The following is a 113,223-nucleotide window of genomic DNA, read 5'->3' as shown; positions in this document are numbered from 1 at the left end:
CTGCGGCAGATCCTGTGCGAGGGCGGTCCGGCGCTCTTCGGCTCGTTCATCGCCGCTGACGCCGTCGACGAACTCTGTCTGACGATCAGTCCCGCGCTCGTCGGCGGGGAGAGCGTCCGGGTCTCCGCGGGTCCCGCGTCCGAAGCTCCCCGAGCGATGCGCTTGCATCACCTCCTGCGCGCCGACGACCTGCTGCTCTCGCGGTACGTGCGCGGCTGAGCCGTCGGCTTCCGCTTCACCGGACTCCCACCCTTCGATCGTCTGATATCTCAGTGGACCAGCGCTGCTACGCTGGCGGCCTCCCCCATCCGATGATCTCTTGGGATGCTGCATGCGCGTTTCGACCAGCCCACTCCGTCCGATCCTGACCGCGACCCTCGTTCTGGCGGTCGGCTGGATGCTCTCGATGATCCAGCCGTCAGCGGCCGGAGCGTCGGTCTCCGAGCCGACGACCGACGCAGCGGGTGCTCCACGCGGGGAGGTCTTCCACGAGGACTTCGAACGCGCACCCGACACCGGTACGCCCCTGTCGGTCCGCGACTACCTGGGCCGTTCGGACATGCGGTTCGACGCCGACGACTTCTGGACGGACCGAGCGGCGTGCAACGGCTTCATCCTGTCCGCCTCCATGACGGGCGCCGAGCCCGGCGACTGTCTGGACGTTCCGAGCGCCCTGGCGCACGTCCGAGCCCTCGCCGGAGTGCTGGGTATCCTCAACGGCACCGATCCGAGGTCCAATTCCGTCGTCGCGGCCTACACCCAGACGAACGGTCCCGACGGCGCGGTCGAGCTCGAGACGACCACACTGGTCCCACTCGCGACCGGTTCCGGCCGCTTCCTGACCGCCTCCGTGAACGTCGCGTCCCTGAACTGCTTCGCAACGGTCCCGACCGCCCTGCAGCTCGCGCTGCGGACCCCCGACGGCGTCGAACACCCGGTGTCCGAGCAGGCGATCGACCCGTGCACGGACGACCGTGCCGAATCGTTCAGCCATGGCGGCGTCCCCGCTCGTGCGGGGCACTTCACCGCCGATGCCTCGATACTGGTGGATGCGACCTCGATCGGTGTCGTCATGCGCAACGAGCAGGGCAGTGGATTCGGGAACGATCACGCCTTCGACGATCTGAGCATCGTCGACGTGACCCCGACCCTCGATGTCGAGCTGTCGGAGGACACCGCCGTCGTCGGTGAGACGATCCGTCTCCGCTTCGTCGTGCGCAACACCCCGGAACTCGCCGCGAAGGCCGGTTGGTCCGTGCAGGCGGCCTTGCCCGCCGGACTCACGGTCGCCGCCGATCCGCGACCGATCGCGAGCTGCTCCGCCGAGGTGACTGCTCCGGCGCCCGAGGCCGACATCGCGTTCACCGGCGACCTCGCGGCGGGCCAGGAGTCCTGCACGATCGAGGTCGACGCCACACCGGTCGCTCGCGGCGCGATGACCGTCGCCGTGGCGGGTGACGCCGTCCGCGGGCTCGACATCGGCTCACAGCCGGCCCTGACCGCCATCGACCGGGTCGCGATCGAGAGCCCGGCATCCGGCACCCTCATGGAGTCTTCTCGACCGACCTCTGCCGGGACCGGCGAGCCAGGCGCCGACATCACCGTGCGCGACGGCGAGGGCCAGACCTTGTGTGAGACCACCGTGGACCCGTCCGGCCGCTGGAGTTGCGCGAGCACCGTGACCGTCCAGTCCGGCGAGGCCGTCGTCCGCGTGGAACAGACCGCCTCCGGGCTCAGCAGCACGGACGAGACGACCTACCGCGTGCTCGTCCCCGCGCTGGCCGTGGAGGGCACCGTCCGCCTCGAGATCCAGGGTGCCGACGGATCGTGGGTTCCGGTCGAGGGCGAGACCGTGACGACCGACCCCGGTGACCGCTTGCGCGTCATCGCGACGGTCACCAACACCGGCGAGAACGCGCTGGGCGACATCACCCTCACGGAGACACCGGGCACCCACCTCGCCTGCAGCAGCGAGCTCATCGAGCCTGGTACCTCGGCGGCCTGCACCAGTGCACAACCGTTCGTCCTGACGCCGGCCGCGCTCGAGGACGGCTCGTTCGTCCACACGTTCGAGGCGGTCCTGACCGGGTATTCGCGCGCGGCGGACCAGCCTGCCACCCGGTCGGTGACTTCCGCCGACACCGGTCGCCTGCCGCTCCCGGACGCACCCCGTGTCTCGACGGGGGCGCTCCACACCTCGCTCGGCATCGTTTGGCGGGTCGCGCCACTCGAACCGCAGGCGCCGCTGGCCCGCACGGGAGCCGAAGTCACGCTGTCCATCGGACTGCTCATCAGCGGACTGCTCCTCGTCGGCGGGATGCTCGTCGGCGTCAACACGCGCCAGGGCCGACGCGTCCGCCCACCACGCGGCTGAGCAGGCGTCAGGCGCCGTGGAACCTGGTCTGCGCAGCCAGCAGGCCGTCGGCGACGAGCAGTTCGACGGCATCAGCCGCATCCGAGATCAGCAGGGGAAGCTGCTCCCGCTCCGCGCCCGCGAAGTCCTTGAGGACGAAGTCGGCGGCGTCCTGACGGCCCGGCGGCCTCCCGATTCCGACGCGGACGCGCAGGAACTCGGGGGTCTTCAGTGCTGAGGCGATGTCGCGGATGCCGTTGTGCCCACCGTGCCCGCCGCCCTGCTTGAGCTTGATCGAGTCGAACGGGATGTCGAGCTCGTCGTGGACGGCGATGACGTGGTCGGGGTCGACGGAGAAGAACTGGGCGAGCGCTGCGGTGGGGCCGCCGGAGAGGTTCATGTAGCTGTTGGGCTTGCCGAGGACGAACTTCGGACCACCCGGCACGAGCCGCCCCTCGGCCACGCGTGCGTTGCCCTTGTGGGTCTTGAAGGTTCCGCCGATGCGCTTCGCGAGCTCGTCGAGGACCATCTGCCCGACGTTGTGCCGGTTGCGGGCGTACTGCTCGCCCGGGTTCCCGAGCCCGACGATGAGCCACGTGTCTGCAGCCATGCTGCCTTCCTGATCGAACGCCTCGGCGCGACCGGTGAAACCGGCCAGAAACCGAGCGAACCTGCCGCCTGCCATGCACCGAGACTATCGGGGCGGGCGGGCGACAGGTTCGTCTGCTGGAGTGGTGACTACTCGGCGGCCTCAGCCTCGGCTGCGGTCTCCTCGGCGGCAGCCTCAGCTGCCTCGGTCTCCTCGTCGACCGGAGCGGCCGGCACGGCGATCGCGACGATGAGGACGTCGGCCTCGGTGATGAGCGAGGCGCCCTTCGGGAGCTCGAGGTCGCCGGCCAGGATCTGGGCGCCCTCTTCGAGGCCCTCGACGCTGACGGTGACGCGCTCGGGGATGTGGGTCGCCTCGACCTCGAGGCTCACCGTGGTGGCGTCCTGGTTGAGGATGGTGCCGGCGGCGGACTCGCCCTCGATGGTCACGGGGATGTCGACCTGGACCTTCTCGCCCTTCTTGACCACGATGAGGTCGAGGTGCTCGATGATCTGGCGCACGGGGTCCTTCTGGACGTCCTTGACCAGCGCGAGCTGACCCTTGCCGGCGATGTCGAGCTCGAGCACCGCGTTGGACTTGCGGAGGATGAGCAGCATCTGGTGGCCGGGCAGTGAGACGTGCACGGGCTCGGTGCCGTGGCCGTAGAGCACGGCCGGGATCTTGCCGAGGGCGCGGAGCTTGCGGGCTGCGCCCTTGCCGAACGATTCGCGGAGTTCCGCGGTGACCTTCAGGTCATCGGACATGATGTTCTCCTCACGGGTCTTGCACCCGGTTGGTCGTGCCGCGACGATGCGCGGCGGAATGGATGAGTCAACTCGAACGCGTATCTGCGTGAGGAAAAGCCGGAAGCCAGACCACCGCGTCGATCACGGAAGCTGCCACGGGCCGCTTCCCTCGCCGAAGTTCAGTGGGAGAGTCTATCGCACCGCGCTGAGGCCCGCGACCGCCTCGTCCACGATCTCGTCGACGGTGGCGTCGACGTCCACCACGAATCCCGGCTCGTCGGCGTCCAGGTCCTCGAGCAGCGCGAACTGCGAGTCGAGGAGCGACGGCGGCATGAAATGACCGCTCCTGCCTTCCATCCGGCGTCCGAGCACCTCGCGCGAGCCGTGCAGGAGCACGAACCGCACCCCGGGCGCCTCCGCGAGGATCGCCTCCCGGTAGGCCCGTCGGAGTGCGGAGCAGGCCATCACGAGCCCGGTGTCCGAGGCGTCGGCGAGTGCTTTGCCGACGAGGGCCAGCCAGGGCCAGCGGTCGGGGTCCTCGAGCGGCGTGCCGGCGGCCATCTTCCGCACGTTCTCGAGCGGGTGCAGGGCGTCGGCGTCGACGAAGGGCACCCCGAGCCGGTCGGCGATCAGCACTCCGGTCGTGCTCTTCCCGGACCCGGACACGCCCATGACGACGACGAGCGGTGCATTCACACGGAACCCCCTGTGGTCTCCGGCCGATGACCGGGCGGCCGGCTCGTCCGACCCGCACAGCACGATACCGGACACCCCCGCACGGTCCGCTCGGACCTCACCTGCACGCGGTGTCATTGAGCGGTGGAGCGACACCTCCCTTTGCTACGGTTGCAGGACGGGCCGTGCCCGGATCGACGAGGGTGTCGCCGCTGTCCTGCAGCCGCCCCGTCGACTCCTGAGCACTCGGAACGCTTCCCGCATCACCCACTCTGAAGGAGAACCACATGGTGAACACCGCCGAAGCTCGCGCCAACATCGGCGTCGTCGGTCTGGCCGTCATGGGCAGCAACCTCGCGCGCAACCTGGCGAGCCGCGAGGGCAACACGGTCGCCGTGTACAACCGCTCCCCCGAACGCACCGACCTGCTCGTGAGCGAGCACCCCGAGGCCGGCTTCGTCGCGTCGAAGACCATCGAGGAGTTCGCCGCGTCGCTCTCGAAGCCACGCACCGCGATCATCATGGTGCAGGCGGGTAAGGGCACCGACGCCGTCATCCAGCAGCTCACCGAGGTCTTCGAGCCCGGCGACATCATCGTCGACGGCGGCAACGCACTCTTCACCGACACCATCCGCCGCGAGAAGGCCGTCCGCGAGACCGGCATCAACTTCGTCGGCGCCGGTATCTCCGGCGGCGAGGAGGGTGCCCTCAAGGGACCGTCGATCATGCCGGGCGGCTCCGCCGAAGCGTGGGAGACCCTCGGCCCCATCCTCAAGTCGATCGCCGCGATCGCCGAGGGTGAGCCCTGCGTCACCCACGTCGGCACCGACGGCGCCGGCCACTTCGTCAAGATGATCCACAACGGCATCGAGTACGCGGACATGCAGCTCATCGCCGAGGCCTACGACCTCATCCGTCGCGGCACCGGCAAGTCGCCGGCCGAGATCGCGGAGATCTTCGCCGAGTGGAACCGCGGCACGCTCGAGAGCTACCTGATCGAGATCACCGCCGAGGTCCTCAAGCAGGTCGACGCGAAGACCGGGCAGCCGCTCGTCGACGTCATCCTCGACCAGGCCGGCGCCAAGGGCACCGGCGCGTGGACCGTGCAGACGGCCCTCGATCTCGGCATCCCGGTGTCGGGCATCGCGGAGGCCGTGTTCGCCCGTTCGCTGTCGTCGAAGCCGGCGCAGCGCGCAGCGGCCCGCGAGCTCGCCGGACCATCCGAGGAGTGGACCGTCACCGACCCCGACCAGTTCGTCGAGGACGTGCGCCAGGCGCTCTACGCGTCGAAGATCATCGCCTACTCGCAGGGCTTCGACGAGATCGTCGCCGGTGCCGAGCAGTACGGCTGGGACATCAAGAAGGGCGAGATCGCGAAGATCTGGCGCGGCGGCTGCATCATCCGTGCGCAGTTCCTGAACCGCATCACCGAGGCGTACGAGGAGAACCCCGAGCTGGTCGCCCTCGTGACGGCGCCCTACTTCAGCGACGCCGTCGCTGAGGCGCAGGACAGCTGGCGCCGCGTGGTCGTCGCTGCCGCTCAGGCGGGCATCCCCTCGCCGGCGTTCTCGTCGTCGCTGTCGTACTACGACGGCCTCCGCGCCGAGCGTCTGCCCGCAGCGCTCGTCCAGGGCCAGCGCGACTTCTTCGGCGCGCACACCTACAAGCGCGTCGACCTCGACGGCACGTTCCACACCCTGTGGTCGGGCGACCGCAGCGAGGTCGAGCAGGCGGGCTCGAGCCACTAGCCCACGGCCTGCAGACGCAGAACGCCCGGTCCGAGTTCGGACCGGGCGTTCTGCGTACCAGCGGAGGGTGACGGGCTACGCGGCGCCGTCGAACATGCTCGTCACGGAGCCGTCGTCGAAGACCTCGTGGATCGCGCGGGCGATGAGCGGCGCGATCGAGAGGACGGTCAGCTTGTCGAAGCGCTTGGCCTCGTCGACCGGCAGGGTGTCGGTGACGACGACGGAGTCGATGGCGTCGCTCTGCAGGAGTTCGACCGCCGGGTCGGAGAACACCGCGTGGGTGGCCGCGACGACGACGCCGATCGCGCCGGCGTTCTTGAGTGCCTCGGCCGCCTTGACGATCGTGCGTCCGGTGTCGATCAGGTCGTCGACGAGCAGGCAGACGCGGCCCTCGACCTGGCCGACGATCTCGTGGACGCTGACCTGGTTGGGGACCAGCGGGTCGCGGCGCTTGTGGATGATGGCGAGCGGGGCGCCGAGCTTGTCGCTCCAGATGTCGGCCACGCGGACGCGGCCCATGTCGGGCGAGACGACCGTCAGCGTCGACGCGTCGAGCTTCGCCCGGAAGTGCTCGAGGAGGACCGGCATGGCGAAGAGGTGGTCGACCGGGCCGTCGAAGAAGCCCTGGATCTGCGCGGCGTGGAGGTCGACCGACATGATGCGATCGGCGCCGGCAGCCTTGAAGAGGTCGGCGACGAGGCGGGCCGAGATCGGCTCGCGGCCGCGACCCTTCTTGTCCTGGCGCGCGTAGGGGTAGAACGGGGCGACGACGGTGATGCGCTTGGCGCTCGCCCGCTTGGCCGCATCGACCATGATGAGCTGCTCCATGAGCCACTCGTTGATCGGAGCGGTGTGCGACTGGATGACGAAGACGTCGGTGCCGCGGATGCTCTCGTCGTACCGGGCGTAGATCTCGCCGTTGGCGAAGGTCCTGGCATCGGTGGGCAGGAGCTCGGAGTCGAGCTCCGCCGCGATCGCCTCGGCGAGTTCCGGGTGGGCTCGTCCGGAGACGAGAACCAGCTGTTTCTTGTTGTCCGCCGTGATGCCTGACACAGACCCTGCCTTCTGCCGGAATCCTCCGGCCTCACTCACGAGTCGACGTTACCAGCCGCAGCCGCGTCGTCCGACACGGCATCCACGGTCGGTGCCACCGAGGCAGCGCCGGCGGCCGTCGCAGCCGCCGTACCCGGGCGCTTCTGCTCGACCCAGCCCTCGACGTTCCGCTGCTGCGCGACCGTCAACGCCAGCGCCCCTGCCGGGACGTCCTTGCGGATGACGGTGCCGGCACCGGAGTAGGCGCCGTCGCCGACGCTGACCGGGGCGACGAGGGTGTTGTGTGCGCCGGTGCGGACGTGCGATCCGATGGTCGTGCGGTGCTTGTGCACACCGTCGTAGTTCGAGGTGATCGTGCCGGCACCGACGTTCGACTCGACGCCGATCTCGGTGTCGCCGATGTAGCTGAGGTGCGGGACCTTGCTGCCCTCGCCGATCTGCGCGTTCTTCGTCTCCACGAAGGTGCCGATCTTGCCGCGCTCGCCGAGCACCGTGCCGGGTCGCAGGTAGGCGAACGGCCCGACCTCGGCACCGGCACCGATGACCGACAGCGTCGCGTCCGTGCGGCGGACGCGCGCACCCGCGCCGACCTCGGTGTCGATGAGCGTGGTGTCCGGACCGATCGTCGCACCGGACTCGACGACCGTCGCGCCGAGTATCTGCGTCCCGGGGAGCAGGGTGACGTCGGCGTGCAGCCGCGCCTTGATGTCGATCCACGTCGTGGCCGGGTCCTGGACGGTCACGCCGGCGAGCTGCCAGGCGCGCACGAGGAGGGCGTTCAGTTTGGCCGCGGCGGCGCTCAGCTGGGCGCGGTCGTTGATGCCCTCGACCAGCCACGAGTCGCTCACTGGGAGCGCCGAGACCTCGGAGCCCGCGCGTCGCAGGAGACCGATGACGTCCGTGAGGTACTTCTCCCCCTGGGCGTTGTCGGTGGTGACCTCGGCGAGCGCGTCGCGGAGCTGGCTCACGCCGAAGATGTAGACCCCGGCGTTGATCTCGTTCACGGCCCGCTCGGCGTCGGTGGCGTCCTTCTGCTCGACGATGTAGTCGAGTGCCCCGGCCTCGGTGCGGATGATGCGTCCGTAGCCGGTCGCGTCGTCGGGCATGGCCGAGAGGATCGTCGCCGCGACGTCGTGGTTGCGGTGGCGTTCGATGAGCGTGGTGAGCGTGGCGGCGTTCAGCAACGGGACGTCGCCGTTGACCACGAGGACGTCGCCGTCGAAATCGTCGGGCAGTGCCAGGAGCGCTTGCTCCACCGCGCGACCGGTGCCGGGCACCTCGTCCTGGTCGACGATGGTCGCACCGGGGAGCTCCGACTCGATGGCCTCGACGAGGCGGTCGCGCTCGTGGCGGACCACGGCGATGACGTGCCCGGCGTCGAGCGAGCGGGCGGTCGCCAGCACGTGGCCGACGATCGGCACGCCGCCGAGCGGGTGCAGGAGTTTCGGCAGCGCCGACTTCATGCGGGTTCCCTGGCCAGCAGCCAGGATGATGATGGCCAGACGGTCGTCGGTCACGTGTGCTCCCCCTCGGTCCGGGCACTCGCCCGGTCGGTGATCGGTCGCTCCGCCACCAGGATTCGAACCTGGACCGAACAGCTCCAAAGGCTGCCGTGCTGCCGTTACACTATGGCGGACCACCCCGCGAGACGGCGGAGCGTGGTCAATTCTGCCATGAATGGGCGACCATCGATTCAGCACCCGGCGCCCGATTCAGGCCGACCGGCTTCCGTGCCTCGATAATGGTGGGATGCCAGCTAGCACCGATGAGGTCGACCGGATCGTCGACGCCTGGAACCGCGAGCGCCCGGACCTCGACTTCTCGCCCCTCCAGATCCTCTCCCGTGTCGCCCGACTGTCCCGCCACCTCGACCGTGCGCGTCGGGCGGCCTTCACCCGGTCGAACCTCGAGCCGTGGGAGTTCGACGTCCTCGCGGCACTCCGTCGCGCCGGCTCCCCTTACCGGCTGAGTCCGAAAGCCCTGCTGCTCCAGACCCTCGTCTCGAGCGGCACCATGACGAACCGCATCGACCGCCTCGTCGAGCGCGGACTCGTGGAACGCCAAGGCGATCCCAACGACGGCCGCGGCATCCTGGTGCAGATGACGAGCGCGGGACTCAACACGGTCGACGCGGCCATCACGCGCCTCGTCGACGCCGAGGCGGACCTGCTCGACGGACTGAGCTCGACCGAACAGGCCCGGCTGACCGTGCTGCTGCGGAAGCTCAGCCTCGACTTCGACTAGCGGATCACGCCCGGTCACTGCGCTTGTCGACGTGCGCCCTTCGACAAGCTCAGGGACCGGGTGGGGTGGCACAGGGACCGGGTGGGGATGGCTCAGGGACCGGACCGGGGGTGACTCAGGGACCGGACCGGGTGGGGTGGCACAGGGACCGGTCAGCGGCGGAGGATCTTCCGGGCCAGCCAGTTGCCGAAGAACTGGATGAGCTGCACGAGCAGGATGATGATGATCACCGCGGCCCAGGTCACGACCGGCTCGAACTGCCGGAAGCCGTACTGGATCGCGAAGGCACCGAGCCCGCCGCCGCCGATGAAGCCCGCGACCGCGGACATGTCGACGATGACGACGAACACGAAGGTGTAGCCGAGGATCAGCGGACCGAGTGCTTCCGGAAGGACGATGCTCAGCAGCGTCCGGAGCCGGCTCGCACCCGCGGCACGCGAGGCCTCGATGACGCCGGGCGACACCGTCAACAGGTTCTGCTCGACGATCCGGCTGATGCCGAAGGTCGCCGCCAGGGAGATGATGAAGATGAACGCGTTCGCACCGATGCCGGTGCCGATGACGAGTCGTGAGAGCGGCTGGGCGGCCGCGAGGAAGATGATGAACGGGATCGGCCGGAAGATGTTCACGATCACGTTGAGCACACCGTAGAGCACCGGGTGCGAGTACAGGTTGCCGGGCCGCGTCACGTAGAGACCGGTGCCGACGACGAGTCCAGCGATCCCACCGAAGAGCAGGCTGAAGGAGACGAGGTAGAGGGTCTCGACGGTCGCGTCGCCGAGCTTCGGGAGCAGATCGATCAGTGCGTCCATGTCAGCGCACCTCCGTCACGGTGGCCTGGGATCCGATGGCGGTCAGCGCTCCGTCGATCGTCTGATCGTCGCCGCGGAGGGCGAGCGTCAGGTGGCCGAACGCACGACCCTGGATGTCGTTGATCCCGCCGTAGACGAGCTCGAAGTCGACGCCCGCCTGCGCGAGCGTGAGGAAGACGCCCGCCTGCGAGGCGTCGCCGTCGCGGAAGGACAGGGTGACGATGCGCCCGACGTGTCGTTCCTTGAGCACCGCCAGCTCGGCCGGCGACGGGACGCCCTTGATGACCGTCGACACGAATCGCTTGGACGCGGCGTGCTGCGGGTCGGAGAACACCTCGAAGACGTCGCCCTGCTCGATGACCTTGCCGCGCTCCATGACGGCGAGCTTCGTCGCGAGCGACTGGATCACCTCCATCTCATGGGTGATGACGACGATGGTCACGCCGAGGTCGCGGTTCACCTGCTTGAGCAGCGCGAGGACCTCCTGCGTGGTCTCGGGGTCGAGGGCGCTCGTCGCCTCGTCCGCGAGCAGGATCCGGGGCGAGGTCGCGAGCGCGCGAGCGATGCCGACGCGCTGCTTCTGGCCGCCGGAGAGCTGGTCGGGGTAGTTGTCGGCCTTGTCGGACAGCCCGACGAACGTTAGCAGCTCGTCGACCCGGGTGCGGATCTCCGCGCGGTGAAGTCCGGCGACCTCGAGCGGGTAGGCGATGTTCTTCCGCACCGACTTGGAGTTGAAGAGGTTGAACTGCTGGAAGATCATCCCGATGCCGAGGCGGAGGTCGCGGAGACCGCGCTCCGAGAGCGTCGTCACCTCGGTGCCGTCGACGACGATGCTTCCCGACGTCGCGGGCTCGAGCGCGTTGATGAGGCGCACGAGGGTCGACTTGCCGGCTCCCGAGTAGCCGATGATCCCGAAGACGTCACCGGCCTCGATGTCGAGGTCGACGCCGTCGATCGCGGCGATCGGCGCGGCGCCCTTCTGCGGAGACGGGTACCGCTTCGCGACGTCTCGGAGGCTGACGAGTGGCATGGGGGTGTCCTCGGTGTGTCGGGTGATCAGGAGGCGGTGAAACGACGAAGCGTTCCTGTGGGAGCGGATGACAGCCTCCCACAGGAACGCTCTGAACGTCGGATCAGCCCTTGGCCTTGATGTCCTTCTGGACGGTCTCGAGCGACTTCACGAGGTCCTTGACCGGGGTCTTCAGCGGAACCGCGGTTCCGCCGGAGTTCTCCACGACGCCGTCGACGACGGACTTCGTGTCCTGGTAGATCTTCACGAGCTTCGCGTACGTCTCGTTGTCGGCGTCGGCGGCCTTCGCAGCGAAGATGTTGACGTACGGCAGCGCGTTCGGGTCGGACGGGTCGTCCTCGGCGATCGCGTCGGACGCCTTGAGACCGGAGTCGTTGATGAAGTCGTTGTTGATGATCGCGCCGGTGACGTCAGGCAGCGAGGTCGGCGTCAGCGAAGCCTCGAGCGAGGTGACGGTGACCTTCGACTTGTCGGCGATGATGTCGTCCGGCGTCGAGAAGATGTTGCCGCCGTCCTTCAGCTCCAGCAGGCCTGCGGACTGCAGGACGAGGAGCGCACGAGCCTGGTTGCTCTCGTCGTTCGGAATGGCGATCGTGTCGCCCTTCTTGATGTCCTTGACGCTGTCGACCTTGGTCGAGTAGAGGCCGAGGGGGTAGATCGCCGTCGAGCCGATCGGCGTGAGGTCCTCACCGGAGGCCTCGTTGTACTGCGCGAGGTAGACGATGTGCTGGAACTGGTTGAGGTCGATCTCGCCCTCGGTGAGCGCCGGGTTCGGCTGCGTGTACTCGCCGAAGTCGACGATGTCGACGAAGATGCCCTCCTTCTCGGCGGCGTCCTTGTACGTCTCCCAATAGGGGTCGCTGGCGCCGACGACGCCGATCTTGACGGGGTTCGCCTCGGTGCCCTTGTCTTCAGCGGCGGCGCCTGCGCCTGAGCCGCCGGCGCATCCGGCGAGGAGCGCGATGGCGGGGATGATGGCCAGTCCGGCCAGAAGCTTCTTCGAGAAGGTCATTGCTGTGATTCCTCTTTCGATGGTGCGCGTCGGTGGACGCTGATTCGACGGTACGTCGGCCTAGCAGGGATGACGAACCGGTGCGTAACACTTCGGAACAGAGCGACGGATGAGGTGTTCCGGTCGCCACGAGTGGGCTATTCGACGAGCTCGGAGAGCTCCAGCCAGCGGACCTCGAGGTCGGCGATCTCGCCGTACATGGCCTGGATCTTGGCGCCGAGCGCGGTGATCCCGGCGAAGTCGCTCTGGTCGTGGACCGCGACCTTCTCGTGCGCCTGCTCGATCTGACCGTTGAGCTTGTGGAGCTTGCGGTCGATCGCCTTGATCTCCTGCTGCGCGTTCCGGAGCTCCGCACCGCTCAGCTTCGGCGTCTTCTTGGTCGGGCCACCGCCTGCGGCCGTCGGGCGGTCGTGCTCCTGGGAGCGGCTGCCGGCCGTCCCGGCGTTGAGCTCCAGGTACTGGTCGATGCCACCGGGAAGGTGCCGGAAGTGGCCGTCCATGATCGCGTACTGCTGGTCGGTCACCCGCTCGAGGAAGTACCGGTCGTGCGAGACGACGAGCAGGGTGCCCGGCCACGAGTCGAGGAGGTCCTCCATGGCGGCGAGCATGTCGGTGTCGAGGTCGTTGGTCGGTTCGTCGAGCACGAGGACGTTCGGCTCGTCGAGCAGGATGAGCAGGAGCTGCAGGCGGCGGCGCTGACCACCCGAGAGGTCCTTCACCGGGGTGGAGAGCTGCGCACTCGTGAAGCCGAGGCGTTCGAGCAGCTGCCCTGGCGTCATCTCCTTGCCCCCGGCCACGTAGCTCGTACGCTTGCGCCCGATGACGTCGCTCACGCGGTCCTGCTCGTACTCGGCGAGCTCGTCGAGCTGCTGCGTGAGTGTCGCGACCTGCACGGTCTTGCCGCGCTTGACGCGCCCCTCGGTCGCTTCGACCTCGCCCGTGACGAGCCCGAGGAGGGTGGACTTGCCGGCGCCGTTCACGCCGAGGATGCCGGTGCGCTCGCCCGGGGCGATGCGCCACTCGACGTCCTTGATGACCGTCCGGTCGCCGTAGGACACGGTGACGTCGAGGATGTCGACGACGTCCTTGCCCAGGCGGGCGGTCGCCATGCCGGCCAGCTCGACCGTGTTGCGCACGGGCGGCTCGTCGGCGATGAGCGCGTTGGCGGCCTCGATGCGGAACTTCGGCTTGGCTGTCCGGGCGGGAGCGCCACGGCGCAGCCAGGCGAGCTCCTTCTTCATGAGGTTCTGGCGTTTGGCCTCGGAGACCGCGGCGGAGCGGTCGCGCTCCACACGCTGCAGGACGTACGCCGCGTACCCACCCTCGAAGGGTTCGACGATGCGGTCGTGCACCTCCCACGTGGCCGTGCAGATGGCGTCGAGGAACCACCGGTCGTGGGTCACGACGAGCAGGCCGCCGGAGTTCTTCGACCATCGCCGGTTGAGGTGCTGCGCGAGCCAGGTGATGCCCTCGACGTCGAGGTGGTTCGTCGGCTCGTCGAGGAAGAGGATGTCGTGGTCGCCCACGAGCAGGGCGGCGAGCGCGACCCGGCGGCGCTGACCACCGCTGAGGTCGGCGACGAGGGCGTCCCAGGCGATGTCGGAGGCGAGGCCGGAGATGACGTCGCGGACCTTCGGGTCGCCCGCCCACTCGTGCTCGTCGAAGCCACCGACGATGGTCTGGCCGACAGTCTTGTCGTGGTCGAGGGTGTCGGACTGGTCGAGCACGCCGACCGTGACACCGTTGCGCACCGTCACGCGGCCGGAGTCGGGCTCCTTGCGGCCGGCGAGGAGGCCGAGGAGCGTGGACTTGCCGTCGCCGTTGCGTCCGACGATGCCGATGCGGTCGCCCTCGTTCACCCCGATCGTGATGCCGTCGAAGACGACCTTGGTCGGGTACTCGAGGTGGAGCGCTTCAGCGCCGAGAAGGTGTGCCATATCCGGTCAACGATACCGGGCTCGGGCGTCGACCACCGCCCGTGCACCGTAGGCTGCACGGGTGCCTCTGTTCTCCCGTTCCCGCCGGCTCCCGTTCGGCCGTCGCGACGCCCGGATCACCCTCCTCGACAAGCGGACGCTGCGCTACGAGCTCAGCGTCGACGACATCCCGCAGTCGGTGGTCTCGCTCGCGGACCCCCGCTCGCTCGAGTACCCGTACATCCGGCACATCGCCCGCGTGATCGACGCCGAGGCGCCGGCGGGCGAGGAGCTCTTCGCCGTCCACCTCGGTGCCGGCGCGCTGACGCTCCCCCGCTACGTCCAGGCGACGCGTCCGGGATCGCCGCAGCTCGTCGTGGAGTTCGAGCCGGAGCTGTACGCCGGCATGCTGGAGGCGTTGCCGCTCCCGGACGGCCACCGGGTCGAGGTCCGCTTCGGTGATGCCAGGGCCGTCGCGGACGGCCCGATCGACGAAGCCGCCACCACCGACGGGGACGTCACGGCGTGGCAGGACGCGAAGGTGACCGTCGTCGATCTCTGGGACGCCGCGGTGATCCACCGGCGGGTCGCGAGCCTCGAGTTCTACCGCCGCGTGGCGGCGCGGTCCGCGGACGACGGCGTGATCGCGGTCAACCTCCTCGACGGCAGCCCCTTCGACTACTCCAGACGCCAGGCGGCGACCCTCCGAACGGTGTTCACGCATGTCGCCGTCGTCCTCGACTTCGATCCGGTCGACGACGAGGGGCCGCTCGGCAACGTCGTCGTCTTCGCGAGCGACGCACCGCTCGCGGCCGTCACGCACCCGCAGCTCTTCGGCGCCCCCGCGCCCGTGCAGCTGCACGGTGACGCGCTCACGGACTGGATCGACGGGGCGACGATCATGACCGACGCCGACGGCGAGGACTCCCCCGACCCCGACGACCCCCGCTGGGACTGACGACCGCACCGTCACCGGGGCCCTCCCTATGCGCACCCATCCCGTTGCGCTACGGTGGGCGTAGCGCAATGGACCGATCCGACCGGACTCCGGCGTCGCGCGGAGGAGGTTGGTCGGTGCCCGTCTCCCGACGCGTCTCCCGCGCTCAGCAGATGAGCGACCGTATCCTCGACGCAGCCCTCGACCTCATGCGCTCGCGCGGCTCGGTCGCCGTCAACATCGAAGCGGTCGCCGAGACCACCGGCGTGGCGAAGACGACGATCTACCGGCGGTACCGCAACCGCTCCGAGCTGCTCACGGCAGCCGTCGCCCGCGCCATGGAGACCCCGATCGAGATCCCCGAGAACCTCTCGACCTACGACACCTTCACCTGGCTGCTCCATGAAGCCCGCGCGATGATCGAGGACGTGGTGGGCCGGGGCACGATCGCGTCGATCCTGCTCCAGGACGACCCCGAGTTCTCGACGCTGCTCCGCGACCTCACGAGGAACCGCGCGCGCGCACTGTCCAACCTGGTCGACGAACGGATCTCCACCGGCGATCTGAAGCCCGGACTCGACGGCCGCCTCGTCGCGACCCTGCTCCTCGGCGCGGTCCTCGGACAGCTCGTCCGCGGCGCCGACATGGACGACGACTGGGCGGACCAGGTACTGTCCGTCCTCTGGCCGGCACTGGCCGCATGACGCGAGGCAGCACCCCGCCGCACGCTGCGGTGATCTACAACCCGACGCGCATCCAGCTCGAGCGCGTGACGAGGCTCGTCGACGCCGCGGCCGCCGAGGCCGGCTGGGGCCCGACGAGCTGGATCCCGACCCGCGAGCGGTCGACCGCGGTCGACCAGGTCGCGGAGGCGCTCGGAGGCGGCGCGTCGCTCGTGATCGCAGCCGGCGGTGACGGGACGGTCCGCGAGGTGGCCGGGGCGATGCGTCACACCCGGACGCCGTTCGCCGTCGTCCCCGTCGGCACCGCGAACCTCTTCGCCCGGAACGCCGGGATCCCGATCGACACGGCCACCGCGGTGCGGGCCGCGTTCACCGGGGAGGAGCGGAGCGTCGACGTCGGGGTCATCGACTACCGGAACCCCGACGGCCTCCAGCGCAGCACCCCGTTCCTCGTCATGTCGGGCTTCGGCGTCGACGCGGACATGGTGGCCTACGCCGACCCGGTCCTCAAGCGCCGCTTCGGCTGGATCGCCTACGTCGTCCCGATCATCCGCGGGCTCTTCCGCCGCGACCGGCCCCGCGTCTCCTGGAAGGAGGACGGCGGACCGATCCGGAGCGGACGGACACACACGATGTTCGTCGGGAACTGCGGCACGGTCTCGGCGGGCCTCGACGTCCTCCCCGACGCACTCCTCGACGACGGCGTGCTCGACGTCCTCATGGTGCGGTCCCTTGAAGGGTGGGACGGGGTCCGCGTCACGCGCTGGCTGCACCGCGCGAACAACCCCGTCGCCCGGTTCTCCAAGGGCGGACGGACACGGGGCGGACGCGTGCAGCCGAGCGCCGTCGAGACGGCCGGGTCCGCCGGAGGGGCGCTCCGCTACCTGCGGATACGACGCATCGACGTGACGGTCTCACCGCCCGCCGAGTTCCAGGCGGACGGCGACGGGATCGGCCCGGTCTCCGCAGCCCGGCTGACCGTCGACCCCGGCGCGCTCATCGTGCGACTTCCGGCGACGGCGGCGCGATCGGGTCGGCTCCGGCCCTGAGCCGCCCTTCGACAGGCTCAGGGACCGGAGGATCCGCTCATGGGACCGGAAACCGCTCAGGGACCGGAGGACCACTCAGCGACCGGGTTCAGTCCGCGAGGATCTTGCCGGGGTTGAAGTTCGAGCCGGGGTCAGCGCTGTCGAAGAGGCCGCGCATGATCGCGACGCCCTCGGTCGAGATGTCCTGCTCCATCCACGGCGAGTGCTCGACGCCGACCGCGTGGTGGTGCGAGAGGGTGCCACCGTGGTCGACGAACGACTGCTGGATCGCCGACTTGACCTGCTCGTACTCGCCGATCGGGTCGTCGCCGGTGATGAACGCGAAGGTGAAGTACAGGCACGCGCCGGAGTGGTACGAGTGCGAGAGGTGGCACATGATCCACCCGTGCACCCCGAGCTTGTCGTACGCGGCGTTGGCGGCGTCGTTCGCGGCGTCGTAGACCTCCTGCAGGCGCGACCAGGGCGCTGCGGTCTCCGAGACGTCGGCGGCGGCTCCGCGGTCGAGGAGGAAGTCGCGCAGGTACGGGGTGTCGAACTTCTTCTGGTCGTAGAGGGCACCGGGGCCCTTGCCGACGCCGATGCCGCCGTGCTTCCGGACGATCGAGCCGACGAGGCCCTTCTCGTACCGCACGTGGGACGCGCTGCCCTCGTAGCCGATGAAGGAGAGGCACAGCTGCTCGAGGTCCCAGCCCCTGGCCGTGAGCACCTTCATGAGGCCCTTGGTGACCTGCGCCGAGACGCCGGTGCTGGCCTTGCGGGTCGCGAGCGAGAAGCCGCTCTCCCGGGCGTTCGACACCCGGGTGACCGAGGGGCTGGCGTCGCTCTCCGCGATCTCGTGCATCGCCGCGAGCCCGGCCTCCCAGGTAGGGAAGAAGTACCCGAGGACCTCGCGGACGGCGGGCGTCCGGTGCACCTGCACGGTGACCTCGGTGATGATGCCGAGTCGACCCTCGCTGCCGATGATCATCTCGCGGACGCTCGGCCCGGTCGACGCGCTCGGGACGGGGCGGATCGCCACGATGCCGTTCGGGCGCACCATCCGCAGGCCCTTGGTGATGTCGGCGATGTCGCCGTACTTGTCGGACTGCATGCCCGAGGAGCGGGTCGCGACCCACCCGCCGAGCGTGGAGTGCGTGAAGCTGTCGGGGAAGTGGCCCATGGTCCAGCCCTTGGCGCCCAGCTGCGCCTCGATCGAGGGGCCCTGCGCACCGGCCTGGATGGTGGCGAGACCGGAGCCCTCGTCGATCGACAGGACGCGGTCGAGCCGGCCGAGGTCGAGCGAGATGATGACCCGCTCCTCCGTCGGCTGCGGGTCGAGCGAGCCGGCGATGTTGGTGCCGCCGCCGAACGGGATGATCACGGCGTCTGCGGCGACGGCTGCAGCCACGACCGACGCGACCTCGGCTTCGTCAGCCGGGTAGACGACGAGGTCGGGCGTGCGGGGCAGGTCGTTCGCGCGGATCCGGAGCAGGTCGCGGATGCTCTTGCCGTAGGTGTGGACGACGCGTTCCTGGTCGTCCGTGGTCACGTGACCCTGACCGACGAGCGTCGACAGCTCGGCGATGAACTCCTCGGACGCGCGCGATGCGGGGACGGTGAGCTCGTCGAAGCTGAGGTGTGCCTGCGCCGGCTTCCGGAGGTCGAGCCCCACGGCCTGCTTCACGAACGGCGCGAAGTCCGGCTTGTTGCTGTGCTCGAAGGCGACCCCTTCGACTCCCCAGCCCCACCACTTCATGTGCTCCACAGACGTCATCCGGCTTCCTTTCGTGGTGTGTCGATCGAAACGTGTGCTCCCGGTTCGACCGAGGCGCGCAGCGCGACGATCTCGGCGACGACGCGGTCCATGAGCTGGACGGGCGTCTCGTTCGGCTGCGGGTGGATCGGTTGCCCGAAGACGACGCGCACCGGCGGTCGTCCGGGGACGGGCCAGTTGCGACCCTTCGGCATGGCGGAGTGGGTGCCGAGGACGGCCACCGGGAGGCAGGGGATGCCCTGGCGGGTGGCGAGTGCCGCGGCACCGGGCTTGAACCGGCCGAGCTCACCCGTCCGCGATCGGCCGCCCTCGGGGAAGATGAGGATCGGGACGCCGCTCTCGAGCAGCTCACGGGACACGCCTGCGCGCTTGCGGTCACCCGAGCGGTCGACCGGGAACGCGTTGAAGAAGAGCGCGGCGAAGATGCGGCGGGCGGGCACGTCGAAGAAGTAGTCGGCCGCGACACCGGCGGCGAGGTAGCGCGAGAGACGACGTGGCATCGCCCCGACGACGAGCGGTGCGTCGAGGTGCGACTGGTGGTTGGCGACGACGATGTACGGACCGGTCACGCCCGACAAGCGCTCGCGACCCGTCACCGTCACGCGGGTCAGCGACCAGACGAGCGGCTTCAGCAGCAGACGCTGGGCGACGAACCGCGCGTTGGCGTGGAGGGAGGAGGTGAACCGCGGCTCTGCGGTCATCGGTGGGCTCCTGACTGGGCGGCGTTGGCGGCTCGACGGCTCGAGGACATCCGGCCGGAGATCCACCGGATGGACGCACGGGGCGCGAACTTGACGAGGGCCATGAGGGCCTTGAAGCGGAAGCTCGGGATGGAGACGACGACCCCTCTCCCGGCGTCGCGGAGGGCGTCGGCGACGAGCCGGTCCACGTCGATCCACAGACCTGACGGGATCGAGCGGGTGCTGATGCCGGCGCGATCGTGGAACTCGGTGCGGACCCACCCGGGGCACAGGGCTGTGACGCGGACACCCGAGCCGGCGAGCTCGACCGCGAGCGCCTCGGTGTAGGTGGTGACGAACGCCTTCACCGCCGAGTAACCGCCGGTGGTGATGTACCCCGCCGTGCTCGAGACGTTGATGATGGTGCCGCGTCCGCGTTGCCGCATGGCGCGGGCCGCGGCGCCCGAGAGCGTGGTGACGCTCCGGCACATGACTTCGATCGCATTGTCGAGTTCGCTCGTGTCGGGATCGGTGAGGCGGGCGTGCACACCGAAACCTGCGTTGTTCACGACGACCTCGATCGGCGACGCCTGATCCTCGATCCGTGCGGCGAGTCTCGCGACGTCGGCGCGGTCCGAGAGGTCGGCGCTGATCACGTCGACGGTGCGACCGGTCGCGCGCAGCCGCTCGGCCGACTGTTCGAGCCGCTCGACATCACGGGCAACGAGCACCAGGTCGAAGCCCCGTCCGGCGAGCGCCGTGGCGAACGCGGCACCGATGCCGGACGTTCCACCGGTGACGAGAGCTGTAGCCATGGGGATCAGAATACGCTACGCGTTGCGTATCGTTGCAAGCTACAGTGATGAGGTCGGATCGTCACGGAACGGAGACGCCATGGTGAACCGGGATTCGCCGCGCGGAACAGCACCCGCAGCCCTCGAGGACGCGGAGCAGGAGAGCGCCATGCTGCGGCCTGCCCACGGGTTCAGCGTCCGCGACTACGCGAAGTCCGCCGTCGGCAGTCGTCGCAAGGAGATCGACGCGGAGGCCTTCGCTGAGACGCCGCTGAGTGCTGAGACGGTCGCGCTACTCCGCGCCCTGTCGGACATCGAGCGCGCGACCATGCAGTACCTCCGCGGCGTGCTCGTCACCCCGACCCACAAGGACGCCAGGGTCACCGCGTTCCTCATCACCTGGGCGTACGAGAAGTACTGGATCACCGACACTCTCGACACCGTGCTCAAAGCGAACGGGACTCCGCGCGACAAGACGCGTTCGACGGGTCTCCGCCGCACCGTCCACGGCGTGCGCGACCGCTTCGCGCCCATCGGCCAGGCCCTCATCGCGAACGTGCTCGGCGAGGACATCATCGCGTGGCACATGACGATCGGGACGATCGACGACCTCATCACCCACGCCGCCTACCGGGCGGTGCGCGAACGCGAGCCGCACCCGGTGCTCGACCGACTCGTCGACGAGATCCTCGAGACGAAGGCCAGGCACCTCGAGTTCTTCACCGCACAAGCGAGCGACCGCCTCGCCGCGTCACCCCGTGCGCAGGGCATCACCCGTCGCCGCATCCGGAACGCTGTGTGGCCCACCGGCTCCGATGTGAACGGCCCCCGACAGACGGCACGGTTCGCCGCGCTCGTGTTCCGCAGTACCGCCACCTGGAGCGACCCCGCCGTCCTCGGCATCGACGCGTCGATCGACGCGCTGCCCGGTCAGTCGGGCCTCCATCTCGCCGCAAGACTTGCCCGCCGCGGACGCCGCGGCAGCCTCGAGGAGAACCGATGACCGACACCCCCACACCAGACGCCGAGCAGCCCGACGCGCAGGAGCCGGAGGCTCAGCACCCGGACGCGCAGGAGCCGGAGGCTCAGCAGCCGGACGCGCAGGAGCCCACTGCCGAGCAGCCCACCGTCGCCCCGGACGCCCTCGACGGCGCGCACGTGCTCGTCACCGGCGGCACCGGCTTCCTCGGCCAGGCGGTGCTCGAGCGTCTGCTCGCCGATCACCCGACCACCCGCGTCAGCCTGCTCATCCGGAAGAAGGGCTCGGTCCGCGGGAGCGACCGCCTCCAGACCCTGCTCCGCAAGCCGGTGTTCAAGGCCTGGCGCGAACGCGTCGGCGCCGAAGCCGCTGCGGAGATCGTGGCCGAACGCGTCAGCGTGATCGAGGGTGGCCTCGACGAGATGGCGCTGCCGGCCGACCTCGACGTCGTCATCCACAGCGCATCGACCGTCTCCTTCGACCCGCCGATCGACGAGGCCTTCGCCACGAACGTCGGCGGCGCGACCACCCTGTACGCGGCACTCGCGAAGAGCGGCGCGACCCCGCACGTCGTCCACGTCTCCACCGCCTACGTCGGCGGCACGCGGAAGGGCATCCAGCCGGAACGCAGCCTCGCGCACGACGCCGACTGGCGCGTCGAGGCCGAGGCAGCCCGCTCGGCGCGCGTCCGCACCGAGGAGTCGTCCCGTCGTCCGGAGGTCTTGCGCAAGCTCATGCAGACCGCCCGTCGCGAGCACGGCAAGGCCGGCCCACAGGCCGTCTCGAACGCCGCCGAGGCCGCACGCATCGCCTGGGTCGACGCTCGACTCGTCGCCCACGGCCGCGCACGCGCCGAGAGCCTCGGCTGGACCGACGTCTACACCTTCACGAAGGCGATGGCCGAGCGGGTGGCCGAGGAGCGCTGGGCCGGCGAGGGCAACCGACTCTCCGTCGTGCGTCCCTCGATCATCGAGAGCGCGCTCGCGCACCCCTTCCCCGGCTGGATCGACGGCTACAAGGTCGCCGACCCGCTGATCATCGCCTACGGCCGCGGACAGCTGCCCGACTTCCCGGGCCTCCCCGACAGCGTGCTCGACATCATCCCCGTCGACTTCGTCGTCAACGCGATCCTCGCCGCGGCCCAGACCCCGCCGGAGCCGGCTGCAGCGCGGTACTTCCACGTGAGTTCCGGCGCGAGCAACCCGCTGCCGTTCCACAAGATGTACGCGAACGTGCACAGCTACTTCACGGAGCACCCGATCCCGGCGGACGCCGGCGACATCAGCGTGCCGACCTGGAACTTCCCCGGCGGGCGCGCGATCGAGCGTTCCATCGACCGGCGGCAGAAGGCGACGACGGCGGCCGGCCGGGTCGTCTCCCACCTGCCGGCGAACGCGACCACCCGCGGGTGGCAGGACCGGATCCGCAAGGCGTCGAGTGACCTCGGCTCGCTCCGCGACTTCACCGGGCTCTACCGCTCCTACGTGCAGAGCGAGATCGTGTTCGACGACCAGCGCACCCGTGCCCTGCACGCCTCGCTGACGCCCGAGCAGCAGGCGGACCGCGGGTTCGACGTCACGACGATCGACTGGGACGACTACTTCCAGCGCATCCACTTCCCCGCCGTCACGACCCTGACCCGCGCCTTCGCCAACCGCAAGGCGGGCGCCGCGAAGCAGCAGAAGATTTTGCCCGTGCGCGACGACGTCCTCGCGGTGTTCGACCTCGAGGGCACGGTACTCGCCTGGAACCTCATCGAGCAGTACCTCTGGCTGCGGCTCGCCGCGACCTCGCGGTCGCGCTGGCCCATCGAGATCGCCGCGCTCGGCGCCTCCATGCCGGGGTACATCGGTGCTGAACTCCGCGACCGCGGTGAGTTCATCCGCACGTTCATGCGTCGCTACGAAGGTGTCGACGTGGCGCAGCTCGAGAAGATCGTCCGGGGCGGCTTCGGCAAGGCCGTCCGGTCCCGCCTCCTCCCCCAGGCGCTCGAGCAGATCGCCGCGCACCGGGCAGCCGGTCACCGGACGATCCTCGTCACCGGCACCATCGACCTCATGACGGCTCCGCTCGAGCCGTTCTTCGACGAGGTCGTGGCCGGGGCGATGCACGCCGAGAACGGACGCCTCACGGGCTACCTCGACAGCCCGCCGCTCGTCGACGAAGCGCGCGGCGCCTGGCTCACGCAGTACGCCGAGCAGCACGGCATGGACCTCGCGCACTCCTACGGCTACGGCGACTCCCACGCGGACGCCGCCTGGCTGCAGCTGGTCGGCAACCCGGTCGCCGTCAACCCCGACCACACCCTGTACAAGCTGGCGCAGGCCGGCCGGTGGACGGTGCGAGAATGGGCACGAACCACCGGAGGCGTCCGCTCCGAAGACGAACTGACCCGCGCACCGCGCCCCGCACAGCCGAGAGGAGAGCGGACGGCCGAGGACACGATCCCCGACCGCCCCACCGCACATGGCGTTTGACATCGACAAGTTCACCGAGACGAGTGTCTCGGTGAACTGGAGCGACCTCGACTTCGACGAGTTCAAGACGAACCCGCTCCCCGCTTCCACCCTGCGCAGCCTGCGCTACATGTGCGACATCGAGTACCACACGGTCTGCTACCTGCGCGACATGCTCATGACGCCGTCCCACGAGGACGACGAGGTCGGCGCGTTCATGACCATGTGGAACCGTGAGGAGTTCTGGCACGGGGAGGCGCTCGCCGCCGTCCTCGCCGCCCACGACATCACGGTCGACTTCGACGAGCTCAAGGCGACGCGCCTGAAGCTCGGCTGGAAGGACCGCCTCGACCCCATCAAGCAGTCGATCCTCGGCAACCTCGTGGGCACCGACTTCATCGCGGTGCACATGAGCTGGGGCGCGGCGAACGAGTGGTCCGCGACCGCCGCGTACACCCGCCTCGCGCAGTTGGAGCGGCACCCGGTGCTCTCGGTGCTGCTCAAGCGGATCGCGAAGCAGGAGACGCGTCACGTGGCGTTCTACGCGAGCCAGGCCAAGGCGCGCCTGGAGTCGTCGAAGAGCGCTCGTCGACTCACCCGCTTCCTGCTCCGCAAGGTGTGGGGCCCCGTCGGTTCCGGCGTCATGCCCGACTCCGAGGTCACGCACGTCATGGGCCACCTCTTCGGCGACGAGGACGGCCTGGCCGAGGTGCGCCGCATCGACGGGCACATCGCCAAGCTCCCCGGCATGGAAGGGCTCACGATCATCGAGAACTCGCTCCGCGTACGTGGCGTCGCGGCCTGAACCACGCCACCTCGTACAGCAGCCCCGGTCGGATATCCGACCGGGGCTGCTTCGTGTCGTGCGGGCCGCGTCTCAGTTCTGCGAGACGATGCGGGCGCCGTGGACCGGTCCGTGGGCACGGATGACCTTCAGCCCGTACGAGGCGAGGGTCACCTGCAGTTCGACGGCGTCGTCGGTGTCTGCCGCCAGGAAGGCGATCGTCGGCCCTGAGCCGGAGACGAGGCTGCCGAGAGCGCCCTGGGAGTCGCCGAACTCGAGCACCTCGCCCAGCACCGGACGCAGCTGCAGCGCAGCGGCCTGCAGGTCGTTGTAGAGGACCTCTCCGAGGAGGTGGGCATCGCCCGCACGCAACGCCTGGAGCACTGCGGCGTCGACCGTCGGCTGGCGACCGGAAGGCGAGATGTCGAGGATGTGCCGCGCCCGATGGGCGTCGAGCTCCTGGTAGACCTGCGGGGTCGACATGCCGAAGTCGGCGAGGGCGAGCACCCACTCGAACTGCCCCTTGGCCAACGCGCTGCTCAGTTGGTCGCCGCGGCCGGTACCGACAGCGGTGCCGCCGAGCAGGGCGAAGGGCACGTCGGCGCCGAGGCGTGCCGCCAGCGCCAGGAGGTCGTCGCGGCTGCGTTCGGTCCCCCAGAGGGCGTCACAGGCGAGCAGCGTGGCCGCGGCGTCGGCTGAGCCGCCGCCCATCCCGCCGGCGACCGGGACGTGCTTCTCGATCTCGAGCCGGACACCGCCACGGTACCCGGTCCGTCTCGCGAGGGCCTTCGCGGCACGGATGGCGAGGTTGCTCGTGTCGGTCGGCACACCCGACACGTCCACCGAGCCGGAGAACGACACACTGAAGTCGTCGGCCGGGTAGGCATGCACGTCCTCGTACAGCGAGATCGCCTGGTAGGCGGTCGCGACGTCGTGGTAGCCGTCGTCCATCACTTCGCCGACTTTGAGGAAGACGTTGATCTTCCCCGGTGCTCGCACGTGGACGTGCTTGAGGATGGCCTCGGTGGTCATTGTTCCAAGTTAGTCGATCGAGCAGGCGCCTCAGACCGCGTCACTTGTCGGAGGAGTCCGCCCAGATGTTGACGTCCGCGCCCTCCGCGAGTCGGTCGATCTCCTCGAGCTCCTCGGTCGTGAACGCGGGGCCGTCGAGCGCCGCCAGGTTCTCGTCGAGTTGCTCGGGGCGGGAGGCGCCGATGAGGGCGGAGGTGATCGCGGGGTTGTTCAAGACCCAGGCGAGCGACATCTGCGCGAGGGTCTGCCCGCGCTCCACGGCGATGTCGTTGAGGGACCGGAGGCGGGTCGCCATCTCCTCGCTCACCTGTCGGTCGGGCAGGGAGGGACGGTTCGTCGCGCGTTCGGCAGGGCCGTCGCCGAGGTACTTGTCGGTGAGCAGGCCCTGCGCGAGGGGCACGAAGGCGATCGCGCCGAGACCGGCCTCGGTCAGCACCTCGGTGAGGCCGTCCTCGACCCAGCGGTTGAGGATCGAGTACGACGGCTGGTGGATCACGAGCGGCGTGCCGAGCTCGCGAGCGACGGCGTGTGCGGCGGCGGTCCGCTCGGCCGAGTACGAGGAGATGCCGACGTACAGGGCCTTGCCGGAGCGCACGATCGCGTCGAGCGCGCCCACGGTCTCCTCGATGGGCGTGACCTCGTCGACCCGGTGCGAGTAGAAGATGTCGACGTAGTCGAGACCCATCCGCTCGAGCGACTCGTCGAGGCTCGCGGTCAGGTACTTCTTCGAACCGAAGTTGCCGTACGGGCCTGGCCAGAAGTCGTAGCCGGCCTTCGAGGAGATGATGAGCTCGTTGCGGTACGGACCGAAGTCCTCGCGCATCATCCGACCGAAGTTCGTCTCGGCGGAACCGTAGGGCGGGCCGTAGTTGTTCGCCAGGTCGAAGTGGGTGATGCCGTGGTCGAACGCGTGGCGCAGGAGCGCGCGCTGCCCGTCGAACGGCCGGTTGTCGCCGAAGTTGTACCAGAGGCCGAGCGAGATCGGTGGGAGGAAGAGCCCCGAGGTGCCGACCTGGCGGTAGTCGTTCCGCGCGTAGCGGTCGTCCGCCGCGGCGTACGGGCGGTGGATGTCGGGGACGTTCAGCGGGAATCGAGCATCAGCGGTCATGCGCCAACGTTATCGTCCCGCACGCACGATCGACAGGAAGTCGTGGACCGTGAGCTCCTCGCCGCGGGCCGTCGGCTTCACCCCGGCGGCCTCCATCTGCTCCGTCGCGGCCTGGGAGCTGCCGAGGACGCTCCCGAGTGCCTGCCGGAGCATCTTGCGACGCTGCTGGAACGCCGCGTCGATGAGCGCGAAGGTCGTGATGCGCTCCTCATCGGTGCCGATGACGTCGCTGCGCCGCTCGAACCCGACGAGCACGGAGTCGACGTTCGGGATGGGCCAGAACACCTGCCGACTCACCTGGCCGGCGATGCGCCACGCGCCGTACCAGGCGGCCTTCGCGCTCGGGGCGCCGTAGACCTTGCTCCCCGGGCCGGCTGCGAGCCGGTAGCCGACCTCGGCCTGCACCATGACGACACCGGCCGTCAGCGAGGTGAAGTGCTCCAGGAAGTGCAGGAGGACGGGCACGGAGATGTTGTACGGCAGATTGGCGACGAGTCGATTGGGTTGCGCGGGGAGTTCCTCGATGCGCATCGCGTCCTCGTGGACGACCGACAACCGGTCGATCATGCCCGGTGCCATCTCCCCCACGGTGAGCGGCAGCTGCTTGGCGAGCCGACCGTCGATCTCGACGGCGACGACGCTCACGTCGGCCTCGAGCAGGCCGAGGGTCAACGAGCCGAGGCCGGGGCCGATCTCGACGACGACGTCGCCCGGAGCGACATGCGCGACCGAGACGATCTTGCGGACGGTGTTCGCGTCGATGACGAAGTTCTGACCGAGCTTCTTCGTCGGCGTCACGTCCAGCAGGGTGGCGAGATCTCGGATCTCGGCGGGGCCGAGCAGGGCGACGGAGGCGGTCATCCCTCCAGTATCCCTGATCGCGGAGCCGGTCCTCGTCGGGCGAAGGGCGCGAGGCTCCGTGACCGGCTCAGTCGCTCAGTCGGCCCAGGAGCCGTAGACGCGCTCGGTGTTCGTCGCGAGCTGCGTCGCGAACGCGGCGACGTCCTCGCCCAGGTGCTCGGCCATACCGCGCACCGTGTACGGGAGGAGGTACGGCGCGTTCGGCCGACCGCGGAACGGGGCGGGCGTGAGGTAGGGCGCGTCGGTCTCGACCATGATCAACTCGCGGGGCAGGATCGCGAGCGCCTCACGCAGCGGTGCGGCGTTCTTGAACGTCACCGTCCCGGCGAAGGAGGCGTACCAGCCGTGCTCGGCGCACAGCTCGGCGAGCTCCGGGCCGCCCGAGAAGCAGTGGAAGACGGTGCGTTCGGGAGCGCCCACCCGGAGGAGCGTCGCGACGACCTCGTCGTGGGCGTCGCGATCGTGGATCTGCAGTGCGACACCGTGCCGCTTCGCGATGGCGATGTGTGCTTCGAACGATGCGAACTGCGCCGCTCGGCCGTCCTCCTCGGTGCGGAAGAAGTCGAGGCCGGTCTCCCCGACGGCGCGGACGCGGGGCTTCGCCGCCAAGCGGTCGATCTCGGCCAGCGCTTCGTCCAGCGTTCCCGCGCGGTCGAGGTCCGGTGCGTCGTTGGGGTGGATCGCGACCGCTGCGAGCACGCGGGGGTCCCGAGCGGCCAGAGCCGCCGACCAGCGCGAGGTCTCGACGTCGGTGCCGACCTGCACGATGCCGCGGACCCCGACGGAGGCCGCACGGTCCAAGTGCTCGGACGGGGTCAGCGGGGCGTCGCCGTCGGCGTGCTCGAGGTGCGTGTGGTTGTCGTAGACCGCGACCGGCAGCGCCTCAGGTGCTTCGGGGTAGCTCAGCTGCTTCCGCTCCCCCGCTTCGCGCTGCCGCAGGTGCGGTGTGGCGGCCGGATCCGGCGCGACGCCCCCGCTCATTCGGCGACGGCCTCGATCCGCGGGAACAGGGGCTCGAGCCCTGCCACCGAGGTGCCGGCGGGCAGCTGCCCCCAGGCGCCGACGTCGCCGATGCGCTGTGCCCCGAGCTCGCCGAGGGCGGCTTCGGCGCCGAGGGCGGCCCACAGCTTGGTGGTCGCCTTCGGGACGAAGGGGTGGAGCAGCACCGACAGGGCGCGCAGGCCCTCGACCGCCGTGGCGAGCACGGTGCCGAGCCGCTCCCGCTTGGTCTCGTCCTTCGCGAGCGCCCACGGCTCCTGCTCGGTGATGTAGCCGTTCAGCTCGTCGACGATCCGCCAGATGGCCGCGAGCGCGTCCTGGATGGCGAGGCGCTCGATCGCGGCGTCGGCGTCCGCAGCAGCCCGGGCGACCGTCTCCTGGATGGCCACGTCGGCCGGTTCGGCAGGACCGCTCACCGGCACGACGCCGTCGAAGTACCGCGTCACCATGGCGAGCACGCGCGAGGCGAGGTTGCCGAAGCCGTTCGCGAGCTCCGCCTGGTACCGCGCGGAGAGGTCCTCCCAGCTGAACGAACCGTCCTGCCCGAAGGCGATGGCGCGCATGAAGTAGTAGCGGAACGCGTCGGAACCGAAGGTGTCGGTGATCTCACTCGGTGCGATACCGGTGAGCTTCGACTTCGACATCTTCTCGCCGCCGACGAGCAACCAGCCGTGACCGAAGACCCGCTTCGGGACCTCGAGCCCGGCGGCCATGAGCATGGCCGGCCAGATGACCGCGTGGAACCGCAGGATGTCCTTGCCGACGATCTGCGTGGCGGGCCAGCGCTCGGCGAACGCCTCCTCGTCGGAGCCGTACCCGGCGGCGGTGATGTAGTTGAGCAGGGCGTCGAACCACACGTAGACGACGTGGCTCTCGTCCCACGGGACCTTGATGCCCCAGTCGAAGGTCGAGCGGGAGATGGACAGGTCCTTGAGCCCCTGGCGCACGAACTGGATGACCTCGTTGCGCGCCGACTCCGGCTGCACGAACTCCGGTCGCTCCTCGTAGAGGGCCAGCAGGCGCTCGGCGAAGTCGCTCATGCGGAAGAAGTAGTTGCTCTCCTGGAGCAGTTCGACCGGCTTCGAGTGGATCGCGCACACGAGCTGCCCGACGTACTCGCCGGTGCCCTGCACGAGGTCGCTCTCCTGCTTGTACTCCTCACAGCCGACGCAGTAGTACCCCTCGAACTCACCGGTGTAGATGTAGCCGGCGTCGTACAGACGCTGGAGGAAGAGTTGGACGTTCTGCTCGTGCCGCTCGTCAGTCGTGCGGATGAAGTCGTCGTTCGAGATGTCGATCGTGTCGAGCAGCGGGTACCAGGACTCGCTGACGAGCTTGTCGGCCCACTCCTTCGGCGTCACGCCGTTCGCGGTCGCCGTGCGCAGGATCTTCTGGCCGTGCTCGTCGGTCCCGGTCAGGAACCAGGTGCGGTCTCCGGCCTGACGGTGCCAGCGCGCGAGGACGTCCGCGGCCACCTCCGTGTAGGCGTGCCCGATGTGCGGGGCATCGTTGACGTAGAAGATGGGCGTGGTGATGTAGAACGAGGTGCCGTCGGCCATGGGGTCAATCCTAGGACGAGCGGGAGTCACCACCGTGCCTGTTACGGTGCGGGACGAACCTGCGCGCCCGGCGACGCCTTCGGGGGCCGGGCTGCGAGGGCCGCCTGGTACAGGTCGCGCTTTGAGAGTCCGGTGGCCTCGGCGACCTCGTTGGAGGCGTCCTTCAGGCGCGTGCCCGAGGCCACGAGCGCGAGCACCTGCTCGAGCGCGGTGGCCGGATCGGCCTCGACGGCCTCCGCACCGGCGATGACGATGCAGATCTCGCCTTTCACACCCCCGGACGCCCAGTCGGCCAGTTCAGCGGCCGTCCCCCGCTTGACCTCCTCGAACAGCTTCGTGAGCTCCCGGCACACCGCCACGCGACGATCGGCGCCGAGCACGGAGGCGATGTCCTCGAGGGAGGAGGCGAGTCGGTTGGGCGATTCGAAGAACACCATCGTCCGCGGCTCGGTCGCGAGGCCTCGGAGGCTGCTGCGTCGGTCGCCCGGCTTCCGCGGGAGGAACCCCTCGAAGGTGAAGCGGTCGGTCGCGAGGCCGGACACGGCGAGCGCCGTCACGACCGCCGACGGCCCGGGGATCGCGGTGACCTGGACGTCTGCGGCCGCCGCCGCGTCGACGAGGTGGAATCCAGGGTCGGACACGGTCGGCATGCCGGCGTCGCTGAGCACGAGGACGTCGGTCTCACGCGCCAGTTCGACGATCTCGGCCGCACGTTCGCGCTCGTTGTGATCGTGCATGGCGATGAGGCGCGGCCGCGATTCCACACCGAGGGCGCGCAGCAGGTGGATGGCCGTCCGGGTGTCCTCGGCGACGATGACCTCCGCCGCGGCCAGCGCCTCCCGGAGTCGTGGCGACGCATCGCCGAGGTTGCCGATGGGGGTCGCTCCGAGGATGATCACCGGACCAGTCTCCCATCCGGTCGGGGTGGTTAGATGAGACGGTGTCGGTCGATCTTCTGGAAGCCCCTGTGACGGGATCCCGCCTCGACCGCTGGTGGGAGCGGACGCTCCGCACCGAGCGCCGCCGGAAGCTCTGGATCTGGGGCGGTCCGGCCGCCGTGACGCTCCTCGCGTTCGTGCTGCGGTTCTGGAACCTCGGTCACCCGCACTCGCTCGTCTTCGACGAGACCTTCTACGTGAAGGACTCGTGGTCGCTGTGGCTGAACGGCTACGAGAGCACCTGGCCGGACGGGGCGGACGAGGGCTTCGCGAACGGCGACGCGGGCAGCCCGAGCACGAATCCCTCCTACGTCGTGCACCCACCGCTCGGCAAGTGGCTGATCGCGCTCGGCATCGCCGTGTTCGGCATCGACGACAGCACCGGGTGGCGCATCTCCACCGTGATCGCCGGAACGCTCGCGGTCCTGCTCGTCACGCTCATCGCCAAGCGGTTGTTCACCTCGTCGATCCTCGCCGTCCTGGCCGGGTTCCTGTTCGCGATCGACGGGCACGCGATCGTCATGGCCCGGGTCTCGCTGCTCGACAACTTCGTCATGTTCTTCGTACTGGCGGGATTCGGCGCGATCCTGTTGGACCGGTCGTGGCACGCGTCACGCCTGGCGGCGAAGGTCGCGTCAGCCCGGGCGAGGGGCGCCGATCCGGCCTGGGGCCCCGTCCTCTGGTGGCGGCCATGGCTCCTCGCTGCAGGGGTCGCGTTCGGCGCGGCCACCGCGGTCAAGTGGAACGGACTGTACTTCCTCGCCGCGTTCGGCGCGTACGTGATCGTCACGGATCTCCTGCTCCGCCGCCGACTGAGCCTCAGCCTGTGGGCGAGCGCGGCGGTCCTCAAGCAGGGCCCCGTGTCCTTCGTGACCCTCGTCCCCGTGGCCGCCGTCGTGTACCTCGCCAGCTGGACCGGATGGATCAGGACGTCCGGCGGGTACGACCGCCAGTGGGCGGACGCCGTGGGCAACGCCTGGACCGGCACCTTCGCGTGGGTCCCGCACTGGTTCCAGAGCCTCCTCCACTACCACCAGAGCGCCTACAGCTTCCACGTCGGCCTCAGCACCCCGCACCCCTACGCCGCGAACCCGCTCGGCTGGCTGCTCATGATCCGGCCGACGAGCATGTACTACCAGTCCCCCGCCACCGGGACCGACGGCTGCGCGTGGGACGCCTGCTCTTCCGCGATCACCTCGATCGGCAACCCGCTCATCTGGTGGGGAGCCGCCGTCGCGCTCGGGTACTGCGTCTACCGGCTCGGCCGGTACCGCGAGTGGCAGGTCGGGCTCATCGTCCTCGGGGTCGCAGCGGGGTACCTGCCCTGGCTGCTCTACCTGAACCGGACGGTGTTCCAGTTCTACACGATCGTCTTCGAGCCGTACCTCATCCTGGCGCTCGTCTTCGCGATCGGGAAGATCCTCGGGTCCCGCGACGACCCGGAGGAACGACGGTTCGCCGGCGTCGGCGTCATCGGGGTGTTCGTGACCATCACGACGCTGTTGAGCATCTTCTGGTATCCGCTCTGGACCGCCATCACCGTGCCCTACTGGTTCTGGCACCTGCACGCCTGGTTGCCGTCATGGGTGTGACGGGAGGACGACGATGAAGGCACTCCCCGGGGTGCTCGTCGCCGGTGCAGCGGCGCTCGCCGCCCTGGGCCTCCACACGCTCCTGCCGGTCGTCCCGCTCCTGACCGCGAGCGTCCTGCTCGGCATGGTGGTGGGCCAGCTCCCCGCGTTCCAGCGGCTCGCGGCGGGTGTCCTGAAGCCGGGACTCGGCATGAGCGCGAAACGGTTCATGCGGATCGGTGTCGTCCTACTGGGGCTGAAGCTGAGCCTCGTCGACATCGCCGGCCTCGGGTGGGTCACCCTCGCCACCACGGTCGCGATCGTCGTCGTCACCTTCTTCGTCACCCTCTGGCTCGGCCGGAGACTGGGGCTCACGGGCCCCGAACCGCTCCTCATCGCCACGGGCTTCTCCATCTGCGGCGCCTCCGCCATCGGCGCGATGAGCGGCGTCGTGAAGGCGAAGGACGAGGAGCAGGCGACGCCCGTCGCGCTCGTCACCCTCTGCGGGACCCTCGCGATCTTCGTCCTCCCGGCGCTCCGTGGCCCCCTCGGCCTCAGTGACGAGCAGTTCGGTCACTGGGTGGGGGCGAGCGTGCACGATGTGGGTCAGGTCGTCGCGACCGCCCAGATCGCCGGCACGAGCGCACTCGCGATCGCCGTCGTCGTCAAGCTGACCCGCGTCGTGCTCCTCGCCCCCATGGTCGCCGCCGCCGCGACGATCGAGCGCCGCCGACTCCTGGCGGTGTCGGCCGGCGCCGGTGCTCAGGTCGATGCCGACGGAGCCGCGACCGCAGCCCGACCGCCGATCGTCCCGCTGTTCGTGGCGGGCTTCATCGCCGCGGTCCTCGTCCGCACCCTGCTCCCGGTGCCCGAGCTCGTCCTCGACGTCGCCGACGGCGTGCAGACCGCACTGCTGGCGATGGCGCTCTTCGCGCTCGGCGCCGCGATCCGCGTCCGCACGCTCGTCACCACCGGGTGGCGCGCGCTCGTCGTCGGGCTCGTCTCCTGGCTCCTCATCGCGGTGCTCGCGCTCGGAGCGGTGCACCTGGCGTGAGGCAGGCGTGCGTGCCTGGGCAGCGTGGTTAGTGCTCGCCGCCCACGATCTTCAGGCCGATGACGCAGCCGATGAGCCCGAGGATGAGCAGCACCTTGACGACCGACAGCTGCTCGCCGCCGAAGGTCATGGCGTACCCGACGGTGAGCGCTGCGCCGATCCCGACCCAGACCGCATAGGCGGTGCCCACCGGGATGTCGCGCATGGCCCAGGCGAGGCCGGCCATGCTGAGCACGAGCGCCCCCGCGAACGTCACGGTCGGCCAGAGCTTCGTGAAGCCCTCGGACTTGCCGAGCGCGGTCGCCCAGACGGCTTCCAGAACGCCGGAGGCGATGAGTACGATCCATGACATGACGATCACTCCCAAGTGGTCAGTCTTGTCGCGTTCCGGGTACTGCGCCCTCGTCCGGCAGCCCGATCAGGGCTGTGCCCCACACGATACGCCGACGCCCTGGGCAGGCCCTGTGCAGTGCGGTCGAATGCGACGCAATGTTGCAGCACGGTGAAGCGCTCGACGGTGCTCCGGTAGCGTGAACGCATGGCAGATCGTGAGTATGGTTTCCGCACGCGTGCGATCCACGCGGGCAACATCCCCGACCAGGTGACCGGCGCACGGGCGCTGCCCATCTACCAGTCGAGCGCCTTCGTCTTCGACGACACCGCCGACGCCGCCGCCCGCTTCGCCCTGCAGAAGTACGGGAACATCTACTCCCGCCTCGCCAACCCGACGGTCGCGAGCTTCGAGGAACGCATCGCCAGCCTCGAGGGCGGCCTCGGTGCCGTCGCGACCGCCTCGGGCCTCGCCGCGCAGTACATCACCTTCGCTTCATTGGCGGGGCAGGGCGACCACATCGTCGCCTCGGCCAACCTCTACGGCGGCTCGATCACGCAGCTCGACGTCACCCTCCGCCGGTTCGGCATCGAGACCACCTTCGTGCAGTCGTCCGACGCCGCCGACTACGCCGCCGCCATCCAGGAGAACACCAAGCTCGTCTTCGCCGAGACGGTCGCGAACCCCTCGGGCGAGATCGCCGACATCGAGGGCCTCGCCGACGTCGCGCACGCACACGGCATTCCGCTCATCATCGACTCGACCATCGCGACGCCCTACCTCAACCGCCCGATCGAGTGGGGTGCCGACATCGTCACGCACTCGGCCACCAAGTTCCTCGGCGGCCACGGCACGACCCTCGGTGGCGTCGTCGTCGAAAGCGGGCGCTTCGACTGGAACACCGACAAGTTCCCCCTGTTCGGCCAGCCCGTCCCGAGCTACGGCGGCCTGCAGTGGTCGGGCAACTTCGGCGAGTACGCCTTCCTCACCCGGCTGCGTGCCGAGCAACTCCGCGACATCGGTCCGGCGCTCGCACCGCACTCGGCATTCCTCCTCGCCCAGGGCGTCGAGACGTTGCCATTCAGGATCCAGGCCCACGTCGACAACGCGCGGATCGTTGCCGAGTGGCTCGACGCCGACCCGCGCATCGCCGCCGTCAACTGGGCCGGACTCCCGGCCCACCCGCACCACGAGCGTGCGAACAAGTACCTGCCGAAGGGGCCGGGCTCGGTCTTCAGCTTCGAGGTGAAGGGTGGCCGTCAGGTCGGCCAGAAGCTCATCGAGTCCGTCGACCTCGCGAGCCACCTGGCGAACATCGGCGACGCGAAGACGCTCATCATCCACCCCGCGTCGACGACGCACGCGCAGCTGTCCGACCAGCAACTCGTCGACGCCGGTGTGCTGCCGGGCATCGTCCGGCTGAGCGTCGGCATCGAGGACCCTGACGACATCATCTACGACCTCGACCAGGCGCTCGCCGCAGCGGTGAAGGAGTAGTGGCATGAGCACTTCGACAAGCTCAGTGACCGGTGTGGACGCGGCCGTGACCGGTGTGGACGCGACCGCGACGGACGAGGACGCGACCGAGACGGTCCGGCTCACCAACGGTCTCACCTGCTCGCTGCCCGCCGATTCGCCGCTCGCGAAGCTGCTGCGTTCGCAACGCACCTGGGCGGGCCCCGACGCGAAGGCCCGCCTGAAGCTCCTCCGCGAGGCGAAGTCCGTCGCGATCGTCGGCGCCTCCCCGAACCCGGCGCGTTCCTCATACTTCGTGGGCACCTACCTGCAGCAGTCGAGCGACTTCCGGATCTACTTCGTGAACCCGAACGCCACGGAGATCCTCGGTCAGCCCGCCTACCCCGACCTCGCCTCCCTGCCGGAGGTACCCGACATCGTCGACGTCTTCCGCAAGGCGAGCGACATCCCCCAGGTCATCGACGAGGTCGTCGCCATCGGAGCACCGACCGTCTGGGTGCAGCTCGGCATCTGGAACCAAGAGGCGGCCGAGTACGGCGAGTCGAAGGGCCTGAACGTCGTGATGGACCGCTGCATCAAGGTGGAGCACGCCCGGTTCCACGGTGGGCTCCATCTGCTCGGCTTCGACACTGGCCAGATCACCGCCCGCAAGACCCTGCGCTGAGGGCAGTCCGGCTCACGACGACTCCACCAGCTCCGGGACAGCGCCGTGGATACACTCGTGACGTGCCTGCGTCGAACCTCCGAGTGACCGTCCTGGGGCCGGTGCTCGTCGAGGGACGCACCGGTCGGCTCGTCGAACCCGGCGGCCGGCTCGCCAAAGCGCTGGTGACCATCCTGGTGCTCGCCGACGGGCGCGCCGTGTCGACGGGCGCCCTCATCGACGAGCTGTGGGACGACGCGCGGCCAGCGGGTGCCAAAGCCGCGCTGCAGACCCTGGTCTCACGGGTGCGCGCCGTGTCGGCGCCCGACCTCATCGACTCCTCGGCCGCCGGCTATCGGCTGTCGATCGACCAGTCCCTGGTCGACCTCCACGTCGCCGCGCAGGCGGCCGATACGGCGTCGACGGCCATCCGCGCCGCCGACCCGCACACCGCGGGCACGCTCGCCCGGGACGCGCTCCTCCTCTGGACCGGTGATCCCGGCGCTGAACTGGACGGCCCGCTCGGCGACGAGCTGGCGCTCCGCGCGGCGCGGCTCCGCGACGAGCTGCGCCGGGTGCGTGCCCAGAGCCGCCTCGAGCTCGGCGACGGCGCGGCCGTCATCACCGATCTCGAGGCGCTCGTCGCCGCCGATCCGCTCGACGACGCCACCCAGCTGATGCTCTTCAACGCCTACGCGCAGAGCGGACGTCGCTCCGACGCGATGCAACTCTTCGCCGACCACCGTCACCGGCTCCGGGACGAACTCGGTGCCGACCCGACGTCGGCGCTGGTCGCGGCACACGCGGCGCTCCTGCAGGCTGCCGTCGAGCCGTCTCCGCCAGCGGCCACTCCCCCGGCCGCCCGCGTCTCCAGCATGGTGCTCGGACTCCGGACGGCGCCGAACGAGCTCCTCGGTCGCGACACCGACCTCGACGCGATCGGCACGCTCGTGTCCGAGGTCCGCCTCACCACGATCCTCGGCCCCGGTGGCCTCGGGAAGACCCGACTCGCCCAGGAGGTCGCCCGGCGCGCCACCACGACCACGCCCGGCGTCGTCGTGGTGGAACTGGCGAGCGTGCGGGACCCGGACGATCTTCCGCTCGCGGTCGCGACCGCACTCGGCATCCGCGAAGCCCCGACTCCGCGTCGGCTGAGCGAAGCGATCATGGCGCAACCGGTCGAACTGCACGAGCGCATCATCGACAGGCTCTCGGAGCGACCGACGCTGCTCGTGATGGACAACTGCGAGCACCTCGTGGACGCGGCGGCACGCTGGATCGCCGATGCGTTGGCCTGGGCCGGCGACCTCCGCGTCCTCGCGACGAGTCGGAGCCCGTTGTCGATCGCCGCCGAGCACGTCTACCAACTCGACCCGCTGGACGCCGCCGTGGACGGCACCGACCTCGAACACGCCGGCCCGGCGGTGCGGCTGTTCGTCGAGCGTGCCCGCGCCGCCCGTCCGGGTCTCCATGTGCCACTCGACGTCACGGCACGTCTCTGCGCGAAACTCGACGGCCTGCCGCTGGCGATCGAACTCGCGGCGGCGCGCACCAGATCCATGTCGGTCGAGGAGGTGGAGCGACGACTCGGGAACCGCTTCACCCTGCTGACCGCCGGTGATCGCAGTGCGCCTGAGCGCCATCGCACCCTGCTCGCCGTCATCGACTGGAGCTGGAACCTCCTCGGCGAGCACGAACGTGTCGTCCTCCGTCGCATGTCCAGGTTCCCTGACGGCTTCGATCTGGAGGCGGCTGCAGCGCTCGCCCCCGAGGTCGAGGTCGTGGAGGCGCTCGACGCGCTCGTCGGCCAATCGTTGCTCACCGTGCAGGACGACCCGGCCACCGGGACCGTCCGATTCCGCATGCTGGAGACGGTCCGCGAGTTCGGCGCGATCAAGTCGGCCGAGGCGCGCGAGGACGACCTCGTGCTCGACCGCACTCGGACGTGGGCCGTCGCACTCGCGGAGACGCTCCTCCCCGCCATGCAGGGACCGCGACAGGTGGCGGCGTTCGCGCGCCTCGCCCTCGAACAGGACACCCTGGTGGACGTACTCCGCGGTGCGGTCGCCGACGATCGCGCCGACGTCGTCGCCCCGGTCTTCGCGGGACTCGCCCTCTTCTGGACGATCCGCAGCGCGCATCAGGAGGTCCTGGTCTTCGGCGCGGCCGTCCTCGACGTACTCCGCCACCAGGACCCGGAGTCGGTGTCGACCGACACCCCGGCCATCGCCGTCGCCATCATCACCGTGACCTTCCTCGCCACCGATCCCCGGACGTCCGCGCGGGCGATCGGCGTCCTCCGCCGACTCGAACGGGCGCGGACGACACAGGCCCCACGGATGCGCGCGATGGTCAGCCTGTTGCTGGTCGCGGGTCGCCCCGAACGCGCGGAGGCCCTCCTCCGCGAGTACTCCCGGTCGACCGACCCGCACGTCGCGAACCTCGGGAACCTCATGTCGGCCCAGGCGGCGGAGAACGACGGCGACCCCCGCGCCGCCGAAGCGGCCGCCCTGCGCGCGAACGACCTCTCACTCACCCTCGGGGACGTCTGGGGCGCCGCCATGAGTGCGCACATGCTCGCCCAACTGCACAGCCAGAACGACGAGCCGGAGGAGGCGCTCGTCTGGGCGGCCCGCGCTGCCGAGGGGCTGACCGCGATCGGTGCCGAGGCGGACCTCCGTCAACTCGAGTGGCTGATCGCGATCGGCGACATCGCCCGCGGTGACCACGCCGCCGCCACCACCGTGCTCGACCGGTTCCTCTCGGACGACGTCTCGTTCTCCGCGTTCGCCCCGCTCCCCGAACGGCGGTCGATCGGCTGGGCCGGTCTCGCCGAGATCGCGCGGGCACAGGGCGACGCCGCACGGGGAGCCGAGCTCTACGGGAAGGCGCTGGTGGCGTTCACTCCGGGCGAGTCGCGCCGATCGCCGTGGTTCACCCTCGTCGGCTCCGCCGCGATCGCCGCCGCCGTACTGGACGGCGTCCCGGACGCCACCGAGGTCAAGCGTCTCGTGCGACGGGTCCGCACCCGCACCATCGCGCTGGGACGCCTCCTCCCGAACCGGTTCGACCGACCGGTCCTGGGTTCCACCGTCATCGCCGTCGGCGCCTGGTACGTCCGCTCGGACGACGCCGAGGTGCGGTTGATCGGTGCCGAGCTCGTCGCGCTCGCCAGTGCACTCGCCTCCCGTCAGGACATCCCGTCGCTCGTCCGTGCACCACACGAGGCAGCAGCGGCGGCGCGCCTCACCACGACCGAGCACGACGGCGTCGCCGAGCGGACCCTCCCGCTGCAGGCGCACGAGAGCGCCGCCAGGGCGTTCGAACTGCTCGGCAGTCCTGCCCTGGCGGCGCGCTGATCGGTCGCTGCGGTCGTCTCGTCGTCAGGCGCGGCGCATGTACGCCCGCACGGTGAGCGGTGCGAAGACCGCGACGATGACGGCGGCACCGAGGAGCGCCAGCCAGGCGTCACCGCCGAAGACACCCGTGTTCGCGAGGTCGCGGACAGCGGTCACGAGGTGCGAGACGGGGTTCACGTCCACGAAGCCCTGGAGGAAGCTCGGCATCGTCTCCGGGTTCACGAAGGCGTTCGAGAGGAACGTCAACGGGAACAGGACGAGGAACGAGATGCCCTGCACGCTGCTCGCGCTGCGGGCGATGACCCCGAAGAACGCGAAGATCCAGCTGATGGCCCAGGCGCAGACGATCACGAGGAGCCCGGCGAGGGCCACGAAGCCGATGCCGCCTTCCGGCCGGTACCCCATGACGAAGCCCATCGCGAAGGTGAGCGTCGTGGCGATCGTGTACCGCACCGTGTCGGCGAGGAGGGCACCGGCCAGCGGTGCGATGCGGGCGATGGGCATCGACTTGAAGCGGTCGAACACGCCCTTGTCCATGTCCTCGCGCAGCTGGATGCCGGTCACGACCGAGGTCGTGATGACGGTCTGGACCAGGATGCCCGGGATGATGATCGGCAGATAGCTCGCGACGTCGCCAGCGATCGCGCCGCCGAAGATGTACGTGAACATCAGCGTGAAGATGATCGGCTGGACCGTCACGTCGATCAGCTGCTCTGGCGTGCGCTTGATCTTGAGCAGTCCGCGATACGCCATGGTGAAGGAGTTGCGGACCGTCTGCGAGAGGCTGACGTGGTTCCGGAGGGACCGGTCTGCGGCCGGGGTGATGGTGATCGTGCTCATGCGTGGACCTGCTCTGCGGTGTCGAGGGAATCGGTGTCGGACGTGGCGTCGGCGTCGTCCGCCTCGACGCCGTGTCCGGTGAGGGTGAGGAAGACCTCGTCGAGGGTCGGCTTCTGGACGCTCATCTCCGCGAGGCGGATCCCGGCTTCCCGGAGCGTGATGAAGAGGTCGGTCACGGCGTCGGGGTCGCGCATCGGGGCCGTGATGCGGGTGGCCTCCGGCGAGACGACGGTGTCGACGCCGAGGACGCTCGAGATGACCCGACGCGCGTCCTCCAAGTCGGCGGGGTCCGCGAGCCGCAGCTGCAGCGACGACTCACCGACGGAGGCCTTCAGCTCGTCGGAGGTGCCCTCGGCGACCACGAGACCGCGGTCGATGACGGCGATCCGGTCGGCGAGCTGGTCCGCCTCGTCGAGGTACTGGGTGGTCAGGAGGACGGTCGAGCCCGTCGCGACCAGGCGTCGGATCGTGTCCCACATCTGCGCGCGGGTCCGCGGGTCGAGGCCCGTGGTCGGCTCGTCGAGGAAGATGAGGGGCGGCTGGGCGATGAGGCTCGCCGCGAGGTCGAGACGACGACGCATGCCGCCGGAGAACTTCTTCAGGGGTCGCGACGCCGCGTCGCTCAGGCCGAACTCTTCGAGGAGTTCGGCGCTCTTGCGCTTCGCCTCCGCGCGGCCGAGTCCGAGCAGTCGCGAGAAGATGACGAGGTTCTCGGTGGCCGAGAGGTTCTCGTCGACGGACGCGAACTGCGCGGTCACGCCGATGAGCTGGCGCACGACCTGCGACTCCCGCTGGATGTCGTGTCCGAAGACGGTGGCGGTGCCGGCGTCAGGACGGAGGAGCGTCGCCAGCATGCTGATGGTGGTGGTCTTGCCGGCGCCGTTCGGGCCGAGGACGCCGTAGACGGTGCCGGTGCGGACCGAGAGGTCGACGCCGTCGACCGCCCGGTTGTCGCCGAAGGTCTTCACGAGGCCGTGGGCTTCGATCGCCCAGTCGGAGCTGATGCTCATGCGGATGCCTTTCGAAATCAGGTGTGGGCCGCCGGTGGGCGACCTGGACACCAGTGTGGGCGGGGGCACTCACGGATTGCTCACGCGCTGCTGACACCCGCTGACGACCGCTGACACCGCACCCGGCGCCGAAGACGCTTAGAGTGAGAGGAGCCAGTCGCACCGAAGGGGGTCGTCCAGTGACCGCATACGTGTCCGCGTTCGACCTCTTCTCCATCGGGATCGGGCCGTCCAGCTCGCACACGGTCGGACCGATGCGGGCAGCCTTGGCGTTCGCCACCGCGCTCGCGGACGACGGCCTGCTCGACCGGGTCGACCGCGTCACGTGCTCGTTGTACGGATCGCTCGGCGCGACCGGCATCGGTCACGGGACTCCCGACGCCGTCGTCGCGGGACTCCAGGGGCTCACCCCCGAAGGGTGCGATCCCGCCGAGGTCCGACGGGCCTGGATCGACCACCTCGACGGCGCTCCCCTCACGCTCGCCGGGACACGTGCCATCGCGTTCTCGAAGGACGACGTCTCGTTCGTGCCCCGGACGAGGCTGCCGGGCCACCCGAACGCCATGACGCTGCACGCCTGGGACCAGCGGAGCGACCTCCCGGTGCGCTCCGAGACGTACTACTCGGTCGGCGGCGGCTTCATCCGGCGTGACGGCGACGACCCGAGCACGGTGCTGCCGTCGACACCCGTGCCGATGCCGTTCCGGACCGCTGAGACGCTCATCGGGCTCTGCGATGAGACAGGGCTCCCGATCGACGCGATCGCGAGACGGAACGAGGAGGCCCTGCGGACCGCGGTCGAGGTCGACGCCGGCCTCGACGCCATCTGGTCGGCCATGCACGAGTGCGTGACCGCCGGGCTCGCCGACACCGGCACCCTCCCGGGCGGTCTCGGCGTCAAGCGCCGGGCACGTGCCGTCCGTGAGCGCCTCGACGTGGCCGAGGCCGAGAGCGGGCGCGAACTCCCCACGGAGTGGCTGCACGCGTTCGCCCTGGCGGTCAACGAACAGAACGCCTCCGGCGGGCGGGTCGTGACCGCACCCACGAACGGGGCCGCGGGGATCATTCCGGCGGTCGGGAGCTACTACCTGCGGTTCGTGCCGGGCGCCTCGCTCGACGGCATCCGTCGGTACCTGCTCACGGCGACCGCCATCGGCTCGCTCTTCAAGGCCAACGCGTCCATCTCGGGCGCCGAGGGCGGCTGCCAGGCCGAGGTCGGATCGGCCTGCGCCATGGCCGCCGGTGCCCTGTGCGCCGTCCTCGGCGGCACACCGCGTCAGGTCGAGAACGCCGCGGAGATCGCGATGGAGCACCACCTCGGCCTCACGTGCGACCCGGTGGGCGGGCTCGTCCAGGTCCCGTGCATCGAACGCAACGCGATCGCCTCCTCGACGGCCGTCAGCGCCGCACGCCTGTCGTTGCACGGCGACGGGACGCACCTGGTGTCGCTCGACACCGTGATCGAGACCATGCGCCAGACCGGCGTCGACATGTCCACGAAGTACAAGGAGACGAGCGAGGGCGGTCTCGCGGTCAACGTCATCGAGTGCTGAACCGCGGCGTCGTGTGACCGCGTGTTGCCGACCACCGTGGCCATCCGGGCCGCGGCCTCCTACGGTGGGCGCATGACCTCCACGCACGCGCCGTTCCTGGTGGACCCGCTCGTCTCCACCCAGTGGCTCGCGGACCACCTCGGCAGCGAGAGCCTCATCGTCCTCGACGCGAGTGTCGTCGAGCTGCCTGCGCTGGACGGCGGCCCGGTGCGGCTGCTGAGCGGCTACGACCTGTACCTCTTCGACGGCCATGTGCCCGGTGCCGTGTTCGTCGAGCTGCTGGACGCACGCCAGGGGCTCGGAGCATCCTCACCGGACGAGGTCCGACGCGGTGCGGCGGCCATCGGCGTCACGGAGCAGCACACGGTCGTCCTGTACGACCAGCTGGACGGGCGCTCCGCCGAGCGCCTCCGTGCGGCGCTGACCGGAGCCGGGTACGAACGCGTCGCGCTCCTCGACGGTGGACTCGGACGCTGGCGCTCCGAAGCCCGTGAGCTGCACTTCGGCCGACCGGACGGCACGTTCGGAGCCTGACCCACCCACGTGTCGGGTCGATGGGTGCGCTGGTTCAGCGGGCGTCGAGCTGCGCGACGTCCGTCACGGGGAGGCGGCAGACGAAGTCCCGGCAGTGGTAGGCGGTCAGGCGGCCGTCCCGACTCGTCCGTTCGGCGAAGACGTCGAACCCGCTCGTCGCCCAGGCCACCGCCTGCCGCTCGGAGACCACCGCCACGACGTCGTCCCGGCGCGTCCTGACTGCGTCGCACATCGCCCGGTCCGCCGTCGCGCGAGCCTCGTCCTCATCCGGATCCGCCCGATCCGGCCCGACGACGATCAGTTGCGACGCCGGACCGGTGAGCGATGCCGCCAGGGCCAGACTCGCGCCGAACGCGGTCGGTGCCGACAGCGCAGCCGACGCGGCGAACCGGACCGCGCGCTCGGCGGCGTCCCGGAACCGGCCGTCTGCCGTCAGCTGGAACAGCAGCAGCGACGCGCGTCCGAGCGACGAGATCCCCGAGGGATACGCGCCCTCCGACGGATCGCCGTCGATCCGCATGCCCTGGGTCGACAGCACCGGGTCGCCGCCGCCCGGCAGGATGAAGCCGGCCACCGCGGCGGAGGAGGCGTCGGTCACGGTCTCGTCTGGCACGGTGTCGTCTGGCACCGTGTCGTCTGGCAAGCACCGGTCCACGAGGTCGCGGGCGACCTCCGCGTAGCGGACCTCGCCCGTCGCGAGGCCGAGGCGCAGAAGTCCCTCCGCGAGCATCCCGTGGTCCTCGAGAGCCGCCGCCGCACCCGACCGCCGTTCATCGAGCGAGGCCCGGGCGAGCGTGCCGTCCGAGCCGAGGTGGTTCTCGACCACCGCGTCCGCCGCCCACCTCGCTGACTCGAGCCACTCGGGTCGGTCGAAGACCGTCGAGGCCTCCGCCAGCGCGCCGATCGCGAGCCCGTTCCAACCGCTGAGCACCTTGCGGTCAACGGCCGGCGGGGTCAGCCTCGCCCGGCCGTCGGCATCGCGTCGGTAGTAGCCACCTTCGGATCCGACGCCGTCGACGACGCTCTCGGAGTCCTGCGCCGACCCGAAGCCGCCGCTCGGCTGCTGCAGCGTGCCGATGAGGAACTCGGCGATCCCGGTGGCGACACTGGCCGCCCATGAGCTCGGGCGCTCGGCCCAGGCCCGGGTGTACGCGGTGAGGAGGAGCGCGTTGTCCGTCAGCATGCGTTCGTAGTGCGGCTCGCTCCAGTCCCGGTTGACCGCGTACCGGAAGAACCCGCCTTCGACCGGATCCCGGAGCGCCGAGGCCCCCATCGTCCTGAGGGTGCGTTGCGCGAGGTCGACACCGCGGCGGGCGACCTCCCCCTCGCGCGGCGTCAGCAGGAAGTCGAACAGTGGGGCCATCGGGAACTTCGGAGCCGTGCCGAAGCCGCCGAGCTCCCGGTCCTCGAGCGCCTCGACCGCCGCGATCGCCGCGTCGAGGTCGCCGGGCTCCGGCAGTGGGGCGTCATCCGTGGACGACATCGTCTCGGCGATCGCCCGCGCGAGTCCGTCGGCGCTCGCGACGACCTGCTCCCGTCGCTCGGTCCACGCGACGCGGACGGCCTCGAGCACCTGCGGGAACGAGGGATGCCCGCGGAGCGGGACGGGAGGCGAGTAGGTCCCCGCATGGAAGACGTGTCCGCGCGGCGTCACGAACACGTTCAGCGGCCAACCCAGGTCACGGGTGAACGCGCCGGCGGCGGCGAGGTAACTGGCGTCGACGTCGGGATGCTCCTCGCGGTCGACCTTCACCGCCACGAAGTCGCGTCGGAGGAGCTCGGCGATGTGCTCATCCGAGAACGACTCGCGTGCCATGACGTGACACCAGTGACACGTCGAGTAGCCGATCGAGACGAGCAGGGGGACGTCACGACGGGCCGCCTCTGCGAAGGCCTCGGGTCCCCACGGGTACCAGTCGACCGGCTGCTCGGCGTGCGAGCGGAGGTACGGGCTCATCGCCTCGGCGAGCCGGTTCGTCATGCGGGGTCCGTGGCCGGGACCTACTGGCCGAGCGGCAGTCGCTCGCCCGCCGTGATCCGCGTACGGAGCCGGTTGTTCGGCGCAGGCAGCGGGCACACGTAGTGGTCGCTGAACGCGCACGGCGGCAGGTACGCGCGGTTGAAGTCGACGAGGACGTGGCCGTCCGCGGTCGGGGTCGGCATGCTGATGAACCGGAACCGGTAGCTCTCCTCGCCACTCGTGCCGTCGGAGAAGACCGCCCAGAGTCCGTTCGGGCCGCCCGTGACCGTCAGCGACACGGCTTCATCACCGAGCTCGAACTCGACCCGGCCGACGGGGGTCTCGGTCGTGACGTGGCCGTCGATCGACTCGGTCTCGACCGTGACGTCCGGGGACGGCACGAACCGCGCCGGCCGGATCCAGGCGACGTCGGGGGCGAACGCGCTGATGCCCGCGAGCGAGGTCCGGGTCGGCGCCTCCGGGTCGAGCACGCGGAGGGCGTGGACACCGTCCCGCTCCATGCCCCGGAGCAGCGCGTCGCCGAAGTGCAGTTCGTCGCCGTGGACCAGCTCGACACGGTCGGTCATGATCTGCGCGCCACTCGGGGTGGTCAGTCCGGTCCCCGTGAGCCGCTCACCGACGATGCCGGTCGCGTCCGCACGCCAGGTGCCTGGCGCGCCCTCGAGGGCGGTCGCCTCCTCGGTCAGCCAGTGGGTGAACCGGAGGGCGGCGATACCGTGGGGTGCTCGGACTGAACGCTCGCGAGCGGTGTGCCAGGCGGTCCAGGACGCGATGAACTCTGCGGGGGTCTCGGAACTCATACCCTGACGCTACCAACTCCTCAGGTGCCGGAGACCCCCTGGACATCCGGCTGCAGCCGGATGCGCTCCCCGCGAACAGCGCGATGGCGCCGCCCGGAGGACCGGACGACGCCATCGATGTGGGGCTGCTGCTCAGCTGAAGAGCTTCTTGTCCTTCAGCCAGTCGGCCGCGAGGGTCTTCGGAGCGGCCTTCTCGTCGCCCTGGTTGCGGGCGTTGAGCTCGATGAGGTCCTCGGTGGTCAGCTCCGCGGACACGGCGTTCAAAACCTCCTTGACCTTGTCGCTGGCCTTGGCCGAGTTGATCAGCGGGAGGACGTTCTGCGGGAGGATCAGGTTCTCCGGGTCCTCGAGCGTGACGAAGTCGTTCTCGGTGATCGACGGCGTCGTGGTGTAGATGTCGGCGAGCTGGACGGTGCCGTCGAGCAGGGCCGCGGTGGTCTGCGCGCCGCCGCCGTCGCTGATCGGGACGAAGGTGAGCTTGTCGGCGGGGACGCCGTACACCTCGGTCAGACCCTTCGGGCCGTACGGGCGCTCAGCCAACTCGGGTGCGCCGCCGATGGCCAGCGGGATGGTGAGGGCCGCGAGGTCGGCGAGGCTCGTGACGTTGTTCGCCTCGCTGAACTCCTTCGTGACGTTGTAGGAGTCCTTGTCCTCCGCCTTGGACTGGTCGAGGACCTCATAGCCCTTCGGCGTGGCCTCCTGGAGGGCGGAGTAGACCTCATCGCTCGACGTGGCTGTGGCGGAGTCGTCGAAGAACTGCAGCAGGTTGCCGCTGTAGTCGGGGACGAGATCGATCGAGCCGTCTTCGAGTGCTGCGATGTAGACGTCGCGCGCGCCGATGTTGAGGGACTCGGCCGTCTTGATGTCGTTGGCCTCGAGCGCCTGAATGTAGATCTGGGCGATGATCTCCGACTCGGGGAATCCGGCGGAACCGACCGTGATCGTGTCGGATGCCGCGGTCTCCCCGGCGGTCGGGTCGCCTGCGGAGCAGGCGCTGAGCGCGAGGGCCGCGACGGCGGTCGCGGCGATGCCGACGGCGAGGCGTCGACCCTGTCGAACTGTGAACATGGTGTTTCCTATCTGTGATGGGCGAGAACGGTGGTGCCGTTGTGGGTCTGGGAGCCGGGCGGTGCTGTCGCCCGGGATGACAGGACGCGTCAGTTGTTGCGGTATGCCGCGGTCTGCATGTTCGCCTCCGCTTCTGCGACGACGGGGTCTGGTGCGGAGGACCGGTCGCCGCCGGTGGTGGCGTGACCCCGGGTCTCGTCGACCCGCGTGTGGGTCGCCTGGACACCGCGCGGCACGACGGCACGCTGCAGCAGCGAGAAGACGCCCTCGAGGAGGAGGGCGAGCACGATGATGATGATCGAGCCGGCGAGCATCTGCGCGTAGTCGCGCACCGGGAGGCCGTCGAGGATGTAGCGACCGAGACCGGGGCCGTTGGTGAGGAACGCGACGACGGTGGCGGTCGCGATCGTCTGCAGGACCGCCGATCGCACGCCACCGATCATGAGCGGGAGTGCGAGCGGGATCTCCACCCTGCCGAGGATCTGCCACTCGTTCATCCCGACAGCACGCGCGGCGTCGATGGTCTGGCGGTCGATCGACTCGACCCCGCCGTACGCACCGGCCAGGACGGGCGGGACGGCGAGCACGACGAGGGCCGTGATCGCGGGGACGAGACTCGTGCTGGAGAAGCCCCACCCGAGCGTGATGAGCGCGAGGAGTGAGAGCAGACCGAGTGTCGGCAACGCCCGGAGCGCGCCGGTGATCGCGACCGCGATCTCCCGTCCCTTCCCGGTGTGCCCGATGAGGAGTCCGAGCGGGATCGCGATGACGCAGGCGATGAGGACGGTCAGGCCGGTCACGGCCAGGTGCTGGAGGACCCGCACAGGGATGCCGCCTGGGCCCTCCCAGTGCGCGGGGTCGAAGATCCAGGCGAAGGCGGCGAGGAAGTTGATCATGCGGCTCCTCCCCCGGCGGTCGCCAGCTCACGGGCTTCGGTGGCCGCACGACGACGACGGATCGCGCCTTTCGAGCTGATCCGCGTCCACGGCATCAGGAGCCGGCCGAGGAGCACCAGCAGGACGTCGAACACGATCGCGATCACGACCGTCCCGACGATGCCGGTCAGGATCTCGATCGGGAACTGCCGGTTGTAGCCGTCGGTGAAGAGGTAGCCGAGGTTCGTCACGCCGATGAGGGCGCCGACGCTGAGCAGGCTGATGGTGCTCGCGGAGACCACCCGGATGCCGGCGAGCATGAGCGGACCGGCCAACGGGAACTCGACCCGCCAGAACCGCTGGCCGGTGGAGAACCCCACGGCCTGGGCCGACTGCCGGACCCCGGCGTCGACGGCGTCGAGCGCGTCGGCGACCGTGCGGACGAGCAGGGCCACGGCGTAGATGGTGAGCGCGATCACGACGTTCGCGGGATCGAGGATCTTCGTGCCGATGAGAGACGGCATGAGGACGAAGAGCGGCAGGGACGGGATCGCGTAGAGGATGCCGCTCAGCGTGAGCAGCACGCCTCGCGACCACCGGTAGCGGTGTGCGAGCCAGCCGAGGGGCAGGGAGATGAGGAACCCCAGGATGATCGGAGGCAGGCTCAGCTGGACATGGGTGAGGGTGAGATCCCAGATCATGTCCCAGTTCGCGATGACCCAGCTCATGTGGATGCGCCGTCCTTCCGGATGTCCAGGCCCGGGCGGTCGCCTGCGCCTGGCCCGGCGCCGAGGACACCGGCGGGGCGGCCCGACTCGTCGACGACGACATCGCGTCCGTCGACGCGCTCGACGTGCAGCGTCCGCTGTCCACGATCGGCGCCGATGAACTGAGCGACGAAGTCGTCGGCAGGGTTGGCGACGATCTCGGCCGGCGTGCCGACCTGGGCGATGTGGCCGCCCTTCTGCAGGATGACGACCTGGTCGCCGAGGAGGAAGGCCTCGTCGATGTCGTGGGTGACGAACACGATCGTCTTCGCGATGTCGCGCTGCAATCGGAGCAGCTCCCGCTGGAGTTCGGCACGAACGAGCGGGTCGACGGCGCCGAACGGCTCGTCCATCAGCAGGATGTTCGGGTCGATCGCGAGGCCTCGTGCGACGCCGACGCGCTGCTGCTGGCCGCCGGAGAGCTGACTCGGGTACCGGTCGGCGAGCGCGCGGTCGAGTCCGACGGTGTCGAGGAGGGTGAGGGCGTCCGCCCGGGCCTGCTTCTTGTTCACGCCGGTGAGCATGGGCACCGTCGCCACGTTGTCGATCACGGTGCGGTGCGGGAGGAGACCGGAGTTCTGCATGACGTAGCCGATGCGGCGACGGAGACGGACGGGGTCGACGGCGGAGACGACCTCGTCGTCGATGACGATGCGCCCCTCGCTCGGATCGACCATGCGGTTGATCATGCGCAGGAGCGTGGTCTTGCCGCAGCCTGAGGACCCGACGAAGACCGTGGTGGACCGCGACGGGATCGTGAGGGAGAAGTCGTCGACCGCGAGAGTGCCGTCGTCGAAGCGCTTGGAGACGTGTTCGAAGGAGATCATGCTGGACCCGATGCCTCTTCTCTGCACGGCTGTCCGTGACAGGTCGTCTTCCAAGGGTCGTCGCCGCCGCGGTCGGTGGCTCGCTGAACGTCTCTCGGTCGGTGGTCCGAACCTACCGGAGGGCACTGACATCGCCCACCCCCTCGACACGTGTCGAAATACATGGCATGCGACGACGTGGGCGCGTCCGCCCACGGTCACCTGCCGGCCGCCGTCGCTCAGGATCGGTCGACGCCCAATGCGGCGAGGGCCGCCGTGACGAGCTGCTGACCGTGCAGCTCCTGCTCGATCGCCGACCGGAGGCCGGCGTGGGCGACGGAGAACCCGACCGACCACTCGTCGTGCTCCTCCGGGCCGAGCGTGTCAGCCGCGACGACCGCCTCGACCGCCAGCACGTCCGCGAGGAGGGCGGTCGAGCGTTCCAGCAGTCGCAGCGAGGTCCCGGCGAAGGAGGCCGGGTCGTCCGAGTCCTCGTCCGGCACACCGGCGGTGACGACCGGGGTCGCGAGCACGCGCAGTTCAGCGACGAGGTCCGCGGCCGACTGACCGAGCCGCCCCGGTACGAGCCCGTGCCCGGTCCCCCGCGGGTCGGCCCCGCCTCCGTCGATGCGTCCGAGCCGTCGCTCCGCGGCAGCAGCGGTGTGCGCGATGGCCGCGCGCAGCCCGTCGAAGGCGCGAGCGAGCCGCGCGCCGTGCAGCAACCCGCCGGTCCGCAGGACACCCGACGCCTGATCGACGAGTGGATCCTCCGAGGCCGTTCCGAGCGTCGCTTCCACAAGCTGGACGGCCGCCGTGACCTCGTCGGCGAGGGCACCGTTGATCTGCGGGGTCGCCCGGAGCCGCAGTCCGTCCAGGTCCCGTCCGCCGCGCGCACCCTCCGGGCCGACCGGCGTCGCCAACAACTCGGAGATCCGCTCACCGCTCGCCCGGGTACCCGCCGACGGGCTGCCGGCGAGGACCCTCGCGTCGAACGCCGCTCCTCGCCCGCCGAGCCCGGACCGCGCAGCGGCCCGCGACGAGAGCGCGCTCGTGGTGTCCGCCAGCCGACTGAGCGCGCCGAGCCGATGGAGTGCGAGCGCACCGACGCCGAGGGAGTAGGCGTTGTGGTGGACGAACGCCAAGCCCTCGTGCACGGCGAGGTCGAGCGGCGCGAGCCCGACCCGCGACAGGGCGACCTGGGCGGGGAGCCGCTCACCCGCGAGGACCGCCTCCCCCTGTCCGATCACGAGCGTCGCGACGGACGCCAGGTGGGTCTCGTCGCCGTCGCCGAGGGATCCGATGGACGGGATCACCGGGGTCACCCCACGGTTGAGGAGCTCCGCGACGAACACGGCCGTCTCGAGGCGGATCCCGGATGCGCCACGGGTCCATCCGGCGAGCCGGGCGGCGACGACCGCCCGAGCACGGTCCACCGAGAGCGGCAGTCCGATGCCGCCACGGCGATCATGGACGACGCGCTCCTCCACCGCCGAGGCATCGAGCGTCGCTGTGCGCGGAGCCGCTCGTCCCCCGGCGGGACCAGGGATCCGTGGGCCGAGGGACCGACGACCCGGCGCACCGTCTCCGACCGGCGTCGTCTGCCGGTCGACGATGGCCCGGCCGGCGCCGATGCGGTCGAGCGCGGGGGTGTCGAGGACGACGATGGCGTCGTCACGGGACACGGCCACGAGGTCGTCGACCGAGATCGGGCCGATGCCGAACACGACGGGCGCTCCCATCAGTGCACGCCCGTCGATCGGTCGGCGGGGTTCGTCTGGTCTGTGTTGCTGGACACGGGTCGCTCCATCCGCTCGTCGAGGGGCCGTGGACCGGCCGGGATGGACGTCAGCGTACGAGCGCCTGGCGGCCGGTGCACGGTGTGTGTCGACGTGTGACGGAACACGGGAACGGCCGGTGCTCGGCGAGGTGTCCGTCGACCTCAGCGGTAGCGGCGGCCCTCGTCGCGGCGGTAGAGGACGAGGACCACGACGGTCAGGACGAGGGTCCACGCCAGGACGCCGACCCACGACCACCACGGCAACTCGCCACCCTGGACCGCCCACACGACGAGCTCCCGGGTCTGACGGCTCGGGAGGAACATCGACAGCCGGTCGAGCCACGGGGCGAAGAGGAACGGTGGGATGAACAGTCCACCGGCGAAGGCCAGCGAGAACATGACCACCTGCACCACCGCGATCGCGGCCTTGCTCGGGAGGGCGTACCCGATCGCGGTGCCCACGAGCATGAACGGCAGGGCACCCACCAGGAGCGCCACGATGCCGCCGAGTAGTCCCATCGGAGTCGTGGTGGCGGCGGTCAGGAGTGCACCGAGCACGACGACCGGTATGACGGCCGCGAACCCGAGGAGGCCGACCGAGCACAGGTGCGAGAGGACACGGGCGACACCCGTCACCGGAAGCGTGCGGAGGTACGGATCCCACGCCTGCTCCCTCGCCTGGGCGATGGTCAGACCGAACCCGAACAGGGAGTTGGCGAGCACTGCGAAGACGATGAGGGAGATGACGGCCTGGGTCGCGATGACGGGATCGCCGGCGACCTGCGCCTGCGGGACGACGAAGAACAGCAGCGAGAGCGCGGGGAAGACGAGCGAGCCGATCAGCGCGATCGGGACGCGTACGGTCTCGAGCAGGGAGTACCGCGCGTGCAGGGCGGTGAGCTGGAGCGTGGTGGCCATCAGGCGGCGCTCCGTTCGACGTCCGCCCGGGCATCCGCGGTGAGGGTCAGGAACGCCTCCTCGAGGGTCGCTCCGCGCACGGCGAGATCGGTGAACGGGACCTCGGACCGGACGAGATCGCGCACGAACGCGTCGGCGTCGCGGACGTCCAGTTCGACGGCGTCACCGTCCCGACTCGCCTGGACGACCCCGGCGAGCCGCTCCACCGCTCCGGGGTCTGTGCTCCGGAGCCGCACCCGGTGGATGCCGACGAGCCCGAGCACGTCGCGCAGTCGGGCATCGGTGATGACCCGCCCACCGCCCAGCACCACGACGCGCTCGGCGAGCGCTTCGATCTCCTCGAGGTAGTGACTGGTGAGGACGATCGTCGCCCCGAGCTCGTGTTGCCGGCGGATCGCATCCCAGAGGGTCCGTCGCGCGTCGACGTCGAGGCCCGTCGTCGGCTCGTCGAGGAGCACGAGACGCGGTCTGCCGACGAACGCGAGTGCGACCGCGAGGCGGCGCTGCTGGCCGCCCGAGAGCGAGCCCGTCTGGCGTCGGAGGAGGTCGCCGAAACCGAACTGCTCCGCCAGGGCGGCCGTCGGCACGCGGTCTGCGAAGTGCCGTCCGACGAAGTCGACGACCTCTCCCACCCGGAGCGTGGGCGGCAGCGCCGTCTCCTGCGGTGTCGATCCGAGCCTGGTGCGGTTGACCGCTTGGGCTGGATCGCCGCCGAAGAGGGTCACCGTGCCGGTCGTCGGACATCGGGTGCCCTGCAGCAGGGACAGCACGGTGGACTTGCCGGCGCCGTTGGGGCCGAGGAGCCCGACGAGCGAGCCCGGCTCGATCCGGAGGTCGACATCGTCCAGCGCGGTCACGTCGCCGTAGCGTCGTGTCACGCCCTCGAGGGTGGCCAGTGGTGTGATCGTCATGATGTCCCCGTTCCCGACGCGCTGCCGAGCATCGCTCGGAGGCCGGTCATGTAGTCCTCGAACGCGCGGCGCCCGACGGTGGTGAGTTCCAGGTAAGTGACCGGGGTGCGTCCCCGGTGGGTCTTCGTGACGAGGACGTAGGCGCCGTCCTCGAGTTTCCGCAGATGCGTGGACAGGTTCCCGGCGGTCATGTCGAGCATCTCCTGCAGGCGGGGGAACGACATGCTGCTGTCCGCGTCGATCGCCGCGAGCGTCGACATGATGCGCAGGCGGGCTTGAGCGTGGATGAGGGGGTCGAGTTCGTCCATCGGTCACGCCGCCGATCGGTGGGCACGCCGGCGGCGGGTCGCCTCGAGGAAGGTCGCGTACACGAGGAACCCGCCTCCGCCGGCGATGGCCATGATGAGCGCGTTGCCCGGTGAGCCGAAGAACGGTGCGGCCATGCCGACCACGATGATCCAGATGCCCATGCCGTACATGAGGCGGTCGCGCCAGACTGCTCCACCTGCGAGGTAGAGCAGACCGACCACGAGGCTGTAGATGGCCGGGTAGAAGATGGCGGCGAGTGCGGGTGCCATCCCCGCAGCGAACAGGGCGCCTCCGAACACCGCCGCTGCCGTGCACCCGATCGCCCAGGCGATGCCGTACATGGTCCCCTGCACCTGTTGTGCTCCCTGGATCCCGCGCGACACGCGGGAGCCGATGATCGACGACGAGACGATGCCGCCGACCATCAGGATCCCGAAGAGCCATCCGGCGACCGTCGGCGGCGTGGTGAACCAGGGGTTCTCGTCGCTCGCGGACCAGAGCGCGAGGAACCCGACGGTCCACGCGACACCCCAGATGTACACGATCGCGATGGTGGGCCTCGTGAAGATGTCGTCGACACGGCTCGCCTGTCGCTCCTGCAGAGCGAGCATGGCGGCCGGGTCGAGCGCGTCCGAGCCGTCGGTGGGTTCCATCGGTGAAGTCATACTTACTTTGTAACGCAAACCACTCTGCGAAGCAACCCTGTTTGCGAGACACCGTGCGGACATGCCCGCTTCATGCCGAGGCGTCCCAGCCCAACCACCCTTCGACAGGCTCAGGGACCGGTTTCATCCGGGCGCCCCTCTCCCGCCCACCCCTCGACGGACTCAGGGACCGAATCACCTCCGGTGAACCTCTCCCGGTCACTGAGCCCGTCGAAGTGCGGCACAGCTCGGGAACCCAAACGGTGCGGGCAGACTTCCCCGGTCACCGAGCCCGTCGAAGTGCGGCACAGCTCGGGAACCGAAACGGTGCGGACAGACTTCCCCGGTCACTGAGCCTGTCGAAGTGCGGCACAACTCGAGAACCGAAACGGTGCGGACAGACTTCCCCGGTCACTGAGCCCGTCGAAGTGCGGCACAACTCGGGAACCCAAACGGTGCGGACAGACTTCCCCGGTCACTGAGCCTGTCGAAGTGCGGCACAACTCGAGAACCGAAACGGTGCGGACAGGCTTCCCCCGGTCACTGAGCCTGTCGAAGTGCCCACGGGAACCCTTCGACAGGCTCAAGAGTCGGAGCGCTCCGGGTGAACCTCCCCCGGTCACTGAGCCTGTCGAAGTGCCCACGAGGAACCCTCCGACACTTCGACAGGCTCAGTGCGGCGCAGCCCAGGGACCGGAGTTGGTCAAAACGGTGCGGGGTCCGGTTCCGTCCGATGGTGTTTCCCGTCGGGTGTCGTCCACTCGAGGACCCCGCCGGGCCCGTGGTCGAGGTTCCACCCGGGAAGATGCTTCATCCGGTGGTGATGTCGACACAAGCAGGCGAGGTTCCCGGCATCTGTCGTCCCGCCGTCCTCCCACGCGACCGAATGGTCGAGATCGCAAGCCCGGGCGCGCCTGCCGCAGCCCGGCGCCCGACACGTGCCGTCTCGCAGGCGGACCGCGCGCTGCAGATCGGCCGGAACCCGGTACTGCTTCCGCCCGACGGAGAGGACCGCGCCGGTTTCCGGCTGGACGAGGATCCGGGTGAAGCTGGGCGCGTTCACCGCGATACGTGCAGCGGCCTCCGGATCGATCGGGCCGTAGCCGTCCAGCGTGGCCGGGGCATCGCTCACGCCGGCCATGGTGAGCGCCGGCACGGTGATCTGGACCGTGGGCTTGATGTGCTCCTGGACCTCGATCGGGTGCGGGAGCACCGGACTCGACATCACATCTTCGGGTGTCACACCGGTGAGGGCGAGGGCCGCCAGGGCATCGGCCTGCAGTTGGGCGCAGGTGCGGGTGTCGCCAGCTGCGCGTGCCTCCGCGGCCGCTACTTCGACCCGTTCGATGAGCCCCTGGGCGATGGGTGCGGTGGTGAAGAGGTGCACCCATGCCATGCCGTCCGCCGCTGGCTCGAACTCGACCCGGCGGTCCGCCTCCGAGCGGGTTGCGCGCACCGTGATGGATTCCGGATGGAGACGCTCCCGCAGGACGCCGAGTGCTCTCGGTTGTGGAAGTCGCTCGTGTGCCCTTCGACAAGCTCAGGGACCGGAGGAGGATCACCCGAGCGAGATGTTGCTCGTGTGCCCTTCGACAAGCTCAGGGACCGGAGCGAATACGGGTGAACCTCTGCCGGTCACTGAGCCTGTCGAAGTGTCTTCATGTGCCTTTCGTGAGCCCCAGGGACCGGAGGAGGTTGCTCAGGGTCCGCGGAAGGGTTCACCGGATCAAGAGGTGCGGAGCGGCAGCACACCGCGTCCAGCCCGATACGATGGAGGGCTGATGTCCGACCTCCGAATCTCCTACCCGCCCGAGCTGCCGGTCAGTGCCGCCCGCGCGGACATCGCGCGTGCCATCAGCGAGCACCAGGTCGTCATCGTCGCCGGGGCGACGGGTTCCGGTAAGACCACTCAGCTGCCGAAGATCTGCCTCGAGCTCGGTCGCGAATCCATCGGACACACGCAGCCCCGACGACTGGCCGCGCGCACGATCGCCGAACGCATCTCGGAGGAGCTCGGCCAGGAGCTCGGTGGCGTCGTCGGCTACCAGGTCCGCTTCACCGATCAGGCGTCGAAGGCGACGAAGATCAAGCTGATGACCGACGGTATCCTGCTGAACGAGATCCACCGCGACCGGATGCTGCGCAAGTACGACACGATCATCATCGACGAGGCACACGAGCGCAGCCTCAACATCGACTTCCTGCTCGGCTACCTCAAGCAGCTCCTCCCCCAGCGCCCCGACCTCAAGGTCATCATCACGTCCGCGACGATCGACCCGGAGAGCTTCTCGAAGCACTTCGACGGAGCGCCCATCGTCGAGGTCTCCGGCCGCACGTACCCGGTCGAGATCCGCTACCGGCCGCTCGTGGCCGATGAGCCCACCGACGACGACGAGGACGCCCCCGAGTCCGAAGCCGCCGACCGCGACTACCTCGAAGGCATCAACGCCGCCCTCGACGAGCTGGCGCGCGAGTCGATGGGCGACGTCCTCGTCTTCCTGTCCGGTGAGACGGAGATCCGCGACGCCGCCGACGCCATCCGCGGGCGCAACCTGCCCGGCACCGAGGTGCTCCCGCTCTACGGCCGGCTCTCCTCCGCCGACCAGCACCGCGTGTTCCAGCCGTCGACCGTGGCAGGTCTCCGCCGGCGCATCATCCTCGCCACGAACGTCGCCGAGACGAGCCTCACGGTGCCCGGCATCAAGTACGTCATCGACGCCGGAACCGCCCGCATCTCGCGCTACAGCGTGCGCTCCAAGGTGCAACGGCTCCCCATCGAGGCGATCTCGCAGGCGTCGGCGAACCAGCGTTCTGGTCGGTCCGGCCGCACGAGCGACGGCATCGCCATCCGCCTCTACTCGGAGGACGACTTCGCGAAGCGCCCGGAGTTCACCGAACCGGAGATCCTCCGCACGAACCTCGCCGCGGTGATCCTCCAGATGATCTCCCTCGGCCTCGGCGACATCGCCGCCTTCCCCTTCCTCCAACCACCCGACGCCCGCGGCATCAAGGACGGCGTCGATCTCCTGTCCGAACTCGGCGCGATCGAGACCCGCACCTTCGCCGACGGCTCACCTCGCGGCGGCGGTCCACGTCTCACACGGGTGGGGCGCGACCTCAGCCGCCTGCCGATCGATCCGCGGTTCGCGCGCATGGTCGTGGAGTCGAAGCAGCACGGGGTGTCGCGGGAGGTGCTCGCGATCGTCGCGGCGCTCACCATCCAGGACCCACGCGAACGACCGCTCGAGCACCGGCAGAAGGCCGACGAACTGCACCGCAGGTTCGTCGACCCCACGAGCGACTTCCTCGCGCTCCTGAACCTCTGGAACTACCTCGAGGAGAAGCAGGACGAACTGTCGTCGAGCGCGTTCCGTCGGCTCTGCAAGAACGAGTTCCTCAACTACCTCCGCGTCCGCGAGTGGCACGACGTCTACCGCCAGCTGCGTCAACTCGCGAAGCCCCTCGGCCTGACGATCAACGAGCCGGCGGTGAACCCCGACGGCATCCACAAGTCGCTCCTCGCGGGGCTTCTCTCCCACATCGGGCTGAAGGACCAGACCGTCGCTCCCGTCGTGAAGGGCCGGAACGCTCCACCGGCGACGAAGACCGCGAAGAAGGGCGACTACATCGGCGCCCGCCAGACGCGCTTCGTCCTCTTCCCCGGGTCCGCGCTCGCGAAGAAGCAGCCGAACGCCGTGATGAGCGCGGAACTCGTGGAGACGAGTCGGCTGTTCGCTCGGACCAACGCCTCGATCGACCCGGCGTGGGCGGAGCAGATCGCCGGCGATCTCTGCAAGCGGTCGTACAGCGAGCCGCACTGGGAGAAGAATCAGGGCTCCGCCGTCGCCTTCGAGAAGGTGACCCTCTTCGGCGTGCCGATCGTGCCGCGTCGCCGGGTGCAGTTCGGTCGCATCGACCAGGAGCAGGCCCGTGAACTGTTCCTGCGGCACGCGCTCGTCGACGGCGAGTGGACCCACGACATCGGTCGCGACAAGCTGTTCGACTTCCACCGCGCGAACCGACGGCTGCGCAAGGAGCTGAGTGAGCTCGAGGAGCGGACGCGACGCCGCGACATCCTCTTCGACGACGAAGCCGTCTTCGACTTCTACGACGCCCGCGTCCCTGCCGAGATCTCGACGACACGGGGCTTCGAGTCCTGGTGGCGCAAGACGCGCGCCGACCAGCCCGAGCTGCTCACGATGCGCCAGGAGGACCTCCTTCCCGAGGACGCTCCGGCGGTGGATGAGGACCGCTTCCCCGCCGAGTGGGTGCAGGCCGACCAGCGGTTGAAGCTCAGCTATCGTTTCGAGCCCGGAAGCGACGACGACGGCGTGACGGTCATCGTCCCGCTCGCCCTGCTCGACCGGCTCTCGCCCGCCGGTTTCGACTGGCAGGTCCCCGGTCTCCGTCGGGACCTCATCACGGCGATGATCAAAGCGCTCCCGAAGGCCCTGCGTCGGAACATCGTGCCTGCGGCCGACTGGGCGGCGAAGCTGCTCGCCGAGCTCCCCGCCGACGTCCCGGCGGTCGCCCCCGGCAGTCCCGCCGCCGAGGACTCGTTCGCCACCCGTCTCGCGAACGCCATCAAGCGGCTCTCCTACATGGACATCACCGCCTCGGACTTCGAGATGGAACGCGTCCCCGAGCACCTGCTCGTGACCTTCCGGGTCATCGACGAGCGCGGCCGGACGCTCGCCAGCGGCAAGGACCTCGTCGAGCTGCAGCAGCGCCTCAAGCAGCGCACCCGGGCGAGCGTCGCCAAGGTCGCGGCCGCCAGAGTGCCCAACGCCATCGAACGGTCCGGGTTCACGCGGTGGGACTTCGACGACCTCCCCCGCTTCATCGACATCCGCCAGGAGGACGGCGTGATCCGCGGCTACCCCGCGATCGTCGACGACGGCACGAGCGTGTCGATCCGGATCATGAGCACGGAGGCCGACCAGGCGCGCGCCATGCCCGCGGGAGTGCGCCGCCTCCTCCTGCTCGCGATCCCGTCCCCGACGGCCTATGTGCAGCAGCACCTCAAGGCCAACGAGAAGCTCGCGCTCGCGACGAGCCCGTACCGGTCGACGCCGGCGTTGTTCGAGGACTGCCTCGCCACCTGCATCGACGACGTCCTGTTCCGCGTGGTGCCCGACGGACAGGTGTTCTCGCGGCTGCAGTACGAGACGCTGCGCGACCGCGTCTCCGCCTCGGTCATGGACCGCATGTTCCAGACGGTCGCCGTCGTCGCCCGCATCCTGCAGGCCGCGCGCGACACGGAGAAGGCCATGAAGGCGGCGACGAGCATGACGCTGCTCGCGGCACTCACCGACATGCGGGGCCAGCTCGACGGACTGGTCTTCCCGGGCTTCGTCTCCCGGACGGGCTCAGCACGACTCGAACATCTGCCCCGCTACCTCGCCGGCATCCGTTACCGCGCCGAGCGACTGACGGACAACCCGAACCGCGACCGCGTGTGGATGACGGAGGCGCAGACGGCGTCGGCGCGGTTCGAGGCCGCCGGCGGCACGATCCCACTGCCCGCCGAGGCTCCGGAGCACCTCGTGAAGGCCCGGTGGATGCTCGAGGAGCTCCGGATCAGCCTGTTCGCTCAGCAGCTGGGCACGGCCGAATCGGTCTCGTTGCAGCGCCTGCAGAAGGTCCTCGCGGGCTAGCGCTCCCTGGTCCTGAGCTTGTCGAAAGGCGCCGGTCCCTGAGCCTGTCGAAGGGCCCTGCCATCGAACCCCGGTCCCTGAGCCTGTCGAAGGGCGCTGCCATCGAACCCCGGTCCCTGAGCCTGTCGAAGGGCGCTGCCATCGAACCCCGGTCCCTGAGCCTGTCGAAGGGCGCATCTCGACGAGCTCGATGTCCGGGGTCAGCGATTCAGGCCCCGGGACCCGTCGCCACCGGACGCTCCGGGTGGTTCGCCCACTCGCTCCACGACCCCGGGTACAGCACCGGTTCGAAGCCGGCCAGGGTGAGTGCGACCGCGTTGTGCGCCGCGGTCACCCCGCTGCCGCAGTAGGTCGCGACCGTCGCGTCCGCAGGCACGCCCGCGGAAAGGAACTGCTCGCGGAGGGTCCCGGGCGACAAGAATCGGCCGTCGGCGCCGACGTTGGCGGTCGTCGGCGTGCTGAGCGCTCCGGGGATGTGACCGGCCCGAGGATCGATCGGTTCGACTTCGCCCCGGTACCGTTCGCCGGCGCGCGCGTCGAGCAGCACCCGTCCCTCGCCCGCCCACGTCGCGGCGGTGTCGATGTCGATGGTCGGCAGGACACCCGTCGTCAGCGTGACCGTCCCGGGTTCCGGGACGACCTCGCCGCGCTCCACGGGCAGTCCGGCGTCCGTCCACGCCCGGAACGCGCCGTCGAGGATGCGGACGTCCGCGATGCCGGCGTTCCGCAGCACCCACCAGGCTCGTGCCGCCGACAGGCTCTTGAGATCGTCGTAGACCACGACGACGTCGCCGTCGTCGACGCCCCACGATCGCGCGGACGCCTGGAGCGCCTCACGGTCGGGCAGGGGGTGGCGGCCTCGGATGGCCGGTTCTCCGGTCGGTACGTGGTCGGCCAGCTCGTGGTCGAGGTCGACGTACACCGCGCCGGGCAGGTGCCCCTCGAGGTAGTCGGGCCGTCCGTCCGGTACGTCGAGTCGCCACCGCACGTCGAGGACGCGCACCGGCGTCTCGGAGGCGATCAGCGTGGCTAGGTCGTCCGGGGCGATGAGGATGGGCATGCGTCCAGCGTACGCACGCGCGGTCGTCAGGACCTCCGCCCGAACGCTCGGTCGCCGTCACACCGGGTAACAGAGTTGCAGCTCCGGCCGGATGAGCGAAACGTAGCCTGTGCAGCGTCCACCGAATCGGCGTTGCAGCAGTCGTCCACAGCCGTTCGAAGGATCCCCCGTGAGTTCAGTCCACCCGGCAGCCGCCTCCGTGACCGCCTTGCCGTCCCCCGTCGACGGCGGCGAGGTCGCCCCCGGTTTCGCATCCCTGTCCCCCGACGACTTCAAGGCGGCGTTCCGTCAGCACCCGGCCGGCGTCTCGGTCATCACCGCCGACGACGGCAGCGGGCCGGTGGGACTCACCGCCACCTCGGTCTTCTCCGTCAGTGCGGAACCGCCGCTCCTCGTCTTCTCCGTGTCGTCGCTGTCCTCGAGCGCGCCGACCATCACCGCGTCCGACACCGTTGTCGTCCACCTCCTCGGTTCCGAGCAGCTGCACATCGCGAAGCTCTGCGCGACGAGTGGGATCGACCGTTTCGCCGACACCTCCATCTGGGACCGCCTGCCGACGGGCGAGCCGTACTTCACGGGCAACGGCGTCTGGATCCGGGGACGCATCGTCAACCGCATGGAGGCGGGCACCTCGACGGTCATCGCGGTGCACGCGCTGGAGTCGAGCGTCTCGCAGCCGCAAGCGGCCGAGGAGCCGGTCCGAGCCGAGCCTGCCGCCGAGGCACCCACTCCCGCCGTCCCGACATTCAGCCCCAGCTTCGACGGCGCACCGCTCGTCTACCACAACCGCACCTGGCACCGTCTCGACGCGAACTCGCAGATCGACGGCTGAGCGGCCTGCTGCTGGACATCTGTGCACTCGCAACCCGCCGTCGGTCCACCGATCTCCGGATAGCGTGGTGACATCACCATCGTCGAGAGGACCCTCATGGCTGGATCGAAAGCCCGCACCGCCGCACGTCTGCTGCTCGGAGGCGCACTCGTGTTCGCCGGCGTCAGCCACCTGACCTTCGCTCGGAAGGACTTCCAGGCGCAGGTGCCGGAATGGGTCCCGATCGACGAGGACACCACCGTGCTCGCCTCGGGCGTCGTCGAGATCGCCCTGGGTGCGGCACTCGCCTCAGGCGTCAAGCGGACGGCCGTCGGCAACCTCGCTGCGGCGTTCTTCACGGCGATCTTCCCGGGCAACCTCTCCCAGTGGCTCAACCGCCGGGACGCCTTCGGCCTCGACACGGACAGCCGCCGGTTCACCCGCCTCTTCTTCCAGCCCGTGCTCATCGCCTGGGCGCTCTGGTCCACCCGCCGCTGACCACCAGCCGTCGCTGAGTCGCCCGAATCTGCGCGTTTCCGCGTCGGATTCGAACAACCTCGGGCGAGTCAGCGGCGCACGGCGGATCCACAGGTAGGGTCGAGGACACCAGAACCACAGGGAGAACGATGCTGACGACCGAAGCGACCATGGACGAGCTGCTCGTCGCCGAATCCGTCGAGGCTCCGAGCGCAGGACGCAACGGTGTCGTCAGCCTGGTCGCGCTCGTCGCGATCCTCACGATCGTGGTCACCGCTATCGCGGCGCTCTTCTTCCCCGTCGTCCAGGGCGCGACGGCGTTCTTCTACTTCTTCCTGGCGGCCGGCGGCGGCCTCGGCGGCTGACAGCGCTACACGCTCAACGCCTGAGGGCCGGATGGAATCGATGATTCCATCCGGCCCTCGGACGTTCAGCGCAGTGACTGCGCGGTGACTAGAAGTCCCAGTCCTCGTCTTCCGTGACCACGGCCTTACCGATCACGTAGGAGGAGCCGGAACCCGAGAAGAAGTCGTGGTTCTCATCGGCGTTCGGGGAGAGCGCCGACAGGATCGCCGGGTTCACGTCCGTGACCGTCTTCGGGAACATGGCCTCGTAGCCGAGGTTCATGAGCGCCTTGTTGGCGTTGTAGTGCAGGAACTTCTTGACATCCTCGGTCAGGCCGACCTCGTCGTAGAGGTCCTGCGTGTACTGCACCTCGTTGTCGTAGAGCTCGTAGAGCAGCGAGAAGGTGTAGTCCTTGACGTCGTCGCGCTCCGCCTGCGTCAGCTTCTCGAGTCCCTTCTGGAACTTGTAGCCGATGTAGTACCCGTGCACGGCCTCATCGCGGATGATCAAGCGGATCATGTCGGCCGTGTTGGTGAGCTTCGCGCGGCTCGACCAGTGCATGGGCAGGTAGAAGCCCGAGTAGAAGAGGAAGGACTCGAGGAGGGTCGAGGCGGCCTTCCGCTTCAGCGGGTCGTCGCCGTGGTAGCGGTCGAGGACGATGGACGCCTTCTTCTGCAGGTTCGGGTTCTCGACCGACCAGCGGAACGCCTCGTCGATCTCCTTCGTGCTGCTGAGCGTGGAGAAGATCGAGGAGTAGCTCTTCGCGTGGACGGACTCCATGAACGCGATGTTCGTGTAGACGGCCTCCTCGTGCGGGGTGATCGCATCGGGGATGAGGGCGACGGCGCCGACGGTGCCCTGGATCGTGTCGAGGAGCGTGAGGCCCGTGAACACGCGCATGGTGAGCTGCTGCTCCTGCGGCGTCAGGGTGTTCCACGACTGGACGTCGTTCGACAGCGGGATCTTCTCGGGCAGCCAGAAGTTGTTGACGAGGCGGTTCCAGACCTCGACGTCCTTCTCGTCCTCGATCTTGTTCCAGTTGATCGCCTGGACGCGGTCGACCAGCTTGAGCTTCTCTGACATGAATTGGTGTCCTCTATCGGGAAGTGGGGTTGGCCCTTCGACAGGCTCAGGGACCGGTGATGCTGGTGGCCCTCGACGGACCGGTGATACGAATGAGCCTCCGACAGGCTCAGGGACCGGGATCCCGGTCACTGAGCCTGTCGAAGTGCGGATGACGAAGCGCGAAGCTCCTTAGAGCATGCAGCTGACGCAGCCGTCGACTTCCGTGCCCTCGAGCGCGAGCTGGCGGAGACGGATGTAGTAGATGGTCTTGATGCCCTTCTTCCACGCGTAGATCTGCGCCTTGTTGATGTCGCGCGTGGTGGCGGTGTCCTTGAAGAACAGCGTCAGCGACAGACCCTGGTCGACGTGCTGCGTCGCAGCGGCGTACGTGTCGATGATCTTCTCGGCACCGATCTCGTAGGCGTCCTCGTAGTACTCCAGGTTGTCGTTCGTCATGAACGGAGCCGGGTAGTACACACGACCGAGCTTGCCTTCCTTACGGATCTCGATCTTCGACGCGATCGGGTGGATCGACGACGTGGAGTTGTTGATGTAGGAGATCGAACCGGTCGGCGGGACGGCCTGGAGGTTCTGGTTGTAGATGCCGTACTCCTGGATGGACGCCTTGAGGGCCGTCCAGTCCGCCTGCGTCGGGATCTGCACGCCGGCCTGCTCGAAGAGCTCGCGGCCACGAGCCGTCTCGGGCTCCCAGACCTGGTCGATGTACTTGTCGAAGAACTCACCCGACGCGTACTGCGAGTCGGCGAAACCGTCGAAGGTCTCCCCGCGCTCCTTGGCGATGAGGTTCGAGGCACGCAGCGCGTGGAACACCACCGTGTAGAAGTAGATGTTCGTGAAGTCGATGCCCTCAGGGCTGCCGTAGTGCACGCGCTCGCGGGCCAGGTAGCCGTGGAGGTTCATCTGGCCGAGGCCGATGGCGTGCGACTTGTCGTTGCCGTCCTCGATCGAACGCACCGAGGAGATGTGGCTCTGGTCGGACACGGAGGTGAGGCCGCGGATGGCGGTCTCGACCGTGCGACCGAAGTCGGGCGAGTCCATCGTGAGCGCGATGTTCAGCGAGCCGAGGTTGCAGGAGATGTCCTTGCCGATCTCCTTGTACGAGAGGTCCTCGTTGTAGGTGGTCGGCGTGTTGACCTGGAGGATCTCCGAGCAGAGGTTCGACATGTTGATGCGGCCCTTGATGGGGTTCGCCTTGTTCACCGTGTCTTCGAACACGATGTACGGGTAGCCGGACTCGAACTGGATCTCCGCGATGGTCTGGAAGAACTCGCGGGCGTTGATCTTCGTCTTCTTGATGCGGGAGTCGTCGACCATCTCGTGGTACTTCTCGCTCACCGAGATGTCACCGAAGGGCACACCGTAGACGCGCTCGACGTCGTACGGGGAGAACAGGTACATGTCCTCGCCCTTCTTCGCCAGGTCGAAGGTGATGTCGGGGACGACGACGCCGAGGGACAGCGTCTTGATCCGGATCTTCTCGTCGGCGTTCTCACGCTTGGTGTCGAGGAAGCGCAGGATGTCGGGGTGGTGTGCGTTGAGGTACACCGCACCGGCGCCCTGACGCGCGCCGAGCTGGTTCGCGTAGCTGAAGGAGTCCTCGAGGAGCTTCATCACGGGGATGATGCCGCTCGACTGGTTCTCGATCTGCTTGATCGGTGCACCGGACTCACGGATGTTCGACAGCGAGAGCGCCACGCCGCCGCCACGCTTCGAGAGCTGGAGCGCGGAGTTGATGCCACGGGCGATCGACTCCATGTTGTCCTCGATGCGGAGGAGGAAGCAGGAGACGAGCTCGCCTCGCTGGGCCTTGCCCGAGTTGAGGAAGGTGGGCGTCGCCGGCTGGAAGCGACCGGCGATGATCTCCTCGACGAGCGCGACCGCGAGCTGCTGGTCGCCGTCGGCGAGGCCGAGGGCGGTCATGACGACGCGGTCCTCGAACCGCTCGAGGTAGCGCTTGCCGTCGAAGGTCTTCAGCGTGTACGAGGTGTAGTACTTGAACGCACCGAGGAAGGTCTGGAAGCGGAACTTCTTCGAGTAGGCCAGGTCGTTGAGCTCCTGGATGAAGTCGAACGAGTACTTGTCGAGCACTGCCTGCTCGTAGTACTCCTTCTCGACGAGGTAGTCGAGCCGTTCCTTCAGCGAGTGGAAGAAGACGGTGTTCTGGTTGACGTGCTGGAGGAAGTACTCCCGCGCGGCCTCACGGTCCTTGTCGAACTGGATCTCGCCGTTCGGGCCGTAGAGGTTGAGCATCGCGTTGAGCGAGTGGTAGTCCATCTGGCTCGTCGACGGTGCGTCGATCACTGAAACTGGCGCTGCTGCCAAAATGATTCCAATCCATTGTGGACGGTGGTGACATCGTCCTGGGTTCCGAAGAGTTCGAAGCGGTACAGGTGCGGGACCTTGCATTTGCTGGCGATCACGTCGCCGGCGAGCCCGTAGGCCTCGCCGAAGTTCGTGTTGCCGGCGGCGATGACCCCGCGGATCAGGGAGCGGTTGGCCTCGACGTTGAGGAACCGGATCACCTGTTTGGGCACCGCTCCGTCGCCGTTGCCCCCGCCGTAGGTGGGGGTTACGAGGACGTAGGGTGCCGTGGCGTGCACGGCTTCGTCTTTCGCATACAGCGGGATCTGCAACGAGGGCAGGTCGAGCTTCTGCATGAAGCGATGCGTGTTGCCGGAAATGCTGGAGAAGTAGATCAGCCGTGGTTGCACGGAAGGCCTCCTCGTCGCCGTCCGGACGGGCGGATGGTGCGGTGCTGCTGGAGCCGGCTCATGATGACGCCTGCGACCGTGGGCTCAAGCCAGACGTGCGGCGAGCTCTTCGATCTTGTCGGGACGGAAGCCCGACCAGTGGTCTTCCTCGGTGATGACGACCGGTGCCTGCAGGTAGCCGAGGGCCTTGACCTGCTCGAGTGCGTTCTCGTCGACCGAAAGGTCGAGGATGTTGTACTCGATGCCCTTGTTGTCGAGTGCGCGGTACGTCGCGGTGCACTGCACGCAACTGGGCTTCGTGTAGACCGTGATTGCCATAGCTCTTCGTGCCTTCCCCTCAAAATCTGGTGATTCCCGCGGCGTCCTGCGCCGGGGTTCCAATACTACATATAGATGGCGGCCTTCAGGTCGACCACAAGGGCTAGTAGTTACAGCCCTGTAGTTTTCCACCGGGTTCTCCACCGTTTCGGGCGAGTTATCCACCGGTTCTCCACTGGGTACAACGCTCGTGGGCGACGCGAAAATCCCGGATTGACGGCCTTTTCTCCCCCGTCCGAGGGATATCTATCCACAGGCGAGATTCTCCTCCGAACCTCCGACATCCGTTGTCGGTTTGGGCGTGTCGCGGGCGTGTCGCGCGTGTCGGAACCGGTCCCTAGACTGGTGTCCTTGTGAGCAGCTACCGTGACCTTCTTCGTACCCCCGGCGTCGCCCGGATCATCGCGGCGCAGCTCACCGCACGCTTCCCGTTCGGGATGCTCTCGCTGGCCTTCCTGCTCCACATCGAGCAGGTCACCGGCTCCTACGGGGCCGCCGGGCTCGTCCTGGCCGCGACGAGCATCGGGCAGGCGATCGCCGGCCCCCTCACGAGTCGGTGGATGGGCGTCTGGGGCATCCGCAAGGTGCTCCTCCTCACCCTCGCGGTGTGTGCCGTCTCCGTCACGACCATCGCCCTCGTCACCATGACCGTCCCCGCGTACATGGCGGTCGGATTCGTCGCCGGGCTGAGCACACCGCCCGTCCAGCCCGCGGTCCGCACCATCTACCCGAAGCTCGTCACCTCCCAGCAGCTCACCCCGTTGTTCTCACTCGACGCCTCGGCCCAGGAGATCATCTGGGTGCTCGGGCCCGTCGTGACCACCTTCGTGTCCACCCAGGTCGGCACGGTGTGGGGCATCGCGCTCGCCGCGGTGATCATGGTCGTCGGCTGCCTGTGGTTCATCTCCTCACCGGAGGTCGGGCGCGTCCGCATCCCGAGGAGCCGTCGCAAACTCGGGCAGGTGCTCAAGCGCCCGCCGGTCCTCCTCGCCACCGTCGTCGGCTTCCTCCTCATCGGCGCCTGTTCGGCCGTCGAGGCGGGCGTCGTCGCGACCTTCGGGCACGACGGTCTCGAAGCCGGTATCGTGCTCGCGATCTTCTCGGTCGGCTCGCTGGCCGGCGGCCTCGCCCTCGGACACACGCCGATCGGCCCGTACGCCCTCGCGCGCCGCATCTTCATCGTCTTCGCCGGACTCGCCGTCGCGAGCCTCTTCCTCAACGCCTGGTGGCTGTCGGTCACCCTCTTCGTCGCCGGCATCGGCATCGCGCCGGCCCTCGCCGTGCTGTTCGCCATCGTCTCGGCGAGCGTGAAGTTCAGCGACACGGCCGAGGCCTACGGCTGGGTCGGCACCGGTCAGCTCATCGGTGCCGCAATGGGTTCGGCGGCGGCCGGCTTCCTCATCGACGGCTCCGGAGCGGTCGGCGCGTTCTGGGTCGCCGGCGTGTTCGCGCTCTTCGGCTTCGTCATCCCCTGGATCGGTCACCGCTGGCACCCCGACCTCCGTGGCCGCGATGCGAGCCCGATCCCCGACACCGAGCCGATCAACACCCAACCGTCCTGAGCCGCCGCGCTTCAGTCGGCGGCGCGCAGCGGCGCGAGGGCCCCGTCGAGTGCGGCCAGTTCGCCGAGCAGCACCGGGAGGATGGTCGTCTGACGGTCGTTGGGCGTGAACACGCCGTCGGCGATCTGCCGTGAGACGTACGGGATCTCCACGTTCGCACCGGTACTGACGAGACCAAGCGCCTGCAGCACGGGCCGAAGCGCGACGACACCGCGGGTTCCGCCCGACAGCCCGCCGTAGCTGACGATCCCGACCGGCTTCCGCGCCCACTCGTGCATGAGGTAGTCGAGCGCGTTCTTGAGGGCGGGCGCGTAGCTGTAGTTGTACTCGGGCGTCACGAACACGAAGGCGTCCGTCCGGTCGACCCGCTCGCTCCAGGAGATCGTGTGCGGGTGGACGTAGGCGCGCTTCCGCGGGTGCGCGGGCTCGTCCATGAACGGCAGTGCCAGCTCCCGGAGATCGACCGCGTCGACGGCGAACCGCTCGTCCGCCTCGGCCACGCCGGCGACCCAGTCGGCGACGGCACCGCCCACCCGCTCGGGACGGACGCTCCCGGTGACGATCATGAGTTGCGGCATGGGCTCCCTTTCGACGATGACGGTGGCCCTGTCGAGGATACTGGTGCCATGGCAGACAGCACCCCGACCGTCCTCCTCAACGACGGACACACGATCCCCCAGCTCGGCTTCGGCGTCTACAAGGTCCCGGACCTCGCCAGCACCGAGATCGTGCGGACGGCGCTGGAGGTCGGGTACCGCCACATCGACACCGCCTCGCTGTACGGCAACGAGCGCGGCACCGGCGTCGCGATCCGCGAGTCGGGCATCCCCCGCGACGAGCTCTTCGTCACGACGAAGGTCTGGAACACCGATCAGGGGTACGAGGAGACGCTCCGTGCGTTCGACACGAGCCTCGACCTCCTCGGCCTCGACCACGTCGACCTGTACCTCATCCACTGGCCGGCTCCTCGGCAGGACCGCTACCGCGAGACCTGGCGCGCGCTCGAGCGGTTGCGGGCCGAGGGACGTACGCGCTCCGTCGGCGTCTCCAACTTCCACCGTAACCATCTCGAACGTCTCCTGGAGTCGGCGGAGGTCACCCCGGCCGTCAACCAGATCGAACTCCACCCGTTCCTCCCCCAGCGGGAGTTGCGCGCGGTCAACGCGGCGCACGGCATCGCGACGGAGGCCTGGTCGCCACTCGCCCGCGGCCGCTTCTTCACCCCCGCCGCCAACGGATCCGACGCCACCTCCGACCTCGGGGCCATCGCACGGAAGCACGGGCGCACGGTCGCGCAGGTGGTGCTGCGCTGGCACCTGCAGCTCGGCAACATCGTCATCCCCAAGTCGGCCACACCGGCGCGGATCGCGGAGAACTTCGCCGTGTTCGACTTCACCCTCGACGCCGACGACCTGGCTGCCATCTCGGCGCTCGAGAACGGCGAGCGCACCGGCACCGACCCGGACCGACTCGACTGACGCGAGACCGTAGGCTGAACGCATGACCGAGCCCGTCGTCGACACCGCGTCCAGCCTCGCCGCCCGCACGATCACGCCCGTGGAGCTCCCGCGTCACCGCTGGGGTCGTCACGACGCGCCCGCTCGGGCGCTCGTGGTCCACGGACTCGGCAGCAACGGTCCGAGCACCTGGCGCATCTGCGCCGCCCTGGCCGACCGAGGTTGGCTCGTGGAGGCGGTCGACCTCCGTGGCCACGGCGTCGCCCCTCGTGCGCTCGACTACCGGGTCGAGGCCTACGCCGCCGATCTGCTGGCCACCAGGCCGACCCCCGTGCCCGGCGTCGGGCACACCGCGTGGGACCTCGTCGTCGGACACTCGCTCGGGGGCGCCGCCACCGCGGTCGCCGCCGCGGCCGATCCCCGATGGGCGGCGGCGGTCGTGCTGCTCGACCCCGCCATCGCGCTCGACGACCACGACGCCGAGATCATCCGGGCCAGCCAGGAGGCCGCCTTCGCGGACAACACGATCGCATCCGTCCGCGCGAAGAACCCCGAGTGGCACCCGCTCGACGTGGAGATCAAGGTGCAGGCGGTGTCCGAGGCGAGCCGATGGGCGATCGAGCAGACGAGCGAGCAGAACCACCCGTGGGACGTCCGCCCCGCGGCGGCCGCCCTGCGCAACCCGACCTTCGTGATCGCCTCGGACCCGGAGGTGTACAGCCTCTTCCGCGGTGCGCTCGCCGCCGAGGTCCTCGCCAACCGCCAGGTCAGCCTGACGATCGTCCAGGGCGCCGGTCACAACGTGCACCGGGACCGCCCGGCGGAGACCACGAAGGCCATCGGCGATTGGGCCGAGCTGCAACTCGAACAGCGGTCGCGTCGCGAGACCTGATCGCGACCCGCTTCCCAGGGTCCCTGCACCTCCGCGGTGCGGCGGCTCCCGAGGGTGATGCGCGTCGCGAGACCTGATCGTGACCCGCTTCCCAGGGTCCCTGCACCTCCGCGGTGCAGCGGCTCCCGAGGGTGATGCGCGTCGCGAGACCTGATCGTGACCCGCTTCCCAGGGTCCCTGCACCTCCGCGGTGCAGCGGCTCCCGAGGGTGATGCGCGTCGCGAGACCTGATCGTGACCCGCTTCCCAGGGTCCCTGCACCTCCGCGGTGCGGCGGCTCCCTAGGGTGATGCCATGAAGCGCTCAGCAGTGACCCGCACCACCACCGTGTTCGTCTCCGCCGTCCTCGTCGGGCTCGTCTTCTCGGGCTGCTCGGCCGGGTCGAGCACCGAAGCCGGCAGCGACTCGCGAGCTGCGATGCCCGCGCCCGGCCACGTCACCGACGACGCGCAGGCCGGCGTCGACGGCGCCGCCTCCCCCGACCTCACGCAACAGCAGGTGGTCACGACCGGTTCACTCACCGTCACCGCTGACGACCCGATCAGCACCGCGACGGACGCCACCCGGATCGTCACCGAGGCGGGCGGGCGCGTCGACAGCCGCGACGAGACTCCGGGCACCTCCGACCAGGCCGCGCAGGCGACCCTGACGGTCCGCATCCCCGCCGACGACTTCGACGACGTGCTCGCGCAGCTGCAGGCACTCGGCACGGTGAACAACCTCTCCGTGTCCGCGGTGGACGTCACAGCACAGGCCGCCGACCTCGACGCGCGGGTCACCGCCCTCCAGGCCTCGGTCGACCGACTGCTCGGGCTCATGGCGGCCTCGACCACGACGGCCGACCTCCTCGCCGCCGAGACCAGCCTGTCCCAGCGGCAGGCGGAACTGGACGGACTCGTCGCCCAGCGCGACGCGCTCGCCGATCAGGTCGACTTCTCCTCCGTGTTCGTGAGCTTCGTGGCCCCAGGCGTGGTCGCGCCGGGTGTGCCCACCGACTTCTGGGGCGGCGTGGTCGCCGGGTGGAACGCGCTCGTCGCCGCCGCCTCGGGACTCGTCGTCGTGGTCGGCGTCCTGGTGCCCTGGCTGCTCCCGCTCGCGGTCGTCGCCGCGGTCGTGGTCCTCCTCGTCAGGTCGGGCCGTCGGCGCGCTGCTCGCCGCTCGCAGACACCTGCCACCTCTACCGGGCCCGATGCGACAATGGACCGGTGACCGCTCAAGCGCAGCACCACCCGTCCGATCGACCGTTCGACCCCGCCTCGATCCTCAGTGAGGGGCTCGTCGAGCGCATCCGCGAACGTGCCGCCGTGGCGGACCGCGAGAACGCCTTCTTCGACGAGGACCTCGCGGAGCTGCGATCGTGCGGCTACCTCCGGGCGTTCGTGCCAGAGGAGTTCGGCGGCCTCGGTCTCGGCCTGAGCGAGGTCACGCTGCTCCAATCCAGGCTCGCCACCGCCGCCCCGGCGACCGCCCTCGCGATCAACATGCACCTCGTGTGGACGGGTGTCGCCCGACTGCTCCACACTCGAGGAGACGACTCGCTCCGCTTCGTCCTCGAGGGAGCTGCCGGCGACGAGCTCTACGCGTTCGGGGTGAGCGAGGCGGGCAACGACCTCGTGCTCTTCGGATCCGACACCGAAGCCCGTCCAGGCCCCGACGGTTCCTATCGGTTCCACGGTCGGAAGATCTTCACCTCGCTGTCGCCCGCGTGGACCTGGCTGGGGACGACCGGGCTCGACACGACCTCGGCCGACGGTCCGAAGGTGGTCTACGGCTTCATCGAGCGCTCGCGGGGCGGGTTCGAGATCCTCGACGACTGGGACACCGTCGGGATGCGCGCCAGCCAGAGCAGGACGACCCTGCTCCAGGGGGCCGAGTCGACGGCGGAGCACATCGTCCGACGCCTCGATCCGGGGCCCAACCCGGACCCGATCGTCTTCGGGATCTTCGCCTGCTTCGAGACCCTCATCGCCGCCGTGTACACGGGCATCGGCGAACGGGCCCTCCGGCTCGCGGTCGAGACCGCCCACCGGAAGACGTCGAAGAAGGCAGGAGGCGCGAGCTATGCAGCGGATCCCGACATCCGCCGTCGGGTCGCCTCGGCCGCCATCGCGTACGACGGCATGCTGCCGCAGCTCGCGGGCATCGCCCGTGACCTCGACGACGGGGTCGACCACGGCTCGCTCTGGTTCCCGAAGCTCGTCGGGCTCAAGGTCCGCGCGACGGAGACCGCCCGCGAGGTCGTCGACCAGGCGATCCGGGTCGCCGGCGGCGGCAGCTACTTCGCCGCGAGCGAATTAGGCAGGCTGTACCGCGACGTCCTCGCCGGGATGTTCCATCCCTCCGACGACGAGTCAGCCCACGCCACCGTCGCGAACGCCTGGCTTGGGCCCGTGTGACGACTCTGCTCGGGCCCGTGTGACTGCTCGGGCCGGCCTGACGGCTCGGCTCAGCCGCGGTTGTTGCTGAGCTCGAAGATCCGCAGGAGCTCGCCGACAGCGGCGTCCTTGCTGTCCCCGCCCTCCTCGAACATCTGCGTGACGTGCGTCAGCAGGTGGTTCTCGACGAGCAGTTTGTTGAGGGATCCCAGCGACTTCTGGATGGCGAGCGACTGCGTGATGATGTCCATGCAGTAGTCCTCGTTCTCGATCATCTTCTCGAGACCACGCATCTGTCCCTCGAGGATCTTCGTCCGGTGGAGGGCCCGCTTCTTGATGTCTTCGATCACCGGCTCAGGGTACCACCAGGGGGTACGTTGCCCGCTTGATCCACCGGACCGGAGGACACGGTCGACGAGCCTAGGATGGGCGGATGACGAGCTCCCCCACACTCGAACTCACCGCCGCCGACGCGGACCGCGCGCGAGCCCTGCGCTCGATGAAGCGCCTCGCCACCGGACTGCTCCTCGTCATGGCGGTCATCTTCGCCGTCGCGTTCGCGCTCGAGGGACGCTACCCGTGGTTGGCGTACGTCAGGGCCGCTGCGGAAGGCGGCATGGTCGGGGCGCTCGCGGACTGGTTCGCCGTCACCGCCCTCTTCCGGCACCCGCTCGGCATCCCGATCCCCCACACGGCGATCATCCCGAAGCGCAAGGACGAGATCGGCGTCAGTCTCGGCGAGTTCGTGGAGACCAACTTCCTGTCCGAGGAGGTCGTGCGGCAGAAGCTCGCGTCCGTGTCCGTCTCGGAGAAGCTCGGCGGATGGTTGTCCGAGCCCGCGAACGCCGAGCGGGTCACCGCCGAGGGGTCCATCGCGGTGCGGGGTCTCCTGGAGACGTTGTCCGACGACGACGTCCGCGAGGTCATCGAGGCGTTGGCGTCCAAACACCTCATCGATCCGCAGTGGGCCCCGAACATCGGCCGTTGGGTCGAGCACATCGTCGGGGTCGGCGCGCACCACGACGCGGTCGACCTCCTCCTCGACCGCACGGGCGAGTGGCTGAGCACGAACCCGAAGGCGTTCGAACGACTGGTCTCGAGCCGCCTGCCGACCTGGGTGCCGTCCTTCGTCGACCGGCTCGTGGACGACAAGCTGTACCGGGAGGCCGTGTCCTTCGTCCAGGCCGTCCGCGCGGACCCCGACCACCAGCTCCGTCATGCCCTCGACGGTTACCTCGGCGAGCTCGCGGAGCAGCTGCAGCACGACGACGCGACCATCACCCGCTTCGAGAACGCCAAGCACGAGGTCATCGACAGTCCTCGGGTCCGTGAGGTCGCCGGCAAGACCTGGACGGCCGCGAAGAGCGCGTTCCTCGAGGCCCTCGACGCCCCCGACAGCGACCTCCGCGTGCGGATCGCCGGCACCATCGCGGACTTCGGCCGGCGGCTGTCGACCGACCGGGCGTTCTCCACCCGCGTCGACACCCGCGTCGCAGACGCCCTGTCCTACGTCGTCACCCGCTACCGGCACGACATCGCGAGCATCATCACCGAGACCGTCGAGCGCTGGGACGCCCGTGAGACGACCCAGAAGATCGAGCTCCTCGTCGGACGCGACCTGCAGTTCATCCGCTTGAACGGCACCATCGTCGGCGCGCTCGCCGGGCTCGCGATCTTCACGGTCGCGCAGGCGGTCCTCCGCGCGTTCTGACGCCGGGACCGGTCAGCGCTTCGGGAGCAGCTCCACGGAGATGAGGTTGACGACGTCGTTCGCGAGCAGGTCGAGCGACGCCTGGTCCTTGCACGTGAAGGTGAAGACGACGAGGATCCCCATCTTCGTGAGCGACCGGACGCCCCAGTACGTGCGCTCACCGGTCGGCTGCGTCCAGGACAGCACTCGGAACTCGATGAGTCCGCCACCACTGTTGTAGTTCAACTGTTCCGTCGTTCCGTCCGCTGTGACGTAGTCGGCACCGACGTACTTCGCCATGTAGGCGTCGCTGGACTTCTCGTCGTCTCCGACCGCGATCTCGTCAGGCGTCAGCGCGATGTCGCCGAGTCCGACGTCGCACGAGGTCGATGCGTTCCGGTAGATCTCGACGCCGTTCCGGTCCGGACCGATCGCAGCCCAGGACGAGTCCAGGTCGTTCGTCAGGTAGGCCGTCCATTCAGCTGGGACGTCCTGCCCGGCAGCGAAGTCGAGGTCGGGCGGAATGGAGACGTAGGTCTTCGTCGGCTCGGGCGTCGAGTCCGTCTCCGTCGGCGTCGGAGAGGCGGTCTTCGTCGGGGTGGCCGAGCGGGTGGGGCTCGGGTCCGCGACCGGCGCACCGCCCTGCGTGACCACCAGGGCGATGACGGTGATGATCGCTGCCAAGGCGAGCGGGACGCCGACGGCGATGCCGATGATGAGCCCCGTCCGCTTGCGCTTCGGGGCACCGGGAGGCGGCGGCTGCTGGCCGTACCCGGGAGGGCCTTGCGGTGGCTGCTGCTGGTACGGGTTCTGCTGCGGCTGCTGCGGCTGATACGGCTGCTGCGGCTGCCCGCCGGAGGGGTTCTGCTGCCCGCCATACGGGGTCTGCTGGTACGGGTTCTGCTGTCCGTACGGGTTCTGCTGCTGCGGTCCCTGCCCGTACTGCGGTTGTTGTTGCTGCTGCCCGTGCGGGTTCTGCTGCTGCGGTCCCTGCCCGTACTGCGGTTGTTGTTGCTGCTGCCCGTGCGGGTTCTGCTGCTGCGGTCCCTGTCCATACGGCGGCTGCTGCCGCTGGCCGTACGGGTTCTGCTGCTGACCATACGGCTGCTGCTGCTGCTGACCGGAGGGGTGCTGCGGTTGCTGACCCGTCGGCCATTGCGGCGGGCGGCCGTCAGGCTGCTGCGGGTCGGGAGGCGGTGCATCGGTCACGGGAGTGGCCTTTCGACGGAACGGCGAGCGGAGCGAGTGAACTGCCCGGCCGCACGCCTGCAGTTCGTGTCGTCAGCCTATCTGCGACCGACCGGCATCGGTGGGCGCATCCTGCACCAGAATGGTGACGTGTCCACCGCCCCCGCCACACCACGCACCCGCAGCGAGCGCCTCGACGCGCTCCCGTTCACCAAGGCCCACGGGCGACTGCTCGTCGGTTCCGGCGTCGGCTGGGCCCTCGACGCCATGGACGTCGGGCTCGTGTCCTTCGTCCTCGCCCAGCTCGCCGTGCAGTGGCAGCTCGGGAACACGGAGCTCTCCTGGATCGCCTCAGCCGGGTTCCTCGGCATGGCGATCGGTGCGACGCTCGGCGGTCTGCTCGCCGACCGCGTCGGTCGACGCCACGTCTTCGCGATCACGCTGCTCGTGTTCGGCATCGCGACGGGCGCATCGGCCCTCGCCTGGGGACTCGGCGTGCTCATCGTGCTGCGGTTCATCGTCGGCCTCGGACTCGGCGCCGAGCTGCCCGTCGCGTCGACCCTCATGAGCGAGTTCGCCCCGCCGCGCATCCGCGGGCGGATCATCGTGTTCCTGGAGGCGTTCTGGGCCATCGGGTGGATCGCCGCCGCCCTCATCGGCTACCTGGTCGTGCCCACGAGCGACGACGGGTGGCGCTGGGCCCTCGCCATCGGTGCATTGCCCGCGGTCTACGCGGCCATCGTGCGGACGCGACTGCCGGAGTCGGTGCGCTTCCTCGAGTCGCGCGGACGTCACCGCGAGGCAGAAGCCGTCGTCCGCGAGTTCGAGGCATCGGCCGGCGTCTCCCACCCGGAGGCCGCCGGCGACACCACCACCGACACCCCCGTGAACGCCGGTCTCTCCGCCGGCGAGCGTCTCCGTGGGCTATGGGTGCCCACGCACCGACGCGACACCGGGGCGCTCTGGATCGTGTGGTTCTGCGTCAACTTCTCCTACTACGGTGCGTTCATCTGGATCCCTACGATCCTCGTCGCCTCGGGGTTCTCCCTCGTCCGGTCCTTCGGTTTCACCCTCATCATCACCCTGGCCCAGATCCCGGGCTACGCGGTCTCCGCGTGGTTGATCGAGGCCTGGGGCCGGAAGCAGACCCTCGCGACCTTCCTGGCGGGCTCCGCGGTGTCGGCGGTCCTGTTCGGCACGGCGACGACCGAACCGATGATCATCGTGTTCGGCATGTGTCTGTCCTTCTGCAACCTCGGCGCCTGGGGCGCCCTGTACGCGACGACCCCGGAGCTGTATCCGACGGCGCTCCGTGCGACGGGGGCGGGGTGGGCCGCCGGCATCGGCCGCATCGCTTCGATCATCGCCCCGCTGTCGGTTCCGGTGCTCCTCCTCGCAGGACAGGCCCTGCTCTTCTCCGTGTTCGCCGCCTTCTTCGTCGTCGCCGCGGTCGCCGCACTGTTCCTCTCGGACATGCGCGGCCGCTCCCTCGACTGAGCCGCGTCCCACCGCCCGACCCGCACCGCCAGTCGGCCGGGTCGGTCGGCGTCGATGCGACAGAATGGGGCCGTGACCGAATCCACCAGCGCCGTGTCCCCGTCCGCCTCCGTCGACCGACGTCCGATCTCGGGTCGGCGGGTCGATCTCGAGCACGGTGCGTACACCGCGTCGATCGCCTCGGTCGGTGCCTCACTGCGGTTCCTGCAGCACGACGGCCGCGACCTCGTGGTCCCGTTCGACGCCGAGGAGGTCCGTCCGGCGTTCCGCGGTGCCATGCTCTCCCCGTGGCCCAACCGCGTCGTCGACGGCCGCTACACCTTCGCCGGCGTCGAACACCAGCTCGCGCTCACCGAACCCGCTCGCGGGCACGCCCTCCACGGGCTCGCCGCCTGGTCGGAGTGGGACCTCCTGTCGTCGAGCGCGTCGTCGGCGGCGTTCCGCGTGTTCATCGAAGCGCAGGAGGGCTATCCGTTCCGCGTCCAGGTCACCGCGACGTACACGCTCGACGACGACGGACTCCGCACCGACGTCGAGGCGCTGAACCTCGGCGACGTCGACGCCCCGTACGGCACCGGACCGCACCCCTATCTCGTCGCGGGCGAGGGCCGCGTCGACGACTGGACGCTCGAACTGCCCGCCGCCGAGGTGCTCACCGTCACGCCGGACCGGCTCACCCCGGTCTCGCTGGAGCGGGTCGACACGGAGGCGACGGAGCACTTCGACTTCCGGTCACCCCGGGCCATCGGCGACACCTTCATCGACCATGCGTACACGGCGCTCGAACGGGACGCCGACGGCCGGGTCACGGTGCGGGTGACCACGCCCTCCGGTAGCGGCGTCGCGATGCACTGGGGTGACGGTCTGCCCTGGGTCCAGGTGCACACGGCCGATCAGCCCGTCGCGGAGCTCAACCGGCTGGGGCTCGCCGTCGAACCGATGACCTGCCCGCCCGACTCCTTCTCGACCGGGACCGACCTCGTCGTCCTGGCTCCCAATACACCACACCGGGTGTCCTGGACCATCGCAGCACTCTGACCGTCGTCGGGGCTAGGCTGGCGACATGTCACAGACTCTTGCGAAACTCACCGGCGGCCCGCTCGACAGCGAGATCATCCCGCTCGAAGACGGTCAGGATGGCGAGCTCGTCCTGCCCTACGGCGAAGGCCAGCTCATCTACCGTCCCGTCGGCGAAGCGACGAACACCGGCGACCACGACGGCCCGACCACGACCGACTACGAGTACGTCGAGTCGACGGAGGACATCTCCCCGACGAACCGGAATGGCAACGGCGACGACGACTCGATCGGCTGAACCGGATCACCCTGTTCCACCTGAACGCCGGTAGCTGAGCCTCAGCTGCCGGCGTTCGGCGTTCACTCCCCCTGGTCGTCGACCGTCACCGTGAAGGTCTGGACCCGGAGCGGCAGCACGGGTGTCATCCGGACCTCCAGGCGGAGGCGGCCCTCCGTCCCCTCGACGAACCAGACCAGGTGGTCCGGCGAATCGCAGATCGGCGTCGCGCGCCCCGAAGCCACCTCGGCGATGCCACCGACGGCGGTGACAGCGGCATCGACCGCCTCACGTCGCTCCTCCAGCGGACGGTCGAGGGCGACGTTCTCGGCGAACAGCGACGCGGCGACGCGGTCGTCCCAGTGCGACAGCAGCCCGGTCGCGGTCATGGACGCCACGAGGGTCTCCGGCCAGGGGCGTATCGCCGGTTCCGGCAGCTCGCCGGAGGCCTGGGCGCCCGCGATCGCCAGCCGCAGGGCCTGTTCGGCGGGCTTCGCCACGGCCGCGTAGCCGGCGTTCTCGAAGGCGACGACGCCGAACCCCGATGTCGGGTGCCACCGCATGTGGGCGCTGTAGCCGGGGTAGCCGCCCGAGTGCGAGACGAGCGTCCCGAGGTCGGCGTCCTCCTCGACGAAGAGGCCGAAGCCGTAGCCGAGCGCGAGTCTCGGCGGCACGCCGTCGAGGGTGGGCCGCGACGGAGCCAGCCGGTGCAGCTGCTGCATCTCGCGGCGGCTGGCGCTCGACAGCGGTCCGGTCTCGTCCCCGGTCCAGGCGCCGTCGAGCCAGCGCACCCATCCGATCAGGGTGGAGGCCGAGGCGAAGAGCCCGCCGATCGAGGAGAAGACCCCGGGGCCGGAGAACGGGACCTCGACGAATCGGCCGTCTTCATCGACGGCCCGTTCGCGGCGGACACGATGACCGGTCGCCGAGACCGCCCCGTCGCCCTCGGGTCGCTCGAACACGGCGCCGAGCCCGAGCGGCTCCAGCAGGAGCGAGGTCACCGCGTCGATGTAGGAGCCACCGGTCACATGCTCGATGACCTGCCCGAGCAGCGCGTAGCCGAGGTTCGAGTAGGAGAACGCCGTCCCGGGTGTCGTGACGCATCGGATGCCGCGCACGAGCAGCCGCCGGAACTCGTCCACGGTGATCGACTCCTGGCGGTCACCCCACGGATCGTCCGTTCCGAGCCCACCCGACATCGTCAGGAGCATCCGCACGGTCGGCCGGACGGCGATGCCGTCAGGGAGCACCGGCGCGAACTCCGGCACGAACCCGTCCACTGGCGCGTCCAGGTCGAGGCGACCGGCGTCGCGGAGGATGAGGAGCACGGCGGCGGTGAAGCTCTTCGTGCAGGAAGCGATGCGGAACAGGGTGTCGGCGTCGGGCACCGGACCGCCCATGGTGATTCCGCCGAACCCCTGCTCGAACCGGACCCGCTCGCGGTCGAACACGGCGACGTACGATCCCGGGGCGACGCCGAAGGTGATCCGGTCCTGGAAGACCCGTGTGATGTCCGTCTCGGTGCTGTCCTCGACCAGGTGCATGCCGCCTCCTCCTCGACGGCCCTCGGCAGCCGTCCGCGATCTCGTCACGCTTCGAGCGTACGACCATTCCGCGCCACCGGGCGCCATCGCACGGGGTGCCGGGCGTAGCGTGCTCCTCCGCCAGGACGAAGTCAAGGGGCACCGATCAGCGGCGTCCGATGCCCGCCGCGGGAGTAGCGTCATCTCCCGGATCGACCGTCGACGGGACGGCCGTGGAAGGAGTCATTCCATGTCGAACACGTCGACCTCCGGGCAACCTGCCCCGGTGCGGAGCCTCGTCCCCGCCAGGATGGACCGATTGCCGTGGACCCGGTTCCACTGGATGATCGTCGTCGGTCTCGGCTTCTCCTGGGTGCTGGACGGCCTCGAGATCCAGATCGTCGCCTCCGCCGGGTTCCAGAAGTCGCTCGGACTCTCGGCGGCGGAGGTCGGCCTCCTCGGGACGATCTACCTGCTCGGCCAGGTGACGGGTGCCCTCATCTTCGGCCGCATGGCGGACCGCCTCGGCCGCAAGAAGCTCTTCATCCTGACCCTCGCGATCTACCTCGTCGCGAGCGGCATCGCCGGTCTGTCCCCCACGTTCTGGTTCCTCGCCATCTTCCGCTTCTTCGCCGGCATGGGCATCGGCGGCGAGTACGCGGCGATCAACTCGGCCATCGACGAGCTCATCCCGTCGAAGTACCGCGGGCACGTCGACATCGCCATCAACGGCACCTACTGGGGTGGAGCCGCCCTCGGGTCGGCGGCGAACCTGTTCCTGCTGAACACCGACTATTTCGCCCAGGACGTCGGCTGGCGCATCGGGTTCTTCATCGGGCCGGTGCTCGGTCTCGCCATCATCTTCCTGCGACGCCACATCCCCGAGAGTCCGAGATGGCTCATGACGCACGGTCGGGAACAGGAGGCGGAGGCCACGGTCGACGACATCGAGGCGACCGTCCGCAAGCAGGGCGGGACGATCGAGCCGGTCGACGAGTCGAAGGCGCTCACGGTGCAGGCCCAGGGCCACATCCCGATCCGGACCATCTTCGGCGTCCTCTTCTCGAAGTACCCGAAGCGCACCTTCGTCGGCCTCGCGATGATGATCACCCAGTCGTTCCTGTACAACGCGATCTTCTTCACCTACGCGCTCGTGCTGCAGAACTTCTACGGCACGAGCCCCTCGTCGACGCAGTACTACTTCTTCCCCTTCGCGATCGGCAACCTGCTCGGCCCGCTCCTCCTCGGCAGGCTGTTCGACACCTGGGGTCGTCGCCAGATGATCTTCCTCACCTACGGGGTCTCGGGGGCGGTGCTGGCCGTGTCGGCGGTGCTCTTCAACGCCGGTGCGCTCGACGCGACGACCCAGACGATCTTCTGGTGCGTCTCGTTCTTCTTCGCCTCCGCCGGTGCGTCCAGCGCCTACCTGACCGTGAGCGAGATCTTCCCGCTCGAGCTCCGCAGCCAGGTGATCGGCTACTTCTTCGCGATCGGACAGATCGCGGGTTCGGTCGCGCCCCTGCTCTACGGGATCCTGATCGGCGACGGCACGGACCGCGGTCCGCTCACCGTGGGCTACTTCGTCGGTGCCGGCGTGATGGTCCTCGGCGGGTTGATCGCCCTCATCTTCGGCGTCGACGCCGCGCGGAAGTCCCTCGAGGACATCACGGAACCCCTGTCGATCGTGCGCGAGGGGAAAGGCTCGGGAAGCTGATCCCGGTCCGCGTTCAGTCCTCGTCGGAGACGTAGACCCCGAGCGTCTCGGCGAGGCGCTCCCGCTCCACCGCCCGACGGCCGGCGCCCTTGGCGCTGGCCGTCGTGAGCGTGGCGAGGATGTGCAGGGTGAGCGCGATCCCGATCGAGGAACTCGGGTGCCCGTCCTCCGCTCGGCCGAGCACGATCGTCTCGTCGGCGTACGGGGTCAGCGGGGCGTCAGGAGCGTCGGTGATGAGCACGAGACTGCCTCCTGCCTCGGCGAACGGGACGACGGAGTCGATCGTGTACTTCCGGTACCGCTGCAGTGACACGGCGATCATGACGTCGCTCGTCCGCACGTCGCTCAGGACGTCGAGGGGACGCACGATGGTGCCGTCGATGAGCGTGACGTTCGCGAGGCCGTAGCTGAGGTCCGCGGCGAGGAGGGACGCGTAGGTGAACGACTTCGACGCCCCGATGAGGAAGCGTCGCCGGGCGGAGACGATGAGGGCCGCCGCGCGTTCGAGGGCACCGTCTGCCTTCGCCGAGGCGAGGGACTCCTCGAACTGCTTGCGTTCCTGTTCGAGGAGTCGGTGCTTCAGGACGGACGCGGAGCGTCGTTCGAGACGCTGCTCCGGGCGTTCGCCGGGGACGGCGGTGTCCTCATCGGTGAGGAAGAGGGTGTCGTCGTTCACGCGCGGTCTCCTTCGCATGCCGTCGCCGGGGTTCGGGCCGGCGCCGTCCGTTCGTGTCGGCAGCAGCACCGACGGCCCGCCGGCAGGTCACCCGGCGAGGTTCCCTTGATGGTAGCGACGGGAAGCGCATACAGGATCGCTGGAACGACAACGATTCGGTGCACACGCTTCCGGTCGGGCGACGGTCAGCGTCCGGGCTCGTCGTCCAGGTCGGGCAGGGTGATCGAGGAGGTGAAGAGGCTCGCGCGCTGTTCGGCCTCGGCACTGCCACTGAACAGCCCGACCGGCTCCGTGACCGGCTCGCCGCGCTTCGGCACCGGACGAGGCTCCTGCTCGACCATCTGCACCCGGTTGCGCGGGATCGCCGACGGGTTCTGCGCGAGGATCCACTCGACCATCTGCTCGCGCACGAGGCATCGGAGGTCGAAGAGGGTCGGTGCGTCCACCGCGGTGACGAGGATGCGGATGCGCACGTAGCCGCCGACGGCGTCCGTGACCTGCAGGACCTGTGCCCGGCCGTCCCAGAGGTCGGTGCGGTCGAGGATGCGCTCCAGCTCGGTCCGCATGACTGCGGGGCTCACCCACCAGTCGAGGTCGAACTCGACGGACCCGAGCAGCTCGCTCGTGTTCCGCGTCCAGTTCTGGAACGGCGTGGAGGTGAAATAGGTGGACGGGAGCACCATGCGGCGGTCGTCCCAGATGCCGACGACGACGTAGGTGAGGGTGATCTCCTCGATCCGGCCCCACTCCCCTTCGACGATGACGACGTCGTCGACCCGGATCGCGTCGCTGAAGGCGAGCTGGATACCGGCGAACACGTTCCCGAGGACGGACTGCGCCGCGAGGCCGGCGACGATGCTCACGACACCGGCGGAGGCCAGCACGCTCGCCCCGACGCCCTGGACGCCGGGGAACGTCAGGAGGATCGACGCGACACCGACGATGACGACGACCGCGATCGCCAAGCGACGGACGAGCGCGAGCTGCGTCTGCATGCGGCGGGCGACCTTGTTGTTCGGGACGTCGATGCGGTACCGGGCCTGGCCGAGCCCGATGACGAAGGCGAGCAGCGCGGCGACCAGCCACGTGGCAGCGGCGATGACGGCGATCCGGAAGGTCTGGTCGATGAACCCACGGGCGGTCTCATCGGGAAGCGTCGCCGCCACCGCCGGCCACACGGCGACCAGGATCACGAGCGCCCGGAAGGGGTGCCTGGCGCTCCCGGCGAGCGCACCCGGCCAGTCGCTCCGCCGCGCCGCCATCCGGAAGGAGACCGACACGATCACGATGACGACGAGCGCTGCGATCAGCGCTATCCCGGCTGCTGCGGCGACACCCCACCAGCTCTGCCAAACGAACATCCATGCCTCCTCGAGCCGGTCGTGCACTGTGTGTTCCTCCGCCGCCTGATGCCGCACGGCGCAAGCGTCCAGCGTAGGGGCGGGGGCATCCCTCGCTCGACCGCTTGCGCGGCCTGCCACGAACCTCTCAGGCCGAGTTCCCGTGGCCGGCGCGTCCCACGTGAACCCAGCGAACCGCTCCGTTCACCGAGCTGACGCGGCCCAAGCTGCCCTTCGACAGGCTCAGGGACCGAAGCACGCCGAACAGACCTCTCCCGGTCGCTGAGCTTGTCGAAGTGCCCACGAGAAACCCTTCGTCAGGCCCAGGGACCGACATGTTCCGGACGCACTTTTCCCGGTCACTGAGCTTGTCGAAGTGCCCACGAGAAACCCTTCGCCAGGCTCAGGGACCGACATGTTCCGGATGCACTTTTCCCGGTCACTGAGCTTGTCGAAGTGCGGCGCAGCTCAGGGGCCGGAACTGGTCAGAACGGCGCGGGATCCGGCTCGGTCCAATACTGCTTCCCGTCGGGTGTCGTCCACTCGAGCGCGCCGCCGGGTCCGTGTTGAAGGTTCCAGCCGGGGAGGTGCTTCATCCGATGGTGATGTCGGCACAGACAGGCAAGATTGCCGACATCTGTTGTCCCGCCGTCCTCCCACGCGACCGAATGGTCGAGATCGCAAGCCCTGGCGCGCCTGCCGCAGCCCGGCGCCCGACAGGTGCCGTCCCGCAGCCGCACCACCCGTTGGAGATCGGCCGGAACCCGGTACTGGCCCCGCCCGACCGACAAGACCGCGCCGGTCTCGGATTGGACGAGGATCCTGGTGAAGCTGGGCGCGTTCACCGCGATGCGTGCAGCGGCCTCCGGGTCGATCGGGCCGTAGCCGTCCAGCGTGGCCGGGGCATCGCTGACGCCGGCCATGCTCAGCGCCGGGACCGTGATCTGCACCGTGGGCTTGATGTGCTCCTGGACCTCGATCGGGTGCGGGAGCACCGGACTCGACATCACATCTTCGGGTGTCACGCCGGTGAGGGCGAGGGCCGCGAGGGCATCGGCCTGCAGTTGGGCGCAGGTGCGGGTGTCGCCAGCTGCGCGTGCTTCGGCGGCCGCTACTTCGACCCGTTCGATGAGCCCCTGGGCGATGGGTGCGGTGGTGAAGAGGTGCACCCATGCCATGCCGTCCGCCGCTGGCTCGAACTCGACCCGGCGGTCCGCCTCCGAGCGGGTTGCGCGCACCGTGATGGATTCCGGATGGAGACGCTCCCGCAGGACGCGGGCGCGGTTCTTGAGTCCTGCGGCCGTCATGCGCTCCGCCTCTCGAAGGACCTGGTCGAGGAACACCGCTCGCCCAGCGGTCGGGACGTCGCACAGCTGGTCGGTGATCACCTGCGCATGCCGCGCCGAGATCCGGCCGGCTTCAAGCGACGCCAGCACGCCGGGTGCGTCATTGACGAGACGTTCGGCGTGGTTCGTCGCACGGAGGACTGTCCGTTCCGGCATCCGGGTCGCCATCGCGAGGGCAGCACAGGTGGATCGTCGGGAGAGGGCCTGACGCTCGGCCGGCGGGAAGATGGCCGGGACCGTGGCGTCTGCGAAGGCGTCCGCGTAGGCGGCGGAGCGGGCCAGGAGGCGCGCTTTCCGTGCGTCCAAGGCGGCCTGTTGCCGGTGGATCTCCGCCCACTCGTCCGAGAACTCCGCGAGGCGCGCGGCGTATTCGTCGCCCGCGCGGGTCGCGGTGGTGGTGGTCTCGGTCATGGAACCAGTCCACCATGGACCACTGACATTCCAGATGCCGAGTGGTCTCGGTTGTGGAAGCTTCCTGGTGTGCCCTTCGACAAGCTCAGGGACCGAGGGAGGTCCGCCGGATTCGTGGGGTTCCCCCTAGGCCCTTCGACAAGCTCAGGGACCGAGGGAGGTCCGCCGGATTCGTGGGGTTCCCCCTGGGCCCTTCGACAAGCTCAGGGACCGAGGGAGGTCCGCCGGATTCGTGGGGTTCCCCCTGGGCCCTTCGACAAGCTCAGGAGCCGGAGTGGGTTACTCAGGGATCGGCGGAGGTTCATCGGCTTCGTCAGGTCACCCGGCCGCCCTTCGACAGGCTCAGGGACCAGACGGGGTTACTCAGGGACAGGAGGGTTCCGGGTGGACCATCCCCGGTCACTGAGCCTGTCGAAGTGCCCACGAGGGGCCCCGGGCGGGGTGCCTCCATCAGCGGTTCACCGAGAGGCCCGCCGAGGCCCCACTGCTTGAGTGGACTGCCAAGGACCGATCAGCCCGGCAGGACCTCGTGCGGGTACTCGGCCGACCGGTGCTGGAACTCGGTGATCGCCGGGTTGAGGATGATCCCGTCCTGGATCTCGACGGCCCGCTGGACGGTCAGGCTGTCGGCCCAGGCAGCCGGCCCGGCCAGGACAGTGGGCAGGAACGGCAGCAACGCCTCGCTGTTCTCCCAGCTGGACGAGTTCCACAGGAGCGACGGACTGTGGTCGACCGCGTAGTAGTTGATCTCCCCGCGCCCGACGGTGAACATCGGGTCGTCGAACCCGGTCGTGCGTGCCCACTCGAAGGCCATCCCCTCGTCGCAGGAGACGTCCACGATGAGGCTCCCGGGCCGGAACGCGCCGAGATCGCCCTCACGGAGGTAGAGCAGTGGTGCGTTGGGGTCCTGCAGCGTGCAGTTGACGACGATGTCGCTCTCGGCCAGGAAGGGTGCGAGCGGCACGCGACCCTCGTCGGTGATGACCTCGCTCAGGTACGGGCCGTCGTCGTGGTCGAACTGGATCATACGGGCGGAGTGGATGGGTGCTGCCACCGCCGCGACCCGGCGGTTGGTGAGCACGCGCACGTCGTGGATCCCGTGGGCGTTGAGCGCGGTCACGGCACCTCGGGCGGTCGCGCCGAACCCGATGACCACGGCCGTCAGGCGACGGCCGTAGCTGCCCGTGGAGCCGCAGAGTTCCAGGGCGTGGATCACCGAGCTGTAGCCGGCGAGTTCATTGTTCTTGTGGAAGACGTGCAAGCCGAAGCTGCCGTCGGCGGCCCAGTGGTTCATCGCCTCGAAGGCGATCAGCGTGAGCCGCTTGTCGATCGCGAGCTGCGTCAGCGCGGTGTCCTGGACGCAGTGCGGCCAGCCCCAGAGCGTCTGCCCGTCGTGGAGCTCCTGGACGTCCTCGAGCTGCGGTTTCGGCAGGAGGACGACGTCGGCCTGTTCGATGACCTCGGCGCGCGTCGCGAACGAGCGGACGTAGGGCGCGATCTCCTCGTCGGAGACGCCGAACCGGGCACTGTAGCCGTGCTCCACGACGATCCGAGACCGGAACTCCTCCGGGATGCGCTCGAAGTGCGCCGGGTGGATCGGCACGCGTCGTTCATCGGGTTTCAGCGAGGTGCCGATCACCCCGAGGACGGCGTCGTGCTGCACGGTCGGTTCGGATGCTGCTGGCATGACTGCTCGTCCCGTTCACGGGAACCGAAGCGGCGCCGTGCCCCTGACCGTACAGGACGCGGGGCGCCGCCGACACGGGACAGGACGCTGCCGACACCCGGAAACACGACAACCCCACACCGTGAGGTGCGGGGTTGTCGTTGCAGCTGGTGGACCCAAGGGGATTCGAACCCCTGACCCCCTCGATGCGAACGAGGTGCGCTACCGGACTGCGCCATGGGCCCAACTACTCGACCAGGCTAGCAGAACCGGCGCGCCGTTTCGAACCGGCCGCGCTAGTCCTCGTACGGGTTCGGACCGTCGTCGACCGGCATGCTGCCGTCGTTCGGATTGGCCGCGATGAGGGCTGCGAGGTCGAGATCGCGGAACCACCGGAGCCGCTGGCTGCGGGCACGCCGGTAGTGCTCGTCGACGACCGGCTCGTCGAGGACCCGGTCGAGCTTCGCCTGGATGGCGCGCTCCAGGTCGCCCCACGCCCGCTCACGAGCGGATTCGGCGATCGCCGCGACGAACTCCTCGTCCTTGCTCACCCGACGGAGTTCGGCGGCGAGCCCCGAGTACACCTCGCGGCGACGGGACAGGGCGCTCAGGTCGCCCGCGCGGTAGTCGTGCTGGTGACGCGCACTCCCCCGGCGCTGGAACGCCGTCTGGCGCGCCTCCCGTGCGAGGTCCGCGTACTCCTCCTGCTCGTCAGCCATGCGCCCCAGCTCGCGCCGGACAGCCGACTGCGTCGCCTCGGCGTCGTAGGACGCGCCGTCGCGGAGCGCTCGCTCGATGATCCAGTTCGTGACCTCGACCACGGTCCAGGACCGCGCGATGAGGAGGCCTTCCTCGACCGCGTGCTCGACCGGCGGCGGAGCCACCTCAGGGGGCGCGACGTAGGGCTTCATCGGCTTCCGCCGGCTCTTCCGCCACACGCCCATGGTCACCTTTCGCGTTCCAGGGCGTCGACGAGAACCGAACGACGAACCCCCTCGACGAGTCTATCCGTCGCCGGTGACCGGTTCATGAACGACCGGACGGGCTCAGTCGGGACTCAGCCCGCGGCGCGACGACGCTGCAGCAGAGTGGAGCCGCCGGCGGCGATCTCGCCCTCGTCGATGACACCCATCGAGGCGAAACGGCTCGGGGCCGGCTGCGGTTCGACGCGCTCGGGCTGCGGAGCGGCAGGCTCCGGACGACGGACGATCGTCGGCACGACCGGCGCGAGACGCTCGGCGCGAGAGGCGATGGCCTCCTGCATGGCCGCCTGACGAAGGCGGTCGTACGCGTCGGCCTTGGCCAGCTCGGCGGCGGCCGAGGAACCCTCGGAGAGGTGGAGCGGCTTCGGGATGGACGTCGGCGTCCAGGTCTGCGCCTGCGATGCCGCCTTGACGGGCTCGTTGTACTCGAAGAGCGCCGACTCGACGCGCCTGGTCGTGACTGCGACCGCCGGTACCGGTGCGACGGCACGGTGGGCGATGCGCGACATCCGGGAGAGAGCAGAGAGAGCGAGCAGCCCCACGACCGTGGACGAGACCCCGAGGACGAGGCCCCCACCCGCGAGGAACGCGGTCACGCCGGAGCAGAACCCGATGATGGAGGCGACCAACACGGTGGTCGCGAGCAGCCTGGAACGACGGCGGCTCCGCGCGAGCTTCGCCGCTCGGGCGTTGCGCTGCACGGCACGGGCTGCGGCAGCGGCCGCACGACGAGCATCCTCCGCGGCACGGGCGGCGGCTTCGGCCTGCACGGCCCTGGCCTCCTCCTCGCGACGGACGCGATCAGCTTCTGCGAGTTCGACGCGCGCTGCGGCCTCGGCCGTCGCCTTCGTCCTGACCTCGAGCTGCTTGAGGAGCTTGCGCTGCGCAGCGACCTCACGCGACGTCGCCTCGAGCCGGACGGCCTCCGGAACCTCAGCCGTCTCGGCGAGCACACGGAGCGTCTGCTGCAACCGGATCGCGTTGCGCTCACTGGCGGAGAACTGACTGTCACGCACCCACGACGGAACCAGGTACACCAGCCACAGCATCGCTGCGACCAGAATGATCACCCCACCGCTCAGGAATCCGCCGTCCATGTCCCTGACCGTAGCGGGTGAAACGACCGGAGACGGGCAGTCGTCGGGTGTGTCCCCGGATGGAGGGGGTAAACGGCTACCTGGTCAGCGGGTGGGGAAGGGCGCCGCGGCCGCGAGACGGTCGGCCTCGGGGATCACGCATGCGTCCTTCGGGACCTGGCCGTCCAACCAACGGTTCAGGACGCCGCCCGGGACTTCTTCGCGGACGAGGCCGAAGCAGAAGTGGTCGCGCCAGTCGCCGTCGATGTGGATGAAGCGGCGTCGCAGCCCCTCGTACCGGAACCCGAGCTTCTCGACGACCCGCAGGCTCGGAGCGTTCTCGGGCCGGATGCAGATCTCCAGACGGTGGAGTTGCAGGGCGGTGAAGCAGTGGTCGGTCGCCAGGGCGGTCGCGATCGGTGTGGCACCGAGACCCGCGAACCGCTGCGAGACCCAGTAGCCGATCGATGCCGAGGCGAGCGAGCCGTAGGTGATGCCGGAGACGTTGAGCTGGCCGGCGAACTCTCCGTCGACCTCGATGACGAACGGGAGGCCGGCTCCCGAGCGCGCGTGGTTCTGCAGCGAGCGGATCGCCGCACGGCTGTCGGCCGGGACCGGGCCGTAGGGGCTCGTCGCCTCCCAGCGGCGCAACCAGGCACGGTTCTCTGCGAGCTCGCGCTCGAGCGGCCTCGCGTCACGGACCTTGATGGGCCGGATGCTCACTCGCCCACTGCTCAGAACGGGTACGACCTGCGCCACCGTGCCACCCCTCTCGCGTTCTGTGGTGAGCCTAGTGGAGCGCTCACCGATGCACCGACACCACGTCGTCGACAGCATCGCGCCCCGAGATCCGATGCTGCGGACCCGGGGCGCGTCGTGTGTCGTCGGGTGGACTCAGTCGAGGTCCCCGGCGAAGCCCTTGAGCCACGGACGCAGCTCGGGACCGAGGTCCTCGCGGTCGACTGCGAGCTGCACGATCGCCTTGATGTAATCGAGGCGGTCGCCCGTGTCGTAGCGACGGCCGCGGAAGATGACGCCGTAGACGCCGCCCGTGCCCTCGACGTCGGCGGCCATCTCCTGGAGCGCGTCGGTCAGCTGGATCTCGCCACCCTTGCCCGGCTCGGTGCGCTCGAGGATCTCGAACACCTCTGGCTTCAGCACGTAGCGACCGATGATGGCGAGGTTGGACGGGGCGTCCTCCTTCGCAGGCTTCTCGACGAGGCCGGTCACCCGCACGACGTCGGGGTCGTCGGTGGCCTCGACGGCTGCTGCACCGTACATGTGGATCGAATCCGGGTCGACCTCCATGAGGGCGATGATCGTCGCGTTCCGCTTGTCCTGCTCGTCGAGCATGCGCTCGAGGAGGACGTCGCGGGCGTCGATCAGGTCGTCGCCGAGGAGCACGGCGAAGGGCTCGTGGCCGACGTGGCGCTTGGCCCGCAGGACGGCGTGGCCGAGGCCCTTCGGGTCTCCCTGGCGCAGGAAGTGGATGTCGGCGAGCTCACTCGACTCGTTGACCTTCTCGAGGCGCTGGGTGTCGCCCTTCTTCGCGAGGTTGAGCTCGAGCTCGGTCACGCGGTCGAAGTGGTTGGCGAGGGCGTTCTTGTTGCGGCCGATGATCATGAGCACATCGGCGAGCCCGGCGCTGACGGCCTCCTCGACGACGTACTGGATGGCCGGCTTGTCGACGACGGGGAGCATCTCCTTCGGCAGGGCCTTCGTCGCCGGAAGGAACCGGGTGCCGAGGCCTGCTGCGGGGATGACTGCTTTGGTAACACGAGTGGTCATGAGGGAAAACCTATCGTGTGGAGCCGGGGAAGTCGCCGAATACCCCCTCGATCGAGGGTGAAATCCCCCGAACCCCTGGACAAGGCGGCGGATGTCGGGTATGACGTCGGGCAACGAGCCGGGCGTGACGACGAGCCGTTTAGAATGGGTCGCATGACGAGCCCCGCCGAACACGAGAAACGAGCGCTGCGCGCCGAGCTCCGTGAGCGGCGGGAGCTGCTCACCTCCCTGGAGAAGGAGCGGTCGACCACCGGACTGACGGACAATCTCCGCGCCCTCGTCTCCCGCTTCGGCGCGACCTCCATCGCCTGCTACCTCTCTTCTCCGAGCGAGCCCGACACCCGTCCCTTCCTCCAGTGGGCGCAAGAAGCGGGCATCCGCATCCTGTTCCCCATCACCCGCACCGACGGGCTCCTCGACTGGACGATCGGCGAAGAGGGCATCGAGACGGTGGGCTTCGCCGGCACCCCCGAGGTCGTGGGTACCACCCTCGGCCCCATCGCGATCAACGACGTCGACCTCATCCTCGTCCCCGCGGCCGCCGTCGACGCACACGGCATGCGCATGGGCTGGGGTCGCGGGTACTTCGACAAGACGCTCGGCTCGATGGAGCGCTGCCCTCCCGTCTACGCCGTGCTGTACGACACCGAGATCCTCGACGAGGTCCCGAGCGAGATCCACGACGAACCCGTCGGCGGTGCCGTGACCCCGAGCCGCATCCTCGACTTCGACCAGGTCAGACCGCGCCGCTGAGCGCGCCGACCCACCACATCCCAGGAGACCCCGTGCCCACCTACGCCTACCGCTGCACCGAGTGCGGCAACGCCTTCGACGTCCAGCAGTCCTTCACCGACGACTCCCTCACCGAGTGCCCGGCGTGCTCCGGCAAGCTGCGCAAGCTGTTCAGCGCGGTCGGTGTCACGTTCAACGGCTCCGGCTTCTACCGCACGGACTCCCGCGCCGGTGCCGGCAAGGGCTCGAGCTCGATCCCGGCCTCCTCGAAATCCTCGGAAGGGTCGTCGAGCTCACCGTCGGGAGCGACGAGCGGATCGTCCTCCGCCGGGTCATCCACATCCAGCACGCCTTCGACAAGTGCTGGAAGCGCAGCTTCCTGAGCAGGTAGCGTAGCCAGGGTCCTGCCCATCCCCGATCCTCAGGGAGACCCCATGCTCAAAGGCTTCAAGGAATTCATCCTCCGCGGCAACGTGATCGACCTGGCCGTGGCCGTCGTGATCGGGGCCGCGTTCACCGCCATCGTCAACTCGCTCGTCGAGAACATCTTCAACCCCCTGCTGGGCGCACTCTTCCAGGCCGAGAGCCTGAAGGACGCCTTCATCGTCGAGATTCCGACGCTCGCCGGCAAGACCGCGAACCTCCAATTCGGTGCCTTCATCGGTGCGGCGATCCAGTTCGTGCTCATCGCCGCCGTGGTCTACTTCGTCATCGTGCTGCCGATGAACCACTTCAAGCGCATCACGACGAAGCCGACGATCGCCGACGAGGCGGCCGCTCCGAGTGAGCTGTCGCTCCTCACCGAGATCCGCGACGTCCTGAAGACGGGTACGAGCTCACCGCTGCCGCCCGCACGCGACGACACGACCGACGGGCGTTAGTCCCAGCCTGTCCGGCACCACCGACGTCCCGTCCCGCTCACCAGTGGGGCGGGACGTTGCGTTGCAGCTCGTCGTCGTTGCCACCGCCGCCAGCGGGTTTGGCGGTGCCACCCCAGGCGGCGTCGGTGTCCTCCGCCGCCTTGACGGGATCGGCCGGCAGCTGCGGCGCGGGATCCGTCCCGGGAGCACCGGGCCGGATCGCCCGCCTCGATCCTCGGGAACGGACGATCCGTGGCTCCTGATCGTCCTGCATGATCAGTGTCCGACCATCAGTGGCGTGGGACCTGCACGGCGATCGGCGCGGTGTCGAGGTGCTCGGTGGTGTTGAGACCGAGCACACCGGCCACGCGCTGCGCGACCGCCTCGGCGTCGGCGAAGAGGTCGAAGCTGTGCACGCGGACGTAGTGCCAGCCAAGCCGTCGCAGGACGTCGGGGCGGAGCCGCAGCGACTCCCGGAGACTCGCGTCACCCAGTTCCTCGTCGCACTCCACGACCACGGCTCGGCCACCCCACGAGGCGACCAGGGCGAGCTTGCCGCGGTAGCCCATGTCGACCCGCATCCCGAGCGTCTCGAGGCGCGTCGCGAGGTCGACGAGCATCGGCTCGGCTTCGTGCGTCGCCTGATCCTCGGAGGCGCGGCGCGACGTGTCCGTCAGGATGCGCGCGAGCGCGAGGATGCCGTGCTGGATCCGGTTCTGGTCGAGGTCCTCGGGGCGGACGCACGAGACGATCACCATGGACCGCCGTGCGCGCGTCATGCCGACCGCGAGCAGCCGGTCGCCGCCGGGCTGACCCAGTGCTCCGAAGTCGGACAGTACGCGTCCGTGCGGCGTCAGGCCGTACCCGATCGAGAAGATGACGCGGTCGCGGCTCTCGGCCACGGACTGCTCGAGCGTCAGGACGGTGAACGGTTCCGCTCGCTCGCGCAGGAGGAAGTCGGAGAGGTCGGCCCGACGGGAGAACGCCGCGAGGACCGCCTGCTGGACCCGGACCGCGTGCTTGTCGCTCGCGGTCACGACCATCAGGGATTCCTTCGGACGGTTCGAGGCGTGCTCGAGGACGAGTTCCACGACCCGTTCGACCTCGACGTCGACACTCTCCACCGCTCCGGTGACCGGGTCGGGCATGCCGAGCCCGCCGGGCACGTAGTCGAGGCTCAGGCTGCCATGGCCGAGGAACGAACCCGCCCACGGCAGGGAGTCGATCTGGCCGCCGTAGAACCGCTCGTTGACGAGTTCTGCGAGGTCCTCACCTCCGGCACGGTAGGAGCGCGTCAGCATGAGGGTCGGCAGCACCGAGCTCAGCTGTTCGAGCGCGGACTCGCGGTGCAGCTCGGCGATGTCGGCGTGCTGCTCGGGGGTCGGCTCCTGATCCGTCAGACGGATCTCGAAGGGCGACGGACTCTGCGTGACGGGGTCACCGAAGGCGACGACCTGACGCGCACGACGGATGGCGTCCACGTTCTCGGCGAGGAGCGTAGCCCCCGCGTCGACGAGGAAGACGGCGTCGAAGGACGCGCTCTCGGGGATGCGAGGCACTTCGTACGGCGAGACGAGCCAGACCGGCGCGAGGACGCGCGACAGCGTGGGTGCCGCCTGCTCGAGCTCAGCAGCACGGAGCGGTCGATCGCGCTTGAGGAGCGATCGGAGCGCCATGCCTTCGGAGGAGTGGTCGACGAGACCGATCTTCCAGGTGTCGGCCAGCAGCGATGCGAGGAGCTGCCCGGAGGCGGAGGCGTGCGCTTCGTCCACCAGCCGGAAGTCGGACTCGAGACGCTCGACGACGCTCGTGTTCGCGCCGAGCAGACCGCGGTCCTCGGTGAGCACGAGCTCGAGCATCGACTGCCACCAGGCGAGTTCGAGCTCGTCAGCGAGGCGCGTCCGCGGCACGTGCCGCTGGGACAGGTCGACGATGAGCTCGCCGAGACCCTGCTCGCGCAGACCGGCGAGGATCGCGGTGCGCTCCTGGAGGTTGTGGAGGACCTCGGACTCGGCGGCGAGCTCGGAGATCGTGCGGACGAGACTCGGGATCGCGAGGCGTCCGAGGCGGTCCGGGGTGTCGGCGATGCCGAGCGGCTGGTCGACCAGCTCGAGCTTCGCGGCGACGGTCTGGTACGCCTGCTCGACGTCCGCGATGCCGAGCGGCACCTCGGGCGGCGCGCCGGTCGTCACGTAGCGCTGCCACAGGGTGCGCTGCTGCTGGATCCGACGGAGGGCGGCGTTCATGTCGGGCACGTGTGCGCCGGGGCGCAGGTACTCCTTGGCCAAGGCCTTGAGTCGACGGCGGCTCGCCGACGACATCGCGGTGGAGTCCTTCCGCGGGCTCGTCGCGACGATGAGGTCGGCGAGCGACCGGTCGAAGACGTCGGGCTGGAAGCGATCGAGTGTCTCTCGGATGTCGGCGAGGAGTCGCAGATAGATACCCAGCTCGTCGATGGACTCGAACGGTCGCATCTGCGTCTGCCCGATGAGGCCGTACGCACGCTCCAGCAGCTGCGGCAGGTCCTTGCGGTGCAGGCGCTTCGCGAGGTCGTGGGTCTCCTGGGCTTCTGCGGTCGTGTCGAACGACGCGCCGTACCAGGGCGAGTCGCCCGGACCGTAGCGGAACTCGCCGAGGGCGGCCGCGCCTTCGAGCGCCTCCGCCGCGCGGGAGCGGCCCGCTGCGAGCCCGACGAGCGTCTGGCGGTCGAGCCGGACCAGGGTTCCCGGAGGGTGCGGCAGCTTGGAGAGCTTGGAGAGCGCTTCGAGCGCGTCGATGACCGAGACCCGCAGATCGGGGTCCTTCGCCTGCAGCGACGTGCGGTAGTCGATGAGGACTCGACGCAGCCGGACCAGCGCGTCGTCGACCTCGCCGACCTGCGGCGGGATCGCCCGCTCGTTGCGCGTGATCGCCTGGATGAGGTCGCGGCGGAGGGTCGACGGCGAGGCGCACAGGCCCGGCAGACCGACCTTGGTCAGGCGGTGGCGGATGCCCTCGAGCGTGGAGCGACGGGGGCTGACGACGAGGACGCGCTTGTGCTGCGACGCGAGGACGCCGATCGCGTTCACGATGGTCTGCGTGCCGCCCGTGCCCGGAAGCGTCGTGACGACGAGCGAGTTGCCGGCACCGATCTGCGCGATGACGTTCTCCTGCTCGACGTCCGCGTCGAGCAGGAGGGTGTCGGTCGACGGCGGGCGGTCGTCCTGGCCCGGCGCGTCGACGGGGGTGAAGCTGCTGCGCACGAGGCCGACGGCACCCTCGTCGCCGGCGACGGCGTCGAGGATCGGGTGGTCGAGCTTGGCGGCGTCGTCGAGCAGGGAGTGACCGACGGCGGCGAACGAGGAGACGAGCAGTCGCGGCTGGACGGTGAACCACTCGAGCCCGGCGGCGAGCGAGCGGAGGCGGTCGATGACGGGCTGCGGCTTGAAGACCCCGCCCGACTCGCTCAGCGCGACGAACTCGTCGGGATCGAGGACGATGCCGAACTGCTCGCGGAGGGCGCGGACGAGCTCCGGGTTCGCGGTGGTGGCGCCGCGCAGCTTGACCTCGTAGTCGCGACCGTACCGGCGGATGGCCAGCGGCCGGAGCAGGACCGGCGCGCTGAAGTCCTCACCCTGATGCGTCCACTGGGCGAGGCCGACGGCGAGGTGGACGGCGTCGATGCCGCGTACGGTCGAGAGCTCGATGCCCTTCGTCGTGATGCGATCGGCGGCGCGCTTCGCACCGCGGAGCGCGATCTCGTCCCGGATGAGGTTCGACAGCAGCGTCGACTTGCCCGAGATGAACTGCGGCAGACCACCGGGATGCGTCGAGCTGAGCTCCACCCGGGTCGTCGGAGCGTCCACGAAGTGGAGCAGCGGCGAGGGGCCGCCGACCGTGCTGAGCTGCTCACGCCAGGCGTGCAGCGCCGTGTCGACCACGCCTGCCGATGCCGCCACGGGACCCTCGCGGAGTTGCGCCTCCGCTGCTTCCCGTTCGACTCCGGACGTCACGTCGCCGTCATCCCGTCTCTTCTCTAGCCGCCACACACTTGCACCATACGTGCCCGGTAGCGGAAACACCGGGAAGCGGTGCGGTTTTTCGCCGAGTCCGCCGAGGAAATGTGCGACGCGCGCGTCGTCCGAGGGTCAGGAGACGCCGAGGAGGCCGGAGAGCACCATCACCGCGGTGCCGCGCAGGACGATGTCGGCGCCCTGCTCGCTCATCCGGATCTGCACGCCGCCGTGGAACTCGGTCATCGTGCGCGCCCGCACGGTCTCGATCGCCGAGTCGAGGAGCACGCCGGCGAGCAGCTCCTCCGGGCCGCTCACGACGATCTCCGACAGGTTCAGCGCACCGACGATCGCGGCGAGCGAGACACCGAGGCGCTCCCCCGCGGCGCGCAGGATCTCCTCGCGACGCTGCTCGACCTCCGCGGCGGGAAGATCGCTCGCCTCGGCCGCCGCGAGGAGCTCACGCAGGTGCGGCACGGCCAGCCAGGCCTCGAGACACCCCCGCTTCCCGCAGGCGCACAGCGGCCCGCCGTCGGTGCCGACGACCACGTGGCCGATCTCACCGGCGGCGAACCGGCTCCCGAAGAGCGGATGGCCGCCCACGAGCAGCCCCGCCCCGACGCCGTTCCCGACGCTCACGAGCATCAGGTCGCCGTCCGCTCCACCGAAGCTGTACTCCGCGAGCACCGCGGCATTGGCGTCGTTCGCGACGAGGACCGGCACCTGGGCGACCTGCTCGATCGCCCCCTGGAGGTCGACGTCGGTCCAGCCGAGGTTCGGCGCGCTGCGGACCGTGCCGGTCATGTCGACGACGCCGGGCGAACCGACCCCGATGCCCAGCACCTCGACCGTCGCCTCCTCGACGAGGTCTGCTGCGAGCGCGACGGCCTTCGCGATCGCGTCCACCCCGGTGGCGCCGTCGAGCGGAACCTCGAGCATCGTCACGACCTCGCCGTCGAGGGTCAGCACCGCGCCCCGGAACACCTCGGTGTCGGAGAGGTCGAGGCCGACGATCTGGAACTCGTCGCGGTTGATGTCGATGAGCGTGGCGGGCTTACCCGGGCGCGAGGTCTCGCGGAGGCCGACCTCGACGATGAGGTTGTCCGCGATGAGGGAGGCGACGAGGTCGGAGATGCTCACCCGCGTCAGGCCGGTGGCGCGGGCGATGTCGGCGCGACTCATGGCACCGCTGGCGAAGAGGGTCTGAAGGACGAGTGCCCGGTTGTGACCACGGGCGTGTTCCGGCAGGACCTTCGCGTTCGGCCGCAGCCGCCGCGCCGGGGTGTACGAGAAGGATTCGATCCGCTCCGACGCGATCCCGCCGCCGCTTCCGAATCCACCAGCACTCATGGGATAAGTAAAGCAGGCTGCGCCTCCTCGTGCGGCACCGCGATGTCACCCGATGGTCACCGACACGTCGCCCGCCGGGCACCGCTGCGACCCGTAGGACGCGGAGCATCATGGGTGTGAGGATCGCAATCGTGACCGAGTCGTTCCTGCCGCAGATGAACGGCGTCACCCACTCCCTGCTCCGCATCATGGAGCACTTCGCGGACCGAGGGGACGAGGTGCTCGTCATCGCCCCCGGCGCCGGGGCCTCGACGCCGCGGCTCCACGAGGGCTTCCGGGTGGACGGCGTCCCGTCGATCCCGCTCCCCCGCTACCGGAACGTGCGGGTCGCCGCCGGCGGGGTCGGCCGGATCACGGAGCTCCTCCGCGGCTTCCGCCCCGACGTGGTGCACCTGGCCTCGCCGTTCGTCCTCGGCTGGCGCGGCGTCCAGGCCGCCGAGCGCCTGGGCGTCCCGACCGTCGCCGTGTACCAGACCGACATCCCGGCCTACGCCGGACGGTACGGGTTCCCGGTCGCCGAAGCGCTGCTGTGGCAGCACGTCGAGCGCCTGCACGGCCGGTCGACACTCACGCTCGCGCCGTCACGGCAGTCGATCGCGCAGCTGGAGGCGCACGCCATCCCGCGGGTCCGCCTGTGGGTGCGCGGCGTCGACGCCGTCCGGTTCTCCCCTGAACGGCGCAGCGAGGCCTGGCGTCGGTCCGTCGCTCCCGGCGGCGAGCGGATCGTGGGCTACGTCGGGCGGCTCGCGGCCGAGAAGCAGGTCGAGGACCTCGCGGTGCTCGGTGGACTCCCGGGCGTCAAGCTCGTCATCGTCGGCGAAGGGCCGCTGCGTGCCTCGCTCGAACAGCGACTTCCGAACGCGGTGTTCACCGGATTCCTGGGCGGCGAGGAGCTGGCGGTCGCGATGGCGGGGTTGGACGTGTTCGTCCACCCCGGCGAGTCGGAGACCTTCTGCCAGACCATCCAGGAGGCGATGGCTTCTGGCGTACCCGTGGTCGCGACCGGTCGGGGTGGACCGGTGGACCTCGTCGACTCCAGCCGCACCGGGTGGCTCTACGAACCCGGCAGGCTCGAACAGCTGCGCGGGTTCGTCCAGGACCTCGTGGGCGACGAGGTGAAGCGGGCGGCGTTCGGTGCCGCAGCTCGGGCGGGCGTCCTGCCGCGCAGTTGGAAGAGCGTCAGCAGCGCCCTGATCGGGCACTACAGCGACGCCATCGAGTTGCACGAGGGCGCTCGGGCACGGCGGAGCGGTCTCGACCCGCGTGTTCAGGTGCCTCGGGTCACTCGCCCGGGTACCGGACGCCGATCTGGCGCCTGACCTCGTCGAGGGTCTCCATGATCGCGACCGTCTCGGCGAGCGGCATGATGTCACCGGAGAGCCGGCCCTCGGAGGCGAGCCGTTCGAGCTCCCACGCCTGGAAGTGCATGCCGCGGCCGTCCACCTCGGAACGGTAGGTCTCCACGACCTCACCGTCGGTGCCGAACACCCGGAAGGTCGTCGCCGTGTACCAGACGCGGTCGAACTCGATCCAGCCGTCGGTCCCCACGATGGCCGCGCGGTTCGGGCCGACGGTGTTGCTCGCCGACAGGGTGTTCGCCACCTGGCCGTCCGCGTAGCCGAACAGGGTCGCGACCTGCATGTCCGCCCCCGTGTCACGGAGCGCGGCCGTGGCCTGGATCGTCGTCGGGGTCCCGAAGACGGACGACGCGAAGGAGACCGGGTACACGCCGAGGTCGAGCAGCGCGCCGCCGCCCAGCTCGAGGTTGTTCATGCGGTGCTCCGGGTCGTCCGAGAGCAGCTGGGTGTGATCGGCGACGAGGCTGCGCGGCTGTCCGATGACACCGTCGGCGAGCAGCTCGCGGAGCCGGACCATGTGCGGGAGGAACCGGGTCCACATCGCCTCGAGGACGACCAGACCGCGCTCCGCGGCGAGTGCCACGACCGCCTGCGCCTCGGCGGCGTTGAGGGTGAAGGGCTTCTCGATGAGGACGTGCTTCCCGGCGTCGAGCGCCAGCACCGCCTGCTCGGCGTGGAACGGGTGCGGGGTCGCGATGTAGATCACGTCGACCTCGGGGTCGGCGGCGAGCGCCTCGTACCCCACGTGGACGTTCGGGATGTCGAACTCGGCGGCGAACGCGGCCGCGGTCTCGGCGGATCGCGAGGCGACGGCCCGGACGTCGAAGCCGTGCCGTCGGAGGTCGGCGGTGAAGCTCTTCGCGACGCCGGCGGGGCCGAGGATGCCCCATCGCAAGCCGGTGGACGGGCCTGCCGCGGGGGTTCCCGTTCCGGTCCGGTCGATGTCCTGCTCCGTCATGGCTCTCCTTCGATGCGCGTTCCAGCAGCCTACTGGAGGGCCTCCGGCGCTCGGGATCTCGGGGCTAGCCCTGCTCGGACTCGCAGCGCCTCGCCGTAGGCTGAGGGTTCGACCGAGCCCCCGCCGACCGCGCTGAGGGCCCGGTCCATCCTGGGGGGATGCGCTGTGGGGCCGAAGGAATCGACCGGACGTCGACGTGCGCTGTCGCACGCCCGGAACCTCGCGATCGGCGTCGTCGGTCTCCTCGCCCTCAGCGGCTGCGTCTCGGAGCCGGCCCCGCCTCCGGTGACGGTCGTCGTCACCCAGCAGCCGGAGCCGTCGCCCTCGGTCGCCCCGCTGCCCACCTCGACCGCACGCGACGCGCTGCCTCCGGAACCGGCGCCGATCGTGCCGAACGCGCCGGCGGAACCGGCGGAACCGATTCCGGAGGGCCCAGCGTTCGACCTCGGGCCACGGGACGGTGCGCTCGGCCCGGTCGTCTCGGACGCCGATGGCAACCCGATCAGTTACACGGTGGTCGCCGGCGACGTGTTCTTCGACATCGCGCAGCGCTTCGACCTGCCGCAGCAGCAGTTGCTCCGCATGAACCCGTCGATCCCCGGTCTCGGACTCGACATCTACATCGGCGACATCGTCAACCTCGACTGGACGACCACGCGTTGAGCCTCGGCGCCCGCCGGTGTCAGCCGAACGGGATGGTGCCGACGAGCACGCCGACCACGAGCATCACGAGCGAGACGATCGCGGCGCGCCACAGGACCTTCTTGTGGTGGTCGCCGAGGTTCACGCTGGCGAGCGAGACGAGCAGGAGAATGGCCGGCACGAGCGGGCTCTGCAGGTGGACCGGCTGACCCGTGATCGACGCGCGCGCCATCTCGACCGGTTCGATGCCGAAGGTCGAGGCGCTCTCGGCCAGCACCGGCAGGATCCCGAAGTAGAACGCGTCGTTGCTCATGAAGAACGTCATCGGGATGCTGAGCACCCCGGTGATGACCGCGAGGAACGGACCGAGCTCCGTCGGGATGATGTCGACGATCCAGTCGGCCATCGCGGTGACCATGCCGGTCCCGTTGAGGACGCCGATCAGCACACCGGCCGCGAGCACCATCGAGACGACGCCGACGATGCTCGGGGCGTGGGCGACGATCTCCTTGGACTGCTGCGCGAGCCGCGGGAAGTTCACCAGGAGGGCGATGGCGGTGCCGACCATGAACACGTAGGGCAACGGCACGAGGTCGAGCACGAGCAGCGTCATGACGGCGACCGTGAGCACGAGGTTGACCCAGATCAGTCGCGGGCGCAGGGTGTCGCGCTCGGGGTCGAGCATCGTGTCGGCCATGGCCGTGTCGTCGGGGCGGACGAGGGTCGCGAGGCGCCCACGGGCACTGGTCGAGAAGGTCGTCGACATGCCGCCGGTGAGCGGGTGGTCGGCGGGCCCGGAACCCGAACCCGGTGCGGCGACGCCGGAGGCACCGTCGCCGAGGAGGTCGACGCCTGCGAGGCGCTTACGCTCCCCGAGCCCCAGGAACCAGGCGAAGGCGAACACGAGGACGAGGCCGGCGGCGAGCGACGGCAGCATCGGGACGAAGATATCGGTGGGCGAGACACCCAGGGCCGAAGCGGCTCGGACGGTCGGCCCACCCCACGGGACGATGTTGAGCGTGCCGTTCGCGAGCCCGGCGACGCAGGTGAGGACGACCGGGTTCATGCCGAGCCGCAGGTAGATCGGCAGCATCGCGGCGGTCGTCACGATGAACGTCGTCGACCCGTCGCCGTCGAGTGACACCGCACCCGCGAGGAGCGCCGTACCGACGACGATCTTCGCCGGGTCGTTGCCCAGCGCGCGGACGATGAACCGGACGAGCGGGTCGAAGAGCCCGACGTCGATCATGATCCCGAAGTACATGATCGCGAACATCAACAGGGCGGCAGTCGGAGCGAGGCTGCCGATCGCCTCGATGACCATGTCGCCGAGCCCGAGTCCGGCGCCCGCGAACAGCCCGAAGACCGTGGGGACGATGATGAGCGCCACCATCGGGGTGAGGCGCTTCGTCATGATCAGCACCATGAAGGTGAGGATCATCGCGAATCCGAGAATGACCAGCATGTCGACTCCTTCGTCTGCGTGCACCGCGGTGTGCACGACGGGACGCTACGCGGCGACACGGGCGATGGACCGAGTGCGGCGGGCGTTCCCGGAACCGTACGGGAGTGGCGCGGAGCTGTCTCGCTTGTGGGCGTTCGGCTCGGATCTGCGGGTTACACCGCCTTCTGCGCATTCTGCTCATCACGCGGTCGACGCCGCCCATCGCCCCGGCGACGTACGATCGGAGCCATGATCGGCGACGAAGCGGAGCGGCCAGGTCGACGACGGGGCGGGCGCTCCAGCTTCGCGGCGCAGGTGCTCGTGCTGCAGCTGGTCGTCGTCATCGCGGTCGTCGCCGTGTGCACGGGCGTGTTCGCCTGGATGAGCAGCGAGCGCCTCGTGCACGAAGCCCAGTCCACCGCCCTCGCGATCGCCCAGAGTGTCGCGAGCGATCCCGACGTCCGCACCGCCGTGACGCTCGAGGCGCGGACCCCGGGGACGCCGACGGCGGCCGACCTCCGGACCGGTCCCCTGCAGCAGCTCGGCCGTGAGGTCGGCGCACGGACCGGGGCGCTCTTCGTGGTCGTCACCGACGAGCGCGGGATCCGTCTGGCGCACCCCGACCCCGACCAGCTCGGGCTCCGGGTGAGCACCAGTGCGGAAGCGGCCCTGGCCGGGACGGAGTCGGTCTCGTGGGAGACCGGCACCCTCGGACCGTCCGCCCGCGCCAAGGTGCCCGTCTTCGCCGCCGAGTCCTCCGACACCGGTGGGGCCGTGGTCTCGTCCGGCGCCGGCGAGGTCGTCGGCGAGATCAGCGTCGGGTTCGCCCCGCAGCGCGTGTTCGCCGACGTCGTGGGCGAAACCATGCTGGTCGTCGGCGCAGCGCTGCTCGCGCTGACGATCGGCCTGGTCGCTTCGATGCTCATCCGGCGCCGGCTGCGGCGGCTGACGCTCGGCCTCGGACCGGAGGAACTCGCCGCGCTCGTGCAGAACCAGGCTGCCGTCCTCGGCGGAGTCGGCGAAGGCGTCCTCGGCGTCTCGCCGAACGGCGTCGTGACGGTGTGCACCGATCAGGCGGCCAGGCTCCTCGGCATCGGATCGGTCATCGGCCGCCGGTTCGACGACCTCGACCTGCCCGATCGACTGGTGGACCTCGTCGCGGACGACGCCGCGACCCCGACCTCAGCCCAGCTCGTCGTCGGGTCCCGCGTCCTCTTCGTCGACGTCCGGCCCGTGTCCCGGGACGGCGTCGACCTCGGGCGGGTGGTCGTCGTCCGCGACCGCACCGACGTCGAGGCGCTCACCCGGCGGCTCGACGCGGTCGCCACGATGACGACCGCCCTCCGCGCGCAGCGGCACGAGTTCGCGAACCGGTTGCACGCGATCTCCGGCCTCCTCGAGACCGGGCAGGACGCCGAGGCTCGCGACTATCTCGCCAACGTGCTCGATCACGGACCGCTCAAGTACCCCGTCCAACACGCGGACCGCCTCACCGAGCCCTACCTCCAGGCCTTCCTCGGTGCGAAGGGCGTTGAAGCCGCAGAACGCGGGGTGCTCGTCACCATCGGCTCCGAGACCCTCGTCACCGGGTCGCTGTGCGATCCTGAAGACGTGACCACCGTCCTCGGCAACCTGCTCGACAATGCGGTGAACGCGGCCGTCGCCGGCCGGGTCCGACCGGCCTGGGTGGAGGTCGAGGTCCTCGACCACGGCACCGAGCTGCACTGCTCCGTGATGGACTCGGGCGACGGCGTCGCGGCGACCGGCCAGGACGACGCTCCACCCGCCTCCCCGACCATCGACCACGGCGACCTGGACGACGTCCACGGCCACGGGTTCGGTCTGCCCCTCTCACGCGACATCGCCCGTCGTCGAGGAGGGGACGTCTGGTTGGCCTCCCCCGGCGTCCGCGGCGAACACGGTGCGGTCTTCTGTGCGCGGCTCCCCGGGACGGTCGAGCCGGCGCCGTCCATGGCGGGAGACGGATGATGGCGGCCGATCTCACCGTGCTGATCGTCGACGACGACTTCCACGTCGCCCGCCTGCACTGCCGGATCGTCGACGAGGTCGACGGGTTCCGCGCGCTCAGTCCTGTCGGGTCTGCCGCCGAGGCCGCACGGAGCATCGCCGCCGAGCCGCCCGACCTCGTGCTCCTCGACGGCTACCTTCCGGATCGGAACGGGCTCGAGCTCCTCGTGGACCTCCCGATCGACACCATCGTCGTCTCTGCAGCGTCGGACGGTGCGTCCGTGCGACGAGCGCTCCGTGCCGGAGCCCTCGGGTACCTGGTGAAACCGTTCCCGCCACAGGTGCTCCAGGACCGGCTCGCCGCCTACGCCCGGTTCCGGAACGTCCTCGGCGAGGCGGTGAACGCCGACCAGGAGACGATCGAGCGCGCCCTGCGCATCCTGCACTCCGGCGATGCCGGGGCGACGACCCGGTCGAGGTCCGCGACGGAGACGGCCGTCCTCGAAGCGGTGTCGGAGGCGGACGGCGAGCGCTCGGCAGCCGAGGTGGCCACGCTGGTCGGCGTCTCACGTGCGACGGCGCAACGCTACCTCTCCGCCTTGGCCGCTCGAGGTCTCCTGACCACGCAGCTGCGGTACGGGACCACCGGGCGTCCAGAGCACCGGTACGCGCCGGCAGGCGTCAGCCGCTGAGGCGTCCACACGCCGTCGGCTGGGCGATCCCCCCACGACATCGCCCAGCCCGGCACGTGAACCAACTCCTCGCCGATGGAACGCGGAATGCCCCCGCACACCGTGATCCATCCGTCGTCGCACGACGATCAGCAAAGTGAGTTAATCACCTGATTGAGTTTAGGGTGACCTCACGACAGGTGCGTCAGGGCTATCCCCTAACGTGCACCCGGGATCTCAGGCGTCCTGCGCGTCGAAGGCGGCGTCGAGGACGGCGAGCACCTCGGCCTGACGGTCCGCGACGATGACCGCCGCGATGAGGATCCGCCACATGGTGTCGACCGCGCTGAGGAGGTCGGTCCGGCCGGCCAGCACGTTCGAGATGAGCTGCGTCCCGGTGAAGAACGCGACGAAGGACCTCGCCAGTTCCGCCGGCTCGAGCGGAGACTGCAACTCACCGAGCTCGATCGAGGCCTGCACCCGCTCCTCGACGCTCGCGATCCACTGCTCGTGGAACGCGGTCGTCGGAGCCTGGATGACGCCCTGCTCGAGGGACAGCCGCAGGCCGGCGCGCGTGATGGGGTCGGTGAGCAGCTGCTCGGTGATGAGGCGGGAGGCCTGGACCAGCCCACCGAACGGCGAGGGCGCGGTGGTCGGCGCGGTCAGCGCGGCGATCGAGCGCGTGCTCTGCTCGTTGATGACGGCGATCGCCAGTTCCTCTTTCGAGGGGAAGTAGAAGTAGAGCGAGCCCTGCGTCGTCCCCGCCTCGCGGGCGATGTCCGACAGGCTCGCCTGTCCGTAGCCGACCCGGTCGAACATGCGGGCGGCACCTTCGACGACGGTCTGGCGTCGTTCATGACCTCGTTGCTGCTGTGGTCGTCGTTCGGGCATGTGCGTTTCCTGCTTCTGTCATCCCCCGATTCAGGGATAAGCGTACCCACTCCGAGCTGAGAAGACGGTGTCGAACGCGGCAGAAATCCGGAACAAGTCGACCGACTTGATCGCGAGAAGATCCCGGTCGGGTGGTAAAAGGGCGCATCGAGGGTGTCATCGTCGACCGAGACCGAGCAGACTCACTCGCGTCGGGTGACCAGGGCGAACCGCTCGCGGAGCTCAGGTGCGTCGGCGAACGGCCGCCAGCACAGGCCGTCGTCCTCCCGCATCGCAGCTACCGGACGAAGGGCGACGAGTCGCTCGCCGAAGCGCAGGGCGTCGAGGAACAAGGTGTCGTTCCCCGCGTCGATCGTCAGCGAGCGCGGGTACCAGCCGCGCGCCGCGAGCGCGCCGGCCAACCACGCCGAGTACGCCGGATCCTTGCCGGGCTCGGGACGGAGCAGCTCCTGGTCGGCGAGATCGGACCACTCGATGACGTCCTTCGCCGACAGCGGGTGCGCCGCGCGCATGACCACGCCGAGCGGCAACGCAGCGATCTCCTCGGCGGCGAGCCCGTCCGGGAGCTCGATCGGTAGACGCACGATGGTGGCGTCGAGACGACCGGTGGTGACGAGGTGCAGCTGCTCGACCGGTTCGATCGCGACAGCTACCGCCGGGACGTCGATGCGTCGGCCGGCCTCGGAGACGACCGCGTCCCACGTCGTCGGCGGACGCCCGACCCGGATGTGCCGAGCCGGTGACGCGGGATCCATGTCGGCGACGACGTCGATGAAGGTTCGGACCTTCAACAGGAAGCGCTGCCCCTCACGCGTCGGGCGGTACTCCTCCCCCAGAACGCTGAACAACTCGACCCCGAGCGCGGCCTCGAGCCGCCGCAGCTGCTGCGCGAGACTCGGCTGGGCGACCCCGAGCAGGTTCGCCGCGGCGCCGAGCGTCCGAGCATCCGCGACGACCACGGCCGACCGCAGCTGACGGAGGGTGATGGCGTCGCGTTCGAGTTGGCGGTGGAGGTCGTGCGTCATGCTTCGAGCCTACGGCGTGCTCGCAGCGCTACCCGACATGCGAGGCCGTGCTCGCCTGGACGGCCGAACCTCCGACAGTGCCCCTGGAGGGACTCGAAACCTAACGCTACCCGCAGCAACACGGGGGCGTGTCCATTGGCCCAACGAAACAGTGAGATTTGGGCTTGGCAGAACACGCTCCAATTGCTTCACCCCTCCCGGATTGTGGGCAAACTGTGGGCAGATTTCGGGGGGGGGGGGGCACCGTCGCATCGGGTGGAACACGCATAACGGCTCTGAACAATCGCGCCTGCGCGAGTCATCCGGTAGGTGTTCGCCAAAGAACTCATCGATGAACTGGCGAGGGTGTGCCGAGCGCCCATCCGCTCGGGTCACAACTGCTCCACCGTCTCGCGCGCGACCGCCAGTCCAAACCCAGCATTCCCCTGTTGCCTCGACCCACTTCTGCCATTCCGTGGGGAGATCAGAGACGCGCAGCCCTCGGATCTCGATCTCGGCGTTCACGCGAGCGATCCGTTCGAGAGCGATCAAGTACACGCGCGCCGCCTGGCGTATCGCTGTCGGATGGGGGTTGGCCGCACTCATCTCAACAGTGTAGGTAGTCCGGGCGACACATCTTCAGGATCCCGCACACCGGCCCCACCCTGACGACACCTGTCCATATGTACCCAGAAACTGTCCATATATGCACCCTACCTGCGTACATCAAAACAGCCTTTTGACCAGGCCTTTGAGTCCGCGTAGGGTCCTCCTCAACTGACAGGAGGCGTGCATGCGAGCAAAGGGTGAAGGGTCCGTGTTCCAGGACTCGCGAGGGTACTGGTGCGTGATGATGGAACTCCCACCTCTTGACGGGAAGCGTCGTCGGAAAAAGATCAGATCGAAGGATCGCGCTACCGCTGAACGGAAGATGGCTGAGTTCAAGACGGCCTTGCAAGCCCGTGGCGAAGTGGCAATGCCCGACCCGACCGTCGAGGAGTGGTTCCGCTACTGGATGACGACGACGGTTGTTCCGAACGTTCGGCCAACCACGCGGCTCGGGTACGCGAACATCATCGAGAAGTTCATCGTGCCCGTACTTGGGAGGACGAAGCTCGACAGCGTCACAGCGGCACAGGTCCGCCGTGTGGGCGCTCGTATGGTCGACGAACTCGGGCTGTCGCAGAGCTACAACCTCTACGCATATCGGGTGATGTCAGCAGCATTCGAGGACGCCGTCCGCGAGCGCTACATCACCTTCAATCCTGCGAAGATGATCCGCCCACCGCGGAAGCCGCATGTGGAGCTCGAAGCACTGGACGCCGACGAAGCTCGTGCCGTGTTGCAACGACTGAAGCACGACGAGACGTGGGGTGCGCGCTGGGCGACGTCGATCTTGACAGGAGCGCGACGCGGCGAGGTCATCGGTCTCGAGTGGGATCGAGTGACGGACGTGCTCGACCTGTCCTGGCAGCTGCAGCGTTTCCCCCTCGACCACTCGACCACTCCCCCGAAGCTCATCGCGCCGGCCGACTTCGAGTACCGACAGCTGCGCGGCGGACTCTTCCTCACCCGCCCGAAGTCCCGAGCAGGATGGCGAATCATCCCCCTGGTCGAGCCACTGCGGTCGATCATCGAGGCTCACCGAGAGTCCTCGCCAGCTAACAAGTACGGACTCGTGTTCTCGGACGACGGACGCCCGATCGATCCTGACCGTGACTCGAAGCGATGGCGGGAGTCCCGAGCCGGATACGGCGTTACCAAGAACGTCCGCCTCCACGACCTCCGCCACACCGCCGTTGACCTCATGTACGAGGCCGGGGTCCCGGAGGACGTCATCGTCGAGATCATCGGCCACTCGGCCCGGTCGATGAGCCGCGCCTACAAGTCGCTCGGGAACAGGCCGCGGCTCACGGATGCGATGGAACGGTACTCCGAACAGCTGCGAGAAGGGGCAAGAGATACAGCTCCCCGATGCGGAGCCTGCGGCGCGCCCGTCATTGAGGCAGGAAAGGCATGGCGGTGCACCTCATGCTCGATGCGGTATCTCCGTGCGCCTAGCGCCTGAGCTCGCGGCGCCAACGACCTCTCAACTGACCTAAAACACGTCCGTGACACTCATTCCCACACCCGCCAGTCCGACAAAGATCCCGAGCCAGGCGAGGCGGCCGCGGGTCTGTCCGCGCGGAAGAAGGCCGCTCAGCATCAGCCCAAGGGTCGCCAGCAATGCAGCAACCGCGGTCCAAATCGAAGCGGCCAGCCCTTCCGAATCTGCGGGCTTCAAGCCCGCGATGAAGCCAACGAGCAGCCACACAAAGACGACACCAAAGACCGTCATCATGCATCGCGTTGAACAGGTCGCGTCGTCATACTGCGACCAAAGAGAATCCGACTTCGCGTGTTGCACGCCGCCCATCGTGGTTGTCGCCCTAGCGGCGCTTACTCGACCGCGACGAGGCGAGCTTCACCCGGCGAGCAGCACCCACGTAAGTGCTCAGCGATCGCCGGAACGCTGAAGCGTTTTCGTCCGTGAGGTCGATCTCGTAGTTGCGGCCGTCAATACCGAAGCGGACTGTCTCACCGAGGCCTCGAGGGATGTCGGTGCCGTCGAGGTCGTCGACCAAGGTTGTGATCTTACGCTGAGCCATGCAGCCATCTTGCCAGCAAGACAGGAGTCACCGTCTGCGCCACGATGGGTCGGCGCATTCGCTGGGGACTCCCCTGACCGGACTCCTCTCCTACAGTGGGGCTAGCGGCATCTAACACCGCACCAACCGAAGGAGAACCATGAGCGCCCGACACGATTTCCCCCGCACAGCGAAGGAATTTGCGGAGAACGCCGCAGACCACGCCGACTCAGCCGTTCGGGTCATGAACGAAGCCGATCTTCCCGAGTACCGCGACCGCGCTTTCGAGGAAATGGGCTTCGCTATCAACCAGCTTGCGCTCGCCATCGCCGGTCTTGCGGAACGCAAGACGCTCTGATTCGCGGGTACCTACGGCGTGCATTCGACGTCACCAGGACAAAGCCAGCGCGGACGTACAATCTAGGTAAGCGCTTGGCGATCCTGAGTCACGGCCGCGGTGGGCCACCTCATGGGCGACGAAGTCGTGTCCAAGCGAAACGTTATGAGGCTCGCAGCGCCATCGGGCGTCAGTCTTCCTGAGACGCCTCGGCCGCTCGAATTCTCTCGAGCTGCTCATCGGTGGGCGGTCGAAGTTCAACCGGTTCGTCAGGAGCTGAAACGTCGATATCGAACTGGAAGTCCATCGCGGCCGCCTGAGCCTGCAACGCGCGCCTCGCGGTGTCATACATAATTTCGCTCGCGTAACTGGCACTCCAGTCGAGGTAGCTTGCCGTGGACTCGGCGCTTCCAGTCACCTCCGACCAGGAAAAGTCCTGCGTGAATCCAGCCACCTGTACCTGACCAAAACCATCCTCCGCCGCGGCACGCAAATATGCCATCAGAAAGATGCTGTCATTGAGGCCCAACCGGGCGGTTACGCTCCAAACGAAGATCTTCTCTGACTCATCGATAGATGAAGAGGTCTGAACTTCGATCCGTGAGACTCGTACGAAAAAGGACGGGTCGCTCGCCATTACGCGCTCGTCAGGACTGACGAAGACTCCCAGGAACTGGCCTTCCAGAGGTCAGATTCGGTGGGCATGCGATGCTTGAAGTGAGTCTTGATTGCGCCGACGCGGTAAGTAATATGTGCGTCGATGGCGTTCGCAAGGTAGCGCAGCTGCGAGAGTCGCAGATCGACATCGCCGTCCACCCAGGACAGGGCCTCATCCTCGGGCAGTTCGAGCTCTTCGGCCAGTTCGCGGATCGTGATGCCACGGATCTCGAGAGCACGCCGGATTTCGCTCAGCAGGTGCTCCTGAGCTTCGTAATTTTCGGCAGCCAAGGCGATTTCCGCGGTGCCGAATGCATGATTCGTCTGGTCGGTCATCTCGTCCTCTCCTTCATTGCACGATACAGCGCCCACGAGCGGCTGCGGGCGTTTGCGTCATCGATTGCGGCATCTTGCTCTTTGTCTGGATCGCCTCCCGTAGGCTTCGTGCGTAGCACGAGCGGAAGCAGGGCACCATCGATCACCGCTGGCTCAGCATAGTACAGCCTGAACAAGCGAGGCGGCGGTGTGCCTGCTGAGAGCTTGGGTCTCAGTTCGATCAAGTACGGACCACGATTCGAGAGCGTTCGTGCCCGAAAGGTGCGGTCCGGCCCCACCCTTAGCTTCCCCTGCGCAGCCTGACGGCGCAAGGAGGTGAAGACGCCAAGGGCGTCCAGATGCTCTCGCCGCGATAGCCGCGGTTCGAGGTTCCCCTGCAGTAAGCCGTTGTATTCCTCGGCGAACTCGGCCACTTCCGAGTCAAGCCAGGCATGCGAGGCAGACTCCTTACGCGAGACAGCGCAGCAGGTGCGCGCGCCGGTCGGCTGGACGGCGTCGAAGTCGAACAAGTATCCCCCCGGAAAAGCTTTGGTGGTGGAAGCATATAGGCCGCCACCCTCGGCCGATGCACCTCGGACAGGGTTCATCTCGCCGCGCTTGCATCTCCAACTGCTTACGCCGAGCACGGACCAACGATGAAGCGGCTCTTTCCGACATCACCCTGAGGTGAGCCAGGAGATGCAGACGCCGTTCGAAGCTCCCCCAGTCGGTCCAGAGGCGACGGAGGCGCGCGTCTGTGGTGTTGCGGCGCGCGTGTCAGCCGCGCGTTTTACGATCGGCTCCGTGACCCGACCACGCCCCATCCGCTACGACCACGACACCTGGCTCTGTGTCCGCAACGACCCGGTCCATCCGAAGGCGATCATCGAACGTCGCCGTGACGGTTCCGGAGAGGACGTGTTCTTCGTGTCGCGTTGGAACGTTGACCCTGGTGCGCGCGTCCTCATGGGGACGAAAGGGACACTGGTGGAAGCGGATGATTTCGTGCGCTACGACCTGCCGACGAAGCGCGACGGACGGGACGGGCCACCGAACGGGATCGACGGAGACGGCGTGCAGCGGCGCCGTGCGTGAACGACGAAACAGCCCCTCCCGAACCCGTGAGGGCTGGGAGGGGCTGGTGTGTCGTTAGGATTCGTCGCATGGGGAAGAAGCGGCGTCGGAGTGGGTCGGGACGAACGTCCAAGTGGGTCTACGGGGTGCTCGGGGTGCTCGCGGTCGGCGCTGTGGCTGTGACCGCGGTTGCGATGCAGCCGCGCACGCCGGAGACGACCATCGCGTGGAATCGCGATCACACAGCCCTACCGGTAGATTCACCGGAACCGATCCCCGTTCGAACGCAGCTCGTTGATGTGATGCCTCGGCTTCGCGACATGAGCCGTCCGTTCAACATCGTGACGCTGGGCGACTCGACCGGGGCTGGGCGACAGACGTGGACCGCGTTGACCGGTGAGTGGATCGGGCAGAAGTACGGACGCACCGTGAAGGGCTCGCAGTGGGATATCCACTCTGAGCCCAACGGGTACGGTCCGGTCGGTTGGAACCTGTCCGAGGGTGAAGGAGCCCCCGTCACTTACTGGAACGGGTCTTCCGCCGCCAAGGACGCCGTCTACTCGCTCGAGAACCTCGACGAGCTGGCGCCGCTGCCCGGTGAAAGCGTCGACCTCGTGTTCATCAACCACGGTCACAACCACGCCGATTACGAGCTGCTGCCTGAGGCTCGAGATCTGATCGAAGAAGCGACTGCCCGGTTCCCGAACGCAGCGATTGTCGTGATCCTCCAGAATCCGGAGCGCGAGGCTTCACCCCACCGAGAGACCCAGCGGATGGGCGTAGCCAAGCTCGGACGCTGGGCTCAGCAGCAGGGCTACCCCACGATCGACGTCTACACCCCGTTCTCGGAACAGGACGTCGAAGCGCTGCTCGACGACACGCTCTACCACCCCACCCTCGAGGGATACAAGTTCTGGGCCGGCGTCGTCGAGAAAGCTCTCGACGACGCCGACCCCTCGGCATCGTAGTTCGACCAACAGTCAGCGAATCAGCTCACACAGCCAACCCCAGAGCGACGAGCGCCGCACGTAGCGAGTTCGCAAGAGCCTGCGTAGTCGCCGCGTCAGTCGCCGCTGCGGACAGGACGGGCTGCACGACAGGCGTAACACCGTTGAACGAGAGCTTCCCATCACGGGTGAGCGTGATCATCGACTTCTTGAACGCCCCGGCGTCGTCGTATGCGTCGATCTGGAATCGCGACCCCGCGTCCGAACCCGCTTCCGCGTCCGAGTTCGTGCGCATCAACCACCGGCGGAGACTTGCCGTCTGCCACTCCATCGCCCTTGTCGAGCCGGCAGCACCGTTCATCGCGAAACCCGGGACGGTCCCGGAAGCCGCATTGGAGCCAGCAACCACGCCGCCGGTCGCCTTCAAGCTCCCGGAG

The 113,223-nt window shown here is 69.1% G+C and carries 104 protein-coding genes, 2 tRNA genes, 2 pseudogenes and 1 riboswitch (2 of these 109 running past the window's edge); of the genes and pseudogenes, 42 read left to right on the top strand and 66 right to left on the bottom strand.

From position 1 onward, the window contains the following. A protein-coding gene (locus B9Y95_RS02220; protein ID WP_085510455.1) for a pyrimidine reductase family protein crosses the window boundary here: on the top strand, positions 1-219 show its end. It extends 534 nt beyond the left edge of the window; only the last 219 of its 753 coding nucleotides appear in the window; the start codon falls outside the window, past its left edge; the stop codon is at positions 217-219. 112 nt (positions 220-331) lie between these two features. Beyond that, positions 332-2,374: a DUF7933 domain-containing protein gene (locus B9Y95_RS02215; protein ID WP_085510454.1), complete on the top strand. Its 2,043-nt coding sequence runs from the start codon at positions 332-334 to the stop codon at positions 2,372-2,374. A gap of 7 nt (positions 2,375-2,381) precedes the next feature. Here B9Y95_RS02215 and pth read toward each other — a convergent pair whose 3' ends face one another. From pth to B9Y95_RS02200, 3 genes are all read right to left on the bottom strand, one after another. Next, complete coding sequence (gene pth / locus B9Y95_RS02210) at positions 2,382-2,963, bottom strand: aminoacyl-tRNA hydrolase (protein ID WP_085511027.1); 582 nt, start codon at positions 2,961-2,963, stop codon at positions 2,382-2,384. Between the two features lie 128 nt (positions 2,964-3,091). Continuing rightward, the gene (locus tag B9Y95_RS02205; RefSeq protein ID WP_085510453.1) at positions 3,092-3,706 is read right to left on the bottom strand and encodes a 50S ribosomal protein L25/general stress protein Ctc; all 615 of its coding nucleotides are present in this window, start codon (positions 3,704-3,706) and stop codon (positions 3,092-3,094) included. 174 nt (positions 3,707-3,880) lie between these two features. Beyond that, positions 3,881-4,384, bottom strand: a complete 504-nt coding sequence (locus tag B9Y95_RS02200; protein WP_229938709.1) for a gluconokinase — start codon at positions 4,382-4,384, stop codon at positions 3,881-3,883. Positions 4,385-4,650: 266 nt separating this feature from the next. Between B9Y95_RS02200 and gndA the strand changes: the two genes are divergently transcribed. Next, positions 4,651-6,111 carry an NADP-dependent phosphogluconate dehydrogenase gene (gene gndA / locus B9Y95_RS02195; RefSeq protein ID WP_085510452.1) on the top strand — a complete coding sequence of 487 codons (1,461 nt, stop codon included), beginning with the start codon at positions 4,651-4,653 and terminating at the stop codon, positions 6,109-6,111. A gap of 75 nt (positions 6,112-6,186) precedes the next feature. Here the strand turns inward: gndA and B9Y95_RS02190 are convergent, their stop codons facing one another. The 3 genes from B9Y95_RS02190 to B9Y95_RS02180 form a co-directional block, all read right to left on the bottom strand. Continuing rightward, positions 6,187-7,164: a ribose-phosphate diphosphokinase gene (locus B9Y95_RS02190; protein ID WP_079705464.1), complete on the bottom strand. Its 978-nt coding sequence runs from the start codon at positions 7,162-7,164 to the stop codon at positions 6,187-6,189. A gap of 35 nt (positions 7,165-7,199) precedes the next feature. Beyond that, a complete protein-coding gene (glmU, locus tag B9Y95_RS02185) occupies positions 7,200-8,681 on the bottom strand; it encodes a bifunctional UDP-N-acetylglucosamine diphosphorylase/glucosamine-1-phosphate N-acetyltransferase GlmU (RefSeq protein ID WP_085510451.1) in 1,482 nt (493 codons plus the stop codon). Between the two features lie 47 nt (positions 8,682-8,728). Further along, a tRNA-Gln gene (locus B9Y95_RS02180) sits at positions 8,729-8,800 on the bottom strand. A gap of 113 nt (positions 8,801-8,913) precedes the next feature. On the opposite strand from B9Y95_RS02180, the gene B9Y95_RS02175 reads away from it, so the two are divergent. Continuing rightward, the gene (locus tag B9Y95_RS02175; RefSeq protein ID WP_085510450.1) at positions 8,914-9,408 is read left to right on the top strand and encodes a MarR family winged helix-turn-helix transcriptional regulator; all 495 of its coding nucleotides are present in this window, start codon (positions 8,914-8,916) and stop codon (positions 9,406-9,408) included. A 152-nt stretch (positions 9,409-9,560) separates the two neighbouring features. Here B9Y95_RS02175 and B9Y95_RS02170 read toward each other — a convergent pair whose 3' ends face one another. From B9Y95_RS02170 to B9Y95_RS02155, 4 genes are all read right to left on the bottom strand, one after another. Next, positions 9,561-10,220: a methionine ABC transporter permease gene (locus B9Y95_RS02170; protein ID WP_064296483.1), complete on the bottom strand. Its 660-nt coding sequence runs from the start codon at positions 10,218-10,220 to the stop codon at positions 9,561-9,563. A 1-nt stretch (position 10,221) separates the two neighbouring features. After that, positions 10,222-11,250 (bottom strand): methionine ABC transporter ATP-binding protein, encoded by a 1,029-nt coding sequence (locus tag B9Y95_RS02165; protein WP_085510449.1) that lies wholly within the window; start codon positions 11,248-11,250, stop codon positions 10,222-10,224. A gap of 103 nt (positions 11,251-11,353) precedes the next feature. Beyond that, positions 11,354-12,262 carry a MetQ/NlpA family ABC transporter substrate-binding protein gene (locus tag B9Y95_RS02160; protein ID WP_085510448.1) on the bottom strand — a complete coding sequence of 303 codons (909 nt, stop codon included), beginning with the start codon at positions 12,260-12,262 and terminating at the stop codon, positions 11,354-11,356. A 137-nt stretch (positions 12,263-12,399) separates the two neighbouring features. Further along, positions 12,400-14,199 (bottom strand): ABC-F family ATP-binding cassette domain-containing protein, encoded by a 1,800-nt coding sequence (locus B9Y95_RS02155; protein ID WP_085510447.1) that lies wholly within the window; start codon positions 14,197-14,199, stop codon positions 12,400-12,402. A 61-nt stretch (positions 14,200-14,260) separates the two neighbouring features. On the opposite strand from B9Y95_RS02155, the gene B9Y95_RS02150 reads away from it, so the two are divergent. The 3 genes from B9Y95_RS02150 (at position 14,261) to B9Y95_RS02140 (ending at position 16,847) form a co-directional block, all read left to right on the top strand. Next, positions 14,261-15,136, top strand: coding sequence for a spermidine synthase (locus B9Y95_RS02150; protein WP_085510446.1), 876 nt, complete (start codon positions 14,261-14,263; stop codon positions 15,134-15,136). Between the two features lie 116 nt (positions 15,137-15,252). Then, the gene (locus B9Y95_RS02145; protein ID WP_159453317.1) at positions 15,253-15,819 is read left to right on the top strand and encodes a TetR/AcrR family transcriptional regulator; all 567 of its coding nucleotides are present in this window, start codon (positions 15,253-15,255) and stop codon (positions 15,817-15,819) included. Then, the gene (locus tag B9Y95_RS02140) at positions 15,816-16,847 is read left to right on the top strand and encodes a diacylglycerol/lipid kinase family protein (protein ID WP_085510444.1); all 1,032 of its coding nucleotides are present in this window, start codon (positions 15,816-15,818) and stop codon (positions 16,845-16,847) included. Before B9Y95_RS02145 ends, B9Y95_RS02140 begins: the two co-directional genes overlap by 4 nt. An 88-nt stretch (positions 16,848-16,935) precedes the next feature. On the opposite strand, the gene B9Y95_RS02135 is transcribed toward B9Y95_RS02140, so the two are convergent. From B9Y95_RS02135 to B9Y95_RS02125, 3 genes are read right to left on the bottom strand one after another with little or no spacing between them, the layout of a single operon-like run. Next, the gene (locus B9Y95_RS02135; protein ID WP_085510443.1) at positions 16,936-18,600 is read right to left on the bottom strand and encodes an FAD-binding oxidoreductase; all 1,665 of its coding nucleotides are present in this window, start codon (positions 18,598-18,600) and stop codon (positions 16,936-16,938) included. Then, entirely contained in the window at positions 18,597-19,301 is a 705-nt protein-coding gene (locus tag B9Y95_RS02130) for a lysophospholipid acyltransferase family protein (RefSeq protein ID WP_079705454.1), read from the bottom strand. Before B9Y95_RS02130 ends, B9Y95_RS02135 begins: the two co-directional genes overlap by 4 nt. After that, positions 19,298-20,095 (bottom strand): SDR family NAD(P)-dependent oxidoreductase, encoded by a 798-nt coding sequence (locus B9Y95_RS02125; RefSeq protein WP_085510442.1) that lies wholly within the window; start codon positions 20,093-20,095, stop codon positions 19,298-19,300. The genes B9Y95_RS02130 and B9Y95_RS02125 overlap by 4 nt, the downstream gene beginning before the upstream one ends. Before the next feature lie 79 nt (positions 20,096-20,174). Here B9Y95_RS02125 and B9Y95_RS02120 point away from each other — a divergent pair, with 79 nt between their 5' ends. The 3 genes from B9Y95_RS02120 to B9Y95_RS02110 are packed head-to-tail and all read left to right on the top strand — an operon-like array spanning position 20,175 to position 24,314. Beyond that, entirely contained in the window at positions 20,175-21,077 is a 903-nt protein-coding gene (locus B9Y95_RS02120) for a hypothetical protein (RefSeq protein ID WP_085510441.1), read from the top strand. Next, complete coding sequence (locus tag B9Y95_RS02115; RefSeq protein ID WP_085510440.1) at positions 21,074-23,530, top strand: SDR family oxidoreductase; 2,457 nt, start codon at positions 21,074-21,076, stop codon at positions 23,528-23,530. Before B9Y95_RS02120 ends, B9Y95_RS02115 begins: the two co-directional genes overlap by 4 nt. Further along, a complete protein-coding gene (locus B9Y95_RS02110; RefSeq protein WP_079705450.1) occupies positions 23,520-24,314 on the top strand; it encodes a ferritin family protein in 795 nt (264 codons plus the stop codon). The genes B9Y95_RS02115 and B9Y95_RS02110 overlap by 11 nt, the downstream gene beginning before the upstream one ends. Positions 24,315-24,386: 72 nt before the next feature. Here B9Y95_RS02110 and B9Y95_RS02105 read toward each other — a convergent pair whose 3' ends face one another. From B9Y95_RS02105 to rsmI, 6 genes are all read right to left on the bottom strand, one after another. Further along, a complete protein-coding gene (locus B9Y95_RS02105) occupies positions 24,387-25,325 on the bottom strand; it encodes a 4-(cytidine 5'-diphospho)-2-C-methyl-D-erythritol kinase (protein ID WP_085510439.1) in 939 nt (312 codons plus the stop codon). Positions 25,326-25,365: 40 nt separating this feature from the next. Next, positions 25,366-26,433 carry an L-glyceraldehyde 3-phosphate reductase gene (gene mgrA / locus B9Y95_RS02100; protein ID WP_085510438.1) on the bottom strand — a complete coding sequence of 356 codons (1,068 nt, stop codon included), beginning with the start codon at positions 26,431-26,433 and terminating at the stop codon, positions 25,366-25,368. Positions 26,434-26,442: 9 nt separating this feature from the next. Then, positions 26,443-27,294, bottom strand: coding sequence for a 16S rRNA (adenine(1518)-N(6)/adenine(1519)-N(6))-dimethyltransferase RsmA (rsmA, locus tag B9Y95_RS02095; protein ID WP_085510437.1), 852 nt, complete (start codon positions 27,292-27,294; stop codon positions 26,443-26,445). Positions 27,295-27,369: 75 nt separating this feature from the next. Further along, positions 27,370-28,275: a TatD family hydrolase gene (locus B9Y95_RS02090; RefSeq protein WP_085510436.1), complete on the bottom strand. Its 906-nt coding sequence runs from the start codon at positions 28,273-28,275 to the stop codon at positions 27,370-27,372. After that, complete coding sequence (gene metG, locus B9Y95_RS02085; protein WP_085510435.1) at positions 28,272-29,852, bottom strand: methionine--tRNA ligase; 1,581 nt, start codon at positions 29,850-29,852, stop codon at positions 28,272-28,274. The genes B9Y95_RS02090 and metG overlap by 4 nt, the downstream gene beginning before the upstream one ends. Positions 29,853-29,893: 41 nt before the next feature. Beyond that, a complete protein-coding gene (rsmI, locus tag B9Y95_RS02080; protein WP_085510434.1) occupies positions 29,894-30,751 on the bottom strand; it encodes a 16S rRNA (cytidine(1402)-2'-O)-methyltransferase in 858 nt (285 codons plus the stop codon). Positions 30,752-30,819: 68 nt separating this feature from the next. Between rsmI and B9Y95_RS02075 the strand changes: the two genes are divergently transcribed. Next, on the top strand, positions 30,820-32,382 hold the full coding sequence (locus tag B9Y95_RS02075; RefSeq protein WP_234993933.1) for a dolichyl-phosphate-mannose--protein mannosyltransferase: 1,563 nt from the start codon (positions 30,820-30,822) through the stop codon (positions 32,380-32,382). Between the two features lie 13 nt (positions 32,383-32,395). Continuing rightward, positions 32,396-33,415 carry a YeiH family protein gene (locus tag B9Y95_RS02070; protein ID WP_085510432.1) on the top strand — a complete coding sequence of 340 codons (1,020 nt, stop codon included), beginning with the start codon at positions 32,396-32,398 and terminating at the stop codon, positions 33,413-33,415. A gap of 28 nt (positions 33,416-33,443) precedes the next feature. Here B9Y95_RS02070 and B9Y95_RS02065 read toward each other — a convergent pair whose 3' ends face one another. Beyond that, complete coding sequence (locus B9Y95_RS02065) at positions 33,444-33,767, bottom strand: DMT family transporter (RefSeq protein ID WP_079003866.1); 324 nt, start codon at positions 33,765-33,767, stop codon at positions 33,444-33,446. A 14-nt stretch (positions 33,768-33,781) separates the two neighbouring features. Beyond that, a riboswitch (guanidine-III (ykkC-III) riboswitch) is annotated at positions 33,782-33,845 on the bottom strand. Positions 33,846-33,953: 108 nt separating this feature from the next. Here B9Y95_RS02065 and B9Y95_RS02060 point away from each other — a divergent pair. The 3 genes from B9Y95_RS02060 (at position 33,954) to B9Y95_RS02050 (ending at position 39,224) form a co-directional block, all read left to right on the top strand. Then, a complete protein-coding gene (locus B9Y95_RS02060) occupies positions 33,954-35,243 on the top strand; it encodes an O-acetylhomoserine aminocarboxypropyltransferase/cysteine synthase family protein (protein ID WP_079705440.1) in 1,290 nt (429 codons plus the stop codon). Between the two features lie 151 nt (positions 35,244-35,394). Next, positions 35,395-35,886: a CoA-binding protein gene (locus tag B9Y95_RS02055; protein ID WP_234993988.1), complete on the top strand. Its 492-nt coding sequence runs from the start codon at positions 35,395-35,397 to the stop codon at positions 35,884-35,886. A 62-nt stretch (positions 35,887-35,948) separates the two neighbouring features. Further along, complete coding sequence (locus tag B9Y95_RS02050) at positions 35,949-39,224, top strand: ATP-binding protein (protein WP_123539692.1); 3,276 nt, start codon at positions 35,949-35,951, stop codon at positions 39,222-39,224. A gap of 24 nt (positions 39,225-39,248) precedes the next feature. Here the strand turns inward: B9Y95_RS02050 and B9Y95_RS02045 are convergent, their stop codons facing one another. Together B9Y95_RS02045 and B9Y95_RS02040 are read right to left on the bottom strand one after the other, a co-directional pair. Next, on the bottom strand, positions 39,249-40,064 hold the full coding sequence (locus B9Y95_RS02045) for an ABC transporter permease (RefSeq protein WP_064296503.1): 816 nt from the start codon (positions 40,062-40,064) through the stop codon (positions 39,249-39,251). Then, positions 40,061-41,074 (bottom strand): ATP-binding cassette domain-containing protein, encoded by a 1,014-nt coding sequence (locus tag B9Y95_RS02040; RefSeq protein WP_085510429.1) that lies wholly within the window; start codon positions 41,072-41,074, stop codon positions 40,061-40,063. The genes B9Y95_RS02045 and B9Y95_RS02040 overlap by 4 nt, the downstream gene beginning before the upstream one ends. A gap of 179 nt (positions 41,075-41,253) precedes the next feature. Between B9Y95_RS02040 and B9Y95_RS02035 the strand changes: the two genes are divergently transcribed. Together B9Y95_RS02035 and B9Y95_RS02030 are read left to right on the top strand one after the other, a co-directional pair. Beyond that, a complete protein-coding gene (locus B9Y95_RS02035; protein ID WP_085510428.1) occupies positions 41,254-42,627 on the top strand; it encodes an L-serine ammonia-lyase in 1,374 nt (457 codons plus the stop codon). Between the two features lie 72 nt (positions 42,628-42,699). Further along, on the top strand, positions 42,700-43,161 hold the full coding sequence (locus tag B9Y95_RS02030; protein ID WP_143736313.1) for a rhodanese-like domain-containing protein: 462 nt from the start codon (positions 42,700-42,702) through the stop codon (positions 43,159-43,161). 34 nt (positions 43,162-43,195) lie between these two features. Here B9Y95_RS02030 and B9Y95_RS02025 read toward each other — a convergent pair whose 3' ends face one another. The 13 genes and pseudogenes from B9Y95_RS02025 to B9Y95_RS01970 form a co-directional block, all read right to left on the bottom strand. Then, entirely contained in the window at positions 43,196-45,142 is a 1,947-nt protein-coding gene (locus B9Y95_RS02025) for a thioredoxin domain-containing protein (protein ID WP_085510426.1), read from the bottom strand. A 20-nt stretch (positions 45,143-45,162) separates the two neighbouring features. Beyond that, entirely contained in the window at positions 45,163-45,942 is a 780-nt protein-coding gene (locus B9Y95_RS02020; protein ID WP_085510425.1) for a DUF1684 domain-containing protein, read from the bottom strand. Between the two features lie 132 nt (positions 45,943-46,074). After that, entirely contained in the window at positions 46,075-47,010 is a 936-nt protein-coding gene (locus tag B9Y95_RS02015) for an ABC transporter substrate-binding protein (protein ID WP_079705431.1), read from the bottom strand. An 89-nt stretch (positions 47,011-47,099) separates the two neighbouring features. After that, the gene (locus B9Y95_RS02010; RefSeq protein WP_085510424.1) at positions 47,100-47,906 is read right to left on the bottom strand and encodes an ABC transporter permease; all 807 of its coding nucleotides are present in this window, start codon (positions 47,904-47,906) and stop codon (positions 47,100-47,102) included. Next, on the bottom strand, positions 47,903-48,613 hold the full coding sequence (locus B9Y95_RS02005) for an ABC transporter permease (RefSeq protein ID WP_079705429.1): 711 nt from the start codon (positions 48,611-48,613) through the stop codon (positions 47,903-47,905). The genes B9Y95_RS02010 and B9Y95_RS02005 overlap by 4 nt, the downstream gene beginning before the upstream one ends. After that, positions 48,610-49,479, bottom strand: a complete 870-nt coding sequence (locus tag B9Y95_RS02000; RefSeq protein WP_085510423.1) for an ABC transporter ATP-binding protein — start codon at positions 49,477-49,479, stop codon at positions 48,610-48,612. Before B9Y95_RS02000 ends, B9Y95_RS02005 begins: the two co-directional genes overlap by 4 nt. Positions 49,480-49,697: 218 nt before the next feature. Further along, positions 49,698-51,197 (bottom strand): aromatic amino acid lyase, encoded by a 1,500-nt coding sequence (locus tag B9Y95_RS01995; protein ID WP_085510422.1) that lies wholly within the window; start codon positions 51,195-51,197, stop codon positions 49,698-49,700. Between the two features lie 200 nt (positions 51,198-51,397). Continuing rightward, positions 51,398-52,153, bottom strand: coding sequence for an ABC transporter permease (locus tag B9Y95_RS01990; RefSeq protein WP_085510421.1), 756 nt, complete (start codon positions 52,151-52,153; stop codon positions 51,398-51,400). Continuing rightward, positions 52,153-53,064: an ABC transporter ATP-binding protein gene (locus B9Y95_RS01985; RefSeq protein WP_085510420.1), complete on the bottom strand. Its 912-nt coding sequence runs from the start codon at positions 53,062-53,064 to the stop codon at positions 52,153-52,155. Before B9Y95_RS01985 ends, B9Y95_RS01990 begins: the two co-directional genes overlap by 1 nt. Beyond that, on the bottom strand, positions 53,061-53,372 hold the full coding sequence (locus B9Y95_RS01980; protein WP_085510419.1) for a transcriptional regulator: 312 nt from the start codon (positions 53,370-53,372) through the stop codon (positions 53,061-53,063). The genes B9Y95_RS01985 and B9Y95_RS01980 overlap by 4 nt, the downstream gene beginning before the upstream one ends. Positions 53,373-53,375: 3 nt before the next feature. Beyond that, on the bottom strand, positions 53,376-54,038 hold the full coding sequence (locus B9Y95_RS01975; protein WP_137242037.1) for a hypothetical protein: 663 nt from the start codon (positions 54,036-54,038) through the stop codon (positions 53,376-53,378). Between the two features lie 682 nt (positions 54,039-54,720). Next, positions 54,721-54,969 (bottom strand): HNH endonuclease signature motif containing protein, encoded by a 249-nt coding sequence (locus tag B9Y95_RS21075; RefSeq protein WP_268808515.1) that lies wholly within the window; start codon positions 54,967-54,969, stop codon positions 54,721-54,723. A gap of 3 nt (positions 54,970-54,972) precedes the next feature. Continuing rightward, positions 54,973-55,509: pseudogene (locus B9Y95_RS01970) on the bottom strand (DUF222 domain-containing protein); the annotation flags it as partial. 289 nt (positions 55,510-55,798) lie between these two features. Between B9Y95_RS01970 and hrpA the strand changes: the two are divergent. Then, positions 55,799-59,674, top strand: coding sequence for an ATP-dependent RNA helicase HrpA (gene hrpA, locus B9Y95_RS01965; protein WP_085510416.1), 3,876 nt, complete (start codon positions 55,799-55,801; stop codon positions 59,672-59,674). Between the two features lie 208 nt (positions 59,675-59,882). Here the strand turns inward: hrpA and B9Y95_RS01960 are convergent, their stop codons facing one another. After that, entirely contained in the window at positions 59,883-60,734 is an 852-nt protein-coding gene (locus B9Y95_RS01960; RefSeq protein WP_085510415.1) for a sulfurtransferase, read from the bottom strand. A 199-nt stretch (positions 60,735-60,933) separates the two neighbouring features. Between B9Y95_RS01960 and B9Y95_RS01955 the strand changes: the two genes are divergently transcribed. From B9Y95_RS01955 to B9Y95_RS01945, 3 genes are all read left to right on the top strand, one after another. Beyond that, positions 60,934-61,566 carry a flavin reductase family protein gene (locus tag B9Y95_RS01955; RefSeq protein WP_200811351.1) on the top strand — a complete coding sequence of 211 codons (633 nt, stop codon included), beginning with the start codon at positions 60,934-60,936 and terminating at the stop codon, positions 61,564-61,566. Between the two features lie 96 nt (positions 61,567-61,662). Beyond that, entirely contained in the window at positions 61,663-62,043 is a 381-nt protein-coding gene (locus tag B9Y95_RS01950) for a DoxX family protein (protein ID WP_064296521.1), read from the top strand. A gap of 128 nt (positions 62,044-62,171) precedes the next feature. Continuing rightward, the gene (locus B9Y95_RS01945; protein ID WP_085510414.1) at positions 62,172-62,387 is read left to right on the top strand and encodes a hypothetical protein; all 216 of its coding nucleotides are present in this window, start codon (positions 62,172-62,174) and stop codon (positions 62,385-62,387) included. An 88-nt stretch (positions 62,388-62,475) separates the two neighbouring features. Here B9Y95_RS01945 and nrdF read toward each other — a convergent pair whose 3' ends face one another. The 4 genes from nrdF to nrdH all read right to left on the bottom strand — a co-directional run bounded on the left by nrdF (position 62,476) and on the right by nrdH (position 66,482). Continuing rightward, positions 62,476-63,450, bottom strand: a complete 975-nt coding sequence (gene nrdF / locus B9Y95_RS01940) for a class 1b ribonucleoside-diphosphate reductase subunit beta (protein WP_056007612.1) — start codon at positions 63,448-63,450, stop codon at positions 62,476-62,478. A gap of 171 nt (positions 63,451-63,621) precedes the next feature. Next, a complete protein-coding gene (nrdE, locus tag B9Y95_RS01935) occupies positions 63,622-65,727 on the bottom strand; it encodes a class 1b ribonucleoside-diphosphate reductase subunit alpha (RefSeq protein ID WP_079706251.1) in 2,106 nt (701 codons plus the stop codon). A gap of 23 nt (positions 65,728-65,750) precedes the next feature. Further along, the gene (gene nrdI / locus B9Y95_RS01930; protein ID WP_064296523.1) at positions 65,751-66,164 is read right to left on the bottom strand and encodes a class Ib ribonucleoside-diphosphate reductase assembly flavoprotein NrdI; all 414 of its coding nucleotides are present in this window, start codon (positions 66,162-66,164) and stop codon (positions 65,751-65,753) included. Between the two features lie 84 nt (positions 66,165-66,248). Further along, positions 66,249-66,482: a glutaredoxin-like protein NrdH gene (gene nrdH, locus B9Y95_RS01925; protein WP_056007615.1), complete on the bottom strand. Its 234-nt coding sequence runs from the start codon at positions 66,480-66,482 to the stop codon at positions 66,249-66,251. A 353-nt stretch (positions 66,483-66,835) separates the two neighbouring features. Between nrdH and B9Y95_RS01920 the strand changes: the two genes are divergently transcribed. Next, positions 66,836-68,044 (top strand): MFS transporter, encoded by a 1,209-nt coding sequence (locus tag B9Y95_RS01920; protein WP_085510413.1) that lies wholly within the window; start codon positions 66,836-66,838, stop codon positions 68,042-68,044. A gap of 11 nt (positions 68,045-68,055) precedes the next feature. Here the strand turns inward: B9Y95_RS01920 and B9Y95_RS01915 are convergent, their stop codons facing one another. Continuing rightward, positions 68,056-68,622, bottom strand: a complete 567-nt coding sequence (locus B9Y95_RS01915) for an NADPH-dependent FMN reductase (protein WP_085510412.1) — start codon at positions 68,620-68,622, stop codon at positions 68,056-68,058. 48 nt (positions 68,623-68,670) lie between these two features. On the opposite strand from B9Y95_RS01915, the gene B9Y95_RS01910 reads away from it, so the two are divergent. The 4 genes from B9Y95_RS01910 to B9Y95_RS01895 all read left to right on the top strand — a co-directional run bounded on the left by B9Y95_RS01910 (position 68,671) and on the right by B9Y95_RS01895 (position 72,788). Further along, entirely contained in the window at positions 68,671-69,522 is an 852-nt protein-coding gene (locus B9Y95_RS01910) for an aldo/keto reductase (RefSeq protein ID WP_085510411.1), read from the top strand. Positions 69,523-69,544: 22 nt separating this feature from the next. Continuing rightward, positions 69,545-70,393, top strand: a complete 849-nt coding sequence (locus B9Y95_RS01905) for an alpha/beta fold hydrolase (RefSeq protein WP_085510410.1) — start codon at positions 69,545-69,547, stop codon at positions 70,391-70,393. A 293-nt stretch (positions 70,394-70,686) separates the two neighbouring features. Then, entirely contained in the window at positions 70,687-71,601 is a 915-nt protein-coding gene (locus B9Y95_RS01900) for a DUF4349 domain-containing protein (RefSeq protein WP_085510409.1), read from the top strand. Beyond that, positions 71,598-72,788 carry an acyl-CoA dehydrogenase family protein gene (locus B9Y95_RS01895; protein ID WP_085510408.1) on the top strand — a complete coding sequence of 397 codons (1,191 nt, stop codon included), beginning with the start codon at positions 71,598-71,600 and terminating at the stop codon, positions 72,786-72,788. Before B9Y95_RS01900 ends, B9Y95_RS01895 begins: the two co-directional genes overlap by 4 nt. Before the next feature lie 50 nt (positions 72,789-72,838). Here B9Y95_RS01895 and B9Y95_RS01890 read toward each other — a convergent pair whose 3' ends face one another. Next, on the bottom strand, positions 72,839-73,117 hold the full coding sequence (locus B9Y95_RS01890; protein WP_064296530.1) for a metal-sensitive transcriptional regulator: 279 nt from the start codon (positions 73,115-73,117) through the stop codon (positions 72,839-72,841). An 83-nt stretch (positions 73,118-73,200) separates the two neighbouring features. On the opposite strand from B9Y95_RS01890, the gene B9Y95_RS01885 reads away from it, so the two are divergent. Next, positions 73,201-74,478 carry a DUF445 domain-containing protein gene (locus B9Y95_RS01885; RefSeq protein WP_085510407.1) on the top strand — a complete coding sequence of 426 codons (1,278 nt, stop codon included), beginning with the start codon at positions 73,201-73,203 and terminating at the stop codon, positions 74,476-74,478. A 12-nt stretch (positions 74,479-74,490) separates the two neighbouring features. Here B9Y95_RS01885 and B9Y95_RS01880 read toward each other — a convergent pair whose 3' ends face one another. Beyond that, positions 74,491-75,666, bottom strand: a complete 1,176-nt coding sequence (locus B9Y95_RS01880; protein WP_085510406.1) for a hypothetical protein — start codon at positions 75,664-75,666, stop codon at positions 74,491-74,493. Positions 75,667-75,795: 129 nt separating this feature from the next. Here B9Y95_RS01880 and B9Y95_RS01875 point away from each other — a divergent pair, with 129 nt between their 5' ends. The 3 genes from B9Y95_RS01875 (at position 75,796) to B9Y95_RS01865 (ending at position 78,457) form a co-directional block, all read left to right on the top strand. Further along, positions 75,796-77,142: an MFS transporter gene (locus tag B9Y95_RS01875; protein ID WP_200811342.1), complete on the top strand. Its 1,347-nt coding sequence runs from the start codon at positions 75,796-75,798 to the stop codon at positions 77,140-77,142. A 72-nt stretch (positions 77,143-77,214) separates the two neighbouring features. Then, complete coding sequence (locus B9Y95_RS01870; RefSeq protein WP_327083080.1) at positions 77,215-78,180, top strand: aldose 1-epimerase family protein; 966 nt, start codon at positions 77,215-77,217, stop codon at positions 78,178-78,180. 25 nt (positions 78,181-78,205) lie between these two features. Continuing rightward, positions 78,206-78,457 (top strand): response regulator, encoded by a 252-nt coding sequence (locus B9Y95_RS01865; RefSeq protein ID WP_079001938.1) that lies wholly within the window; start codon positions 78,206-78,208, stop codon positions 78,455-78,457. A 62-nt stretch (positions 78,458-78,519) separates the two neighbouring features. Here B9Y95_RS01865 and B9Y95_RS01860 read toward each other — a convergent pair whose 3' ends face one another. Further along, the gene (locus B9Y95_RS01860) at positions 78,520-80,028 is read right to left on the bottom strand and encodes a serine hydrolase domain-containing protein (protein WP_200811341.1); all 1,509 of its coding nucleotides are present in this window, start codon (positions 80,026-80,028) and stop codon (positions 78,520-78,522) included. A gap of 181 nt (positions 80,029-80,209) precedes the next feature. On the opposite strand from B9Y95_RS01860, the gene B9Y95_RS01855 reads away from it, so the two are divergent. Further along, positions 80,210-81,673 carry an MFS transporter gene (locus B9Y95_RS01855; RefSeq protein WP_085510403.1) on the top strand — a complete coding sequence of 488 codons (1,464 nt, stop codon included), beginning with the start codon at positions 80,210-80,212 and terminating at the stop codon, positions 81,671-81,673. A 13-nt stretch (positions 81,674-81,686) separates the two neighbouring features. Here B9Y95_RS01855 and B9Y95_RS01850 read toward each other — a convergent pair whose 3' ends face one another. The 9 genes from B9Y95_RS01850 to galU all read right to left on the bottom strand — a co-directional run bounded on the left by B9Y95_RS01850 (position 81,687) and on the right by galU (position 90,959). Continuing rightward, a complete protein-coding gene (locus tag B9Y95_RS01850) occupies positions 81,687-82,349 on the bottom strand; it encodes a MurR/RpiR family transcriptional regulator (RefSeq protein WP_197977484.1) in 663 nt (220 codons plus the stop codon). Between the two features lie 185 nt (positions 82,350-82,534). Beyond that, positions 82,535-83,710, bottom strand: coding sequence for a mechanosensitive ion channel family protein (locus B9Y95_RS01845; protein ID WP_085511024.1), 1,176 nt, complete (start codon positions 83,708-83,710; stop codon positions 82,535-82,537). Positions 83,711-84,174: 464 nt separating this feature from the next. Continuing rightward, positions 84,175-85,446, bottom strand: a complete 1,272-nt coding sequence (locus tag B9Y95_RS01840) for an HNH endonuclease signature motif containing protein (RefSeq protein ID WP_085510402.1) — start codon at positions 85,444-85,446, stop codon at positions 84,175-84,177. A gap of 511 nt (positions 85,447-85,957) precedes the next feature. Further along, the gene (locus tag B9Y95_RS01835; protein WP_085510401.1) at positions 85,958-87,133 is read right to left on the bottom strand and encodes a N(5)-(carboxyethyl)ornithine synthase; all 1,176 of its coding nucleotides are present in this window, start codon (positions 87,131-87,133) and stop codon (positions 85,958-85,960) included. 147 nt (positions 87,134-87,280) lie between these two features. Continuing rightward, a tRNA-Ala gene (locus B9Y95_RS01830) sits at positions 87,281-87,357 on the bottom strand. 51 nt (positions 87,358-87,408) lie between these two features. Further along, complete coding sequence (locus tag B9Y95_RS01825; protein WP_143736309.1) at positions 87,409-88,062, bottom strand: hypothetical protein; 654 nt, start codon at positions 88,060-88,062, stop codon at positions 87,409-87,411. 107 nt (positions 88,063-88,169) lie between these two features. After that, positions 88,170-89,192, bottom strand: coding sequence for a hypothetical protein (locus B9Y95_RS01820; protein ID WP_085510399.1), 1,023 nt, complete (start codon positions 89,190-89,192; stop codon positions 88,170-88,172). Positions 89,193-89,276: 84 nt separating this feature from the next. Beyond that, on the bottom strand, positions 89,277-89,930 hold the full coding sequence (locus tag B9Y95_RS01815; RefSeq protein ID WP_064296541.1) for a GNAT family N-acetyltransferase: 654 nt from the start codon (positions 89,928-89,930) through the stop codon (positions 89,277-89,279). Between the two features lie 135 nt (positions 89,931-90,065). After that, a complete protein-coding gene (gene galU / locus B9Y95_RS01810) occupies positions 90,066-90,959 on the bottom strand; it encodes a UTP--glucose-1-phosphate uridylyltransferase GalU (protein WP_085510398.1) in 894 nt (297 codons plus the stop codon). A 153-nt stretch (positions 90,960-91,112) separates the two neighbouring features. On the opposite strand from galU, the gene B9Y95_RS01805 reads away from it, so the two are divergent. Then, positions 91,113-91,712, top strand: a complete 600-nt coding sequence (locus B9Y95_RS01805) for a 5-formyltetrahydrofolate cyclo-ligase (RefSeq protein ID WP_085511023.1) — start codon at positions 91,113-91,115, stop codon at positions 91,710-91,712. A gap of 32 nt (positions 91,713-91,744) precedes the next feature. Next, a pseudogene (locus tag B9Y95_RS21175) lies at positions 91,745-91,885 on the top strand (FmdB family zinc ribbon protein); the annotation flags it as partial. Between the two features lie 14 nt (positions 91,886-91,899). On the opposite strand, the gene B9Y95_RS21170 reads toward B9Y95_RS21175, so the two are convergent. Then, on the bottom strand, positions 91,900-92,103 hold the full coding sequence (locus B9Y95_RS21170; RefSeq protein ID WP_412458818.1) for a hypothetical protein: 204 nt from the start codon (positions 92,101-92,103) through the stop codon (positions 91,900-91,902). Between the two features lie 22 nt (positions 92,104-92,125). Between B9Y95_RS21170 and mscL the strand changes: the two genes are divergently transcribed. Then, the gene (mscL, locus tag B9Y95_RS01795) at positions 92,126-92,572 is read left to right on the top strand and encodes a large conductance mechanosensitive channel protein MscL (RefSeq protein WP_085510396.1); all 447 of its coding nucleotides are present in this window, start codon (positions 92,126-92,128) and stop codon (positions 92,570-92,572) included. Positions 92,573-92,609: 37 nt separating this feature from the next. Here mscL and B9Y95_RS01790 read toward each other — a convergent pair whose 3' ends face one another. The 3 genes from B9Y95_RS01790 to B9Y95_RS01780 form a co-directional block, all read right to left on the bottom strand. Further along, positions 92,610-92,825, bottom strand: a complete 216-nt coding sequence (locus B9Y95_RS01790; RefSeq protein ID WP_085510395.1) for a hypothetical protein — start codon at positions 92,823-92,825, stop codon at positions 92,610-92,612. Between the two features lie 16 nt (positions 92,826-92,841). Further along, complete coding sequence (locus B9Y95_RS01785; RefSeq protein ID WP_085510394.1) at positions 92,842-96,579, bottom strand: ATP-binding protein; 3,738 nt, start codon at positions 96,577-96,579, stop codon at positions 92,842-92,844. A gap of 99 nt (positions 96,580-96,678) precedes the next feature. After that, positions 96,679-97,893, bottom strand: coding sequence for an ROK family transcriptional regulator (locus B9Y95_RS01780; RefSeq protein ID WP_085510393.1), 1,215 nt, complete (start codon positions 97,891-97,893; stop codon positions 96,679-96,681). 116 nt (positions 97,894-98,009) lie between these two features. Here B9Y95_RS01780 and B9Y95_RS01775 point away from each other — a divergent pair, with 116 nt between their 5' ends. Next, positions 98,010-99,212, top strand: coding sequence for a glycosyltransferase family 4 protein (locus B9Y95_RS01775; protein WP_085511022.1), 1,203 nt, complete (start codon positions 98,010-98,012; stop codon positions 99,210-99,212). Here B9Y95_RS01775 and B9Y95_RS01770 read toward each other — a convergent pair. Then, positions 99,175-100,209: a Gfo/Idh/MocA family protein gene (locus B9Y95_RS01770; RefSeq protein WP_085510392.1), complete on the bottom strand. Its 1,035-nt coding sequence runs from the start codon at positions 100,207-100,209 to the stop codon at positions 99,175-99,177. The two genes, B9Y95_RS01775 and B9Y95_RS01770, sit on opposite strands and share 38 nt — an antisense overlap. A gap of 165 nt (positions 100,210-100,374) precedes the next feature. Here B9Y95_RS01770 and B9Y95_RS01765 point away from each other — a divergent pair, with 165 nt between their 5' ends. Then, positions 100,375-100,872, top strand: a complete 498-nt coding sequence (locus B9Y95_RS01765; RefSeq protein WP_159453316.1) for a LysM peptidoglycan-binding domain-containing protein — start codon at positions 100,375-100,377, stop codon at positions 100,870-100,872. 19 nt (positions 100,873-100,891) lie between these two features. Here B9Y95_RS01765 and B9Y95_RS01760 read toward each other — a convergent pair whose 3' ends face one another. Further along, positions 100,892-102,316: a CitMHS family transporter gene (locus tag B9Y95_RS01760; RefSeq protein WP_085510390.1), complete on the bottom strand. Its 1,425-nt coding sequence runs from the start codon at positions 102,314-102,316 to the stop codon at positions 100,892-100,894. Positions 102,317-102,544: 228 nt separating this feature from the next. On the opposite strand from B9Y95_RS01760, the gene B9Y95_RS01755 reads away from it, so the two are divergent. Then, complete coding sequence (locus tag B9Y95_RS01755) at positions 102,545-104,284, top strand: sensor histidine kinase (RefSeq protein ID WP_085510389.1); 1,740 nt, start codon at positions 102,545-102,547, stop codon at positions 104,282-104,284. After that, positions 104,284-104,955, top strand: a complete 672-nt coding sequence (locus B9Y95_RS01750; RefSeq protein WP_085510388.1) for a response regulator — start codon at positions 104,284-104,286, stop codon at positions 104,953-104,955. The genes B9Y95_RS01755 and B9Y95_RS01750 overlap by 1 nt, the downstream gene beginning before the upstream one ends. A gap of 216 nt (positions 104,956-105,171) precedes the next feature. On the opposite strand, the gene B9Y95_RS01745 is transcribed toward B9Y95_RS01750, so the two are convergent. Both B9Y95_RS01745 and B9Y95_RS01740 read right to left on the bottom strand, forming a co-directional pair. Further along, entirely contained in the window at positions 105,172-105,825 is a 654-nt protein-coding gene (locus B9Y95_RS01745) for a ScbR family autoregulator-binding transcription factor (protein ID WP_085510387.1), read from the bottom strand. Positions 105,826-106,007: 182 nt separating this feature from the next. Beyond that, positions 106,008-106,850, bottom strand: a complete 843-nt coding sequence (locus B9Y95_RS01740; protein WP_085510386.1) for a LysR family transcriptional regulator — start codon at positions 106,848-106,850, stop codon at positions 106,008-106,010. Between the two features lie 955 nt (positions 106,851-107,805). On the opposite strand from B9Y95_RS01740, the gene B9Y95_RS01735 reads away from it, so the two are divergent. Then, the gene (locus tag B9Y95_RS01735) at positions 107,806-108,897 is read left to right on the top strand and encodes a tyrosine-type recombinase/integrase (RefSeq protein WP_159453315.1); all 1,092 of its coding nucleotides are present in this window, start codon (positions 107,806-107,808) and stop codon (positions 108,895-108,897) included. Positions 108,898-108,927: 30 nt separating this feature from the next. On the opposite strand, the gene B9Y95_RS01730 is transcribed toward B9Y95_RS01735, so the two are convergent. Both B9Y95_RS01730 and B9Y95_RS01725 read right to left on the bottom strand, forming a co-directional pair. After that, the gene (locus B9Y95_RS01730) at positions 108,928-109,236 is read right to left on the bottom strand and encodes a hypothetical protein (protein WP_143736307.1); all 309 of its coding nucleotides are present in this window, start codon (positions 109,234-109,236) and stop codon (positions 108,928-108,930) included. A 22-nt stretch (positions 109,237-109,258) separates the two neighbouring features. Continuing rightward, the gene (locus tag B9Y95_RS01725; RefSeq protein ID WP_085510383.1) at positions 109,259-109,477 is read right to left on the bottom strand and encodes a histone-like nucleoid-structuring protein Lsr2; all 219 of its coding nucleotides are present in this window, start codon (positions 109,475-109,477) and stop codon (positions 109,259-109,261) included. Positions 109,478-109,616: 139 nt separating this feature from the next. Here B9Y95_RS01725 and B9Y95_RS01720 point away from each other — a divergent pair, with 139 nt between their 5' ends. Beyond that, positions 109,617-109,814: a hypothetical protein gene (locus B9Y95_RS01720; RefSeq protein ID WP_085510382.1), complete on the top strand. Its 198-nt coding sequence runs from the start codon at positions 109,617-109,619 to the stop codon at positions 109,812-109,814. A gap of 169 nt (positions 109,815-109,983) precedes the next feature. Here the strand turns inward: B9Y95_RS01720 and B9Y95_RS01715 are convergent, their stop codons facing one another. Both B9Y95_RS01715 and B9Y95_RS01710 read right to left on the bottom strand, forming a co-directional pair. Continuing rightward, on the bottom strand, positions 109,984-110,430 hold the full coding sequence (locus tag B9Y95_RS01715; RefSeq protein ID WP_085510381.1) for a hypothetical protein: 447 nt from the start codon (positions 110,428-110,430) through the stop codon (positions 109,984-109,986). Continuing rightward, a complete protein-coding gene (locus B9Y95_RS01710; RefSeq protein ID WP_085510380.1) occupies positions 110,430-110,786 on the bottom strand; it encodes a hypothetical protein in 357 nt (118 codons plus the stop codon). The genes B9Y95_RS01715 and B9Y95_RS01710 overlap by 1 nt, the downstream gene beginning before the upstream one ends. A 783-nt stretch (positions 110,787-111,569) precedes the next feature. On the opposite strand from B9Y95_RS01710, the gene B9Y95_RS01705 reads away from it, so the two are divergent. Together B9Y95_RS01705 and B9Y95_RS01700 are read left to right on the top strand one after the other, a co-directional pair. After that, positions 111,570-111,860 carry a hypothetical protein gene (locus B9Y95_RS01705; RefSeq protein WP_085510379.1) on the top strand — a complete coding sequence of 97 codons (291 nt, stop codon included), beginning with the start codon at positions 111,570-111,572 and terminating at the stop codon, positions 111,858-111,860. Further along, positions 111,857-112,807, top strand: coding sequence for an SGNH/GDSL hydrolase family protein (locus B9Y95_RS01700; protein WP_143736305.1), 951 nt, complete (start codon positions 111,857-111,859; stop codon positions 112,805-112,807). Before B9Y95_RS01705 ends, B9Y95_RS01700 begins: the two co-directional genes overlap by 4 nt. A 25-nt stretch (positions 112,808-112,832) precedes the next feature. Here the strand turns inward: B9Y95_RS01700 and B9Y95_RS20235 are convergent, their stop codons facing one another. Continuing rightward, positions 112,833-113,223 carry the 3' end of a right-handed parallel beta-helix repeat-containing protein gene (locus tag B9Y95_RS20235; protein WP_123539691.1) on the bottom strand. The gene runs 1,577 nt beyond the window's last position, so 391 of the gene's 1,968 nt are visible here — the last part of the coding sequence; the start codon falls outside the window, past its right edge; the stop codon is at positions 112,833-112,835.

This window comes from Plantibacter flavus, assembly GCF_900177615.1.
Classification (GTDB): Bacteria; Actinomycetota; Actinomycetes; order Actinomycetales; family Microbacteriaceae; genus Plantibacter; species Plantibacter flavus.
Note: the sequence above shows the minus strand (reverse complement) of the source record. Positions and strands in the feature narration are given on the sequence as shown.

Bases quoted from the DNA above. Each gene is read 5' to 3' on its own strand.
- B9Y95_RS02215 (WP_085510454.1), top strand. From the start codon at position 332: ATGCGCGTTTCGACCAGCCCACTCCGTCCGATCCTGACCGCGACCCTC.
- pth (WP_085511027.1), bottom strand. From the start codon at position 2,963: ATGGCTGCAGACACGTGGCTCATCGTCGGGCTCGGGAACCCGGGCGAG.
- B9Y95_RS02205 (WP_085510453.1), bottom strand. From the start codon at position 3,706: ATGTCCGATGACCTGAAGGTCACCGCGGAACTCCGCGAATCGTTCGGC.
- gndA (WP_085510452.1), top strand. From the start codon at position 4,651: ATGGTGAACACCGCCGAAGCTCGCGCCAACATCGGCGTCGTCGGTCTG.
- B9Y95_RS02175 (WP_085510450.1), top strand. From the start codon at position 8,914: ATGCCAGCTAGCACCGATGAGGTCGACCGGATCGTCGACGCCTGGAAC.
- B9Y95_RS02170 (WP_064296483.1), bottom strand. From the start codon at position 10,220: ATGGACGCACTGATCGATCTGCTCCCGAAGCTCGGCGACGCGACCGTC.
- B9Y95_RS02165 (WP_085510449.1), bottom strand. From the start codon at position 11,250: ATGCCACTCGTCAGCCTCCGAGACGTCGCGAAGCGGTACCCGTCTCCG.
- B9Y95_RS02160 (WP_085510448.1), bottom strand. From the start codon at position 12,262: ATGACCTTCTCGAAGAAGCTTCTGGCCGGACTGGCCATCATCCCCGCC.
- B9Y95_RS02155 (WP_085510447.1), bottom strand. From the start codon at position 14,199: ATGGCACACCTTCTCGGCGCTGAAGCGCTCCACCTCGAGTACCCGACC.
- B9Y95_RS02140 (WP_085510444.1), top strand. From the start codon at position 15,816: ATGACGCGAGGCAGCACCCCGCCGCACGCTGCGGTGATCTACAACCCG.
- B9Y95_RS02135 (WP_085510443.1), bottom strand. From the start codon at position 18,600: ATGACGTCTGTGGAGCACATGAAGTGGTGGGGCTGGGGAGTCGAAGGG.
- B9Y95_RS02130 (WP_079705454.1), bottom strand. From the start codon at position 19,301: ATGACCGCAGAGCCGCGGTTCACCTCCTCCCTCCACGCCAACGCGCGG.
- B9Y95_RS02125 (WP_085510442.1), bottom strand. From the start codon at position 20,095: ATGGCTACAGCTCTCGTCACCGGTGGAACGTCCGGCATCGGTGCCGCG.
- B9Y95_RS02120 (WP_085510441.1), top strand. From the start codon at position 20,175: ATGGTGAACCGGGATTCGCCGCGCGGAACAGCACCCGCAGCCCTCGAG.
- B9Y95_RS02115 (WP_085510440.1), top strand. From the start codon at position 21,074: ATGACCGACACCCCCACACCAGACGCCGAGCAGCCCGACGCGCAGGAG.
- B9Y95_RS02110 (WP_079705450.1), top strand. From the start codon at position 23,520: ATGGCGTTTGACATCGACAAGTTCACCGAGACGAGTGTCTCGGTGAAC.
- B9Y95_RS02105 (WP_085510439.1), bottom strand. From the start codon at position 25,325: ATGACCACCGAGGCCATCCTCAAGCACGTCCACGTGCGAGCACCGGGG.
- mgrA (WP_085510438.1), bottom strand. From the start codon at position 26,433: ATGACCGCTGATGCTCGATTCCCGCTGAACGTCCCCGACATCCACCGC.
- rsmA (WP_085510437.1), bottom strand. From the start codon at position 27,294: ATGACCGCCTCCGTCGCCCTGCTCGGCCCCGCCGAGATCCGAGATCTC.
- B9Y95_RS02090 (WP_085510436.1), bottom strand. From the start codon at position 28,275: ATGAGCGGGGGCGTCGCGCCGGATCCGGCCGCCACACCGCACCTGCGG.
- metG (WP_085510435.1), bottom strand. From the start codon at position 29,852: ATGGCCGACGGCACCTCGTTCTACATCACCACGCCCATCTTCTACGTC.
- B9Y95_RS02070 (WP_085510432.1), top strand. From the start codon at position 32,396: ATGAAGGCACTCCCCGGGGTGCTCGTCGCCGGTGCAGCGGCGCTCGCC.
- B9Y95_RS02065 (WP_079003866.1), bottom strand. From the start codon at position 33,767: ATGTCATGGATCGTACTCATCGCCTCCGGCGTTCTGGAAGCCGTCTGG.
- B9Y95_RS02060 (WP_079705440.1), top strand. From the start codon at position 33,954: ATGGCAGATCGTGAGTATGGTTTCCGCACGCGTGCGATCCACGCGGGC.
- B9Y95_RS02045 (WP_064296503.1), bottom strand. From the start codon at position 40,064: ATGAGCACGATCACCATCACCCCGGCCGCAGACCGGTCCCTCCGGAAC.
- B9Y95_RS02040 (WP_085510429.1), bottom strand. From the start codon at position 41,074: ATGAGCATCAGCTCCGACTGGGCGATCGAAGCCCACGGCCTCGTGAAG.
- B9Y95_RS02030 (WP_143736313.1), top strand. From the start codon at position 42,700: ATGACCTCCACGCACGCGCCGTTCCTGGTGGACCCGCTCGTCTCCACC.
- B9Y95_RS02025 (WP_085510426.1), bottom strand. From the start codon at position 45,142: ATGACGAACCGGCTCGCCGAGGCGATGAGCCCGTACCTCCGCTCGCAC.
- B9Y95_RS02020 (WP_085510425.1), bottom strand. From the start codon at position 45,942: ATGAGTTCCGAGACCCCCGCAGAGTTCATCGCGTCCTGGACCGCCTGG.
- B9Y95_RS02015 (WP_079705431.1), bottom strand. From the start codon at position 47,010: ATGTTCACAGTTCGACAGGGTCGACGCCTCGCCGTCGGCATCGCCGCG.
- B9Y95_RS02010 (WP_085510424.1), bottom strand. From the start codon at position 47,906: ATGATCAACTTCCTCGCCGCCTTCGCCTGGATCTTCGACCCCGCGCAC.
- B9Y95_RS02005 (WP_079705429.1), bottom strand. From the start codon at position 48,613: ATGAGCTGGGTCATCGCGAACTGGGACATGATCTGGGATCTCACCCTC.
- B9Y95_RS02000 (WP_085510423.1), bottom strand. From the start codon at position 49,479: ATGATCTCCTTCGAACACGTCTCCAAGCGCTTCGACGACGGCACTCTC.
- B9Y95_RS01995 (WP_085510422.1), bottom strand. From the start codon at position 51,197: ATGGGAGCGCCCGTCGTGTTCGGCATCGGCCCGATCTCGGTCGACGAC.
- B9Y95_RS01990 (WP_085510421.1), bottom strand. From the start codon at position 52,153: ATGGCCACCACGCTCCAGCTCACCGCCCTGCACGCGCGGTACTCCCTG.
- B9Y95_RS01985 (WP_085510420.1), bottom strand. From the start codon at position 53,064: ATGACGATCACACCACTGGCCACCCTCGAGGGCGTGACACGACGCTAC.
- B9Y95_RS01980 (WP_085510419.1), bottom strand. From the start codon at position 53,372: ATGGACGAACTCGACCCCCTCATCCACGCTCAAGCCCGCCTGCGCATC.
- B9Y95_RS01975 (WP_137242037.1), bottom strand. From the start codon at position 54,038: ATGACTTCACCGATGGAACCCACCGACGGCTCGGACGCGCTCGACCCG.
- hrpA (WP_085510416.1), top strand. From the start codon at position 55,799: ATGTCCGACCTCCGAATCTCCTACCCGCCCGAGCTGCCGGTCAGTGCC.
- B9Y95_RS01960 (WP_085510415.1), bottom strand. From the start codon at position 60,734: ATGCCCATCCTCATCGCCCCGGACGACCTAGCCACGCTGATCGCCTCC.
- B9Y95_RS01950 (WP_064296521.1), top strand. From the start codon at position 61,663: ATGGCTGGATCGAAAGCCCGCACCGCCGCACGTCTGCTGCTCGGAGGC.
- B9Y95_RS01945 (WP_085510414.1), top strand. From the start codon at position 62,172: ATGCTGACGACCGAAGCGACCATGGACGAGCTGCTCGTCGCCGAATCC.
- nrdF (WP_056007612.1), bottom strand. From the start codon at position 63,450: ATGTCAGAGAAGCTCAAGCTGGTCGACCGCGTCCAGGCGATCAACTGG.
- nrdE (WP_079706251.1), bottom strand. From the start codon at position 65,727: ATGGACTACCACTCGCTCAACGCGATGCTCAACCTCTACGGCCCGAAC.
- nrdH (WP_056007615.1), bottom strand. From the start codon at position 66,482: ATGGCAATCACGGTCTACACGAAGCCCAGTTGCGTGCAGTGCACCGCG.
- B9Y95_RS01915 (WP_085510412.1), bottom strand. From the start codon at position 68,622: ATGCCGCAACTCATGATCGTCACCGGGAGCGTCCGTCCCGAGCGGGTG.
- B9Y95_RS01910 (WP_085510411.1), top strand. From the start codon at position 68,671: ATGGCAGACAGCACCCCGACCGTCCTCCTCAACGACGGACACACGATC.
- B9Y95_RS01905 (WP_085510410.1), top strand. From the start codon at position 69,545: ATGACCGAGCCCGTCGTCGACACCGCGTCCAGCCTCGCCGCCCGCACG.
- B9Y95_RS01900 (WP_085510409.1), top strand. From the start codon at position 70,687: ATGAAGCGCTCAGCAGTGACCCGCACCACCACCGTGTTCGTCTCCGCC.
- B9Y95_RS01885 (WP_085510407.1), top strand. From the start codon at position 73,201: ATGACGAGCTCCCCCACACTCGAACTCACCGCCGCCGACGCGGACCGC.
- B9Y95_RS01865 (WP_079001938.1), top strand. From the start codon at position 78,206: ATGTCACAGACTCTTGCGAAACTCACCGGCGGCCCGCTCGACAGCGAG.
- B9Y95_RS01855 (WP_085510403.1), top strand. From the start codon at position 80,210: ATGTCGAACACGTCGACCTCCGGGCAACCTGCCCCGGTGCGGAGCCTC.
- B9Y95_RS01845 (WP_085511024.1), bottom strand. From the start codon at position 83,710: ATGTTCGTTTGGCAGAGCTGGTGGGGTGTCGCCGCAGCAGCCGGGATA.
- B9Y95_RS01840 (WP_085510402.1), bottom strand. From the start codon at position 85,446: ATGACCGAGACCACCACCACCGCGACCCGCGCGGGCGACGAATACGCC.
- B9Y95_RS01835 (WP_085510401.1), bottom strand. From the start codon at position 87,133: ATGCCAGCAGCATCCGAACCGACCGTGCAGCACGACGCCGTCCTCGGG.
- B9Y95_RS01820 (WP_085510399.1), bottom strand. From the start codon at position 89,192: ATGGACGGCGGATTCCTGAGCGGTGGGGTGATCATTCTGGTCGCAGCG.
- galU (WP_085510398.1), bottom strand. From the start codon at position 90,959: ATGACCACTCGTGTTACCAAAGCAGTCATCCCCGCAGCAGGCCTCGGC.
- B9Y95_RS01805 (WP_085511023.1), top strand. From the start codon at position 91,113: ATGACGAGCCCCGCCGAACACGAGAAACGAGCGCTGCGCGCCGAGCTC.
- B9Y95_RS21170 (WP_412458818.1), bottom strand. From the start codon at position 92,103: ATGGGCAGGACCCTGGCTACGCTACCTGCTCAGGAAGCTGCGCTTCCA.
- mscL (WP_085510396.1), top strand. From the start codon at position 92,126: ATGCTCAAAGGCTTCAAGGAATTCATCCTCCGCGGCAACGTGATCGAC.
- B9Y95_RS01790 (WP_085510395.1), bottom strand. From the start codon at position 92,825: ATGCAGGACGATCAGGAGCCACGGATCGTCCGTTCCCGAGGATCGAGG.
- B9Y95_RS01780 (WP_085510393.1), bottom strand. From the start codon at position 97,893: ATGAGTGCTGGTGGATTCGGAAGCGGCGGCGGGATCGCGTCGGAGCGG.
- B9Y95_RS01770 (WP_085510392.1), bottom strand. From the start codon at position 100,209: ATGACGGAGCAGGACATCGACCGGACCGGAACGGGAACCCCCGCGGCA.
- B9Y95_RS01760 (WP_085510390.1), bottom strand. From the start codon at position 102,316: ATGCTGGTCATTCTCGGATTCGCGATGATCCTCACCTTCATGGTGCTG.
- B9Y95_RS01755 (WP_085510389.1), top strand. From the start codon at position 102,545: ATGATCGGCGACGAAGCGGAGCGGCCAGGTCGACGACGGGGCGGGCGC.
- B9Y95_RS01750 (WP_085510388.1), top strand. From the start codon at position 104,284: ATGGCGGCCGATCTCACCGTGCTGATCGTCGACGACGACTTCCACGTC.
- B9Y95_RS01745 (WP_085510387.1), bottom strand. From the start codon at position 105,825: ATGCCCGAACGACGACCACAGCAGCAACGAGGTCATGAACGACGCCAG.
- B9Y95_RS01740 (WP_085510386.1), bottom strand. From the start codon at position 106,850: ATGACGCACGACCTCCACCGCCAACTCGAACGCGACGCCATCACCCTC.
- B9Y95_RS01735 (WP_159453315.1), top strand. From the start codon at position 107,806: ATGCCCGACCCGACCGTCGAGGAGTGGTTCCGCTACTGGATGACGACG.
- B9Y95_RS01725 (WP_085510383.1), bottom strand. From the start codon at position 109,477: ATGGCTCAGCGTAAGATCACAACCTTGGTCGACGACCTCGACGGCACC.
- B9Y95_RS01720 (WP_085510382.1), top strand. From the start codon at position 109,617: ATGAGCGCCCGACACGATTTCCCCCGCACAGCGAAGGAATTTGCGGAG.
- B9Y95_RS01715 (WP_085510381.1), bottom strand. From the start codon at position 110,430: ATGGCGAGCGACCCGTCCTTTTTCGTACGAGTCTCACGGATCGAAGTT.
- B9Y95_RS01710 (WP_085510380.1), bottom strand. From the start codon at position 110,786: ATGACCGACCAGACGAATCATGCATTCGGCACCGCGGAAATCGCCTTG.